The sequence below is a fragment of the Brevibacillus sp. HB1.4B genome (assembly GCF_013284285.1).
GTDB lineage: Bacteria > Bacillota > Bacilli > Brevibacillales > Brevibacillaceae > Brevibacillus > Brevibacillus porteri.
Genome location: NZ_JABSUT010000006.1, coordinates 57,672 through 173,014, shown reverse-complemented (window position 1 = coordinate 173,014; position 115,343 = coordinate 57,672). Strand labels below are relative to the sequence as shown.

101 protein-coding genes and 1 other annotated feature (2 of these 102 cut by a window edge) are annotated in these 115,343 nt (G+C 47.8%); of the genes, 78 read left to right on the top strand and 23 right to left on the bottom strand.

Annotated features, from left to right (window positions below):
• The 6 genes from HP398_RS16530 to HP398_RS16505 form a co-directional block, all read left to right on the top strand.
• Window positions 1-1,639, top strand: partial view of an S-layer homology domain-containing protein gene (locus HP398_RS16530; protein ID WP_173623151.1) — the 3' portion only. The gene continues 1,082 nt to the left of window position 1, outside the view; only the last 1,639 of its 2,721 coding nucleotides appear in the window; the start codon falls outside the window, past its left edge; its stop codon occupies window positions 1,637-1,639.
• Window positions 1,640-1,705: 66 nt separating this feature from the next.
• Window positions 1,706-1,930, top strand: a complete 225-nt coding sequence (locus HP398_RS16525) for an Imm3 family immunity protein (RefSeq protein ID WP_173623150.1) — start codon at window positions 1,706-1,708, stop codon at window positions 1,928-1,930.
• 120 nt (window positions 1,931-2,050) lie between these two features.
• Window positions 2,051-2,674 carry a hypothetical protein gene (locus tag HP398_RS16520; protein WP_173623149.1) on the top strand — a complete coding sequence of 208 codons (624 nt, stop codon included), beginning with the start codon at window positions 2,051-2,053 and terminating at the stop codon, window positions 2,672-2,674.
• A 433-nt stretch (window positions 2,675-3,107) separates the two neighbouring features.
• Window positions 3,108-3,689, top strand: a complete 582-nt coding sequence (locus HP398_RS16515) for a hypothetical protein (RefSeq protein WP_173623148.1) — start codon at window positions 3,108-3,110, stop codon at window positions 3,687-3,689.
• 20 nt (window positions 3,690-3,709) lie between these two features.
• Window positions 3,710-4,603, top strand: coding sequence for a nucleotidyl transferase AbiEii/AbiGii toxin family protein (locus HP398_RS16510; RefSeq protein ID WP_173623147.1), 894 nt, complete (start codon window positions 3,710-3,712; stop codon window positions 4,601-4,603).
• Between the two features lie 232 nt (window positions 4,604-4,835).
• A complete protein-coding gene (locus tag HP398_RS16505; protein ID WP_173623146.1) occupies window positions 4,836-6,452 on the top strand; it encodes a GMC family oxidoreductase in 1,617 nt (538 codons plus the stop codon).
• A gap of 177 nt (window positions 6,453-6,629) precedes the next feature.
• On the opposite strand, the gene HP398_RS16500 is transcribed toward HP398_RS16505, so the two are convergent.
• Both HP398_RS16500 and HP398_RS16495 read right to left on the bottom strand, forming a co-directional pair.
• A complete protein-coding gene (locus HP398_RS16500) occupies window positions 6,630-7,061 on the bottom strand; it encodes a DUF1259 domain-containing protein (RefSeq protein WP_017247351.1) in 432 nt (143 codons plus the stop codon).
• A 52-nt stretch (window positions 7,062-7,113) separates the two neighbouring features.
• Window positions 7,114-7,539, bottom strand: coding sequence for a DUF1259 domain-containing protein (locus HP398_RS16495; protein WP_173623145.1), 426 nt, complete (start codon window positions 7,537-7,539; stop codon window positions 7,114-7,116).
• A gap of 255 nt (window positions 7,540-7,794) precedes the next feature.
• Between HP398_RS16495 and HP398_RS16490 the strand changes: the two genes are divergently transcribed.
• The 4 genes from HP398_RS16490 to HP398_RS16475 all read left to right on the top strand — a co-directional run bounded on the left by HP398_RS16490 (window position 7,795) and on the right by HP398_RS16475 (window position 10,460).
• The gene (locus tag HP398_RS16490; protein ID WP_017247349.1) at window positions 7,795-8,211 is read left to right on the top strand and encodes a hypothetical protein; all 417 of its coding nucleotides are present in this window, start codon (window positions 7,795-7,797) and stop codon (window positions 8,209-8,211) included.
• Between the two features lie 188 nt (window positions 8,212-8,399).
• Window positions 8,400-8,852 (top strand): Dps family protein, encoded by a 453-nt coding sequence (locus HP398_RS16485; protein ID WP_017247348.1) that lies wholly within the window; start codon window positions 8,400-8,402, stop codon window positions 8,850-8,852.
• A 192-nt stretch (window positions 8,853-9,044) separates the two neighbouring features.
• A complete protein-coding gene (gene coaA / locus HP398_RS16480; RefSeq protein WP_238144679.1) occupies window positions 9,045-9,983 on the top strand; it encodes a type I pantothenate kinase in 939 nt (312 codons plus the stop codon).
• A 24-nt stretch (window positions 9,984-10,007) separates the two neighbouring features.
• Entirely contained in the window at window positions 10,008-10,460 is a 453-nt protein-coding gene (locus HP398_RS16475; protein WP_069846192.1) for a 2-thiouracil desulfurase family protein, read from the top strand.
• A gap of 59 nt (window positions 10,461-10,519) precedes the next feature.
• On the opposite strand, the gene HP398_RS16470 is transcribed toward HP398_RS16475, so the two are convergent.
• Together HP398_RS16470 and HP398_RS16465 are read right to left on the bottom strand one after the other, a co-directional pair.
• Window positions 10,520-12,043: a glycine betaine uptake BCCT transporter gene (locus HP398_RS16470; protein WP_017247345.1), complete on the bottom strand. Its 1,524-nt coding sequence runs from the start codon at window positions 12,041-12,043 to the stop codon at window positions 10,520-10,522.
• Window positions 12,044-12,137: 94 nt separating this feature from the next.
• A complete protein-coding gene (locus HP398_RS16465) occupies window positions 12,138-13,010 on the bottom strand; it encodes a LysR family transcriptional regulator (protein ID WP_069846187.1) in 873 nt (290 codons plus the stop codon).
• Window positions 13,011-13,178: 168 nt separating this feature from the next.
• Between HP398_RS16465 and HP398_RS16460 the strand changes: the two genes are divergently transcribed.
• On the top strand, window positions 13,179-14,459 hold the full coding sequence (locus HP398_RS16460) for an NCS2 family permease (protein WP_217368724.1): 1,281 nt from the start codon (window positions 13,179-13,181) through the stop codon (window positions 14,457-14,459).
• A gap of 112 nt (window positions 14,460-14,571) precedes the next feature.
• Window positions 14,572-14,961 carry a VOC family protein gene (locus tag HP398_RS16455; RefSeq protein ID WP_069846182.1) on the top strand — a complete coding sequence of 130 codons (390 nt, stop codon included), beginning with the start codon at window positions 14,572-14,574 and terminating at the stop codon, window positions 14,959-14,961.
• An 82-nt stretch (window positions 14,962-15,043) separates the two neighbouring features.
• On the opposite strand, the gene HP398_RS16450 is transcribed toward HP398_RS16455, so the two are convergent.
• On the bottom strand, window positions 15,044-16,114 hold the full coding sequence (locus tag HP398_RS16450) for a hypothetical protein (protein ID WP_069846179.1): 1,071 nt from the start codon (window positions 16,112-16,114) through the stop codon (window positions 15,044-15,046).
• 303 nt (window positions 16,115-16,417) lie between these two features.
• On the opposite strand from HP398_RS16450, the gene HP398_RS16445 reads away from it, so the two are divergent.
• The 8 genes from HP398_RS16445 (at window position 16,418) to HP398_RS16410 (ending at window position 27,788) form a co-directional block, all read left to right on the top strand.
• Window positions 16,418-16,831 carry a nuclear transport factor 2 family protein gene (locus HP398_RS16445; protein ID WP_106839119.1) on the top strand — a complete coding sequence of 138 codons (414 nt, stop codon included), beginning with the start codon at window positions 16,418-16,420 and terminating at the stop codon, window positions 16,829-16,831.
• A 37-nt stretch (window positions 16,832-16,868) separates the two neighbouring features.
• Window positions 16,869-17,282 (top strand): nuclear transport factor 2 family protein, encoded by a 414-nt coding sequence (locus HP398_RS16440; protein WP_017247339.1) that lies wholly within the window; start codon window positions 16,869-16,871, stop codon window positions 17,280-17,282.
• 52 nt (window positions 17,283-17,334) lie between these two features.
• Window positions 17,335-18,219, top strand: coding sequence for an alpha/beta fold hydrolase (locus HP398_RS16435; RefSeq protein ID WP_173623143.1), 885 nt, complete (start codon window positions 17,335-17,337; stop codon window positions 18,217-18,219).
• A gap of 184 nt (window positions 18,220-18,403) precedes the next feature.
• Window positions 18,404-19,996 (top strand): acetolactate synthase large subunit, encoded by a 1,593-nt coding sequence (locus tag HP398_RS16430; RefSeq protein ID WP_173623142.1) that lies wholly within the window; start codon window positions 18,404-18,406, stop codon window positions 19,994-19,996.
• Between the two features lie 101 nt (window positions 19,997-20,097).
• The gene (locus HP398_RS16425; protein WP_173623141.1) at window positions 20,098-20,580 is read left to right on the top strand and encodes a DinB family protein; all 483 of its coding nucleotides are present in this window, start codon (window positions 20,098-20,100) and stop codon (window positions 20,578-20,580) included.
• Between the two features lie 16 nt (window positions 20,581-20,596).
• On the top strand, window positions 20,597-21,193 hold the full coding sequence (locus HP398_RS16420; RefSeq protein ID WP_173623140.1) for a TetR/AcrR family transcriptional regulator: 597 nt from the start codon (window positions 20,597-20,599) through the stop codon (window positions 21,191-21,193).
• A 265-nt stretch (window positions 21,194-21,458) separates the two neighbouring features.
• Window positions 21,459-22,139 (top strand): queuosine precursor transporter, encoded by a 681-nt coding sequence (locus tag HP398_RS16415; protein ID WP_173623139.1) that lies wholly within the window; start codon window positions 21,459-21,461, stop codon window positions 22,137-22,139.
• 171 nt (window positions 22,140-22,310) lie between these two features.
• Window positions 22,311-27,788, top strand: a complete 5,478-nt coding sequence (locus HP398_RS16410; protein WP_173623138.1) for a chitobiase/beta-hexosaminidase C-terminal domain-containing protein — start codon at window positions 22,311-22,313, stop codon at window positions 27,786-27,788.
• Window positions 27,789-27,848: 60 nt separating this feature from the next.
• Here the strand turns inward: HP398_RS16410 and trpS are convergent, their stop codons facing one another.
• Entirely contained in the window at window positions 27,849-28,835 is a 987-nt protein-coding gene (gene trpS, locus HP398_RS16405; protein WP_017247332.1) for a tryptophan--tRNA ligase, read from the bottom strand.
• A gap of 156 nt (window positions 28,836-28,991) precedes the next feature.
• Window positions 28,992-29,269 (bottom strand) — a binding site (T-box leader).
• Between the two features lie 131 nt (window positions 29,270-29,400).
• On the opposite strand from trpS, the gene HP398_RS16400 reads away from it, so the two are divergent.
• From HP398_RS16400 to HP398_RS16355, 10 genes are all read left to right on the top strand, one after another.
• Window positions 29,401-29,991, top strand: coding sequence for a TetR/AcrR family transcriptional regulator (locus tag HP398_RS16400; protein WP_173623137.1), 591 nt, complete (start codon window positions 29,401-29,403; stop codon window positions 29,989-29,991).
• A gap of 15 nt (window positions 29,992-30,006) precedes the next feature.
• Window positions 30,007-30,543: an HXXEE domain-containing protein gene (locus HP398_RS16395; protein ID WP_173623136.1), complete on the top strand. Its 537-nt coding sequence runs from the start codon at window positions 30,007-30,009 to the stop codon at window positions 30,541-30,543.
• Window positions 30,544-30,635: 92 nt separating this feature from the next.
• Window positions 30,636-31,964: a helix-turn-helix domain-containing protein gene (locus HP398_RS16390; RefSeq protein WP_371736757.1), complete on the top strand. Its 1,329-nt coding sequence runs from the start codon at window positions 30,636-30,638 to the stop codon at window positions 31,962-31,964.
• Window positions 31,965-32,115: 151 nt separating this feature from the next.
• Entirely contained in the window at window positions 32,116-33,702 is a 1,587-nt protein-coding gene (locus tag HP398_RS16385; RefSeq protein WP_017247328.1) for a M4 family metallopeptidase, read from the top strand.
• 246 nt (window positions 33,703-33,948) lie between these two features.
• Window positions 33,949-35,535, top strand: a complete 1,587-nt coding sequence (locus HP398_RS16380) for a M4 family metallopeptidase (protein ID WP_017247327.1) — start codon at window positions 33,949-33,951, stop codon at window positions 35,533-35,535.
• A 137-nt stretch (window positions 35,536-35,672) separates the two neighbouring features.
• Window positions 35,673-36,620: an aminoglycoside phosphotransferase family protein gene (locus HP398_RS16375; RefSeq protein ID WP_173623135.1), complete on the top strand. Its 948-nt coding sequence runs from the start codon at window positions 35,673-35,675 to the stop codon at window positions 36,618-36,620.
• Window position 36,621: 1 nt separating this feature from the next.
• On the top strand, window positions 36,622-37,059 hold the full coding sequence (locus HP398_RS16370; RefSeq protein WP_173623134.1) for a hypothetical protein: 438 nt from the start codon (window positions 36,622-36,624) through the stop codon (window positions 37,057-37,059).
• A gap of 231 nt (window positions 37,060-37,290) precedes the next feature.
• Window positions 37,291-37,989 carry a class I SAM-dependent methyltransferase gene (locus HP398_RS16365; RefSeq protein ID WP_173623133.1) on the top strand — a complete coding sequence of 233 codons (699 nt, stop codon included), beginning with the start codon at window positions 37,291-37,293 and terminating at the stop codon, window positions 37,987-37,989.
• Between the two features lie 137 nt (window positions 37,990-38,126).
• Window positions 38,127-39,350: a Zn-dependent hydrolase gene (locus HP398_RS16360; protein ID WP_173623132.1), complete on the top strand. Its 1,224-nt coding sequence runs from the start codon at window positions 38,127-38,129 to the stop codon at window positions 39,348-39,350.
• Window positions 39,351-39,400: 50 nt separating this feature from the next.
• Window positions 39,401-40,585: a M20 family metallopeptidase gene (locus HP398_RS16355; protein WP_017247441.1), complete on the top strand. Its 1,185-nt coding sequence runs from the start codon at window positions 39,401-39,403 to the stop codon at window positions 40,583-40,585.
• An 83-nt stretch (window positions 40,586-40,668) separates the two neighbouring features.
• Here HP398_RS16355 and HP398_RS16350 read toward each other — a convergent pair whose 3' ends face one another.
• From HP398_RS16350 to HP398_RS16325, 6 genes are all read right to left on the bottom strand, one after another.
• Window positions 40,669-41,139: a DinB family protein gene (locus tag HP398_RS16350; RefSeq protein ID WP_017250699.1), complete on the bottom strand. Its 471-nt coding sequence runs from the start codon at window positions 41,137-41,139 to the stop codon at window positions 40,669-40,671.
• 16 nt (window positions 41,140-41,155) lie between these two features.
• Window positions 41,156-41,659 carry a HugZ family pyridoxamine 5'-phosphate oxidase gene (locus HP398_RS16345; protein ID WP_088906299.1) on the bottom strand — a complete coding sequence of 168 codons (504 nt, stop codon included), beginning with the start codon at window positions 41,657-41,659 and terminating at the stop codon, window positions 41,156-41,158.
• Between the two features lie 17 nt (window positions 41,660-41,676).
• A complete protein-coding gene (locus tag HP398_RS16340) occupies window positions 41,677-42,456 on the bottom strand; it encodes an ABC transporter ATP-binding protein (protein WP_173623131.1) in 780 nt (259 codons plus the stop codon).
• A 1-nt stretch (window position 42,457) separates the two neighbouring features.
• Window positions 42,458-43,453, bottom strand: coding sequence for a FecCD family ABC transporter permease (locus HP398_RS16335; protein ID WP_173623130.1), 996 nt, complete (start codon window positions 43,451-43,453; stop codon window positions 42,458-42,460).
• Window positions 43,454-43,465: 12 nt separating this feature from the next.
• Window positions 43,466-44,467 carry a helical backbone metal receptor gene (locus HP398_RS16330; protein ID WP_173623129.1) on the bottom strand — a complete coding sequence of 334 codons (1,002 nt, stop codon included), beginning with the start codon at window positions 44,465-44,467 and terminating at the stop codon, window positions 43,466-43,468.
• Window positions 44,468-44,774: 307 nt separating this feature from the next.
• The gene (locus HP398_RS16325; RefSeq protein ID WP_017250704.1) at window positions 44,775-45,368 is read right to left on the bottom strand and encodes a MerR family transcriptional regulator; all 594 of its coding nucleotides are present in this window, start codon (window positions 45,366-45,368) and stop codon (window positions 44,775-44,777) included.
• A 269-nt stretch (window positions 45,369-45,637) separates the two neighbouring features.
• Between HP398_RS16325 and HP398_RS16320 the strand changes: the two genes are divergently transcribed.
• From HP398_RS16320 to HP398_RS16310, 3 genes are all read left to right on the top strand, one after another.
• Window positions 45,638-45,835: a hypothetical protein gene (locus HP398_RS16320; RefSeq protein WP_007726095.1), complete on the top strand. Its 198-nt coding sequence runs from the start codon at window positions 45,638-45,640 to the stop codon at window positions 45,833-45,835.
• A gap of 133 nt (window positions 45,836-45,968) precedes the next feature.
• Window positions 45,969-46,664, top strand: coding sequence for a metal-dependent hydrolase (locus HP398_RS16315; RefSeq protein ID WP_173623128.1), 696 nt, complete (start codon window positions 45,969-45,971; stop codon window positions 46,662-46,664).
• A 1,740-nt stretch (window positions 46,665-48,404) separates the two neighbouring features.
• A complete protein-coding gene (locus HP398_RS16310) occupies window positions 48,405-48,863 on the top strand; it encodes a TspO/MBR family protein (RefSeq protein WP_026043256.1) in 459 nt (152 codons plus the stop codon).
• Between the two features lie 12 nt (window positions 48,864-48,875).
• On the opposite strand, the gene HP398_RS16305 is transcribed toward HP398_RS16310, so the two are convergent.
• Window positions 48,876-50,168, bottom strand: a complete 1,293-nt coding sequence (locus tag HP398_RS16305; RefSeq protein ID WP_173623127.1) for an amidohydrolase — start codon at window positions 50,166-50,168, stop codon at window positions 48,876-48,878.
• A gap of 219 nt (window positions 50,169-50,387) precedes the next feature.
• Between HP398_RS16305 and HP398_RS16300 the strand changes: the two genes are divergently transcribed.
• The 9 genes from HP398_RS16300 (at window position 50,388) to HP398_RS16260 (ending at window position 59,576) form a co-directional block, all read left to right on the top strand.
• On the top strand, window positions 50,388-51,245 hold the full coding sequence (locus HP398_RS16300) for a MurR/RpiR family transcriptional regulator (RefSeq protein WP_483296514.1): 858 nt from the start codon (window positions 50,388-50,390) through the stop codon (window positions 51,243-51,245).
• A 17-nt stretch (window positions 51,246-51,262) separates the two neighbouring features.
• A complete protein-coding gene (locus HP398_RS16295; protein WP_173623126.1) occupies window positions 51,263-52,300 on the top strand; it encodes a serine hydrolase domain-containing protein in 1,038 nt (345 codons plus the stop codon).
• A gap of 25 nt (window positions 52,301-52,325) precedes the next feature.
• A complete protein-coding gene (locus tag HP398_RS16290) occupies window positions 52,326-53,609 on the top strand; it encodes an ABC transporter substrate-binding protein (protein WP_173623125.1) in 1,284 nt (427 codons plus the stop codon).
• 67 nt (window positions 53,610-53,676) lie between these two features.
• Window positions 53,677-54,642 carry a carbohydrate ABC transporter permease gene (locus HP398_RS16285; RefSeq protein WP_173623124.1) on the top strand — a complete coding sequence of 322 codons (966 nt, stop codon included), beginning with the start codon at window positions 53,677-53,679 and terminating at the stop codon, window positions 54,640-54,642.
• A gap of 33 nt (window positions 54,643-54,675) precedes the next feature.
• The gene (locus tag HP398_RS16280; RefSeq protein WP_173623123.1) at window positions 54,676-55,500 is read left to right on the top strand and encodes a carbohydrate ABC transporter permease; all 825 of its coding nucleotides are present in this window, start codon (window positions 54,676-54,678) and stop codon (window positions 55,498-55,500) included.
• A complete protein-coding gene (locus HP398_RS16275; protein WP_017250713.1) occupies window positions 55,487-56,467 on the top strand; it encodes an N-acetylglucosamine kinase in 981 nt (326 codons plus the stop codon). The genes HP398_RS16280 and HP398_RS16275 overlap by 14 nt, the downstream gene beginning before the upstream one ends.
• 127 nt (window positions 56,468-56,594) lie before the next feature.
• On the top strand, window positions 56,595-58,007 hold the full coding sequence (locus HP398_RS16270; RefSeq protein ID WP_069846121.1) for a PAS domain-containing sensor histidine kinase: 1,413 nt from the start codon (window positions 56,595-56,597) through the stop codon (window positions 58,005-58,007).
• Between the two features lie 12 nt (window positions 58,008-58,019).
• Window positions 58,020-58,334 (top strand): DUF3870 domain-containing protein, encoded by a 315-nt coding sequence (locus tag HP398_RS16265; protein ID WP_007725309.1) that lies wholly within the window; start codon window positions 58,020-58,022, stop codon window positions 58,332-58,334.
• Between the two features lie 27 nt (window positions 58,335-58,361).
• Window positions 58,362-59,576, top strand: a complete 1,215-nt coding sequence (locus tag HP398_RS16260) for a sensor domain-containing diguanylate cyclase (RefSeq protein ID WP_173623122.1) — start codon at window positions 58,362-58,364, stop codon at window positions 59,574-59,576.
• Here the strand turns inward: HP398_RS16260 and nhaC are convergent.
• Window positions 59,573-60,925 (bottom strand): Na+/H+ antiporter NhaC, encoded by a 1,353-nt coding sequence (gene nhaC, locus HP398_RS16255; RefSeq protein WP_017250716.1) that lies wholly within the window; start codon window positions 60,923-60,925, stop codon window positions 59,573-59,575. The genes HP398_RS16260 and nhaC overlap by 4 nt on opposite strands.
• A gap of 358 nt (window positions 60,926-61,283) precedes the next feature.
• On the opposite strand from nhaC, the gene HP398_RS16250 reads away from it, so the two are divergent.
• The 4 genes from HP398_RS16250 (at window position 61,284) to HP398_RS16235 (ending at window position 65,063) form a co-directional block, all read left to right on the top strand.
• A complete protein-coding gene (locus HP398_RS16250) occupies window positions 61,284-63,074 on the top strand; it encodes a hypothetical protein (RefSeq protein ID WP_173623121.1) in 1,791 nt (596 codons plus the stop codon).
• 204 nt (window positions 63,075-63,278) lie between these two features.
• Entirely contained in the window at window positions 63,279-64,202 is a 924-nt protein-coding gene (locus tag HP398_RS16245) for an NAD(P)/FAD-dependent oxidoreductase (RefSeq protein ID WP_173623120.1), read from the top strand.
• A gap of 21 nt (window positions 64,203-64,223) precedes the next feature.
• Entirely contained in the window at window positions 64,224-64,472 is a 249-nt protein-coding gene (locus HP398_RS16240; RefSeq protein ID WP_017250719.1) for a glutaredoxin family protein, read from the top strand.
• A gap of 36 nt (window positions 64,473-64,508) precedes the next feature.
• A complete protein-coding gene (locus HP398_RS16235; RefSeq protein WP_017250720.1) occupies window positions 64,509-65,063 on the top strand; it encodes a peroxiredoxin in 555 nt (184 codons plus the stop codon).
• Window positions 65,064-65,170: 107 nt separating this feature from the next.
• Here HP398_RS16235 and HP398_RS16230 read toward each other — a convergent pair whose 3' ends face one another.
• Complete coding sequence (locus HP398_RS16230) at window positions 65,171-66,085, bottom strand: NAD(P)/FAD-dependent oxidoreductase (RefSeq protein WP_173623119.1); 915 nt, start codon at window positions 66,083-66,085, stop codon at window positions 65,171-65,173.
• Window positions 66,086-66,484: 399 nt separating this feature from the next.
• On the opposite strand from HP398_RS16230, the gene HP398_RS16225 reads away from it, so the two are divergent.
• From HP398_RS16225 to HP398_RS16175, 11 genes are all read left to right on the top strand, one after another.
• On the top strand, window positions 66,485-68,707 hold the full coding sequence (locus tag HP398_RS16225) for a hypothetical protein (protein ID WP_173623118.1): 2,223 nt from the start codon (window positions 66,485-66,487) through the stop codon (window positions 68,705-68,707).
• 21 nt (window positions 68,708-68,728) lie between these two features.
• Window positions 68,729-69,913, top strand: a complete 1,185-nt coding sequence (locus tag HP398_RS16220) for a HEAT repeat domain-containing protein (protein ID WP_173623117.1) — start codon at window positions 68,729-68,731, stop codon at window positions 69,911-69,913.
• 17 nt (window positions 69,914-69,930) lie between these two features.
• Window positions 69,931-71,373 (top strand): glycosyltransferase family 2 protein, encoded by a 1,443-nt coding sequence (locus tag HP398_RS16215; RefSeq protein ID WP_173623116.1) that lies wholly within the window; start codon window positions 69,931-69,933, stop codon window positions 71,371-71,373.
• A complete protein-coding gene (locus HP398_RS16210) occupies window positions 71,370-72,158 on the top strand; it encodes a response regulator transcription factor (protein ID WP_173623115.1) in 789 nt (262 codons plus the stop codon). Before HP398_RS16215 ends, HP398_RS16210 begins: the two co-directional genes overlap by 4 nt.
• A gap of 31 nt (window positions 72,159-72,189) precedes the next feature.
• Window positions 72,190-73,551, top strand: coding sequence for a nucleotide sugar dehydrogenase (locus HP398_RS16205; RefSeq protein ID WP_173623114.1), 1,362 nt, complete (start codon window positions 72,190-72,192; stop codon window positions 73,549-73,551).
• A gap of 44 nt (window positions 73,552-73,595) precedes the next feature.
• Window positions 73,596-75,428, top strand: coding sequence for a glutamine--fructose-6-phosphate transaminase (isomerizing) (gene glmS / locus HP398_RS16200; RefSeq protein WP_173623113.1), 1,833 nt, complete (start codon window positions 73,596-73,598; stop codon window positions 75,426-75,428).
• A gap of 56 nt (window positions 75,429-75,484) precedes the next feature.
• Window positions 75,485-75,691: a hypothetical protein gene (locus tag HP398_RS16195; RefSeq protein ID WP_017250728.1), complete on the top strand. Its 207-nt coding sequence runs from the start codon at window positions 75,485-75,487 to the stop codon at window positions 75,689-75,691.
• Complete coding sequence (gene glmU / locus HP398_RS16190) at window positions 75,688-76,710, top strand: bifunctional UDP-N-acetylglucosamine diphosphorylase/glucosamine-1-phosphate N-acetyltransferase GlmU (protein WP_173623112.1); 1,023 nt, start codon at window positions 75,688-75,690, stop codon at window positions 76,708-76,710. Before HP398_RS16195 ends, glmU begins: the two co-directional genes overlap by 4 nt.
• Entirely contained in the window at window positions 76,710-77,624 is a 915-nt protein-coding gene (locus HP398_RS16185; protein WP_173623111.1) for a hypothetical protein, read from the top strand. Before glmU ends, HP398_RS16185 begins: the two co-directional genes overlap by 1 nt.
• 3 nt (window positions 77,625-77,627) lie before the next feature.
• Entirely contained in the window at window positions 77,628-79,307 is a 1,680-nt protein-coding gene (locus tag HP398_RS16180) for a hypothetical protein (protein WP_173623110.1), read from the top strand.
• 75 nt (window positions 79,308-79,382) lie between these two features.
• Window positions 79,383-79,889, top strand: coding sequence for a hypothetical protein (locus HP398_RS16175; RefSeq protein WP_173623109.1), 507 nt, complete (start codon window positions 79,383-79,385; stop codon window positions 79,887-79,889).
• A 57-nt stretch (window positions 79,890-79,946) separates the two neighbouring features.
• Here the strand turns inward: HP398_RS16175 and HP398_RS16170 are convergent, their stop codons facing one another.
• The gene (locus HP398_RS16170; protein ID WP_017250733.1) at window positions 79,947-80,768 is read right to left on the bottom strand and encodes a hypothetical protein; all 822 of its coding nucleotides are present in this window, start codon (window positions 80,766-80,768) and stop codon (window positions 79,947-79,949) included.
• Window positions 80,769-80,838: 70 nt separating this feature from the next.
• Between HP398_RS16170 and HP398_RS16165 the strand changes: the two genes are divergently transcribed.
• A complete protein-coding gene (locus HP398_RS16165; protein ID WP_173623108.1) occupies window positions 80,839-80,997 on the top strand; it encodes a hypothetical protein in 159 nt (52 codons plus the stop codon).
• Between the two features lie 108 nt (window positions 80,998-81,105).
• Here the strand turns inward: HP398_RS16165 and HP398_RS16160 are convergent, their stop codons facing one another.
• The 4 genes from HP398_RS16160 to HP398_RS16145 are packed head-to-tail and all read right to left on the bottom strand — an operon-like array spanning window position 81,106 to window position 86,374.
• On the bottom strand, window positions 81,106-82,413 hold the full coding sequence (locus HP398_RS16160) for a YheC/YheD family endospore coat-associated protein (protein WP_100169659.1): 1,308 nt from the start codon (window positions 82,411-82,413) through the stop codon (window positions 81,106-81,108).
• A 41-nt stretch (window positions 82,414-82,454) separates the two neighbouring features.
• Window positions 82,455-83,831, bottom strand: a complete 1,377-nt coding sequence (locus HP398_RS16155) for a YheC/YheD family endospore coat-associated protein (protein WP_173623107.1) — start codon at window positions 83,829-83,831, stop codon at window positions 82,455-82,457.
• A 3-nt stretch (window positions 83,832-83,834) separates the two neighbouring features.
• A complete protein-coding gene (locus HP398_RS16150; protein WP_017250737.1) occupies window positions 83,835-84,923 on the bottom strand; it encodes a YheC/YheD family endospore coat-associated protein in 1,089 nt (362 codons plus the stop codon).
• A 5-nt stretch (window positions 84,924-84,928) separates the two neighbouring features.
• Window positions 84,929-86,374: a YheC/YheD family endospore coat-associated protein gene (locus HP398_RS16145; RefSeq protein ID WP_017250738.1), complete on the bottom strand. Its 1,446-nt coding sequence runs from the start codon at window positions 86,372-86,374 to the stop codon at window positions 84,929-84,931.
• 91 nt (window positions 86,375-86,465) lie between these two features.
• On the opposite strand from HP398_RS16145, the gene HP398_RS16140 reads away from it, so the two are divergent.
• A complete protein-coding gene (locus HP398_RS16140) occupies window positions 86,466-87,623 on the top strand; it encodes a DUF445 domain-containing protein (protein ID WP_017250739.1) in 1,158 nt (385 codons plus the stop codon).
• Window positions 87,624-87,837: 214 nt separating this feature from the next.
• Window positions 87,838-89,148, top strand: a complete 1,311-nt coding sequence (locus tag HP398_RS16135; protein ID WP_173620010.1) for a DRTGG domain-containing protein — start codon at window positions 87,838-87,840, stop codon at window positions 89,146-89,148.
• A 49-nt stretch (window positions 89,149-89,197) separates the two neighbouring features.
• Here HP398_RS16135 and HP398_RS16130 read toward each other — a convergent pair whose 3' ends face one another.
• Window positions 89,198-90,487 (bottom strand): MFS transporter, encoded by a 1,290-nt coding sequence (locus HP398_RS16130; protein WP_017250741.1) that lies wholly within the window; start codon window positions 90,485-90,487, stop codon window positions 89,198-89,200.
• A gap of 125 nt (window positions 90,488-90,612) precedes the next feature.
• Between HP398_RS16130 and HP398_RS16125 the strand changes: the two genes are divergently transcribed.
• A complete protein-coding gene (locus tag HP398_RS16125; RefSeq protein ID WP_173623106.1) occupies window positions 90,613-91,470 on the top strand; it encodes a helix-turn-helix domain-containing protein in 858 nt (285 codons plus the stop codon).
• Window positions 91,471-91,635: 165 nt separating this feature from the next.
• Entirely contained in the window at window positions 91,636-92,265 is a 630-nt protein-coding gene (locus tag HP398_RS16120; protein ID WP_017250743.1) for a DUF2087 domain-containing protein, read from the top strand.
• A 220-nt stretch (window positions 92,266-92,485) separates the two neighbouring features.
• Here the strand turns inward: HP398_RS16120 and HP398_RS16115 are convergent, their stop codons facing one another.
• Window positions 92,486-92,797: a YtpI family protein gene (locus HP398_RS16115; protein WP_017250744.1), complete on the bottom strand. Its 312-nt coding sequence runs from the start codon at window positions 92,795-92,797 to the stop codon at window positions 92,486-92,488.
• Between the two features lie 169 nt (window positions 92,798-92,966).
• Here HP398_RS16115 and HP398_RS16110 point away from each other — a divergent pair, with 169 nt between their 5' ends.
• The 11 genes from HP398_RS16110 (at window position 92,967) to HP398_RS16060 (ending at window position 107,855) form a co-directional block, all read left to right on the top strand.
• Window positions 92,967-96,395, top strand: coding sequence for a DNA polymerase III subunit alpha (locus tag HP398_RS16110; protein WP_173623105.1), 3,429 nt, complete (start codon window positions 92,967-92,969; stop codon window positions 96,393-96,395).
• A 169-nt stretch (window positions 96,396-96,564) separates the two neighbouring features.
• Window positions 96,565-97,809: an NADP-dependent malic enzyme gene (gene ystJ / locus HP398_RS16105; RefSeq protein WP_017250746.1), complete on the top strand. Its 1,245-nt coding sequence runs from the start codon at window positions 96,565-96,567 to the stop codon at window positions 97,807-97,809.
• Window positions 97,810-97,914: 105 nt separating this feature from the next.
• Window positions 97,915-98,586 carry a FadR/GntR family transcriptional regulator gene (locus HP398_RS31390; RefSeq protein WP_012685105.1) on the top strand — a complete coding sequence of 224 codons (672 nt, stop codon included), beginning with the start codon at window positions 97,915-97,917 and terminating at the stop codon, window positions 98,584-98,586.
• 81 nt (window positions 98,587-98,667) lie between these two features.
• Complete coding sequence (locus tag HP398_RS16095; RefSeq protein WP_007725347.1) at window positions 98,668-98,850, top strand: hypothetical protein; 183 nt, start codon at window positions 98,668-98,670, stop codon at window positions 98,848-98,850.
• Window positions 98,851-98,870: 20 nt separating this feature from the next.
• The gene (gene accD / locus HP398_RS16090; protein ID WP_017250747.1) at window positions 98,871-99,815 is read left to right on the top strand and encodes an acetyl-CoA carboxylase, carboxyltransferase subunit beta; all 945 of its coding nucleotides are present in this window, start codon (window positions 98,871-98,873) and stop codon (window positions 99,813-99,815) included.
• A complete protein-coding gene (accA, locus tag HP398_RS16085; RefSeq protein WP_017250748.1) occupies window positions 99,782-100,738 on the top strand; it encodes an acetyl-CoA carboxylase carboxyl transferase subunit alpha in 957 nt (318 codons plus the stop codon). The genes accD and accA overlap by 34 nt, the downstream gene beginning before the upstream one ends.
• A 221-nt stretch (window positions 100,739-100,959) precedes the next feature.
• Window positions 100,960-101,919, top strand: coding sequence for a 6-phosphofructokinase (gene pfkA / locus HP398_RS16080; RefSeq protein ID WP_017250749.1), 960 nt, complete (start codon window positions 100,960-100,962; stop codon window positions 101,917-101,919).
• Between the two features lie 39 nt (window positions 101,920-101,958).
• Window positions 101,959-103,713: a pyruvate kinase gene (gene pyk, locus HP398_RS16075; protein ID WP_017250750.1), complete on the top strand. Its 1,755-nt coding sequence runs from the start codon at window positions 101,959-101,961 to the stop codon at window positions 103,711-103,713.
• A gap of 442 nt (window positions 103,714-104,155) precedes the next feature.
• Window positions 104,156-106,417, top strand: coding sequence for a ribonucleoside-triphosphate reductase, adenosylcobalamin-dependent (nrdJ, locus tag HP398_RS16070; protein ID WP_173623104.1), 2,262 nt, complete (start codon window positions 104,156-104,158; stop codon window positions 106,415-106,417).
• A gap of 608 nt (window positions 106,418-107,025) precedes the next feature.
• Entirely contained in the window at window positions 107,026-107,457 is a 432-nt protein-coding gene (locus HP398_RS16065) for an acyl-CoA thioesterase (protein ID WP_069846058.1), read from the top strand.
• A 2-nt stretch (window positions 107,458-107,459) separates the two neighbouring features.
• Window positions 107,460-107,855, top strand: coding sequence for an FxsA family protein (locus tag HP398_RS16060; RefSeq protein WP_069846055.1), 396 nt, complete (start codon window positions 107,460-107,462; stop codon window positions 107,853-107,855).
• Window positions 107,856-107,931: 76 nt separating this feature from the next.
• On the opposite strand, the gene ytvI is transcribed toward HP398_RS16060, so the two are convergent.
• Entirely contained in the window at window positions 107,932-109,062 is a 1,131-nt protein-coding gene (ytvI, locus tag HP398_RS16055; protein ID WP_069846052.1) for a sporulation integral membrane protein YtvI, read from the bottom strand.
• 427 nt (window positions 109,063-109,489) lie between these two features.
• On the opposite strand from ytvI, the gene citZ reads away from it, so the two are divergent.
• From citZ to pnpS, 5 genes are all read left to right on the top strand, one after another.
• Window positions 109,490-110,602 carry a citrate synthase gene (citZ, locus tag HP398_RS16050; RefSeq protein WP_017250756.1) on the top strand — a complete coding sequence of 371 codons (1,113 nt, stop codon included), beginning with the start codon at window positions 109,490-109,492 and terminating at the stop codon, window positions 110,600-110,602.
• A 153-nt stretch (window positions 110,603-110,755) separates the two neighbouring features.
• Complete coding sequence (icd, locus tag HP398_RS16045; RefSeq protein ID WP_017250757.1) at window positions 110,756-112,039, top strand: NADP-dependent isocitrate dehydrogenase; 1,284 nt, start codon at window positions 110,756-110,758, stop codon at window positions 112,037-112,039.
• A gap of 52 nt (window positions 112,040-112,091) precedes the next feature.
• A complete protein-coding gene (mdh, locus tag HP398_RS16040) occupies window positions 112,092-113,030 on the top strand; it encodes a malate dehydrogenase (RefSeq protein WP_017250758.1) in 939 nt (312 codons plus the stop codon).
• A 591-nt stretch (window positions 113,031-113,621) separates the two neighbouring features.
• Window positions 113,622-114,317: a response regulator transcription factor gene (locus tag HP398_RS16035; protein WP_017250759.1), complete on the top strand. Its 696-nt coding sequence runs from the start codon at window positions 113,622-113,624 to the stop codon at window positions 114,315-114,317.
• Window positions 114,318-114,330: 13 nt separating this feature from the next.
• Window positions 114,331-115,343: the 5' portion of a two-component system histidine kinase PnpS gene (gene pnpS / locus HP398_RS16030; RefSeq protein ID WP_017250760.1), read on the top strand. The gene runs 751 nt beyond the window's last position; 1,013 of the gene's 1,764 nt are visible here — the first part of the coding sequence; it begins with the start codon at window positions 114,331-114,333; the stop codon falls past the right edge of the window.

Below are 115,343 nucleotides of genomic sequence, written 5' to 3'. Positions count from 1 at the left end.
TTTCACGGGAGAAACGGCAACTAGCAATCGCCCAGTGAAAACAGACAAACCAACAGCCGAACGCCCTAGGACAGCAGACAAACCAACGGGCAATCACCCTGGAGCAACAGCTCAGCCTGTGATACGAACTACGCCGGAAATGAGTCTCTATCCGTATATTACGATGCTGCAACCTGGGAACAAACAGTTCATTGCGGTAAATAATTTGCTTCCCGGGACAAAAATGGCGTACACCATTGACGATCCGAGTATAGGAACCTTATCGAATGTGAATGGCACACAGGTCGTAAAAGCGAACAAACCCGGGCAGACCATTGTACGGGCAACTGCAAGCAGAGCTGGTTCTCCGGACGTGACCGCTTCCTTTTTGTTGTACGTCGTCGACAGTAACACGTTGTCCGATACGTACTACACTGCCGTCCGATCGGTACCTGTCGCTGACAGACAGCGTCCGTTTATTGTGGAGGGACTGACCCAAGCAGGAGAGCTTGTGATTACAGCCGCAAGCAGCGAAAAGCCAAAGCTTGTTGACGGCCAACTCGTCATTACTTCTGACTTGATTGACCGCGTAGCTGACAATGCGCGAAAGGCTAAGAATGCGGTGGAGCAGACGCTATCGGAAAACAACATTGCTCTTGCTAGGGAGTTGGTCGTGAATGGGGAAATTTTGTCGTTGCCTGACCAAAACGGTTTTACAATCAAGCTTTACAAGGATAGCTTCACGAATCGTAAGGATGTCGACTATCTTACCGTCCATGCGGGGGATGCGAAACTGACGTTTAACCTTGCGACTGTAAATCGCCTGTTCCATTCGCTCCCGGTTATCGTTATTCGCTTGGTCGAAAACAATAACGGCGGATATCATGTACAATTTTTAGATGAACAAGGGCAGGAGCTTTCGAACGTATCAAGCAACATCCGTCTCATTCTGCCTGCAAATCAGGCGGACGCGACAAATAATAGCGTGTTCTATTCGAATGGGAAAAGCACGCAGCCTATCGGTGGAAAGTTCAATCCGTACAATAACGGCATGGAAGCCGAAATAAACCGTTCCGGAACGTATTTCGTGGACGATAATACCAAAACGTTCCCTGATATTGACAACCGGGATCCTGAGCTACAGCAAGCCGTACAATTTCTGGGATCGAAAGGAATCGTAACTGGGAAAGAAGATGGCAACTTTGAGCCTGATTCACCGCTTACCCGTGCTGAGTTCACGGCGATGCTGGTAAGAGCTTTTTACGCTTTGGACGAAACAGCGACGGAGAGCTTTTCAGACGTGAATCCGCCACAATGGCATGTTCCATTTATCGCTTCATCCGAAAAAAAGGATATCGTGAAAGGTTATCCAGACGGCACATTTAGGCCGGATCATACCATATCCCGGGAAGAAATGGCTGCGATTGGCGCAAGATCATTACATGAAAAGAAGAATTACTATTACCCTTCGAATACAGAGGACTACTTGAATCAATTCACAGACCAACACACGATTTCCGAATGGGCGAAACCAACGATGGCTTTGGCTGTGAAACAGCGCTTGATCGATGTTCCTGCGGATAAACAGATTAGAGCTGGCGAGGCTGTCACTCGCGGGGAAGCTGCCCGAATGCTATATCGATTATATTTGCAGCTTTGATACTGTTCATAAATTGCGAAAGGCTTATTCCAACTTGAATGATGAGGGGGGAATGAGTCTTTTTGCATGAGAATAGATGGAGGATTTTTAACCCATTCGGAGGTATTTCACAAATCCAAAGAGTATCTTTTAAAAGAATTGGATCGTTTGGATATGCAACAACTAAAGGAAAAACTGTCACTGGAACAATTCGATGATGTGATGACAAGAAAAGTCTTGTTATTAGAAAAAATTGAACAGAAGCCCAATTGCATATCATTTAGATACGATAGTTTAAGTGGAAATTTTTAAACCAATCCCCTAAGAAATTTGACAGCTATTTACATATAGTTGTATAGTAAACTACCAAATGTAACCCCTTATATACATAAACAATTCTTCTATCAAAACTCCACGAGGAGGAATGACACGATGGAAATGTCTATCACAAGAGGACTCTCAGAATTAAAATTACTCGATAAAAGAATCCAAAAAGGAATCAATGAAACGACTTTCATGTCTTCCGCTATTGGACCTAAGCCTGTAACTGGTTATACGTCAACAGAACTGTATGTGGAAACGACAGAGCGAAACTACCAATCCGTTGTTGATCTAATAAAAAGAAGACAAAACATTAAGTCGCTGATCGTCGAGTCCAACGCAAAGACGATGGTAACGATTAGCGGCAAGAGAATGACAGTGGCAGAAGCAATCGAGCGAAAAACGTCCATTCAATACGAGAAATCACTGCTGGAGAAAATGAGAAGAGATTACAACCATGCAGTCACGCAGGTTGAATCGAAAAATGAAGAAGTACAGCTACGATTGGAAAAGCTGCTCGAAGCGAACTTTGGCAAAGATTCCAAGGTGAAGGATACGGAAATGGAAGCGATCTCCAAACCGTTTAAAGAGCAAAATGAAGCGAAGCTCGTAGACCCATTGAAGTTGAAAGAAAAAATGGATACGCTTAGTAAAGAAATTGACGAGTTTGAGTGTGAAGTCGATTTTATTTTAAGCGAATCCAATACGATTACCAAAATTAATCTTGTGGATTAATAGTGTGATTTGCTAATCATTTGAATAGCTGATAAACGAGAGTCCCTTGCCTAGTGGGTCAACTAGGCCATCCAAAAATTATTTGGCGAATACGAGGATGAAAGCTCAAAGATGAGAGCTCAGCTTTCAAAACTTACGTATCAAAGCTCTTTAGGCTCAAAGATCAGGACTTACGCTTTAAGACTCGATGAAATCTTGGGGTATTGGTCCATAAAAGTACACTCTCTGGACTTTTCAGCAACCACCAAGCTAAATGGTTAGCAACTAGGACTTATTCGAAGTAGAGATATGTTGAGAGAAGATTCTCAGCGCACCTCTACTTTTTTATTTTATAAACGAAACGGTTAAGAGATAGAAAAGATATGTCGATACAAATAGGAAGAAAAGGTAATAAATTGATTGTGCAATACAAGGAAAGTCAGGGAGTGAAGCAATGGAATTTGAGTTTCATGTTACTTTCAACGATCTACAACTTGATGAAAAGGAAGCTTTTATCGATCTCTGCCAATCGGAACAAGTAAAGCCGGTCATGATCGTCTTGGATCAGGGAAATTACATCAATCAACCGATGATAACAGGAGTAATCAAACGACCTGATTTTCATGAAGTGAATAAAGAGATGGAAAAGATTGCAGCTACGTTTCAAAACAACGGTTTTACCATCGTCCGAAAAAAAGTAGAGATTTCTCCAAAAGAAGAAACGTATTTTCACCAGCCCATCATAAACTCGAAGCCTTACTTCGAATGGCATGGAAAAGTACAGGTCGATGATGTCACCGCGTTACGAAATTTATGTGAGGGTCATGGTGGACATATTTCGAGAAACTCTTTGAATGCGAATGGAAAAGTGAGATTTATCACCGTCCGAGAATATGAGAGCCCGAAACAGTTTTACGATCGAGTAGAAAAGATACATACCATTTTGCAAGCAAATCAGATCGGGCTAATCAAAGAACAATATGAACTATGTATTTATGACAGCCGCGAAGAACTGGACAGCGGCTGGATTTCCTAATTTTTAGATGGAGGATCATGATGATTACGTATGATGATGTAGCAGAGTTGGAATATGAAGCGAGAGAGCTCGTTGTTTTGGAAGCACTGTTGAGAAGAATTGCTCTAGTGAATATGCCCTTTGTATTAAAAGGCAGCCTTCTAACCAGACAATATTTGGACAACCGCCAGATTCGGGATGCAGATGATATCGACTTATTGTATGCGGGGAAAATCAGGGACGTCGAACATGCCCATGAAGTATTTACACAATGGATGATTCAAGTAACCGAAATGGATCTGAACGACGGCGTCGTGTTTAGAAGTTTTCGAAAGAATGCATTTTGGAGATATATCGACTACGCTATGGCAGATGATTTTCCGACGATCAATACGGATATTGCCTATTATTTCAAAGGTCAACCAAGGGAAGCGGATGACTATAATGAGCTGAATCTGGATATTTCGTTTCACTTGGAAATGGATGCAGACCCGGTTCCGCTTGAGTACCAACCTGTCTTTGGAGAAAGCTTTCTTGTTCCGTACACTGTGCCCCTGTCTATCCAGGTTGCTTGGAAGCTGCATCAAACAATCGTCAGGCCGAGGTTTAAAGACTTGTACGATTTGAAATTTTTACTCTCCCATCCGGCCTATGACAACGATGCGCTCAAGGAAACATTACAGGCGCTCGTGAACGAATGCAGTATCGACCCATCTATTAAGAAAACGGATATGAAAAAGGTGCTTGTTGATGATTTACAGCCCATATACGATTCATTATCCTACGATTACGACTTGAGAAAATATGCTGGCGGCATGGATCGTGGCCTTTATTTTACGCAGTTTGTCAGTGAGTTGCGTAAAAAGATGGATTTTGCAGGGATTAATGGGTATGCGTTTGAAAGTTTGCCAAGTCCAACACCGAAAAAATTGTAACAGCATAGTAAGTGAAGTAGGCTTGTTCCGTCTGTCGCGGTAGACGGAATGAGCTTTTTTTATAACTACCATAGTTAGTCGTTGCTAGTACATTGCCTTTAGGACATATAGATTGGTCGGAACATTCACCATCATCATTCATGAATAATACCCTACATTAACCCAATTACTTTAGATCACATGTGTCTTTCGAGTTAATGGGATCAAAACTGTACATGTAGGGGAGTATCGAATGAGCAAAAGTAAGCAGAAAGATGGGAAAATCATTTATGATTACATTGTTGTAGGCACTGGTCCAGCAGGTTCTGTTATTGCAAAGAGACTAACGGACGATAAAAAAACATCCGTTCTCGTATTGGAAGCAGGAGAAAATAATGATAGGGACACGCCAATTAGCAACTCAACGTTTGCCTTAGAGCTTGAGGAGCTGTATCTTCCTCAATATTTTTGGCAAGGAGAAGGAGTACCCCAGGAAAAAGTAAATGAACGAAGTTTTGAATGGACGACGGGTCGATTATTGGGTGGAGGCTCTTCTATTAACACACAGCAGTATGTAAGACCTACCTCAGCAGTTTTTCAACAATGGGAGAAGCTGTTGGGACCTCTTTGGTCTCCAAAGAATGCAACTCGCAGTTTCCGAAAAATGGAGAATTACAATGGGAAGACAAACAATAAAGAGGTTCACGGTTATAAGGGATTGATCGACATTCGGCAAGCACCTGAAAATCCAACACCCATGTCCAAAAAGTTAGTGTCAGCCATCGAGAAAGCAACAGGATTTCGAAAAATTCTCGATTATAATGACCCGAAAACTCCCCTTGGACCCTTTACGCGTTGGCAATTATTTCAGCAACCCAATGGACGGAGAGAAAGTGCTTCCACCGCTTTTCTATCATCAGATATCATGACTACTGCTGGTCAAGGAGTCAATGGTCGAAAGCTGCAAGTTTTCTTTAAATCAACAGCTCTTCGGGTATTATTTAAGAATAAGCGAGCAATTGGCGTTGAATTTCTCAAAGAGGGTAAACGCGTGCGAGCCTACTCTCGGAAAAAAGTAATCATCTCAGCAGGCATCCATAGTTCTCAGCTTTTAATGCTTTCTGGAATCGGTCCCGCCAAAATGCTTAAGGACGAAGGAATCCCAGTTGTTTTCGCCAACTCCCACGTTGGCAAAGGCCTTAGAAACCACACGCTCAACTTTGCTGAGTTTAGTGCCAATCCGAAAGATAACCCATTGCCTGATGATGATCCAAATGCGCTTTTTTCAGGTGGCGCCTTTTTGCCAGATCCCACTCCAGGCTCAAACAAAACTCGTCGTGCAGTCCAACTGATTGGAATCGGCTCAAAAGGGAAACTGACGATAGCTATCCTTTTCCTAAAACCAAAGAGCCGTGGTTCCATAAGTATACAAAGTAATGATCCGTTGAAAATTGTGCTGGCTGATGAAGGATATCTCAATAATCCCGCAGATCTTGAAGCAGTTAAAAACTGCTATAAGGTATATATCAAGAAAATAGCCGCACAATTAACCGCGATCGATCGATCATACCGGCTTATTTCACCAACTCTAGACATCATCAACAATAATCGCAAGCTTGAAGAGTTCATCAAAAATAATTTTGACCATAATCATCATGAACAAGGTGCGCTTCGCATGGCGCCTCTTAGCAAGGGGGGAGTGGTGGATAGCCAAGGTCAAGTCCATGGAGTAAAAGACTTAATTGTTGCTGATGATTCGATCATTCCATTCACGGTGGATGGCAACACGTCTGCACCAGCCTACCTTATTGGAAATACAATTGCGCAGCAGCTCTTGAAACAAAACTCGCGAGATAATATGAAAAAGTGAAATTAGTAATGAAAATAGTAATATCCCGTGAATCCGCAATTGTACGGAGATTCAGGGGATATTATTCATGGATTGCCGTTGTACGAAATCTCGGGTTTTTGGTTTGTAGCTACAGAGCGGAAATCTAGGACGATAGTATCGCGTCTTTAGATGCCGCTGTATTCTGTTATTGGTTGATTAACCCAAAAAGGCAATAGAACGCTTCACTTTCCTGGCGAATGCAATGGGATTATCAATCGACTCCCAATGAATATACATAAGACGCGGGTTGTCAAAGAGCCAGTGATTATGGACTGCTGTTACCTTTATCCCGTTTTTGCGAAGGTTTGACAACAAACGGTTTACCTGGTTTTGGAAGAGAGCCGTTTCCCCTAAACATAGGGCACGTCCGGAACTGTTTAAGGATTCGAACGAGAACAGTTGATAACGGACCAATGGGGATGTGGTTCTTCTGCCTAATATGGACGCATTGAATATTCTATTTCTGGAGACGAAACAAACGGGACCTCTCGTAATTTCATGCTCTGTTCCACCTAAAATGGCAGAAAATCGGTTACACAGTCTTCTAAACTGGGGACTTGCCTTTGCTTTTGCCTTTACTTTGCCCATATCCGTCATCCTTTCGATTATGATGAAATGAAAACTTCATGGCTCCACCATGTTAACCCAGGAATGCGATGGACTCTTTGGTTTTCCTGGCGAATACGATCGGATTTTCTATCGCTTCCCAATGCATATACATTAAGCGCGGGTTTTCTTTTAGCCAGTGGTTGTGAAGTGCCGTCACTTTAATCCCACGTTTGCGGAGATTCGACATCAAGCGGTTCACCTGATTTTGGTGAACGGCAGTCTCGCCCAAACAAAGGGCACGACCCGACCTATCAAGGGATTCAAACGAAAACATTTGAGCTCGAACTAAAGGGGAAAGCGTTCGTCTTCCCAAGATGGTTTCTCGAAGATTTGCAAGTCGCATGACAAAACAAACCGGCCCATTATCAACTTCCGACTCGCCCCCTAATATTCTTCCAAATCGGGCACAGAGCCTTTTAAATTGGGGGCTAACCTTCGCTTTTGCTTTATTCGCCATAGTAATCCTCCTTTTGTCAATCTAGAAATATCTTATGATTGACAGAAAAAAGGGAAATGAGTAATCTGTGGCTTTTTTACATGAAAAAGATACAGATTTCATTCTAGGTTCTAGTTATTTTCCCATAGCACACTTCTGAAGATTTTCTCGTAGAGGAGTTTATCGGATAAATATCATGACGATGCAGTATTGTTTGGGAGTGAGACAATCATCGTTGATTACGTAAAACTTGAATATTGAATGGAGGTGACCAGCATGTACAAAGAATTAGATGTTTTCATAACAGGCAGCCAAAATACTGTTGATTATTGGTATGACTATGGCTGCATAATAGCGTCTGACATGCTAGCGAAGTTCAGCCAAAAGGATTGGGAAGACCTGTCCAGTCATGTGCTGATGAAACCGTTAGAATGGCAGCGAAGACTCGCGTACTGTATGGACAGCTGTTGTAACGAGCATGAACTAAATATTCTACTATCGTTGCTGGATACGGATGATGAGGAACTTTTCGTGATCTGTGTAGATACGTTGAGAAGCTTTACGACTCTAGAAGGGAAACAAATGATACGTGACAATCCTGCCATGCTCGTTCGCGTAAATGAATTGCTTCCCAGAGCTGGCGTTGCGACTAGGAGAGTATTAGAGGATTTTCTTGTGAAAATACATGGCTAAGTTAGCTTCATTTATTGAGCTGCTAAATCGCAATAGGATGGAGAAGTGACTCATGAACAATAATAGATTTTCGCGCTCTGCTTCGTCCGGCCTGTAGAAAAGATGGACTGACATGAAAAGAATAGGAACCTTCGATCCACCACATACTACAAACGCTATATCTATACCAAGAGAGGTGGAGCGTCCGGATGAGTATGACAATGAGTCGGCCCGTGACCGACGTACTTAATAAACAGGTTGCCAACTGGTCTGTGCTGTATATGAAGCTGCATCATTATCACTGGTTTGTCAAAGGCCCGAATTTTTTTACCCTGCATGAAAAATTTGAGGAGCTATACAACGAGGCAGCCAAAAATGTAGATGAGCTGGCGGAGCGTCTGTTAACGGTTGGGGGCAAGCCTGTTTCGACGTTGAAGGACTGTTTGGAGCAGGCTTCCATTAAGGAAGCGACAGGTGGAGAGTCTGCGGATCAAATGGTTGAAGCGGTCGTGAGTGATTTTACACTTCTGATTAAGGAGCTCCAAGAGGGCATTACAGCCGCGGAAGCAGGGGACGATGAAGCGACTGGGGATATGTTCTTGGGGATCATGGACAGCTTGCAAAAGCATGTGTGGATGCTGCAAGCCCACTTGGGAAAATAAGGATAAATTCTTTTGCAAGCAAAGCTGATGCCATGGGGTATCGGCTTTTTTTCTATGTGCTCATGAAGGCAAAAGTGCAGGGCTAGTCTGATTTGAGACAACCCCCTTGTTCCCAAGAAAGACATGCTAGTGTAAACTAACCTTGTGTGAAATAGAGAAAGCACTTTCATGATGGAAAGGATGTACATTCCCATGGCATCACCCTATGTTACATTTAATCGCGAGCAGTGGAGTGCTCTGCGGGCTTCCACGCCGTTGACCATATCTGATAACGAGCTTTCCCTTTTGCAGGGCTTGAACGAGAAAATGTCCATGACGGAAGTCTCCGACATTTACTTGCCGTTGTCCCGTCTGCTGAATTTGTATGTCGGGGGCACGCAGGAGCTGTACCAGGCGACTCACACTTTTTTAGGGAACCAGGATGGCAAGGTTCCATTCATTATCGGTATTGCAGGTAGTGTGGCTGTAGGCAAAAGCACAACGGCTCGCATTTTGCAGACGCTGCTGTCTCGCTGGCCGAATCATCCGAAGGTCGATTTGGTAACGACAGATGGATTCCTGTATCCGAACAAGGTTCTAGAAGATAGAGGAATCATGAAGCGCAAGGGATTCCCAGAGAGCTATGATTTGCGGCGCTTTATCAATTTTTTATCCGATGTAAAATCGGGTTTGCCTGAAGTGAAAGCGCCTGTTTATTCCCACCTTGTGTATGACATCGTACCAGATGAATGGCAGACCGTCAGACAGCCTGACATTTTGATTGTCGAAGGCTTGAATGTGCTGCAACCGCCTATAGGTGACGAAAACGATGCTCGTATTTCCGAGGTCATTGTTTCTGATTTCTTTGACTTCACGATCTACGTGCATGCGGAAGAGAAGCACATCCTGAAATGGTATGTAGAGCGGTTCAAGCTGTTGCGTCAGACCGCGTTCTCCGACCCATCCTCGTATTTCAAGCGTTACGCGAGTCTGTCTGACGAGGAGGCGACTGAGGTAGCCACCGGTATTTGGACGGAGATTAACGGAGCCAACCTGCGCCAAAACATTTTGCCGACGCGTGTTCGCGCTCAATTGATTTTGGACAAGGGGCAGGATCATATGATACAAAGCGTGAAGCTGCGCAAGCTGTAGATAAAAAGGTGGGAGACGGTTGTCATGAAAGTGATTAGTGCCTGTTTGATCGGCTGTGAATGCCGTTACGATCAGAAGTCATGCTTAGACCAAGAGCTGGAGCAATTGCTCCGGGAAGGAAAGGCTATACCCGTCTGTCCTGAACAGTTGGGAGGCTTGCCAACACCACGACCGCCAGCAGAAATCATCGGGGGGACTGGAGAAGATGTTCTGGATGGTAAAGCACGCATCATAGACAACACTGGCCGAGACGTCACCGAGGAATTTTTGATGGGGGCGAACCAAGCGCTGAAGCTGGCGAAAACGGTTGGAGCCACATCTGCCATCTTGAAAGAAAACAGTCCGTCCTGTGGAAGCTCCTTCGTTTACGATGGCAGCTTTTCCGGGAAAAAAGTGCCGGGTGTCGGGCTGACGGCGGCGCTGTTTCGCAGAAATGGGATTGAGGTAATCTCTGAATCAATCGTATCCAATGAATAAAAAGGGGGGACGCGATGGAAGCGTCCCTCTTTTTACGTCCCTCTTTTTGTAACTACGTTTTACAACTCCTTCAACAACCTCTCCAGCTTCTTCTGCTGTTCTTTCCGTTTTTTCTTCGCAATGCGGTCTTCTTCCTTCAGTGCCAGTACAAGGGAAAAGCACATCAGGACCATGATGACGGTAAAAGGCAGCGCTGCCACAATGGAGGCTGTTTGCAGGCCTTCTAAGCCGCCGCTTAACAAAAGAACGATGGCGATTGCGGATTGGAGGATGCCCCAGGTGATTTTTACTCGATTCGACGGGTCCAGGTTGCCATCAGAAGACAGCATGCCGAGCACGAAAATAGCTGAATCCGCCGATGTGATAAAAAACGTGATGATCAACAGAACCGCAACGACAGCGAGAATGTATCCCATAGGCAACTGCTCCAGTGCGAGGAATAGCGCAGTCGAGATGTCACGTTGTACCGCTGCCCCTATAGGCGCTTGATCAAAAATTTCGAGGTGAAGCGCAGTCCCACCAAACACCGAAAACCAGATGAAGCTCAACAAACTCGGAACGAGCATCACGCAAATGACGAATTCCTTGATCGTGCGCCCTTTGGAGACGCGTGCGATAAACATGCCGACGAACGGCGCCCAGGCAATCCACCACGACCAGTAAAACAGCGTCCAGTTGGCTACCCATGTCCCTTGTGTAAAAGGGGTCAGCCGCAAGCTCATCGAGATGAGATTGTTCAAATAACTGCCGAGCGTGCTGGTGAAGGCGTCAAAAATAAACGAGGTTGGTCCCAATACGAGCGTCAGCAGGAGGAGCAACAAGGCCAATACCAGGTTCGTATTGCTCAAATACTTGATTCCCCGATCCAGTCCTGTCGTAGCCGAGAGCAGAAATAGCACTGTAATAATGGAAATGATCACGATTTGCACGGTGGTGTTGGACGGCAATCCAAAGAGGTGAGACAAACCTCCGTTTATTTGCAGAGTTCCGAGGCCAAGTGAGGTTGCGACACCGAATGCCGTGGCGATGACAGCCAAAATATCGATCCCTTTTCCGAGCGGTCCATGTATGCGCTCACCGAGCAGCGGGCCAAAGGTGGAGGAGATCAAGCCCTTCGCTCCTTTGCGAAATTGAAAATATGCGAGAGCGAGAGCGATGAGAGCGTAGATCCCCCAAGGATGCAGGCCCCAGTGAAAAAATGCATAACGCAGAGCGGTTTGTGCGGCTTCGGTCGTTTGTCCAGTCACACCTGCTGGTGGAGAGAAGTAATGAGAGACGGGCTCCGCCACTCCCCAAAAGACAAGACCAATTCCCATCCCAGCAGAAAACAACATAGCAAACCAGGTGGGGAGCGAATATTCCGGCTCGTCATCGTCGCTCCCCAAAGGGATTTGTCCGTATCTGCTAAAGGCAAGAAAGATACAAAAGATCAGAAAACCGAAAGTCACGATTAAATAAAACCAGCCAAAATTCGTCGTGGTCACTTTCAGTACATGGGAAGCCGCAGAGGCGAAAAGCTCAGGAGAAATCGCGCCGAACAGCACAATGACAAATACAATGACCAAGGATATCAGGAAAGTCATCTTTATCCTCCCGGGAATCTACAAGAAATGGTAATAGTTTATCATCCCGCGGGATTTCCAAGATTATTCCGGATGTGACCGCCCCTGAATGGAGTTACGATGAAAACGTCTCGATAAACCGATTCGCCGCTTTGGACAGATGACGTCCAGACTGCCAGACGACAGCAGCGGAGGAATAAATGGAAGTTCCGGAGAGTCGAATCCCGCGAATTTGTTCGCTCTGATGAGTTTCCCATGCCGAGATAGGGACGATGGAGGAACCGACCGAGGAGGCGACCATGCTGACGATGAGAGAGATGTCCGGGCACTCGCAGATCACGTGCGGTTCCACGCCTAGACGGGAGAATTCCTTGATAATCAAGTCGTAGATGCCCAATCCTGGTGTGCTCGGCATGATGAGTGGAAGCTCGGCGATCTCGCGCATTTCGATTTCCTTGCGATCGGCATAGGGGGAGGTGGCAGGAACAATGAGCACAAAATCCTCTTCCTCCAACGGAATCATGGTGCAGTTGTTCAAGGAGTGGGGGAGGCGTACGATAGCGACTTCTATGGTTCTGCGCTCTAGCCACTGATTGAGGAGCTGCGTATCGCCTTTCCAGATTTTATACGTAATGAGCGGATATTTTTGCTGAAACACACGAATTTGTTCTGGCAGGCGATAGGCCGACAGTGCACTGACACCGATGGACAACGTCCCCCGAATGCCTTCGCCTGTTTCTTTGACTTCGGAGAGAGCTTCCTCCATTTGATGAACGATATTGAGCGCCTGCTTATAGAGGGTGACGCCTGCTTCTGTCAGGACCATTTGTTTGCCCGAGCGTTCAATGAGCATGACCCCGAGCTCTTCCTCCATTTGTTTCAGTTGCTGACTCAAAGGCGGCTGGGCCATATTCAGTCTTTTAGCCGCTCCTGTTATCTGACCTTCCTCTGCTATGGCGATAAAGTAACGCAGTTGCCGAATATCCACACGCAATGCCTTCTTTCCTTTCGAGAATGGATCCATATGAAAACGATATGAAAATTAGATTTTATGGATATTTTTCATATTGATGAAGCTATGATAGCATGTTTTCTGTGAATCTTCACTTCATGGAAAAGACATAAAGGAAAGAAGGGGAAATCCGTGCGTACGTGGATGGAAAAGCTATTTCACTTGCGCGCTTACGACACGACGTTTCAAAGGGAACTCATCGCCGGATTCATTGGCTTTGTCACCATTGTCTACATTGTTGCCGTAAACGCTTCGATTTTAAATGATGCTGGAATACCGATGGAAGCAGGCATTCTGGCGACTGTATTGACGGCATTTATCGGGTCACTTCTTATGGCCTTTTGGGCAAATGCTCCTATTATTCTGGTTCCCGGTATGGGAATCAATGCCCTGTTTACGTATACGTTATGCCAATCGATGGGCCTTACTTGGCAGGAAGCATTGGCTGCTGTTTTTGTTTCTGGTCTGATTTTTACTGTGATTGCCTTTACCAAGGCCGCAACGATATTGTCCAATGCGATTCCCTCTTCGCTAAAAGAAGCGATTACCGTAGGGATTGGGTTGTTCTTGACCTTCATCGGTCTGCAAAAAGGCGGGCTGATCGTCATGAATCCGTCTACATTTGTTGCGCTGGGTGACTTGTCCAGCCCGCATGTGATCGTCACGCTGATTACTTTGATTGTTACGTTGGTTTTGTTTGTTCGCAATGTGCCAGGCAACTTCTTGATCGGAATTGCGGTTGGTACAGGACTTGGCTTTTTGTTCGGGATTGTCGAGCCAGGAGGGGGAGGAACGTTTTCGTTCGCGGATTACGGAAGCGTATTTGCGGGTTTTTCCTTTTCTGCTATTTGGGCGTTGCCATTTTGGATCGCGACCTTCTCATTGGCGATGGTCATCGTCTTTGAAAATATTGGTTTGATTCATGGGCATACCTCGATGCTTGGACAGCCGCAGAAGTTCGGCCGTTCGCTGCAAGCGAATGCGTTGTCGGCTGCCATCTCTGGCATTTTGGGAACCAGTCCGACAGTTTCGACGGTGGAGACCGCGGCAGGAATCGCAGCAGGAGGACGGACGGGGCTGACCGCACTTGTAACAGGCACCTTGTTCTTGCTCTCGCTCGGTTTGCTGCCTGTCATTAAAATGATTCCGGATGGAGCCATTGCGCCAGTGCTCATTATCATCGGCGCACTGATGCTGCAAAATGTACAGAATATCAATCTGAAGGACTTCTCGGAAGGCTTCCCTGCCTTTTTGATCATCGTGATTATCCCGTTGTCCTACAGCATTGTAGATGGAATTGCGTTTGGCTTCGTGGCGTATCCGCTCATGAAGCTCGCATTGGGTAAACGACGCGAAGTGCCTGCACTCATGTACGTTATCGCGGGATTGTTCTTGCTGAATCTCATGCTGCCGATATTCGCATAAAAGAGTAGTTTTCCCTCGACTTCGGTCGAGGGCTTTTTTGTTCTGTTCTCTAGAAAGTGATGCAAGTAATGTGAAAGAATGGATGGAAGGTTATAGAACAGGAGGCTCTTCCATGATCCATGAAATGACGTTTCAATTACGTACTACTGATTTCGCCAAAGGACTAGCCTGGTACCAGAGCTTTTTGCAAAGAGAGCCGGATTTTGTTCCTCATGAAGGATTTGCTGAGTGGGAAGTCCTGCCTGGTTGTTGGCTGCAGCTGGCAGAGGGGACGCCAGCGGAAGGAAGCGGTCCCGTGCGATTTGCCGTGGTCGATATCGAGACGGAAAGAGAAAGACTGATCAAAGAGCTGCAAATCGAACCGTTTGAAATTTTCCAACGGGAAGAAGTACCGGTCAAGTGGGGGACGTTTGCCGATCCATGGGGGAATCGCATTGGTCTTTTCGAGTACTTGGATCCTACTGAAAAAGAGGAAAAGTTAAAAAGGCTTGCGAAGCTATAGTAAAGTCAAACCTCAAAACAATGAAAAAGTCCCTTGCCAATGAGAGCGGCAAAGGGACTTTTTGTGGAGAGATGTGGATTGATTATCGTTTTACAAACGTAAACGCTTGTTTTACTTGGTCCAGAGACATCATCAGAGGGATGAATTTCTTCCCTTCTTTGCTTGCTGGGTCAAATACTGTGTCTTGTGGCAAGCTTGCTACATATACCGTGTTGGTTGCTTGGTTACGTGCAATTTCGTAGCCGACTGGTGGCTCGTCCGGGTTGTTCAATTTCTTCCAGTCATTCAGGTCAAACGCGGTGATAACCACAACAGGTGTACGATCTTCGGCTTTCTCAGCATTGAAGATGAAGCGGGTTACACTCTTTGCTTCTGGCAAGTATTCGTCTGCATTTGGGCCAGTTTTTTCTTCAACTAAGATGTTGCCGTTCCAAGATTTTGGACCTTTAAAAGCAAAGGCAGAGTCTTGGCTTTTGAAAGTATCATGATAGACTTCGAGAGGTTTTACAGCTGGTTCGAAGTTGGCACTCATCAATTCCCATTTGGTTTGGTTCCACTTCCATTTGGATTTGAGGTAGCCGCGAACATCTGCATTGTAATCACCAGTCAGACGCTCTGTGCCTTCCAGTACGTAGAGACCATTTTTGTTGAGATCGATTGGTTTCAGTTCTACGAAGTCCGCTCCGACTACACCTGCTTTGTTTTTATCCAGACCTGGCAGGCCGAGTTCTTTCGCTTTTCCATCCTTAATGTTGTAGATGTGATTGGTTGTGTAGCCACCGCTTCCGCCAGTGCTTGCAGTAACCATGATCTCGCCTTTTTTATCGTAAGTGAAATCTTGAACGGAGAGCTTCGGCTCGTAGCCGTCGTCCTTCACGTCGATGTTAAAAGATTTCTTCGTTTTGCCATCTGTTACTTTGATAGTGAGGTCCTTCACGTATGGGCTGTTTTTCTCTTTTTTCCCGTACAGAACGACTGTGTCTGCGGTCTTGTCACCCGTTACGTCTGCTGTTTTTTTCGTAATCTCTTGCAAGCCTTTTGGTGTAGCAGTTGTGTTGCTTGCATCTGCTGTAATTGCATACCCTCCAGTGAAAAGTACGGAAGTAAGTACAGTTCCTGTTACGAGTTTGTTCAAGTGTTTCATGTGTTTCATGTGATGAATCTCCTCCCCAGTCTTGCTGACTGATCATGATGTAATGTGTAGTGTGCTGTATCTAGTGCTTGTCCTTGCTACACGTTCATTATGTACGATAGTGTGGATGCATTGGTTACAGACTATCGACATAAATCCTACAAATCAGTAACAGGTAAATGTTAGTGGGCTAGGAGGTTGCTCGCTTCTAGGATTAATGACCGAGAAAATATATTTGATTTTAGACAGACCTGTCTGTATACTAAGTCCAAGGAGAGCGGATGCTCCTCCACCAATATTCAACAAACGAAGGGAAGATCGACCATGAGCAAAGACATTCGACCACCGTTTACAAAGGAGTCTGCATTGGCAAAAGTGCAGTTTGCTGAGGATGCCTGGAATTCTCGCAATCCGGAGCGGGTATCTTTGGGATACTCCGTTGATTCCAATTGGCATAATCGCACAGAATTCTTTACCGGCCGAGAGGCTATCAAGACGTTTTTGACAAATAAGTGGGCTAGAGAGCTGGACTACAAACTTAAGAAGGAACTTTGGTGCTACACGGACAATCGGATTGCAGTGCGTTTTGAGTACGAATATCGTGATGCAAATACAGGTCAGTGGATGCGATGCCATGGAAATGAATACTGGGAGTTTGCCGAGGATGGCCTCATGAAGAGACGGGATATGACGGGGAATGATTTTCCTATCAAAGAGGCGGATCGTAAATTCAAATAATGGTTTGAACTATAAAAAAGAAAAAGGATGATAAAAAATGAGTAAAGACATTCGACCACCGTTCACACTTGAATCCGCGTTGGCAAAAGTAAAATTTGCCGAAGATGCTTGGAACTCTCGCGATCCGGAACGCGTGTCACTAGGGTATACCGTTGACTCCAACTGGCGCAACCGCACAGAGTTTTTTACAGGTCGCGAGAATATTAAAGCTTTTTTGACGAAGAAATGGGCAAGGGAGCAGGACTATAAACTCATGAAAGAGCTTTGGTGCTACACGGACAACCGGATTGCGGTTCGTTTTGAGTATGAGTACCGTGATGCAGAAACTGGTCAATGGATGAGATGCCATGGGAATGAGCTTTGGGAGTATGACGAAGACGGTCTTATGAGAAGACGAGATATGAGTGGAAATGATTATCCGATAAACGAAAATGATCGGCGTTACAAATAATCCTCGGGAAATAGCAGCGTGTTCCTGAACCACCGGAAATGAGGTGAAAACGATGACAGTATATTACAAAACAGAAATTGTGGACGGTCTCGCCATTTTTTATCGGGAGGCTGGGAATCAAGAGAATCCGACCATTTTGTTGCTCCATGGGTTTCCATCTTCTTCTCACATGTACCGCAACTTAATTGCCGAGCTCTCTAATGAATACCATATCATTGCACCTGACTATCCTGGTTTCGGTAACAGTGATCAGCCTTCTATGGCCGACTTTGCCTATACCTTCGACAATTTGGCCGATGTTATGGACGCATTTGTCGAGCAGCTCCCATTGAAGAAATACAGCATTTATGTCCACGATTATGGGGCGCCAGTCGGATTCAGATTGGCTATCAAACATCCAGAACGAGTCCAAGCCATTATCTCTCAAAACGGAAATGCATACGAAGAAGGCTTGCTATCTTCGTGGGCTCCCGTACGGACGTATTGGGAAAATCCAGCTGATGATGCCTCTATCAACAATGTTTTAGGTCTGCTGAAACCTGAGTTCACAAAACAGCAGTATGTAAACGGGACACGCAACCCGGAAAAAATCAGCCCAGACAGTTGGAATTTGGACCAATATGTGCTGGAGCGACCTGGGAATAGTGAGATCCAGCTTGCCCTGCTCTATGATTATCAAAACAATTTGAAACAATATCCGAGTTGGCATGAGTATTTCCGGACCTACCAGCCTCCGACATTGGTTGCTTGGGGAAAAAATGATATGTTCTTTGGTCCGGATGGGGCGTTGGCTTACCAAAAGGACTTAAAAGATGTTGATGTTCATCTGCTCAATACGGGTCATTTTCCTTTGGAAGAGGATTTGGAAATCAGCGTAGCGTTAATTAAGCGATTTTTAGGTGAGCGAATAAAGGAATTGGAAAACGGCGTGCAATAACAGCTGAACGGTGACCCGTGGGATGGGCTCTTTGAAAAACTGGCTCTCTTGCGGGTCCGTTCAAAGATTTTTATAGATCATGAATAACACGTATACTCCAGTTGGATCAACAAATGAATAAAATGGGACTTTGCATACGCAAAATAGATGTAATCCACCAAAAGACTAATAATGGAGGAGCCATATGAAAGCGAGCGACCTTGTGGTGCAATGTCTGGAGGCTGAGGGAGTTGAGTACATTTTCGGCATCCCGGGTGAAGAGACTATTGATCTTATCGACTCCTTATTGCGGTCATCGATTCAATTTGTAGTTACGCGGCACGAACAAGGGGCAGCCTTTATGGCAGATGTGTATGGTCGACTCACGGGAAAACCCGGCGTGTGTCTCGCTACGTTGGGGCCTGGCGCGACGAACCTGATTACAGGTGTAGCTAATGCTCACTTGGACCGCTCGCCATTGATTGCCATTACTGGTCAGACAGATCGTAGCCAGCTGCACAAAGAATCACATCAAAATATAGATACGATACAATTATTCAAAGGAATTACAAAATACAATCAGCAGATTTCATCCGCCCACACAATTCCAGAGATCATCCGTAAGGCGTTTGCTCTGGCAACAACCGACAGTTTTGGCGCTGTGCATCTGCAGCTGCCTGTAGATGTTGCTCGGGATACGGTAGTCGGCTCACCACTTCCCATTGGAAGAAAAGCAAAAGTTTGTCCCGACAAGTCCTCGCTGCACACAGCCGCTCAGTTAATCATGGAGGCAAAGAGACCAATCATCCTAGTAGGCAACGGTGCGGTTCGTAGTCGAGCTTGGAAAGAAATTCGACAATTAGTAGAGAAAGCGAATTTGCCATTGGTCAATACTTTTATGGCCAAAGGTTTTCTGCCTTTCGATCACCCGCTTAATCTGTTCACAGTCGGCGGAAGTTTCGATCCTGATGGTTTGCTTCCTCTGCATGAAGCAGATTTGGTAATCGCCATTGGATTTGATTTTGTTGAATTTGATTCGAAATTCTGGAACGAGGATAAATCGCGTAAAGTACTGAGTATTAATACCACCTACGCTGAAACTGATGCTCATTTTCCCGTTGAATTAGACCTTGTGGGTGATTTGCGAGAAACGATTAAGGCATTATCGAACCTGTTAAATCGGAGGCCCGAACCTGTAGACTATGAGAAGATTCGTGTACGTAGAATGAAGAAGTTGCGGGCCATCCCATCAGAACAGGATCTGCCTCACAAGGTGATGTGGACCTTAAGCAAAAAGCTGCCGAAGGAAAGCATCGTGATTTCTGATGTCGGCTTGCATAAGATTTGGGTATCATTCTGGTACCAGCCAAAACTTCCAGGGCAAACGATTATTTTCAACGGTCTTGCATCAATGGGAGCATCGCTGCCTGGCGCTTTGGCAAGCTGCTTGGTCAAGCCAAACTGTCCTGTGGTTATCATAACGGGAGACGGTGGCTTTCTAATGAATGCTCAGGAGCTCGAGACCGCAAAGCGCTTGGGTCTGAGCTTTACTATCATCATCTTTAATGACCAGCGGTATAGCTTGATAGAGAAGCACCAGTGCAATGCCAATCTAGCGGTTACACAGATTTCTTTTACCAATCCGGATTTTAACCTTTTTGCCCAAAGCTTTGGAGTTGCGTACAGACGTGTTACAAATACAGAGGAGTTTCCTCAAGCTCTTACAGAGGCAGTAGATAGTGGAGAACTGAATTTAATGGAGATCGTTATAAGGAACCCAATTAGAGAGATAAAATAACGTTATTCGCAGAAGAAAAGCCGAAAAATTAAATTTGAAATTATATATACTTGTCTGTATAGTAATGGCGTGGAGACAGAAGGATGAGGGGGGACAAAATAATGAGTGACTTCATTTTAGAACAATTAGGATTTGCTCGACGTCAAACGATTAATTATGTGAGAGAAATGAATGACCGCGATGCTGAAATCATTCCTGTTGGGTTGAAAAATAGCATAAAATGGAATGTAGGACACATATATGTCGTTCAAGAAAAATTCGCTTTTCAACTTTCTGGAAAAGAAGTTCAAATGCCCTCGAATTTCAAGACTTTATTTGACCCAGGAACTCAGCCTTCTAACTGGGATATTAAACCTCCAGCATTGTCAGAGCTGATTGAACTATTGACGGCGCAAATGCTAAGGATCGAATCGACACTTTCGAACAATTTGAAAGAAGCGGTAGAGCCTTCCTATAAATCATCTACTGGACTTTCTTTCACAACAGTTGAGCAATTACTTGGCTTTTCCCTATACCATGAGGCAATGCACTTTGCAACGATCAAAAATATTGGGAAATTAATCGCCAACCTTCGCGTTCATTAATAGAGGAGGAGAAGGCATGAGACAAAGAAAAAAAGAGCAAATACTGGATGTTGCCTCATCCTTGTTTTATAAACAAGGAATTACTGCTACGGGGGTCGATCAAGTTGTAGCAGAATCCGGAGTAGCCAAAATGACGCTGTATAACAACTTTCCTACTAAAGAGCATTTGGTGATAGCTTATCTTGAGACAAGAGATTCCCTTTGGAGAAACTGGTTCGAAACTACAGTTTATAAGAAGGAAGTTACCCCGTCGGAGCGTTTGGTTGCTCTATTTGATACATTAGAAGAGTGGTTCTTGCAACCTGACTTTCGTGGGTGTTCCTTCATAAATACGGCTGCAGAATTTAATGAACCTGCTCATTCGTTCCATCAAGTATCTTTAAGACATAAGTCACTATTAAAAAATTTTATCAAAAAACTTGTTCAAGAAGCTGGAGTACAGGAGGAAGAGGAACTGGCCAATGCGTTGTATCTTTTGATAGAAGGCAGCATTGTTACTGCAATGATCGAGGGAAATCACGAAGCAGTTCATCATGCTCGCAAAACGGCTCAGAAGCTCGTAAGTATCTTTCTAAAAGAAGCATCAAGTGGCGTGGAAGAGGGTATTCATTAAAAATCGGCAGACATCGATTTTTATTAATGCCATATCCATAAATGGTAGTTTTTACATTACATTCAGGATGAAATCGACTAGAGGCCTATGCATTGTGATGCTGGCCTCTAATAGTACCCATTGATAAGACCATCGCCCTTAGTGATGGTTTTTTGCTCTGGCTTTTCATTGTTGATAAAATAAAAGAATGCAAGTAAAATGATTGAATGCTCAAACGGGCCGCGGTTCGTAAACTCCCGCGTTATCAAAACTAGGAGGAAATCATATGTTTAATTTTTGGATCGGAGTGCTTTTTGCTTTGGTGAACTTCGGGCTGTTCCTGCTCTGCTACCGACTGTTCGGCAGAATGGGACTGTACGCGTGGATCGGGATGGCTACCGTGCTAGCCAACATCCAGGTGGTCAAAACAATCGAGATGTTCGGCTTGGTCATGACGCTCGGCAATACGATTTATGCTTCTATTTATTTGGTAAGCGATCTATTGAACGAGAAGTATGGGGAAAGAGAAGCGAAAAAAGCCGTATGGTTCGGCTTCTTTACCTTAATTGCGGCAACGATCATCATGCAGCTCGTGCTGGTGTTTGAACCACAGGAAACAGATATTGCCCAAGGTTCCTTAGAGACGATTTTTGGCTTGATGCCAAGAGTGGCATTGGGTAGCTTGTGTGCGTATTTTGTCAGCCAATTTGTCGACGTGAAAATCTATTCGTGGCTGAAGAAAAAATGTCCAGGCCGTAATCAGCTCTGGATTCGCAATAATGGAAGCACGCTCTTCAGTCAATTGCTCGACTCGGTCACCTTTTGTACGATTGCCTTTTTGGGAGAATTCCCGATGGACGTATGGTGGCAAATCCTGTTGACTACCTACCTGATCAAGTTTGTCGTATCGGCAGCTTCGACGCCGGTTCTTTATATCGCACGCAGCTTGAAAGTGGACGAAAGCTAATTGACAAAAACAAAGAAAAACCGCCAAGGACGATGGAGCTTGGCGGTTTTTGTTTTTACAAGTTTAGAAGGATTATACAAACTTTACATCAAATTTACATAAGGTTCAGGTTATACGTTTACCATTTCATAGTAGATACTTCCGAATGATGTGAGGAGGAATGATGCAAGAATGTTGAAAAAAAGAGGAAATGCTTCCAGATGGCCGAAGCTGGCGCTAATGGCCGCGGTCATGATGGGAACTGTTTTACCGACCGGGTGGATGCCACAGGCAAAAGCCGCGCGGGCTGATCATGTGGTGATCAGTGAGGTGTATGGGGGTGGGGGAAATTCTGGCGCCCATTACAAGAACGATTTCATTGAGCTGTACAACCCGACAGACACAGCTGTTTCACTTGTAGGGTGGTCTGTTCAGTATGCTGCTGCTACTGGACCCAGCTGGAACAAGACCGATTTGACAGGAAGCATAGCTCCCTATGGTTTTTATTTGATTCAGCAAGCAGCAGGAACGGGCGGTGTAGCAGACCTCCCTGCTCCTGAGGTTACGGGAACGCTTGCAATGGCTGGAGCACAAGGAAAGGTCGCATTGGTTAGCCATGCTACGCCTTTAACCGGGGCGGATGTATCCTCTCAACCAGGTGTTGTAGATATGGTCGGATACGGAGGAGCAAATGCATATGAGGGCAACTCTCCTGCACCAGCTACTTCAAACTCGACCAGCGCCCAACGCATAAGTGACGCCAGCGGTATCGTACCGAACGGAGGAAATGGCTGGGATACCAATAACAACGGCAACGATTTTATCACAGGAGCACCTACCCCGAAAAACGCACAAAGCCCAGTAGAACCACCGCTACCAACAGATGCGACCGAAAAGCTGAACGCTACAGAACTTATTTTTGATCATACTGATCCTATCCAAGCAACAATTCGCGGCTATGTCGGTCAAGGGCGGACTATTAAGGTTTATGCGAGTCAGCCTACAGGAACAGGTAGCGACACTCCTTTGGCACAACAAGATTCGGATGCTTCCGGGTTAATCGAGCTGACTTTTACCAATCCCGATCCAAATGCGCAGGGAGTCTATCTGACTGCAACGGAAGGGAGTAAGAAAGAGAGCACGAGTATCGAGCTGAGGCCAGCGGTAGCCAGCACAGCTTTGATCCAGGGAAAAGTCAGCCTGCAAGTCGTGAATGGTGTGGGCGAGCTGCGAGGAGAAGCTGGAGCGGCAGCAGGGAATGCGATACTGCGCGCATACGATCCGCAAAAACAACCGCTTTTGCTTAGTAATAAAGAAACAGGAATCGCACAGGCAAACGGGTCATTTTCCTTTACGATTCCAAACATCGATCAGCTGGATCATATTCTCGTAACGCAGCAAACAGCTGGGGAATATGGCAAGTCGTTTGAGAGTCAGGAAGTCAACATCACCAAGTCAGCCTTGGGTTCGACGACGATTGCTGAAGCAAGAAACACCCCTGTAGGAACGAACGTGATTGTCGTCGGAACGGTGACGGCGATGTTTGAGGCGGGCGGACAAAACAACGTCTATTTCCAAGACGATACGGCGGGACTCGTCCTTCGTGCGCCAGGATTGACTGGCAAAATTGAAGTAGGAGACAAGATTCGCGCTACCGGAAAAATGAATGACTATAATGGGCTGGCACAGCTCGAAGCAGCTACTAGCAACGTGGAAATCTTGCAGAAGCAGGCGGGCGTGCCTAACCCACAACTGGTGATTTCTACTGATTTTGCGGCTGCTACAGGAGAGGCTTTGGAAGGTAAGCTGGTGACGGTAAAAGTAGTCACCGTCAAATCAGTAACGAGCGGCAATTATACGCTGGAGGATCAGCACGGCAAGTTTGTGTCTCGTCCTGCTGCCACTCTTCCGCTTCCAGTGAACAAGAGCTATGCCGCTATTACAGGCGTGGTCAACTACGATCGCAATGAATACAAGCTGGTTCCGCGCACTGCCGCTGATCTCGTAGAGGACGAGAATAAAGTCCCTATGGTTACAGCGAGTCCAGCAGGTTCTATGGTGACACAGGGAACAAAAGTCACGCTTTCAACGACGATGGCTGACGCCACGATCTTCTATACGATTGATGGTTCAACGCCGAGCAGGGATAGCCAGAAGTATACGGGTTCGATCCAGATTGATGCGGATACGACCGTTTCAGCCATAGCCGTCAAGGATGGTTACACAGACAGCAATGTAGCGACCTTCCGCTACATGATTCAAAAAGAAAACATTCGCATTCATGACATTCAAGGAACGTCGCACCGATCATCGATGGCCGATGGAACAGTGAATAATGTTCCGGGAATCGTAACGGCTATCGTCAGAAGCGGCAGCAATGTACAAGGCTTTTATATGCAAGACCCGCAGCCGGACGCAGATCCATTTACCTCGGAAGGCATTTATGTTTATGAGCCAAAAGCAGCGGTCAGCCCGGGCGATGAAGTAACCGTTAGCGGAACCGTCAAGGAATACGTGCCATCGAACAGAGCGGGTACAGACCTCACGCAGACGCAAATTGATGCGACCAACGTTGTGATCGGCGCTAGAAAGGCACTCCCAGACCCACTCATCCTGGGCAAGGACAACTATGAATATCCGAAAGGAATCATCGACAACGACAGTCTCGGTAAATTCGATCCAGACCAAGACGGCATCGACTTCTGGGAAAGTCTCGAAGGCATGCTGGTGCAGATCGACAATCCAATCGTAGTTGGCGAAACCAAGACATTTACCAATCCACGTGCAACGGAATTTGTCGTCATCGATGATCAAGCCCATCCGAGTCAGCCACGTACACCAGCCGGTGGAGTGGTGCTAGCGGCAAATGATTTTCACCCTGAGCGTATCACGGTATCGGACAAACTCGAATCGATTGCCGGAGAGGTAAAAGTCGGCGACAAATTTGACGGCCCACTGGTAGGCATCATTGACTACAGCTTTGCGAATTACAAGCTGTTCCATACAAAACCATTTACGGTACAGGCAAGCCATTACGAGCAGCCAGTGACGAGTATTTCCCCAAAGGAAGACAAGCTGACAGTCGCTTCGTACAACATCGAGAATTTTTCGGCTAATACCGATTCTGCCAAAATCAATCGCATCGCCGAGACGATTGTGGACAACATGAAGGGGCCGGATATCATCGGTGTGGTGGAAATGCAGGACAATAATGGGCCAACGGACAATGGGCAAACAGATGCTACACAGTCTGCGGACGCATTGATCAAAGCAATTGAAAGCAAAAACGGCCCGACTTACCGATACACCGATATTGCGCCACAGAACAATCAAGATGGTGGACAGCCAGGAGGAAACATCCGAGTCGGTTTCTTCTACAATCCAGAACGGGTACAGCTGGCAGAAGGAACGCCAGGAAGTGCGACAGATGCGGTGCAAATCGAGAAAAGAGATGGCGTGGCGCATCTTTCTCTCAATCCAGGGCGGGTAGATCCGACAAACGAGGCGTTTGCTTCGAGCCGTAAGCCACTGGCTGCGGAATTTGTTTTCCAAGGTGAGCCTGTCATTGTCATTGCCAACCATTTTAACTCCAAGGGTGGAGATCAAGCGCTGTTTGGAAAAGATCAGCCGCCACAGCTGGTGAGTGAAGTACAACGCATGAAAATTGCCCGTGTGTTAAACAACTTTGTAAAAGAAATCCATGCGGCTGAAGCGAAAGCAAATGTTGTGGTGCTGGGTGATCTCAACGATTTCCCGTTTTCGAATCCAGTGCAGGAATTGGCAGATGGCGTTTTGACCAATATGGTGGAGACACTGCCAAAGGGTGAGCAGTATACGTACGTGTACCAAGGGAACTCCCAAGTCTTGGATCAAATTTTGGTTAGCAACCATTTGGAGGACGACACGAAGGTTGATATCGTTCACATCAACGCTGGCTTGACTGAGAGAGAGGGACGTGTGAGTGATCATAATCCTGTCCTTGTACAGCTGGACTTGAAGGATCGTGGCACGCCGGAAAGAACAGCACAAGAAGTGGCAGAAAGCATCACGCAGCTCACACAGCCAGCAGCGGGTGAGACGCGCTTGAAGCTTCCAGAAGTACCTTCAGGCTTTACCATCGCGATCAAGTCGTCTAGTGATCCAGCGATTATTGCGCAGGACGGCAAAATTACGCCGCCAAATCGCCAGACGAATGTAGACCTGATTTTGGAGGTCACACGAACATCCGACCAATCGACAGCAGTGACGAAAGCATTGACCGTGCTGGTTCCAGCTAAGCCGGACTCACCACCGCCAGTTACACCGCCGGACAGAACACCGACACCGGACTCGCAGCGAGATTTGAATAAGCAAGCAGCTCAGGTCATCTCCGCAAGTAACGAGGAGAACGCCATTTTAGGACAGGTGGATCAAGTACTCAGCCATTTGGAAAAACTTCTAGATGCCCAGCAGTGGACGCCGACTGAGAAATGGGAGACAGTCACTGATACGATCGCGACTGTACTCGAGGCAGTGGCTGAGCAGGCCGAGCGAGGAACCATCAGCGAAAAGGCACTCCAAGAAGTGACGAAGAGCTTTTTGGACAAAGCATTTGACCCGCTTACAGAAGAGGGCATCGAGGATGAAGAGATTGCCCGTCTGGCACTTGCCTCCTTGACGAGCTTGGCGAAAACAGCGCTGGAGCCGCTCGATGAAAAGGATATTTCCAAAGAGGTAGCCAAGCATGTCCGTACACTGGCGGAAAAGCTTTTGAAAAAGCTTGGCACTATCGTCATTGAAGATGGGGATGAGATCAAGGCAGATGACGAACAAGTAGATGAACTTCTGGACATACTCGGGGAATTCATGAAAGCAATAGAGTCCGTGAAAGAAAAAATCGGCTTTGCTCCGGTGTTGTTCATTCAGGTGGAAGAAAGCGATGACGATGCGAACGACACGCGTTCTCGCAAGGAAGAATCTGATCTGACGGTGACGCTGGAACAGCAGCTGGTTGAACAATTGAAGAAAAAAGAGGTAGGCATCCGTGTAACTTTGGACAGCGAAGCATGGGTAGAGGTGCCGGGTGCATACTTTGCTGCTGAGCGTGCACGAGAGTTTGCCCTCTCCCTGACAAAAGCAAATGAAAACGGCTGGAAGGGCGTGCCGAACCCGGGTGAAGCTTATCAATTGCAAGCGTGGAGCAAGGGTAAAAAGCTGACAAGCCTCGGAAAAACAGGCTTTACACTCGGGCTACCCATCGCTGAAGATGCAAGCGAAAAGCTCCAAGCCTACTCGTACCGGAGTAATATGTGGAGGCCAGCTATAGGACTGAAAGGAAAACCAGTCAAAGTGGTAAAAGAAGGCGATGTAGGGATCTTTACAGTAGTGACGGCTTCCTCTTATGTAGTTGGTGAGACTGCCCTGAAAAGAATCGAGATCAAACCGAAGTCTCTCAAACTAGCACAGGGTGAGGAAGCACAGCTCGAAGTTACAGCTATTCTCGGGAACGATGCAGAAGAAGACGTTACGGATGCAGAAGGAATCGAGTTCAAATCGAGCAAGCCCGATCAGGTAGAGGTGGATGAAACAGGTCGGATTCTCGTTTTGGAGGATGCCAAACCAAAGACGAGAGTAACCATCACGATCAGCTATGCTGGCAAGACAGCCAATGTAACCGTTACGGTTAAGTAGCAAGAGAAAAAAACGGGTTGGGAGATAGCTTCCCAGCCCGTTTTTTGTTGTGGAAATGGATTAGATACGTGCCATCCCCATCACTTTTTCAACTTTGTACAGCATCTCGTTCGCGACCTTATTCGCTTTGTCTGCCCCGGCAGTCAGGATATCATCCAGCTCAGAGGAGTGGAACAGCTGCTCGAAGCGTTCTTGAATCGGACGCAATGTTTCTACGACAACTTCTGCCAACTCGGTTTTAAATGCGCCGTAACCCTTACCCTCGTACATCGCTTCGATCTCATCCAGAGTTTTTCCGGAGCAGAGGGAGTAGATGGTCATGAGGTTAGAGACAGCAGGCTTTTCTGCTTTGTCATAACGCACAACGCTGTCGGAATCCGTTTGCGCGCGCTTGATTTTTTTCGTGATGGTGTCTGCATCATCCAGCATGGAGATGAAGGCACCTTGGTTTGGATCGGATTTACTCATTTTCTTGGTGCCTTCAGCAAGGGACATGATGCGTGCGCCAGTCTCCGGCAGGCGAACTTCTGGAATGGTGAAAATGTCACCATAACGGTTGTTAAAACGAGCGGCTAAATCACGAGTCAGCTCCAGATGCTGCTTCTGATCCTCGCCCACAGGGACGAAATCAGTGCCGTACAGCAAAATATCAGCAGCCATCAATGGAGGATAAGCCAGCAGACCGCCTGGAATGGATTCGCCGCGTCCATCGGATTTGTCCTTGAATTGGGTCATGCGCTCCAATTCACCCAAGTAAGAGGTACACAGCATGATCCAGCCGAGCTTGGCATGAGCCGGTACTTCCGATTGGACGAACAGCGTCATTTTGTTCGGATCGAGGCCAACGGACAAATAGAGAGCCGCGAGACGACGGATGTTTTCGCGCAGGACAGCAGGCTCCTGTGGAACGGTGATCGCATGCTGGTCTACGATGCAGTAAAAGCAGTTGAACTGATCTTGAAGCGGAACGAAGTGCTTCATTGCGCCCAAGTAGTTGCCGAGTGTCATAATGCCGCTCGGTTGAATGCCGGAAAAGATGGTTTTCATGGGAAAGTTGCTCCTTTCAATGTTAGATGCGAGTTTAGAAAGTTGAGTTCAAAAAGTCGACTTTTCGATGCCACATAAGCTTTCAGGACTACTTCGTGATCAAAAGTCGATTTTTTGAATGTCCGCTTTAGAATACAAAAAGGTCCATCCGCCCTGGACAGGGACGAATGAACCGTGGTGCCACCCTTGTTATTTCACGTACGGAATCATCCATACGCAAAATCTCTTTGATCCGTACCGTTTCTGTGTCAGACAGCTTGATACGGTGTCCATTGTAACGTACGGACGTAACGCCAAAGCCTACTGCCGCCATGAGAGCGGGTTCGGTTTGGAGCTCGGAAGCCCATTCATCATTTCCTTAACACTGATTCGCACCAACCATCAGCTCTCTGAAGTCTCGAAAAATGACTACTCTTCTTCCTCATTGCCATCAAATGATACCCTTTGAGCAAACATTTTACATAGAGTGGAATAAAAAAGCAAGTGGGTATTGACAAGGAAATCCAAAAGATGTAAAAGTAACTCAAGAGTTATATAACTTTCGAGTTACTTTTGGAGTGAGAAAATGACCAATGACAAATTGTCGAAAGGGGAGCAGAGTCGCGGTCGGTTACTTGCGGCGGCAGCTTCTGAGTTCGCGGCAAAAGGCTTTCATCGTACACGGGTGAGTGACATCGTGAAAGCAGCAGGCCTGACACAGGCGTCGTTTTACCAGTATTTCGACAGCAAGGAAGGCTTGTATCAGCAGTTGACGGACACATTTGCCACCAAGCTGTGGGAATTGGCGGACAGCGGTCAGAAGGTAACGGTCTTGACGAAGGCAGATGTCTTCGGTCAAGTACGGGAGAATCTGCTCGCCTTGTTCCGATTTTTTCAGGAGCAGCCTGAATTGACCCGGATCGTACTGTATCAGGCGGAAGAGGGCGAAGAGCTGCATCGTAAGCTGGCTTCAATTGTTGCTGTCAACCTGCGAAAAAATCAGAGTGCTGGGCACGTCCGTGTCGAGTTGTCTGTGGAGGTGGCGGCAGAGGCAATGATCGCAGTCGTAGACCGTATGACGACGCGGTATTTGCTGACGGGCGAGAAAACAGCGGAGCAGCTTGCGGACGACGCAGTATCTTTTTTGGCATATGGAATTTTGCAGGCAAACGAATAGGAAGAGGGTGCTTGTATGCTGGAGCTGTCCCATCTGATTTGGCTGTTTTTAGTCGTTTTCATGGTTCATGATTTCGAGGAGATCGTGATGGTAGAAGGTTGGGTGCGAGCAAAAGAAGACCTCATTAGACAGACAATGCCAGAACGGCTAATGAAGATGATGGAGCCTTCGCTTTCGATGAGTACAGCGCAATTTGCGGTCGCAGTCTCTTGTATTTTCGCCGTTTTATCGGTAGCGGTGATCCTGACTGTCACGACGCTTTCGACTGGAACGTACCTCCCGTTTTTTCTAGTTTGTCTGCATGTGATGTTTCTCCATGTTTTCATGCATGTTGGTCATACCGTTGTCCTTCGCACGTACACACCTGGTGTGGTGACGGCTGTGGCATTCGTTTTGCCATATAGTTTGTATACGTATGATCGATTGCTTGAGGCTGGGCTTGCGACGTGGCCGTTGATATGGAGCACGTTGCCGTACAGCTTGCTGATCATCCCTGTTTTATACGCGGCACACCGGATTGGGGAGGCAGCAGGTAAAGTGATCCCCCGATGAGAAAAAGAAAGGGAGTATGTTATCCTAGTGGTGGTTGTTCAAAAAGTTGTTTATTGATCACAGAAGCAGTCCACAAGTAGGAAGAGATTGGTGTGAAAGAGGGAATTTTGTTGAAGCTGCGACTAGGCGTAATAGGCGCGGATGATTCACTTGCCATCATCGAATCAGTCATGCGAGAGTTTCCCGAAATTGAATACTTGCCGATTGTCTATTGGAAAGAAGAAGAAATCCTCGATCTGATCTTGCCGCATGTGGATGAGGTGGATATGTGGCTTTTCTCCGGACAGGTCCCTTATGCTATGGTGAGCGAGTCAGGCAAGGTCCATGTGCCGATGGCTTATGTGCCTCATCTCGGTGCGAGCTTGTACAGAACCTTGCTTCATCTGTCCCATCAATTGGGAATCCGGGTGGATGAAGTGAGCTTTGATACATTTTCACCAGAAGAACTGGAGCATTTTATGGACGAAGCGGGTATCGCTGGTGGTTACAAATGGCTCAAGCATTATGAGGGAGCAATCTCAGCCGATGAACTGGCCGATTACCACGAACAGCTTTGGAGAGCAGGCAAAACAAAGGTGGCTGTCACCTGCTTGCGGACAGCAGATGTAGAGCTGGCTCGTAGAGGTGTCCCTGTACATCGGGTCGTGCCGACACGTGCAGGCGTGATTTCGGTTATTCACATGCTTTTGCGTACGCACGAAATGCTTCACTTCAAAGATACCCAAATTGCCGTGCAGATGATGGAGATCGATCCATTTCGTGAGCTTGCCGGTGGCAACTTTTCCACAGATGAATGGCAAAATGCCGAGATCAAGACGATGGAAAAGCTGTTGCGCTACGCGAAGTATTTGCAAGGCTCACTGAAGACAGCAGGTCCCGGGCGATACGTCATTTTTACAACGCGGGGTAACCTGCAAGAAGTGACTCGTGACTATGCGACCATGCCGGATTTGGAAGAGCTGTTTGGCATTCGTGCTGATCTGGTGACGTGCGGAATCGGGATCGGCAAGACTGCTTATGAAGCAGAAATCCACGGTGGCGCGGCTTTGTTGCACGCCAAAGAGCGCGGGACAGGCAACTGGATGGTCTTCTTTGATGACAAAAGCGTCGTAGGGCCGCTTGGTCGTGCTGAACAGATCACCTATCGGTACGACTCAGAAAAGCTGCAAGAGCTCAGCCAGCTTACCTCTCTCAGTGTCATGACGCTCGCCAAGCTCTACTCCATACTCAAGAAGCGAGGCTCTCAGGAAATTCATGCGACAGAATTAGCCTCGTATCTACAAATTTTGCCACGAAGCGCCAGACGCATCCTGATTGAACTGGAGTCAAAGGGACTCGCGCAGGTGATCAGGGAAGAAAACCCGCACCCGCGGGGCAGACCGCGCAAGGTGTATCGGATCGTATGGCAAGGGCAATTGTAATAAATTTACCAATTAATCATTTCTTTCGGGAAATGATTTTTTTGTCGTTAAAAAATTGTTCTCAAATTCACATTTATGACAAATAATAAGAGATGTAAACAACTATGAACTTACATAAAAAACAATATTTTCCAAGGAGGAGTTAACAAGTATGAAAAAATCGGTTTTTGCAGTAACACTCAGCTTCGCATTAGGTAGTTCTACCTTCCTGCCGCTAGCTGCGCAGGCCGAATCCGAAAGCATCGTCTATAGCGCTGAGTGGGATACCCCCGAATTTATTGGAGAAGAGTTCGAGGCAGAAGATCTGGATGGCGAAGACAAAGTTTGGGGATTCCTGGAGCAACATCAAGATTCCTTCCGCATTGACGGAGAAGTGAGAGATCACTTTAAAGTGCTTGATGAAGTGACAGACAGAGAGACAGACATGACTCACTACCGCGTACAAGAAATGTACGAAGGCATCCCGGTCTATGGTTATCAGCAGACGATTCACGTAAACGAGGATGGAAATGTAACGGCATTCCTCGGTAACTACGCGCCTGACCTGTCAAACAATGATAAGCTGACGGAAAAACCAAAACTCAAAGCAGATAAAGCGGTTAAAGAGGCCATCAAGGATTTGGAGGATGAGATTGACAAAGAAGTGAAGAAGTTCGAGGTGAAGCCAAAAGGGAACCTCTATATCTACATCCACGAAGATGAATCGTATTTGGCTTACGAAGTGGAGCTGAATTTCCTCGATCCGCAGCCAGGGCGTTGGAAGTATTTCATCGATGCAAACACTGGTGACGTGATTAACAAATACAATATGCTCCATGAGGTTACAGGAACGGGTACGGGGGTACTTGGTGACTCTAAGTCCTTCGAAGTAACGAAAGTAAGCAATACAAACTACACGGCGAAAGATACGACTCGCGGTAAGGGAATTGAGACGTACAATGCACGGAACAGATACACCCTCCCAGGCACGCTTGGCTCTGATACCGATAACAAATGGACAGATGGAGCACTTGTAGACGCGCATGCCTATGCACAGAAAACCTACGATTACTACAAAAACGCACATAACCGCAACAGCTATGACAACAACGGTGCGAAATTGATTTCTACTGTCCATTACGGTAGCAACTACAACAACGCATTCTGGAACGGCGTGCAAATGGTATACGGGGATGGAGATGGCAGCGTATTCCGCCCATTGTCTGCTGGCTTGGATGTCGTCGCACATGAATTGACACATGCCGTTACAGAAAAAACAGCTAATCTGATCTATCAAAATGAGTCCGGTGCGTTAAATGAATCCATCTCTGACATCTTCGGGGCAATGATTGACAACGATGATTGGCTCATGGGTGAAGATGTATACACACCTGGAACGCCTGGCGACGCACTGCGCTCTCTCGAAGATCCAACAGTTGCTGGTGATCCTGACCACTACAGCGATCGCTACACAGGTCCAAATGACAACGGAGGCGTACACACTAACAGCGGTATCAATAACAAAGCAGCATATCTCCTCGCAGAGGGTGGTTCACACCACGGTGTAACGGTCACAGGCATTGGTCGCAATGACACAGCAAAAATCTACTACTACGCCCTAACAAACTACCTCAATCCAAACTCTAATTTCTCCGCTATGCGACAAGCAGCTATTCAATCCGCAACAGTTCTTTTCGGTGCTAATTCCCAACAAGTAGAATCAGTAAAAGATGCGTATGATGCAATTGGAGTGCAATAATCAAATAAAGTATTTTGTTACACGAAATATTTGTCATACTATTTGAAAAATTGCTTTGCTCCTATTGTGGGGCAAGGCAGTTTTTTGTATGTTGAGACAGCAGTGCATCTAAAGCAGAGAAATTTAATTGTAATAAATTTACAAAAAAATAGTTTTCAAATTCAGAATTATGATAAATAATAAAAGATATAAATAACTATGAATTTACATAAAAAACAATATTTTCCAAGAAGGGGTTTAACAAGTATGAAAAAATCGGTATTTGCAGTAACACTCAGCTTCGCATTAGGTACATCCACCTTCCTGCCGCTAGCTGCGCAGGCCGAATCCGAAAGTATCGTCTTTAGCGCTGAGTGGGATACCCCCGAATTTATCGGAGAAGAGTTCGAGGCAGAAGATCTGGATGGCGAAGACAAAGTTTGGGGATTCCTAGAGCAACATCAAGATTCCTTCCGCATTGACGGAGAAGTGAGAGACCACTTTAAAGTGCTTGATGAAGTGACAGACAGAGAGACAGACATGACTCACTACCGCGTACAAGAAATGTACGAAGGTATCCCGGTCTTTGGTTATCAGCAGACGATTCACGTAAACGAGGATGGAAATGTAACGGCATTCCTCGGGAATTACGCACCTAACTTGGCAGATAACGATAAGCTGACGAAAAAACCAAAGCTGAAGGCAGATAAGGCAGTAAAAGAGGCTATTAAGGATTTGGAGGATGAGATTGACGAAAAAGTGGAGAAGTTCGAGGTAAAGCCAAAAGGAAACCTCTATATCTATATCCACGAAGATGAATCGTATTTGGCTTATGAAGTGGAACTGAATTTCCTCGATCCGCTACCAGGCCGTTGGAAGTATTTTATCGACGCAAACACTGGTGACGTGATTAACAAATACAATATGCTCCATGAGATTACAGGGACGGGTACAGGAGTACTAGGTGACACCAAATCGTTTGAAGTAACGAAAGTAAGCAATACCAACTATACGGCGAAAGATACGACGCGCGGCAAGGGAATTGAGACGTACAATGCACAAAACAGATATACCCAACCTGGTACTCTAGGTTCTGACTCGGATAACAACTGGACAGATGGAGCAATAGTCGACGCTCATGCCTATGCTCAGGCAACCTACGATTACTACAAAAACGCACATAACCGCAACAGCTTTGACAGCAAGGGTGCGAAAATCATCTCCACAGTCCATTACGGTAGAAACGATAACCGCGCATTCTGGAACGGCGTGCAAATGACATACGGGGATGGAGATGGACGCAGATTCGGCCCATTGTCCGCTGGCTTGGATGTCGTTGCTCATGAATTAACTCACGCTGTCACAGAACGAACAGCCGGTCTGATCTATGAAAATGAGTCAGGTGCACTGAACGAATCCATGTCGGATATCTTCGGGGCGATGGTTGATAATGACGATTGGCTAATAGGTGAAGATGTATACACACCAGGAACGCCTGGAGACGCACTACGCTCTCTCGAAGATCCAACCATTGCTGGCGATCCTGACCACTACAGCAATCGATACATGGGTCCAAATGACAAGGGAGGCGTACACATTAACAGCGGAATCAACAACAAAGCAGCATATCTCCTCGCAGAGGGCGGTACACACTCCGGTGTAACGGTCACAGGGATTGGACGAGATGACACAGCAAAAATCTACTACTACGCACTAACAAACTACCTCAATCCAAACTCTAACTTCTCAGCTATGCGACAAGCAGCGATTCAATCCGCGACAGTTCTGTTCGGTGATAATTCCCAACAAGTAGAATCAGTAAGAGATGCGTATGATGCAATTGGTGTGCAATAATCACTAAAATATTTTGTGATACGAAATATTTGTCATACTATTAAAAATTGTCTTGCTCCTATTGTGGGGCAAGGCAATTTTTTGTATGTTGGTGATAATTAGTCGCGGGTGTATACGAAGTTAGAGAGGAGTACCACATGGATCATTTCAAAACCATATTGAGACAGCATTTTGATATAAACGCTGTTGATGTTACCCCTCAGCAAGGAGGATGGTCGGCGCTTGCTTATAAAGTCATCAGCGATCAGCATGCTTATTTTTTGAAGGTCTATGAAAAAAGCAGAGCATCTACGCCCAAGTGGACAGCGCTGATCGACAAGTATGTTCCCATTATCCAGTGGCTATCACGCCAAACCAGACTACAAGGCAAAATTCCAGTTCCACTGCTGACTAGAACCGCAGCGTATAAACATGAAGACGACATGGGCATCTATCAACTGTTTGCCTATATTGAGGGGAAAACCATTGGGAACCAAGCGTTAAACTCGTTGCAAGTTCGCCAGTTAGCAGAAATCATAGCGGAGTTGCATTTGTACGGAGAAGAAATCCCGGTCAGTACGGCTGCCATCAAGGAAGACTTCTGTATCCCATTTGCCAAGCAGTTTAGAGAAATGCTGAACGAAGATATCCACCCTCTGCCTGATGATGTGGATGAAATCGTCAAACCTTTTACCAACATATTGGCTACCCGCATGAATGATTTGGAGAGGATTGCCGAGCAATTGCGAGGCAGTGAGGTAAAAATGAAGCTTTGCCATACGGACATTCACAACTGGAACCTGATGCATTCTGGTCAGCAGCTCATTCTCATAGACTGGGAAGGATTGAAGCTGGCTCCGGTAGAAGCCGATCTGATGTTTTTGGTAGATCAGCCTTTTTTTGAAGAGTTTATGGCTACTTATCGGAAGACACATACAAATTATGTGATCAATCGGCAAGCGCTGGAGTTCTATCAAATTCGACGTATATGGGAAGATATATATGAACTGTTAGAGCAGCTCTTGTTTGATGAGCAAGAGGAACAGGACCGAGTAGAGACGATCCGGCATTTGGAAGGGGAATTGAGGAAGATTGATGGAGGTTAACATGATCGACGTTACTTACCTGGAAAAATTATTCCTAAATAGAAGGGAAGATTTACATCTCGGATTGGGTGATATTGGTGATTTGCTGGAGTATGGAACCCATAACCCGAATGACGTTATAACATTTACAGAGTATGCCTTAGACCTTGCGATTGCAGAAGAAAACTTTGTTGTAAAAGAAAGTTTGTTTCATCTACTTATGATTGCAGTAACCTTTCAAGGAATCGCAAGAAATGTAGAATGGGATCCATTAGCAAACGTTCTGCCTACACTAGACAATGCTATCCTCAATTATGCATTAGCCATCATTGGTTGTTCAAAAAAACAAAAATTTATAAAAATAATTGAACCGTACTTACATTCTCCTACTGAATATATTAGGCAAACTGCCGCGGAAGCGTTGGAGGAAATCAATTATAACGTAGAAGAATCTCCATAAGGAAAATAAGGAAGAATGCTGGGGGTGGGACAGCTTCTTGACAAGTTGCATCTAGGTAGTTATTATAGACATCTAAAGTCTTTGATATGGCGTATCCCCCAGACACTAACGGAGTCCTTGTAATGATAGGACAGCGCCCATTTCTTTATAAATTAAGGATATTATATATCTTCAAAAACTCTATAATGAAATACTTTTCGTGTATCACATATGAAACAATGGAGGTTACCTATGAACGAAGAAATTACATTCAACGCCAAAATGGTTCTTGCGTACGATGCTAACACGCGAATCTCGATTCCCACCTATGATTTTTTATTCACAATGGCCCAATCCTATTTTCGAGCTCAATTGGGAGAAAAAGCGGCATCATTGCTCGTGATTGGGGCGGGCGGGGGAAATGAACTTTCTGCATGGGGACCGTCTAACCCAAAATGGACGTTCACGGGAGTCGATCCTTCAGCCGAGATGCTTGCAATGGCGAAAAATAAAACGGTTCAACTGGGTATGGAAAGCCGCGTCCAACTCATTCAGGGAACGATAGACGATGTGCCATATCCAGACTCGAAGTACGATGCGGCGAGCTGTATCTTGGTTCTGCACTTCATTAACGATGAGCAGGAGAAGCTGAAGCTGCTCAGGTCCATTAAGGAGCATTTGAAACCGGGAGCTCCCTTCGTACTTGTTAGTGCGTACGGAGACCGCCATGATGCCGAACTTCGAAACAGATTACACATATGGAAAAGCTTTTTTTTAGATGTGGGATACGAATCAGCGAAAGTAGAAGAGATGGGAAACACCATCATGACAAAAGTTTCTTTTCTATCTGAACCTAAAATCGAACAGCTATTGAGAGAAGCTGGCTTTACGCATATAGGCAGGTTTCATTCTACGGGACTTTTTGGGGGATGGATTTGCCATGCGGAATGAATGGCGGCGGCAGTCTAGGACTTTATTTCGAGGTCCATGGCTACCGCCTTTTCAAAATAGACAGACTATTATACAATTAAGGACATAACCGTTAATCAACCGTTATTGGCTCTGTATAGAAGGAGGAGTGGCGCGTCATGATCAATTCGGATCGATTGTGGGATCGTTTGGGACAGCTTGGCAACATTGGGAAGCAAGAGGCGGGCGGCATCACGCGGTTGTCTTTTACGCCTGAGGAACGTGCGGCAAAAGACCTCGTCACAGGCTTTATGAAGGAAGCAGGTCTCACCGTTCGCGAAGACGAGGTTGGGAACTTGATTGGGCGAAAAGAAGGGAAAAATCCGGCCGCCCCTGTCGTTTTGATTGGCTCGCATATCGACTCCGTACCAAATGGCGGCGATTATGACGGTCCACTTGGCGTACTGGCTGGCGTAGAAGTGTTACAGACGATGCAGGAACAGGGGATCGAAACAGAGCATCCGATCGAAGTCACCGCGTTCACGGATGAAGAAGGAACGCGTTTTGGTTACGGGATGATCGGCAGCCGCGGTATCGCGGGTCTGATCAAGCGAGACGAGCTGGAACAAGCAGACAAGAATGGGGTCACGATTGCTGAAGCCATGCGGAAAACGGGGCTTGATCCGGACCGCACCAGTCTCGCGGCGAGAACTCTCGGAAGTGTGAAAGCGTATGTGGAGCTACATATCGAGCAAGGCAAGGTTCTAGAGAGCCGCGGGCTATCTGTCGGGATCGTGACAGGAGTGGCGGGTCCGCTCTGGTTGAATTTCGTGCTAGAGGGAGAAGCCGGTCATGCTGGGGCAACGCCGATGAATTTGCGTCGTGATCCGATGGCAGCAGCCGCTCAGGTGATGCTTGCTATCGAGGAAGAAGCGGGACGGACTGGAACCAGTGTCGGGACGGTTGGAAGGCTGCAAGCATTTCCAGGCGGAGTGAATGTCATTCCTGGACGCGTCGAGTTTTCGCTTGATTTGCGCGACGTGGACGAAGCGATCCGCGATGAAGTGGAACAGCGCATTTACGAACAGGCAAAAGCGATCTGTGCTAAGCGCAATGTGACATTGAAAGTAGAGCTGCTGCAACGCATAGCTCCTGCTGTATGCTCGGACGATATCCAGAATGCTGTAGCAGAAGCGTGTGAGGCAGAAGGCTTGGAAGCATTTAGACTACCGAGTGGCGCAGGGCATGATTGCATGCAGCTAGTTGAGCTGTGCCCGGTTGGCATGATTTTCGCTCGTTCCAAGGACGGCATTAGCCACAACCCGGCAGAGTTCACGACAAAAGAGGATTGCGCGAACGGAGCCCAAGTACTGTACCGCACCGTTTTATCCTTAGCAAAATAGGCATAAGAAATAGTAAGTGGGGGAGCCACGTAAATCAGGAGGAGAGCGGCATGACAGCAACGGCAGTGGTAACGCTTAATAAGGCGGTCGAAGAAATCAAGGATCAGGTAATCGCGTGGAGACGCTATTTGCACGAGAACCCTGAATTATCCTTCCATGAAGAAAAAACAGCACAGTTTGTATACGAGACACTGCTTACCTTTGGCAATCTGGAAGTGTCCAGACCGACGAAAAACAGTGTGATGGCCAGATTAATCGGTTCCGAGCCCGGAAAAGTGCTCGCCATGCGCGCTGATATGGACGCATTGCCGATTACGGAAGAGAATACGTTTGAATTCGTATCGAAAAATCCAGGCGTCATGCATGCGTGCGGACACGATGGACATACTTCCATGCTGCTCGGAACGGCAAAGCTGCTGTCAGGGATGAAGGATCAGATCAAGGGAGAGGTTCGTTTCTTCTTTCAGCACGCAGAGGAAGTATACCCAGGCGGAGCGGAGGAAATGGTACAGGCAGGTGTCATGGACGGCGTAGACATGGTGATTGGTACGCATCTGTGGTCGACAATGGAGTTTGGGACAGTGGGTATCTGCCCAGGTCCAATGATGGCAGCTCCTGATACATTCTGGATCACCGTTCTTGGAAAAGGCGGACATGCGGCGCTTCCGCATGAAACGATCGACAGCATCGCGATTGCATCACAAGTGGTGACTAACCTCCAGCACATCGTATCCCGCAATGCGGATCCGCTCGATAATCTTGTTCTCTCTGTCACACAATTTGTGGGGGGAACGACACATAACGTCATTCCGGGTGCTGTAGAGATTTGCGGGACAGTCCGCAGCTTTGACAAAAATCTGCGCGAGTCCGTTCCGGGACTCATGGAACGCGTGATCAAAGGCATTACAGAAGCACACGGCGCGGGGTACAAGTTCAAGTACGAATTTGGCTATCGCCCGGTTATCAACGATGCCGAAGTGACGAAATTGATGGAAGAGGTCGTAGAAGAATCACTAGGAGCAGAATGGGTAGAGCATATGCGCCCAACCATGGGTGGTGAGGATTTCTCCGCCTTCCAACAAAAAGCGCCAGGCTGCTTTTTCTACGTCGCTGCGGGAAACAAAGAAAAAGGTATCACTTATCCGCACCACCATCCACGTTTTACAATCGACGAGGAGGCGCTTGAAGTCGGCGTGAAAATGTTCGTCAACGCGGCAAGAAAAATCGTGATGTAACGAGAGTGGCACACATGCAAAAAGAGCTTCCAGTCAAGAGAGAAGGGAAGCTCTTTTTGGCGTGCGAAAGTCGGTATCAGACGTTAGTGGGTGAGTTCTTTTTCTTTGGTGTGAAATGATTTTTGAATCTGCGAAATTTGTCCGGCATGGATACCCGTGTGATACATGAGGCGACCCAATGCTTCTAAAGGAGTAGAAGACCCCAATGGCGTTTCAACGGGTTTGTGCCAAGCTTCCTCAGGTAAGTCACGCATCGCATCAATCAAGTGTTGGTTGGAAGCGGTCATGAAATCAGCGAGCTCTTGCACGTTGGTAAATGCAACTTTGGTTCCGGCAGGACCGCTTTTCGTCAATAGCTCTACGTCCGCTGGGATGCTCCGACCGAAAAACCATTCGGCAAACATGTACTCGACCTCAGCGCTATGGCGCAGCATATACCCGATGGAGACTGCATTCATGCTCAACCGCAAATCTTGTTCGGGCAAGCTTTTCGCAGTCTTGTGAAAACGTTCCTGGATGGTGAGCCAAAGTGTCAATGCGGTTGAATAGGTCATGAATGATGCCCCTCCGTTATTTTTTGGATGTGTGGCCATCTCGGTTGACGTGGACAAATTTATCGGCTGTCAGGTCAATGTCGTAAGCCTGACCGAACCCAGCTACATAGCGTCCCTCTGATGGTGTTAATTCGAACAAGGAAAAATCAAGTCCACGCAGCATATCCATCATGTTTTTTCCAAATGACTGTGCAAACAGCTCGAAAATCTCATCGTAACCCGCATTACCCAAATTCAGGGCCGAACACACGAAGCGGGCGCGCTGGCGAGCAAACAGATTGGTCGCTTTCGACTCGTCTTCAATGAGCATGACATCGACTGCCGGATTTTCTTCCATGTAGCGATAGTGGTTCGCAATTTTACTAATGTAGATGTAAAACTTTCCATCGTATTTGACGAACGGGGCGTAGGAGAGAAACGGTTTTCCATGCTCGTCGACTGTGCTTAACATGAGTGTCTTCATGTTCGCAGCAAACGATTGGTACTGGGCCTTCATCGCTTCCTTATCCATCGCTTTCATACGAGCACCTCACTTGTTTAGTTTGCTTTTTTCAGTATGTGAATCCTGGGGCTAGAGCTGTCTGGCGAGTACTGAATCTCGGTTTCGACGCCGTACACTTTGCGAATCAGCTCCATCGTAAGCACATCTTGAGGTTTTCCAAAAACACGCAGGCTTCCGTCTTTGATCACACAAATTTTATCGCTGTAGGCGCTGGCGTGATTCAAATCATGCAGCACCATGACAACCGTCAGTTTCAAATCCTGATTCAGCTTGCGAACGAGCTCAAGCACATCCAGTTGATGGGCGATGTCCAAATAGGTAGTTGGCTCATCGAGCAACAAGATTTTCGGTCGTTGAGCCAAAGCCATCGCGATCCATGCACGCTGTGCTTCCCCGCCAGACAATGAGACGAGGTAGCGGTCCTTGTAGCTGAGCAAACCGGTTTGTTCCAAAGCCCACGTGACGATCTCATAGTCTTCGCCACTCAGGCACTCAAACCATTTTTTATGGGGAACGCGACCATATCCGACCAGCTCTCCTACAGTCACGTCTGACGGGCACGTGTTGGATTGGCAAAGCATGCACATGATGCGAGAGATTTGCTTCATACTCAGGCTGTTCAATTCTTGATCCGCAATACATACACGGCCGCTTTTACAAGGAATCAGACGTGAAATCGCTTTGAGAATCGATGATTTTCCTGAACCGTTTGGCCCAATGATCGAAACAACCTCTCCTGCTTGGATATCGAGGGAAAAGTCATGGACGATCGACTTCGGACCGTAGCTGATGTTCAACGATTGCACCTGTAACATGTCACATGCCCCCTTTTCGCATCAAGTAAAGGAAATAAGGTCCTCCCACGATTGCCATGACAATCCCGGCAGGAATCTCCAAAGGAGCGAATGCAGTTCGACCAAACGTATCGGCCACAAGCAAGACAAGAGAGCCAAGCACGAGGCTAAACGGCAAGCTCAGACGGTAATCAGAGCCGATGAGCATGCGAGCCATATGCGGCACGACGAGTCCGATAAATCCAACAAGGCCGACAGTCGATACCGAAACAGCTGCCAGATAGACCGCGATGATAGAAAGAGAGAGGCGCAAGCGATGCAAGTTCTGTCCTAAATTGTGAGCGACTTGTTCTCCGAGGCGTAAAATGTTTGCCTGCCTGATCGATAATAGCGCTGCGATCCATCCGACGAGCGAGTAGGGAAGCATCACCATGACATCGCCCATGCCTTTTCCGGACAGACTACCATTCATCCATTGCAGCGCACCCGGTAGCTTGTCACTGTACAAGATGGATAATAACCCGATTGCTCCACCGAAGACAGCATTGACGGCAACCCCCGATAAAATGATGCGCACAGGGGTTAATCCGCCCTGTTTTTTCCAAGCCATGGAGTAGACCATGCCTGCTGCTACTCCGCCGCCAATGATGGCAGCTAGGGGTACCAGGTAAGAATAGTCGGGCACGACCAGCATGATGAACAGCACCGTAACGGCTGCCCCGCTGGATACGCCAGTCAAACCAGGATCGGCCAGCGGATTTTGCATGACTGCTTGCAAGAGGGCACCCGATGCAGCGAGATTCGCTCCAATCAATAGTGCGAGAAAAATACGCGGAATCCGGATATCCCACAGAATGGTTTGACTAGCGGCATCGCCGTGTCCGAGTATGGCTTCTATCGTTTCGGCAAGAGAGAGGCGCACGCTCCCCAGACCAATGGAGAGCAGTGCAGCTACAACGAGCATGATGCAAGCTGTCACCAAGAGAGCTGCTTTCTTGCTCGGAATGTTCTGGGTCACTGGAAAAACTCCTTATTTGTTATACAGGATGTTCGCGAGCTCCTCGTAGGCAGCCGGGACTTTTACCAGGGAAGCGATCCCAAATGTGCTGTAATCGAGTGCTTTCATTTTGCCATTTTTGAATGCGCTCAGTTTTTCCCATGCGCCGTTTTTCTTCACGTCTTCTTCGAATTTTTTGGTCACTGCGCTCGGATCGCCATGCGCTACCAGTAAAATGACATCGGGATTGGCAGCTACGATCGATTCCATATTGAGCGGCACGTATGTATCGGTTTGTTTCAGGACATAGGAAGCGACGTTGGATGCGCCGAGATTGCGGGCAAGGCTTCCGACAAACGTATTTTCATTCATGACCATAAGGGCCTCGGCTGAACCGAACAAGAACAATACTTTGGGAGCGGATTTCCCTTTGGTTGTGTCGATGATGGTTTTTTCCTTTTCCACGATGGATTGGAGAAACGCTGTTGCTTTCTCTTCCTGCTTGAACAGGCGTCCGAGTACGACGGTAGACAGTTTGAGCTCGTCGATTGAGTCTACAGGCAAGTAAGCAGTAGGTAGCGCGGCGGGCTTGAATTTTTTATCGATGCTCGCTTGGATTGAGGTAGGGCCGAGAATGATGTCAGGCTGAAGCTTCGCGACTTGCTCCAAATCAGGCTGGTGAGAAGTGCCGATACGCGGAACATTGTCGAGGGAGGCTGGTAGCTTGCTGCTTGTCGTCGGTACGCCTACGGGAGTGACACCCAGTTCGTTTAGTATCTCGGTAATCGCTACGGAAACGGTCACGACTTTGGTAGGTGGCTGGGTTTTGAATTGGGAAAGTAGCTCCTCTACTTTCTTTTCATCTGCGCTGATTGTATGAACGGCTTGTTGACTTGATGTCGACGAGTCCGACTGTGAGCTGGTAGCAGATTGTTGTGTTGGTGTGGCAGCTTCGGGGGACGTGGAATTGCTGCATCCAACTACACCTGTCAGTAGTAAAGCAATCATCCCGGTTTTCCATCCTGCGTGTTTCAATGTACGTAGCCTCCTGAAAATTTATGATAATGAGAATCAATCTCTTTTGAATTGATTATGATTATATAGAGAATGATTACTATTATCAACAAGAAATTTCCATAGAAAAGAATGGCGAAAACAGGAGAAAAACCGCGGAAAAAAGAGGAAAAGTAGAGAGGGGTGTGATAAGAGCGAAGGCTGCCCGGAGCAACTGGATAGAGCGTATAGCATGATGATCTGGTTATTTCGTAAGCGAGACGTCCGGGCATCCTAAGTCAGCTGGCAGTGAGAAAAAAGATAGCGATCATATAAATCTTGCAGCCGTTTAGCGAATCCGAAAAAGCTTCTGCCAGATCGATGTTTTCCGTTCAGCGTCTCTAATTTTGGCTAACTCGATTTTGGCATCCATAATGTCATTCATTGCCTTGGTCAAGCGGCGATCACGTTCTTTCAGGTTGTTGGTAATATAGGTTTCCTGCTTTTCTACACGTGCTAACAGCGCTAAGTAGGCGGCGTCTTGTTGCTGGACATGGGAAGCCAAGGCATGTAGCTTTACATCCAGCTCTTCAAGGGCAGCAGTATGGTTTAAAGCCGGATATGAGGAAACAGGGGGAAATGCAACCGCAACGGCCGTTTCCTTTCGGGCAGGTTCAGGTGCGCTTTGCGTAGCAACCATTCGGGCAGCTTCATCTTGTGGAATGAGTTGATCCTTTGTTAAGCTGTAAAACCGCTGAAGGCACGTAATATCTACCTGCCTGTACTCCCGACGATTCTGACTATCCCGCAAAAACCAGTAGCCGTGCTGTTCTAAGAGCATGCTCCACTTGCGCAAGGTGCTCGCCCCAATACCTAGCAGACCCGCAACATCTCTGCCACTGTACGTTCTCTCCCGCGCCAATAATTCGATAACCTCTCCCATGGAAATCCCTCCTCTACAAAAGTCCGCTCATCTCTTGCTATACGGTTTCTGTACGTGAAAATGGTTTTCCTTGTGGAATCGTGCGACAAAATCTCACAGTGTTCGTAAACGGATGGCTGTTTTGGCGTCAATTTGTCACCAGACGACAAAGTTGTTGAAAATGGGGACAAATGACGGACGGGTACAAGTACATTTTCTCTTTGACTCCGCTTTTGCTTAGTAGGGCTATGCCAAATGTTCATAGGATGCATGAGAAGGAGGGATTAACCATGGCATTCAAAGACCAGGTAAAAAAATTCGAAGGCAGAAATGTTAGGGTTGCCACTGTAGAAGGTACTTTTTTCGGTCGTCTGGTACAAGTAAAATCGACCACCATTATTTTGGAAGAGCGCAATGGTAATCGTCGCACCATTATTCGTGATTCGAAAATTATTGCTGTTACAGAGCATGACGGCGACGATTGCTAGGTACTGATTGTAGAAAATTAGGATTTGTTTCTCAGGCTGTCGAGTGATCGACGGCCTTTCCTATTCTTTACACCCTGCGGCATGGTAACATAAAAGGGACTGAAAAAACGCTGCTAATAGAGGGGGTACCACTATGTTGGATATTCGGTTTCACGGACATTCTTCCGTGCAGGTTACAAGTGAAGGGCATTCAATCATGATTGATCCATTTATTTCAGGAAGCCCAGTGACAGCAACCAAGCTGGAAGACATCTCAGTTCAGTACATCCTTCTGACACATGGACACCAAGATCATATTCTGGATGCGGTAGAGCTGGCCAAGAAAAACGATGCGACAATCGTTGCAACCCATGAGCTTGCTACCTATTTGAGCTGGCAGGGAGTCAAGACCATCTCGATGAATCTGGGAGGCTCTGTCAAACTGCCATTTGGAAAAGTGAAAATGACACAGGCGTTCCACAGCTCCGGTGTCGTACTGGATGATGAGAAACAAATCGTGTACATGGGAATGCCAGGGGGCTTTGTGATCGAGCTGGGAGGAAAAACGCTCTATCACGCGGGGGATACAGGACTGTTCGGTGACATGAAGCTAATCGGAGAGCGTCATAACATCGATTTGGCGTTCCTGCCGATTGGAGATGTGTTCACAATGGGACCTGAGGATGCACTCGTGGCTGCCGAGTGGGTACAAGCCGATTTTGTTGTGCCCATTCATTACGATACATTCCCGCCGATCAAGCAGGATGGGGAAGCATTCGTAGCCGAGTTGGCTGAGAAAGACATCAGAGGCAAGGCATTGAAACCAGGCGAGACATTGCGTTTGCCATAACTCGATCTTGATACATAGAACCGCTAATCTACGGAGGATGAGATTAGCGGTTTTTTTATGGAGTTGCTATGTTTGTAGCTACGGTGGGGAGAAGAATATTTCCAGTCTAAGCTCCAGGCTCCGTCCTGCTGGGGGCCAAGACTGCCCGCTCCGAAGGGATTTGCGGGGAAACGCAAAAGTGGTAGCCGCTTCGTAGCTCGGGCACGTTGCGTTTCTGTTGCCCGCAAATCCCTTCTCCGCTCGGTAGGACTCCACAAGTCGCTACGTCTGGAAATATTCTTCTCTGTCGTAACGGATTACGTTCTTCCATCTATTAAGGAATTAAACTATTAAGGTATTAAAAAATCGGATCACATGGAAAGCTCGTAGAGGAAACAGGAGAAATAAGCGAAGATCTTTGGTACACCGACCGAGACGCAATGAAAAAAAGAGAAACAAGCTCTTAGCGTCCACCTCTGAGACGCCTCTTGAATGGACCACTTTGGACGCGGGTTTCGCTTTTTTTCATGGAGTCGGACAGTCAATCCCCCAGCGGGTGGGACAAGAAGCTGAGCGTTTTCTCCTGTTTCCTCCCCAGCACTACAGCAACAACTAAAGAATCCTATGTTTGTAGCTACGGTGGGGAGAAGAATATTTCCAGTCTAGGCTCCAGGCTCCGTCCTGCTGGGGGCCACGACTGCCCGCTCCGAAGGGATTTGCGGGGAAACGCAAAAGTGGTAGCCGCTTCGTAGCTCGGGCACGTTGCGCTTCTTTTGCCCGCAAATCCCTTCTCCGCTCGGTAGGACTCCACAAGTCGCTACGTCTGGAAATATTCTTCTCTGTGGTAACTGAGCACATTCTTCAATCTTTTAAGGCATTTAAGATCCGTTTAACACGGAAAGCTCGTAGAGGAAACAGGAGAAATAAGCGAAGATCTTTGGTACACCGACCGAGACGCAATGAAAAAAAGAGAAACAAGCTCTTAGCGTCCACCTCTGAGACGCCCCCTGAATGGACCACTTTGGACGCGGGTTTCGCTTTTTTTCATGGAGTCGGACAGTCAATCCCCCAGCGGGTGGGACAAGAAGCTGAGCGTTTTCTCCTGTTTCCTCCCCAGCACTACAGCAACAACTAAAGAATCCTATGTTTGTAGCTACGGTGGGGAGAAGAATATTTCCAGTCTAGGCTCCAGGCTCCGTCCTGCTGGGGGCCACGACTGCCCGCTCCGAAGGGATTTGCGGGGAAACGCAAAAGTGGTAGCCGCTTCGTAGCTCGGGCACGTTGCGCTTCTTTTGCCCGCAAATCCCTTCTCCGCTCGGTAGGACTCCACAAGTCGCTACGTCTGGAAATATTCTTCTCTGTGATAACTGATGAGGCTCTACCATCTTTTAAAACTCGGATCATACGGAAAGCTCGTAGAGGAAACAGGAGAAATAAGCGAAGATCTTTGGTACACCGACCGAGACGCAATGAAAAAAAGAGAAACAAGCTCTTAGCGTCCACCTCTGATACGCCTCTTGAATGGACCACTTTGGACGCGGGTTTCGCTTTTTTTCATGGAGTCGGGCAGTCAATCCCCCAGCGGGTGGGACAAGAAGCTGAGCGTTTTCTCCTGTTTCCTCCCCAGCACTACAGCAACGTACCAGTTTTTTTCCCATACGAAAAAGAAATCTCTGAAACTAGCATGAAAAGAGAACGACCACTCATAGATATAGAAGAGAAAGAAAAGAAAAGAAAGAAGAGGAAAGGGTGACTTCCTGGATGAGATTGGTGCACAATATTCTTCTATTTCTTGCTGGAGTGGTCGTTTATTCACTAGGTGGTCTTTCTTTTCCAGACGGTGGGGCCTGGTATGCTTCCCTTGCCAAGCCCGATGGAACACCGCCACTCTACTTGTTTCGTATCATCTGGCTCATTTTATACGCACTCATAGCATGGTCGTTACTGATCTTGATTCAAACGAAGCAAATAGACCGCGAGCTTTTACTTCTATATGGAATCAATTGGTTTTTTCATCAACTTTTTTTCGTCTTGTTTATCGGTTATCAACTGCTCGTGTTGGCTGCGCTGGATACCATTCTAGTGATGTATTCGACATGGGTGCTCATTCGCGCCATTCGTCCCCACCATAAAATCGCATCCTCGCTGCTTATTCCCTACTTCATGTGGAGCGTGTTTACAATGTGTCTCGCGATTGGCTTCTGCCTACTCAACCTGTGAGCACAAAAGCAATTACAGACCCTCGACGAGTCGGCTGGCTCGTGCTGTCGCTTCTCTCTTTATTTCCTCCCAATGGAGGGTTTGGAATTGGCGCTGATGCATCAAGATTTCTCCGTTCACAATGGTTGTATCTACATCGGCTCCCGTCGCGCTGTATGCAAGCAGGGCAGGAATGTCATGGACAGGCTGCAGATGCGGTTTATCCAGATCGATCAGGATGAGATCAGCTCTCTTCCCAGCTTCCAGAGTTCCGACCTCGTGATCGATCGCAAGCAGCTTCGCACTTTCAATAGTAGCCATGCGCAAGGCTGCTTCGGCAGGAAGTACCGTCGGATCACCGTGCTTGAGCTTTTGCATCCAAGTCGCGGCTTTGATCTCGGCAAACATATCGAGAGTCGTAGCACTGCCAGCACCGTCTGTTCCCATCCCGACAGTGACCCCAGCCTCGATCAGCTCTCTGACAGGGGCGATGCCGCAGCCGAGCTTCAAATTGCTGACAGGATTATGTGCGACTCCGCCTCTCATCCCGCGAAGAAGTGCGACATCGGAGTCATTCAAATGAACAGCATGCGCGAGCAAAACGTGCGTGTCGTGGAACATGTCCAGTTCATGCAAATACTCCGTGGGAGTCTGATTGTACTTGGCCCGGATTTTCTCTCCTTCCTCAATCGTTTCAGCCAGATGGATGTGGAGCGGGATTTGGCGTTTGCGGGCAAGCTCGATGACTCCTTGCAAAGGCTTCGGCGGGCACGTATAAGGAGCGTGCGGACCGAGCATCGTCGTGATTCTGCCATCGCCAGCCCCCGTCCAGTTGTCGATGAGGTCTAAGGCTTCGGCCATTCGTCGTCCTCCGTCATCCTCGAAAAAGACCATGCCGCGAGTCAAGGAAGCGCGTATACCGGAATCAAGTACCGCTTGGGCAACAGCATCCATATGCACGTACATATCGGCAAAAGCGGTCGTGCCAGAAGCGATCATTTCCGTGATTCCAAGTGTCGTTCCCCAGTAGACATCTTCTCTTGTCATCCGGGCTTCAGCCGGCAGCATCTTTTTGTCCAACCAATCCATCAGCTTGAGATCATCGGAAAAAGCACGCAGCAAGGACATGCTGGCATGGTTGTGCGCGTTGATGAGACCGGGCATCGCGACTCTATTTTTAGCTAGTATGACACGGTCTGCTTCCTCTTCAAGGGATGGTCCGATTTTGGCGATTCGACCATCCACGATCCAAATATCCCCGAGAAATGGCTTCTCTCCCTCAACCATCGTCAATATCATGCAGTCTTTAATCAATAACGTTTTCATGGAAAAATCCTCCTTTTTATTCCTGTTAGCGATGCAAGCGTAAAGCCTGACGCCACGAGAAAGTCAAGGAGGGAATTTTTAGAAAAAGAGAGAACAAATTCAGAAGAGTTGTGCTGAGCTTCGTGGTTTTGAAATATTGTTTATTAGATAACAATTGACGAGAGAAATAATGCTACATAAAATGTAGATAAGATTTGGGGGAAGAAAGCGATGTCACATATGTTAAATGGAGGGCTTGTCAGCCTACAAGCAATCTTGGATCAATTGAAGCCTTCGGAGCGAAAAGTCGCTGATTATATCCTGGCTCACCCGGAAGATGTCGTGAAGCTTTCTGTCCAAAAATTGGCGGAATTGAGTGGGGTTTCTGAGGCGACGATTATCCGTTTGGCTCGCTCTCTAAATATGAAGGGATATCAGGAGCTAAAGCTGCGCGTCGCAGGAGATTTGACGAAACAGACGGCGATGGGCAGTTATCAGGAGATTATGATGGAGGGTTCAGTTGAATCGATTATGCAAGCGGTCAGCTGGAACAACATTCAATCCATCCAAGATACGCTCTCCGTCTTGTCCAACGAAGAAGTAAAGAAAGCAGTCGACGTGCTGTCAGTAGCGAGGAAGATCGATGTCTACGGCGTCGGTGCATCGGCAGTCATCGCTGACGATATCCGGCAAAAATTTTCGCGGATTAACTTGTGGTGTGAGGCTTATTCGGATTTTCACGCACAATTGACGTCGGCAGTCACTTTAACGGAAAAAGACGTGGTTATCGGCATATCTTATTCAGGACAGACCGAAGACATTATTCAATCGTTGACGGAGGCCAAGCAGCAGGGAGCGACCATCATTACCCTGACCAAATTCGGACCCTCGCCAGTAGCCGAACTAGCCAACATCCGGCTGTTCACCAGCTCGGTAGAAAAAAGCATTCGCAGCGGAGCCATGGCTTCACGCATTGCCCAATTGAACGTCATCGATATTTTGTTTATTACCATGATCAGCAGGATGCAAGAGCAAGTCATTCCCCTGTTGGAAAAATCAAGGCTTGCTGTCAGTCGGACGAAACGCTCATCGACGTAGGAGAAGGGAGGGAAGACATGGACGATCTGGAGCTGCTATTGCAAGGATGGGTGGACAACGGTTTGCTGCCGGGAGCTGCCTTGCGAATCGTACGTGATCATCGTATCTGGTATGCGTGTGATGTCGGAACGACGAGTATCACCAAAGACCAGCGGATGACGCCGGATACCATGTTTGACCTGGCGTCGCTCACCAAAGTGACAGCGACGCTGCCTGCTATCCTCTTGCTCGTGCAGGAGGGAGTGGTAGCGCTAGATGATCAGATTGGCCAATTTTTTCCCGATTGTCCCGCTGATAAAAAGCGGATCACACTCGCGCAACTGCTTGCGCATACCTCAGGAATGCCAGCAGATTTGGCAGAGAGAAGACGCGATAGCGCGATCGATTTGCCAGAGTTGTTGTATGCGCAAGAATTGATTCACGAGCCAGGGACCCAAGTAGTTTACAGTGATTTGGGCATGATCTGGTTGGGCCTCGTTATCGAGCAAGTAACCGGAGAGCGCTTGGACCAGTTTGTTACCCGACGCATCTTCACCCCATTGGGCATGGTACATACCGTCTACTGTCCAAATCAACAAATTTATCGGAATATTGCGTCTACTGAGTATTGCAGACTCACCAACGCCTACATTACAGGCGAGGTTCATGATGAGAAAGCATTTGCGATGGGAGGGGTTGCCGGACATGCTGGACTATTTTCAACGGCTGACGATCTGTGCCGATACGCGATGAGCTGGTTGTACCAAGATCCTCGAATATTTGCGAGCGAATGGTACGAACTGGCGATTCGCAATCATACGGAGCAAGCAGGGGGGAGTAGGGGCTATGGCTGGGAGCTCAATCAAGCACACACCACCTTGAGCTGTGGAAGCGGCTTGCATCGTAAGAGCTTCGGGCATACGGGCTTTACTGGAACCAGTATGTGGATCGACCCGGAGCAACAGTTTGCTGTCATCTTTCTCACTAACGCCGTTCATCTAGGCCGCAATCATCAGCTTCGGCAATTACGTCCGATTTTGCACGATGCTGTTACGGCCCAGCTTTTTCAGACCTAAGAGAAGAAAAAGGGGAGGGTTTCGCATGAAGCAATTTCGTTTGCGCTATGTAGCTTCAATGGTGTTGGCTGCAGTTATGGTGGTGACAGGATGTAGCAGTGGAGGAACCGAAACAGATTCTGGCGGCGGGCAGAGTGGAGGACAGCAGGTAACACTCTCGATGCATAGCTGGCGTGTAGAAGACACGGAGGGCTACAAAGCCATCATCAAAGCTTTTGAGGCAGACAATCCGAATATCAAGATCGACTTCAAACCATTCAAAGCAACGGAGTACAATACCATCCTGAACACGGCGCTTCAAAGCGACAGTGGTCCAGATATTTTGCAACTGCGTCCTTACGCTCCAGGGATTACCCTAGCTGAAGCTGGACATCTGGAGCCTCTCGACAATGTACCAGGAATATCTACCATACCAAAAGACGTCCTCGCAGCGGCCACAGGTAAAGATGGGAAAGTCTACGGTGTCCCACTATCCCTGAACTCCACCCAATTTTATTACAACAAGAAAATCTTCGAGCAAAATGGCCTTCGGGCACCGAAAACCTGGGATGAGCTGATCGCGACAGCCAAAACATTGAAAGAGAAAGGAATCGTCCCGATCTCTTTCGGAGCAAAGGAAGGCTGGCTCCTCTCTCTCAGTCATGGTGTGATTGCTCCAGCTAGCTACAACGGAACGGACTATCTCGACAAGCTGCTGAAAGGAGAAAGTGACCTGAAAAGCGCCGAGTTCCTCCAATCCGTGCAGCGTATGCAAGCACTTATCCCTTATTTCCCGGAAAATTATGTGGGTCTCGAATTGAATGATATGCGGACGTTGTTCGCCACGGAAAAAGCAGCGATGTTCATCAATGGCAGCTTTGAACTGGAAGGAATCAAGAAGCTCAACCCCGATTTGCCACTTGATTTCTTCCCGATGCCAACCGATGACGGAAAACAAGTCCTGACAACCTGGGTCGATGGTTCCTATGCCGTCAATGCCAAGTCCAAACATAAAGCAGAGGCATTAAAATTCATGGAATTCATGGCGACGAAAAAGTTCGGGGAGCTATTCGCAAATCAGTTCAAACGAATCAGCGCGGTGCCAGGTGTATCGACTGACGATCCGTTGGTAAACAAGATGGCAGAGCTGTCCCAAACAAGCGCCACACCTTATTTAATGGTCGTCAACTTCGCGGAAGGAAAACCGACCACGAAGCAAACATTGGAAAACGCCCTTCAAGGCATGTATTTAGGCAAGCTCACCCCTGAACAGGTCGTAGAAGAAGTACAAAAGTCGGCGGCTACCTGGTTTCCTCCCTTTAAAAAGTAGAAAGTAGCAGGCGGAAAGTGGGAGTGGACCTGAGTTGGGTTCACTCCCGGCTTCTGAATAGGCCGCAATGATTTTCGTAAAAAAGGGGTGGGGTATCATCGAGACGGTAAATAGGAAAAGCATTCGAACAAAGGGGCAAGGGCGTTGGCTGATTCACTTGTTTCCGTTGCCTGCACTTGTTATTTATACGTTGTTTGTCGTGTACCCGATCTTTTCGGCATTCTTATACAGCTTGTACGACTGGAATGGCATCAAGCGCGGGGTTTTTGTCGGACTGCAAAATTTCATTACGCTGTTTACAGTAGAGCCTTTCAACGAAATGTTCTGGAATGCTTTTCGGCATAACGTCTTCTACTTTGTGGTCGAAATGATTGTGCAAAATGGGATAGCTTTCGGACTGGCTTTTCTCATCTATCGCAAAATACGAGGTTCCGGGTTCCTCAAGATCGCTTATTTCATGCCAAGGCTGTTGTCTGTTATTGTAATTGGATTTTTATGGAAGTTGATCTTAAATCCGAATTACGGTGCACTCAATGCATTTTTGGGAAAAATTGGTCTAGAAGAGTGGGCCAGACCATGGCTCGGTGACCCGGATACAGCGCTTCTCGCAATTATTTTGATTAACTGCTGGTTTGGCATAGGCTTTGCCATGCTGATCTTTTTGGCGGGACTTCAGTCGATCCCGGAGGATTTGATCGAGGCGGCAAGGTTGGATGGGGCAACAGGCTGGCGGATGCTGTGGAAAATGATTTTGCCGCTGTGCATGCCAGCGATCACGATTATGACGATATTTACGTTCATTCAGGCGTTTGAAGCGTTCGAGCTCGTCTACGCCATGCAAGGCTCGATGGGTGAGCCGTTTTATTCGACGGATACGCTAGCTGTTTACTTTTATCGTATGGCGTTTAGCAGCGGAGCTGGGGATGTCACACTTGGACTCGGTTCGGCGTTGGCTGTCGTGTTGTTTTTTATCGTGGGATCTGTGTCGGCGCTGTCACTCTATTTGATGAGGAAACGAGAAGTCCAACACTAGTTGCGTATTCCTGAGTGGAAAGGAGGATGCGATGTGAAGATGACTGTAGGTGGGAGAGCTGTATCTTATGTGCTGGCGTATTTATTTGCGTTAATCGCGCTATATCCGATCGTACTGATGATTTCTTCTTCCTTGAAAACAAATATGGAGATATTTGCGAGTCCGCTCTCGCTTCCGAAGACGTTTAGCCTGGATACGTATAAAAAGCTGTGGGAAGCCGTGCCTTTTGCTGATTTTTTATGGAACAGTGTATTCGTCAGTGCCATGTCTGTCATGTTGATTACGGTTTTTTCAGCGATGGCGGCTTTTTACTTGTCGCGATTTTCTTTTAAATGGACAGGGGGGCTATACTTCTTTTTCATTATTGGCCTGATGATTCCGATCAAGCTGGGGATCGTTCCTTTGTTTTTGCTGATGAAAAATCTCGGGCTCTTGAATTCATTGTGGTCGCTGATTCTGATTTATACGGCGAGTGGTATCCCGATCTCTGTTTTTATTTTGACGGGCTTCTTTCGGACGTTGCCGATTGAGCTGGAGGAAGCGGCGCGGATTGATGGATGCAGCCATTTTCAGGTGTTTTGGCGCGTGCTCTTGCCGCTGATTCGTCCGGCCTTGGCTACGGTAATCATTATTAATTTCATCCATGCGTGGAACGACTTTTTCTTCCCGTTGATTTTCATTCAAGAGGAAGCGCTCAAGACGATTCCGGTAGGCATGATGGTGCTGTTTGGAGAATATGAAACGGATTGGAGCCTGCTGTTTGCTGGGCTCACATTGTCTGCCTTACCGATGATCATCGTGTTTTTGATGGCATCGCGGCAGTTTATGGAGGGGTTGACGGCAGGTGCAGTCAAGTAATGCGGAAAAGTGGTTTATCGGGATCGATGGAGGCGGAAGCAAAACCAGGGCAGCGATCTGCAATAAGGCGGGACAGGTACGGGCAATTGTGGTGGGGGAATCATCAAACCCGCTCTCCAGGAGCTGGGGGGATGTGGAAGCTACTCTGCGCCAACTCATTGAAGCTGTGAGAATAAAGGCAGGTGCCAGAGAAGAGGAAGTAGCCGGGCTGTTTATCGGGCTTGGCGGTGCAGATCGTCCGCAGATTAAGGAAAGAATTCAACATGCCTTTGCCGATGAGTGGGGAGAACGGCTGCTGATTGATAACGATGTAATCGCAGCTCTTTATGCGGGAACATGGGGGCAGCCAGGCGTCGTTCTCCTTGCCGGTACAGGTTCGATTGCCTGTGCCTTTTCAAAAGACGGAGCGCGGCACCGCGTAGGCGGATGGGGGTATTTGGTAGGAGATGAGGGCAGCGGGTTTGATTTGGGCAAAAAAGCGGCAATCGCTGTATTGCGCGAATACGATGGGCGCGGTGAATCGACAGTACTGACGCGTATGTTTATGGGCCACTATGGCGTAGAACGTCCTGATGAGCTGATCAACCTGATCTACGGGGGAAGCAATCCGCGAATGGAGCTGGCAAAAACGAGTCAGCTCGTGGAACAAGCCGCAACACTAGGCGATGCGGTGGCAAATGCTTTGATCATGCAAGCAGTGGAGGATTTGCTAGAGTTGGCCGATGCTTGCTTACAAAAGGTCCAGGAGCCTGTACCGGTCGTTTTGGCGGGGGGATTGTTAACTGCCGGTACAAACCTTCGGGAACAACTGGTTGCGAGAGCTTCGTTTCAAACAGTGATTCCCACGGTTTCACCTGTCGTCGGTGCACTGGTCGCGGCAGTTACGAGGCTGGGCTTGGCTGTTGACGATAAAATGGCAGAGCAACTGCGTGTGAGCGCAGCGGTACTGGAAAAATTGCACATTTAAATTTTCCGGGGGATGGAAACAACAGAACGAATAGGGTAAAATTGGGTGAGAATAGGATTTGAGAACGTTGCAGGCTATTTCCGTAATTTGGAGTAGCCGTTTTCTCGTCCCAGGAGGGAGGGGCACGATGAAAAATTTATTGGACAGTGGATGGAGAAGTGGTCATCTCTATCGTTCCTTCTTTGATCAAATGATTCAGGCCACTTTTCTGCTCGATCAATTTGGTAGAGTTTTTAAAGGCAATCCTGCCTGCCAAGTGTTGAATGGCTACTCCGTAGAAGAATGGGAAGGGTCCTCATTTTGGAAGCTGGCTGTTTCGGAAGAACAGGAAATGGTACGCCTTCAAACGCAATTTGCGATGAATGGCGATCCGAGACCTTTTTACACCGCTTTTCGTCATAAAGATGGGACAAATATTCCTGTGCATATTACATATGGAACTTTTTGGGAGGAAGGCACGTCTATTGGGTATTATGCGATGGTGCAGAGGCTGCCGGCCGCGTTTGGGGACGGATATGGTTCCAAAAGGTGCAGAGTATTGGATATTTCCGGTGAAGGTGCGTTCATCTACCATGCTGGGGAGCTTCAATACGTCAACCAGGCAGGGATGCAACTAGTTGGGGCTTCCGGCTTGGACGAACTGTTATGGTATCCTTTTCAGTCGTTTTTCCATCCCCGTGATGTACCGAAGATCAAGGGACTCCTCCGCATTTTGGAGCAGGGGGAAACGGCCGCGCCGATTGAGGTTGAGCTGATCCGCTTGGATGGCAGTCGAACGGAGGTAGAAGTATGTGGAACATCCGTGCCGATGCAGGACAAGCCCTCTATGTACATACTGATCCGAGATATCACGGAACGCAAACGGGCGCAAGAATTTTTGCAAAACTCGGAAAAACTCGCGCTAGTCGGGCAATTGGCGGCAGGGATCGCACATGAAATACGCAATCCGCTTACCTCGTTAAAAGGCTTTGTGCAATTAATGCAAAAGGATGGCATGAGAAAGCCAGAGTATTTTTCGATCATGAGCTCGGAATTGGCGCGGATCGAGATGATTGTCTCAGAGCTGTTGGTCTTGGCGAAGCCGCATACTGCGGTGTTTGAAGCCCGCGATCTGACCAACCTGATCACGCATGTGGTGACGCTTTTGGAGACGGAGGCGATTTTGAAAAAGGTCATGATTCAGGTCGTTTTCGAATCGGAAGTCCCCTTGATCCACTGTGATGAGAATCAGTTGAAGCAAGCCTTCATTAACTTTTTGAAAAATGGGATCGAAGCGACCGCAGGGAATGGAGAAATTGTGATTCGACTGCGATGTGAAGATGACCGAGTCGTCATTCGGTTTGAAGACAATGGAGTGGGTATCCCGGCCCATCAGCTGGCGAGATTGGGAGAGGCTTTTTTCACGACCAAGGAAACGGGGACGGGCCTGGGATTAATGGTGAGCCGCAAAATTATCGAGAACCATCGGGGGACTCTGCGGTTGATAAGCACTCCAGGTAACGGAACGGCAGTCGAGGTATGCTTGCCGATCAGCAGCTAGGAGGACGACTGGATGAACAAAAATACGGTACTGACAGCAGGCTTCGCCCAAATCCCCAAGGGAACTACCTTGTACGAGGTTTCTACCATGGTAGGCTGTGTACTCATCATTGATGTAGACGCCGAAGTGATTTGCGATGCCAGCTTTACCTTTGTCATGGACAAGACGAGCGAGTTTTTAGTGAGCTTGCTTGTAGGCAAGACGGTTGCAGATGGAATGCAGGAGATCACAAAGGCGATCCAAGAACGTTTTTTAGCACCTGGTCAGGGAGCTGTCTTGCAAGCCATCCGTGCAGCTATTGAGCGATATCATGAAAAAAAAGCGTAAAGCTACCCAATAGCCGGAGGGTTGAATATGCATGAGAAGCACGACGTTAGAGAAGCGTATGCAAGACAGTTGTTGGAGCGTTATAGCCAATGGCTCAGCAACATAGAAGAAGTCGAGCTTGGCGAGGTTGAAGCTTTATCGCGTGAGGTAGACAGTATGCTGTCGGAACAGGACAGTGTCTTGCATGCGGAGCTGCTGAAGCAGATTGTGGAGCTGCGAAATAAGGTAACCGAAATGATGTGGATCTCCGAGCACATGAAGATTTTACACGACCTTAGCCACATTTTTGCGAAAACGTTTGAGGAAAGCAAAATTTTGTGGAAAGCATTCGAGCTGGTCTCGCGTGTGATGCGAGCAGATGCTTTCTTTATTGCCTTTTATGATGAAGGCGACAGTGAGATCAAAATCCCGATCAGCATCGATGATGGGGTCAATTACGGTCCGCTCACGATTCCCTACGGGCAAGCGATGGTGTCCAAAGTGATTGATACACGGGAAACAATCCATATCAAAACGATGAAAAACGAGCCAAGCGAGCCAGAAATGATCCGTTGGGGAAGTCCGGAAGTTGATACGAATACATGCATTTTCGTTCCACTCATGCTGGGGAATCAGATCAAGGGCGTTGTTTCTGCCCAGTCTTATCGCGAATTCGCCTATAAAAAAGAGCACGAGGAACTACTGAAAATCATTGGTTTTCAGGTAGCAAGTGCTATCGAAACGGCGCGTTTGTATGAGCGAATGTACCAAATGTCGTTTCAGGATGAGCTGACAGGGATTGCGAACTATCGTGCTTTCCATCGTGATTTGGAAAAGTTGCTGAGTGAAGAGGATGCGTCTGTCTCTTTGATTATGCTGGATTCAGACAGCTTAAAAGCGGTAAACGACCATTATGGTCATCATGCAGGGGACGCACTGATTAAGCAAATTGCCGAAGCGATGAAAGAAGTGGCGGCACCAGATGATACTGCCTATCGTTATGCAGGAGACGAGTTCATGCTGCTCTGCCCAGGATCGTCCCTGGAGATAGCGGAGGAAAAAGCACATGCCATTCGGGAGTATTTGCGCCTGCGTCCCTTAACACAGGACGATTGCTGCATCTTGATTGCGGTCAGTGTCGGCATTGCGCGCTACCCTCAAGACGCAAACACGGCAGATGGCTTGAAGCGGGCAGCAGATGAGGCACTGTACCGCTCCAAGCGCAAAGGAAAAAACTGTACGACCGTGTATGCAGCCGGCTAAGCTTTCTGCCGACGCATGGCAAATAGAAACGTCAAAATTGGCGAGATCCACAGGTAGATGACGTAAGGCAAGTATTCCAGTGTGGATACATGCAAGGTAGCGGTAAAGAATGCACCACTTACCCCCCATGGAATGAGTGGGTTGACGAGTGTCCCGCAGTCTTCTAGAGTACGAGACAGTCGTCTGCCCGCCATTCCGCGAGCTGCGAATGCTTCACGGAACATCTGTCCAGGGAGTAGGATGGACAAATATTGTTCTCCTGTCAGCAGATTCACGAGAATAGAAGAAGATCCGGCAAGTCCGACCATCTCAGCGTCTCGTTTGATTCGATTGATGAATCCGGAAAAGAGTGAATGAAACACACCGCTGTATTGCAGGATGCCCCCTAAAGACAAGGCAATCAAAATCAAGGCGAGGGACCAGGTCATTGACAACAGTCCACCGCGGTCCACAATTGATGCAACGGCTTCATTGGCGATATTGCTGACGAAGCCTTTTTGCATGACAGTCATCCATTCGACGGGAGAGGTAACGCCTTCCGAAAGAGCAGCTGTGACAATCCCGCTCAAAATCCCGAATACCAATGTAGGCAAAATCGGTTTTCGCAGCGCTGAACATAACAGGACGACGAATGCTGGCAGCAACGATAAAAGGCCAAGTGAGAAGTTTTGTTCCAAAGCAAGCTGGATTTCTTGAATGGCGTCTAGGTTAACACTGGCACTTTGTCCTTGAAATCCGAAGAAAATAGCGGTAATGACAAGGGCAGGAATCGCAGTGCGTGACATGAACTTGACGTGCTCCGATAAGGAAACGCCTGCAATGGCTGCTGCAAAGTTGGTCGTGTCAGAGAGCGGCGACATTTTATCCCCGAAGCATGCTCCACAAATAATGGCTCCGGCTGTAATCAATGGATCAAGTCCGAGTGCAGTCGAGACCCCCATCATCGCGACTCCTACCGTACTAATCGTGGTAAAAGAGCTTCCTGTAACGGAAGAAACGATTACTGTCAGAAACAGGGCGGAGAGTGTGAAGTACTCCGGTGAGATGATCGAAATGCCGAGGTGCAGAATCATCGGAACAGTTCCACTCATCATCCATACCCCGATCAAAATTCCGATTAAGGAAAGAATCAGCATGGGGGCGATCGCGGTTTGAATTCCTTTGATCAAGCCCTCCTCCATTTGCTTCCACGGAACGCCGAACAGGAAGAGAAGAGTGGCAGCTCCAATGGTTGCGAGGAAGAGCGGCATATGCGGCTCAACTTTGCCCCAGAAAAGGGCGGGAAACAAGATTCCGAATACGGTGACAAGCACCCAAATACTTTGCGAAAAAGATAATGGCTTGTTCATAATGGCAACTCCTTGTAAATCAGGCTGAAGCAGTGAGAAGGTACATTTTTACTTTCGTACTTTTGTGCTTTCTTGCTTTTTTGCTTTTGTGCGTTCAAGTGTTAGTGGTACTTTATCCTGAATTACTTGTTTCGTCAACGAAATCGGGTGAATTCGGAATCATAAAATAATTCAGGGTAGTGGGGTTTTAGGATCGACCAGGTAACTTTGAATAGCAGGAAGTTATACGGCGAACTCAGAATATACTATTCTTTGCACCATCCATACTCTGTAAAAATATCCCATTTCATACCAAATGTAATTCTTCTGACTCATGTAGAGGATATGGATAGAAAAGTTGTGCAAGGAGTGATCAGCGGTGTTTAGGAACAAAGCGCTTACTACCAAGCCGCAAAGCAATCTAGCTAACGGTAAACTTCCCTCAAACAAGGATACCGACTTAAATGAACGTACTCAATTAATCGGTGGCGCTGCACTAACACCGAAAAAGGCACTACAATTGCAAAAGACTTTAGGAAATCGAACTGTCATACAGCTTATGAAAAGTTTGTCTGGCGGAAAAGAAGAAGATAAAGATGAAGACCCGGCTGAATTACCTACGATGAAATCTGAATCATCTATGGAGGATGACGACATTTATTTTTCAGGGGATGAAGTCGAAGAAAGAGATGAAGAAACAACTTTAACAGAGAGAGAAATGATGGAAATCATTCTGAAAGTAGGCAATAAGAATAAGCAAATACTGGACAAAAGTCCGCGTCCAGTTCCAAATGAAGAGGGAGTTTATCATATAGATGATCCATATAAACGTAAAGTATTTGCCAACTGGAGAACCCAAAATTATATAGAGTCAAATAAATTTCAAATTGGACATCAATATTTAAGCATACAAAATGGGAGGGGCAACTTCATAGCCGCTGGGGGAAACCAGCTCCATTCGCAAAAGACAAAGCGGGACGAAAATATGAAGGAGCCGCCAGCTGATTATGATAATTTGATTGAGGGCATGAAGCAAGAAGGAGCTAAAGATCCAGTTGCAATCATGATCTACAAATTAGCGACAGGAGGAAAAATAACAGGACATGAAAGAGAAGCAGCTGGAGAAATAATAGAGAAAGAGATAAAGGAAGATACGAAACAAGAAGAAGATCGGGTATTTAAAAATGATAGATTATCAGATGCCGAGCTCTCTGTTATTTTGCTTTATTGCTTGAATCATGAGGTTCCCTATATGAAATGGCGTCGAACATACATGACTGAGTCCCTGCAAAAATTTGTGAGTATTACCGGTATCTCAGAGCTTGCTCGAAGTTTTGATGCCGAAAAAGTGGATGAGCATACCAAAAAAACTTCGAAGAGTCCTTACTCAGCGGAAACGTTAATAAAAATGAGCTTGAAGACACTGATACAGAATACAAGCAAACTTTCGGAGAAAGAGCCTCCAGAAAAAGGACCGACGCAGATTACTACACTGAAAGAGTTGTTTTACAATGGGGAAAATAGTATCTTTCTTGGCGCCAAGACAGGTAGAGGAGCTCAGGTTTTGAAGCATCCGCTCGATTCCAATTACGATAAAGAATTGAAACGACAGATGTCGATATTCCCTAAAAATAAGAAGATGTTTAAAGAACTGCTAAACTCAGTAACTAGAGGAAGAAAAACGATCTCCATAGAGGAGATAGAGCAAATTCGTAAGTCGTCTGAAGCTTTGATCGAAGCCGAGTGGACACGTTACTTAGTGGAAGTTGATACTTTGATTAAGGATATCAATGCTGCCCTCGATGATCACAAAGAAATATCAGACGATAACATCTACGATATGGAAAAGATTATTACCGTTTATGAGGGGTACCTGAGTAAAGTTGATAAAAAAATCAAGAGATTAAATATTGAGGTAGATAGATTTCAAAAGGCAGAGACGAAGGATGAAAAAGTAAATAATAAAATAGCTGATGCAACAACTAAAATAGGCCAGTTGAATGCTGTTCATCTAAAACTAAAAAATGTGATTGGGGAAAAGAAAAAAAGAAAATACGTTATGTACCGTAAAAAAACCAGAAGTGGTAGCGCAACTGTGAACAGTGATAGCACACCCAAGAACAGTGATAGCACAACAGAAGAGATCAAAAAAAAGCAAAAGACAAATTAATAATTAGATTGCCTAAACGGCACTGATCAGTCAAGTCCGCTCCTCCTAAGAGGGGCGGACTTTTTTGATGTGCTTCTTTATAATAAGAACTTATTTAAAATGATTATAAAAAGATATTGACTTTCAAATTATATCAAGTACAATGATAATTGTTCCTAGTTGATAATAATTATAATTTGATAATAAAGAAAGGGGGAGCCGTTCATGTATGATGTCATCATCATCGGCGGAGGACCAGCTGGTGCTTCCGCTGCCATTTATACAGCTCGTGGAAATCTAAAGACGCTCGTCATCGATAAGGCACCCGGAACAGGGGCACTTGCTCTGACACATAAAATCGCCAACTACCCAGGGGTGGAAGGCGAGATGACTGGAAAAGAACTGTTGGATAAAATGCGCAGACAAGCGGAGGGATTCGGTGCAGAATTCATCCAGACTACGATTTCTGCGGTAGATGTAGAGGATGAGGAAAAAAGCATCTTCACGGCGCAGGGTACTTTTGAAGCGAAGGCCGTGATCGTAGCGACTGGTTCCAAAGGACGTAATCGTATGCTTCCAGGAGAAGAGCAATTGCTCGGGCGAGGCGTAAGCACTTGCGCGACATGCGACGGAGCTTTTTATGAAGGCAAGCATGTTGCGGTCATCGGTGATACGGAGGAAGCATTGGAAGAAGCGCATGCACTGACCAAATTTACGGAAAAAATCACTTTCTTGGTGCCGCGTGCTGATCTTCAAGGGGTAGAAGAATTACCTGAGCTACCGAACACGGAAATACATTTCCGTACACGCCCGTTGGAAATTGTGGGAGAGAAGTCGGTCGAAGGGTTGCGCATTCGCACAGCAGAAGGAACAGAAGAAATGCTGTCCGTAGATGGAGTATTCGTCTTCCTGTCTGGCAGCAAGCCGGGTACCGATTTCTTGGATGGACAAGTTCCCCTCGATGAGGAAGGATTTATGATGCTAGATGAGTTCATGCAGTCTTCTGTTCCAGGCGTGTTTGGAGCGGGTGAAGTGCGCAAAACACCTGTGAAGCAAGCAGTAGTCGCTGCGGCAGACGGTGCTATTGCAGCTATGGCTGTAGACAAATACATCAACAAGCGTTCCAAAGTTGTCCCTCAATATAAATAGAAGAAAAGGAGAGAAACAATCATGGCACAAGCAATCGTATACTCCAGCACGAATTGCAACTTCTGCAAACAATTGAAGACGTATTTGACAGAACAAAACATTTCTTTCGAAGAGCGAAACATCGATGAAAAAGAAGAGTACGGCCAGGAGCTGAGCCGTTTAGGAATGATGTCTGTTCCCTTGACACTCATTGGCGAGAAGCAAATTTTGGGCTTCAACCCGACACGTATCAAAAAAGCACTGACAGCATTGGAAGAGGCTGCGAAGTAATTTTCATCAGAAACCATATAAAAGGAGAGATTTATCATGACAACACAGCAAACGATTCAACTTCAAGTAGGAAAACCGGCACCTGACTTTCACATGCTCACGACCAAAAACCTCGAGACACTGGAAGAACGTGTGTCGCTGGCTGATTACAAAGGAAAATGGCTGATTTTGTTCTTCTGGCCGTTTGACTTCACATTCGTTTGCCCGACAGAGGTAACTTCGTTTAGTGACAACATGGAAGAGTTCGAAGATTTGGATTGCGAAGTGCTGGGCGTATCCACGGATAGCGTACATACGCACCGGGCATGGATCAAAACACCGCGAGATGAAAACGGCATCGGTGAAGTAAACTTCCCGCTTGCGAGCGATTTCAAAAAAGAGACGGCACGAGCTTATGGTGTCTTGGATGAAGAGACTGGTGCCGCTCACCGTGGCTTGTTCATCATTGATCCAGACGGCATTCTGCGCTACCAAGTGGTAACTGACATGAACGTAGGCCGCAGCGTTGCAGAGACGACTCGTATTTTGCAAGCCCTGCAAGCTGGCGGTCTGTGCCCGGCGAACTGGAAGCCAGGACAGAAGACGTTGTAATCACAAAGGAGCCATTGCTTCTATAATAAAGAAGAGGGACAATCCCACCCGTCAATGCAGACGGAGGGATTGTCCTTTTTTTATGAAAGGAACATGTCGAGATGGAGTTAATGTTGACGATTCCATTCCTCTAAAAGCAGTTCGTTGTTGATACTCATTCCAGCCGCAGAGCCTAGAGCAGCGGCAGTAATCACCTGGTACTGTGTAGTTGCTGCATCGCCTGCACTGTAGACACCCGGTACGCTCGTTTTCCCAAAGCTGTCGACGATGACCGTTCCTGCTTCCGTTACCTGGCAACCAAATGCTTTCGGCAAGTCTGATCCAGCCACGAGCTTGGGAGCAAAAAAGATCCCCGTGCACGCAATGCTATTGCCATCTGTAAGCTCAACACGCTGCACCATCCCATCGACAGAGTCAATGCATTCAATCGGGGAGTCAAAGACAGGAACGCGATGCTGCAACAGCTCCAACCTTTGTTCTTCTGTGAATTCATCTGGTCCATTGGTGCAAATGGTGTATTGATTAGTCCAACCAGACAGCATTTTTGCCAAATGAAATGCCTTTTCTCCGTTGGCGATCAAGACGAGTGGCTGGTCGCGTAATTCCCATCCATCGCAATATGGGCAGACAAAAGCACTTCTTCCATACACTTCTGCTAATCCGTTAACAGGCAAAGGGAGATCCTTCATTCCCACTGCGAACAGCAGCTTTTTGCTTTGATAAGTCGTTCCCTGTGCAGTCGTAAGGAGAAAGCTACCATCGTGTCCTGTGATCGTTACAGCTGTATCCTCCACGAAATGGACAGAGGGGTAGGCGCTGATTTGCTCCCTTGCAATGTGGCGAAAATCGCTCGGAGTGATGCCGTCTCTCGTAAGAAAGCCATGCGACTCCCGTGTAACGCGATTGCGTGGACGGCCTTCATCGATAACGACCACACTTTTTCTTGCCCTGCCAAGTACGAGAGCGGCACTCATACCTGCTGGTCCGCCGCCAATAATCCCTACATCAATAAGTTTATTCATGTTTGAATACCACCTTTATAGATTCTTTATATCTATAATAAACAAACCTTTTTAAGAGTCAAGCTGAGAAACACTTTATATTCTTTTTGTAAATAATCCCTTATGTCGACAAAATCTACTGACTTCCAAATAGTAGCAACCTACCATTTTCACTAGCGAAAAGGAAAAAAAAGGAACGAGTAAATGTACCCAGTCGCCAAAAAATGTGGGCCAGAAGACAGGGCGGGTTGCAGGACTTCCCTACAAAAAACGTAGGACGATGGAGCCGATTCTGTCCCAACATTACAATTTCATGACAAATCTGAAAAAGACACAATAGTGAATTTTGTCTATGGGAACGATTTGCTCTCTATGTTTACAATGACTGTGACGTGGCAACATATCGGAGGTTGACGAGGAATGGAGCCAACAAAAAAGAGAAGATGGCGCTGGATGAGCCTGACTATGCTGTTCGTGGTGGGGGTAAGTGCTTTCTGGTGGTTTTGGGCAGCAGATCGTGTCGAAAGTATGGAGACGAATACAGGTGCTCAATTAAAATTTCGCGCGAATGGCGAGCTGTTCGAGGTCTATCAGAATCAGAAATGGCAGCCCTTTTTCGCGAAAGGCGTCAATCTGGGGGCATCGTTACCGGGTCATTATCCGGGTGAGCTTCCCATCACAAGAGAGGATTACATGCGCTGGTTCGCGATGATCGACGAGATGGGAGCGAACGTCATTCGTGTGTATACGATCCATTCTCCTGTCTTTTATGAAGCATTGGTCGATTACAATCGGCAAAAAGAAGGGGACCCTCTCTATTTGATGCAGGGCATTTGGAGTCCAGAAGAGCTGTTGATTGAAAAGAAGGATGCCTATCTACCAGAGATTCGCGAGGAGTTTCGACAGGAAATCAAGGATGCAGTCGGCGCTGTCTACGGAGACATCACTCTGCCGGAAAAACCGGGAAAGGCAAGTGGTACATACCATGCGAATGCAGGCAAATACTTGATCGGCTGGCACACAGGGACCGAGTGGGACCCCGCGATGGTGCAAAACACCAATCGCCTGCATCAAAAAGTTACTCCCTATCAAGGGAAGTACTTCCACGCGAAACCGAATGCAACTGCTTTTGAGACATGGCTTGCTGAAATGGTGGATACCGTCGCAATGGAAGAGAGCAAATACGGTTGGCAGCATCCGATGACCTTCACCAATTGGGTGACAACAGACCCCTTATCGCATCCGGGAGAGCCGATCCATCATGAAGATATGGTCAGTGTCGATCCTACCCATATAGAGCCAACGCAGTGGGAGGCAGGCTACTTCGCTTCCTATCACGTGTACCCGTATTATCCGGATTTCTTCCGCTACGACACTACCCTGCAACAGCTGAAGAACGATGCAGGGCAAATCGATACGTACAAAGCGTATTTGCGACAACTGAAGCAGTATCACAAAAACATGCCGATCATGGTGACGGAATTCGGGGTCCCAGCATCAGTGGGAGTCGCCCATCTGGGCAATTTGGGGCGCAATCAAGGTGGTCATTCAGAAAAGCAGCAGGGAGAGGTCGATGTCGAGCTTTTGCAAGAAATTCATCAGGAAGGGTATGCGGGAGCAATCGTATTCGTCTGGCAGGACGAGTGGTTCAAAAAAACGTGGAACACGATGCGGTTTGAGCTGCCCGAAGATCGGCGCTCTCTGTGGATCAACGTGTTGACCAACGAATCTCTGTTTGGAGTTCTCGGCATGTACCCGAACAAAGAAGGCGTGCTGACCATCGATGGGGATCGCACAGATTGGGATCAGCTCGTGCCAGAAGAGAAGCAACGCCTCGATGTGCAAGTCCCAGGCGTCGACGAAATCTGGATGACACATGATGAAGGGTACGTCTATTTCCTTGCTCAATTGAAGGAAGAGTTTGACCCTGCAAAACAACAGCTCTATGTGGGCGTTGATACGATTCCTGGCGGGAACAAGCGAGCTGCTCAGCTTCCCGGCCTGACGCTGGATGAGGGGCTAGAGACGTTGATCGCGTTGGGAAAAGCAGACGAGAGCCAGATTCAAATCGCTGCCAATTACGACTTTCACGCACGCTTATACGGAAAACGCTACGGCATGCTTGCGGTCAAGGAAGAGGAGAAAAAAGACAATTCCGGGATTTTCAAGCCGTGGAAGCTGGCCGTTAGCCTGGAGATGGAGCCGCCAGACAGCAAGAAGTACTATCCGATGGAGGAAGTCGATGTCGGCAAGCTGATCCGGGGAACGACAAATCCCCAAGACCCGCAGTACGACTCACGAACCGCGTGGCAAGCGAAGGGCAAAGTGGTAGAGCTGAGAGTACCGTGGATGCTGCTTGGATTTACAGACCCGAGCTCCTTGTCCGTTATGAGCTATGAAGATGATGGCAAAAGCTTTACGACGAAAAAGACAAAAGGCATTCGCATCCTGCCGCTCCTGGTGGATACAGCGACCAAACAAATCGTCGGGCAAAACGATTATGCAGTGACGAAGCTCCCGATGTATACATGGCAAGGCTGGGAGCAGGTCGGCTATCACGAACGCAAAAAACAGAGCTATTCCATACTAAAAAAAGCATTCCATGAGATTGAGGCTCCGGTGATGCTGGAGACTCAGCCTTGATTGGATAGGAGAGTGGCAAACGTGCAAACACCATTGGCGACGGCAATTGTTTTTCTGTACGCGCTATGTGGATTGACAGTACTAGGCTTGATTGTCTTGTTCGCACTGAAGCTACGCAACATTTCGGTGGAGAAACAGACCATGCGTTGTCTGGAAAAATATCGCGACTATTTCGTTTACCTGCAAGCACACGGAGAAGAAGAGGAGCGCTTGCAAGTGCCTTATGGCGTAGTAACGCAAAAAGAAAAGCAAATCATTCAGAAAAAGCTGTTTGAGCTGATGGAGCGGGTCACAGGCATACATCGGGACAAGCTGATCTGGCTCTGCGAGGATATGGGACTCGTAGAGCTGGACATGCAAAGACTAAATGGCAGGTGGAAATGGACGAGAGTGGATGCCGCTTACAATTTGGGGATCATGCGCTCCAAGCTCGCCGTGCCTGCCCTCTTAACCTTCCTGCAAAAAAACACGAATGACACCAGTGTTTTTATCATTGCGCGCTCCGTCGCCAAATGTGCACGCAACACAGAAGATTTGCGGGAAATGGTGACCCATGTCGTCGGAGCGAAGAAAAATGTCCACCAGCTTATCGTGGACATCATCAGTGATTCGCAGGTGGATACGGCACCGCTTTTTGCACAGTTTTTACAAGAATCCGATGCTGAACTGGTCCAAATCGGACTGATTGGATACACCGTTCATGTCCAGCCCAGCATTGAGCCTGCCCTATACCAGCTCATTCAATCACCTGACAAGGAAGTCCGAATTAAGGCAGTCAAGCTCATGTGTCGGGATATCCGCTATATGAATGAGCAGACAGTCACTGACTTTATGAATCACAAAGATTGGGAAATTCGCGCAATGGCAGCGAAGGCAATTGGCTCACTGAAATTGCTTTCGTACATTCCCTTGCTGAAAAAGGCGGTGGGCGATGCGAACTGGTGGGTTCGTCATCACAGTGCACGCAGTCTGGCACAGCTAGAGGTCGAAGGCTTTGCGGCCCTTTGTGAAATTTTGCAGGAAGAGAGAAACGGTCATAAGAGCGAGATGGCTCATCAAGTGATCCAGGAGGAGCTGGAAAAAGAGAAGCTGGTTTTACAGGGTGCGACAGCGACAGAGAAGCTCGTGCAATACAACGAAAAGCTGCATTTGTACCGCAAGTCGTATCGCAAAACGATCTCCACGGTTCATGCATTGGAAAGATAGAGCGAAAGGAGGCTGTCATGAGAGATTTTCTACTTTACTACGGAGTATTTGCGGTCTATTACGTCATCGCGATCAACTCTTTGTACTTCATCATCATGCTGTTCTCGTTCAAGAGCATCATGGGAATCTTAAAAAGCTCCATCTATTCGAGATTCCAGACACTTTCAGGCTCTGAGCACGTTCCGCCGATTTCGATTCTCGTGCCGGCTTACAATGAGGAACTGACGATTATTGAAAATGTAAGGTCGCTCTTATCCTTGAACTATCCACGCTACGAGGTACTCGTAGTCAACGATGGATCAAAGGATGCTACCTTGCAAGTAATGATTAACGAGTTTTCAATGGTTTACTCCGAGCACATGCCGGTACAGCCGCTTCTTCATACGTCGAAGATCAGGGGAATCTACCACAATCCGGCTTTTCCGAATCTGTATTTGATCGACAAAGAGAACGGAGGAAAAGCTGACTCGCTCAATGCGGGGATCAATCTCTCCCACTATCCGTTGATCGCTTCCATTGATGCAGATTCCTTGCTGGAAAAAGACGCGCTGATTCGCATTGCGAAGGTGTATATGGAAAACCCGGATGAAACAGTTGCCATCGGCGGAGATATCCGCATTGCCAACGGCTGCAAGATCGAAGACGGTGTCGTGAAGGACATTCGTTTGCCAGACAAGTTTTTGCCGATGATGCAATCCGTCGAATACCTCAAGGCGTTTCTCGGTGGACGGATCGGCTGGAGCGCGATCAACGGATTGATTATCGTCTCAGGCGCGTTCGGTGTTTTTCGCAAGGATTACATCATCAAGGTAGGCGGTTATCGCGAGGGGTATCCGGGTGAAGACATGAACATTATCATCAAGCTGCACAAGTACATGCTGGAAAACAAGCTGCCGTACCGAGTGGCATTTTGCCCCGATGCGGTCTGCTGGACACAAGCGCCGGATACGCTCAAAATCTTGGGTAGTCAACGGCGCAGATGGGGACGCGGCAATCTGAAAAACATGATTGAGTACGGCAGATACATGGCGTTTCGCCCCAAGTACAAGCTCTTCGGGATGCTCACGCTACCGTTTAATATCTTGTTTGAAACCTTGAATCCGTACTTTCGCATCACGGGTCTATTGGCCCTCATCGGTTATACCATGCTGGATATGACCAGCGGCTACGTCCTCTTAATCTACGGCTTGCTCAATGTGCTGTATGGCATGCTGCTTGGCATTGGCTCCTTATTGCTGGAGGAAATCGCGTTTCGACGGTATCCGCGTTTTCGAGACATCGTCAAAATGCTTTTCTATACGATTCTGATGTTCTTCGGCTATCGGCAAATCGGCGTCATCTGGAGATTCCTCGGTCATATTGAATATTTGCGCAACAACAACTCGTGGGGAACGATGACGCGGACGAGCTGGCAGACGAAGGGCAGCGAAAACATTTCAAGTTTGGAGGCTAGATCATGAGTAATCTCGTACCTGTTTTTTACGAGCATCTGAGCAAGATGGAAGAAAAAGAATTGGCGTGTGGGGTTATTCTGGCGGCTTGCAAAACCCTCACCAAAGAGTCAATGGAGCTGATCAAGCAAGACCTGGGCACTCGTTCAGGAGACGGCTCCGAGATTGCTTTGCACTACGCGTATGACAAAAACAAGCAGCTCTTCGGAATACTGCTTGAGGGACAGAAGCTCTCGAACACCCATTTCTATGCTTTGCGTGTAAAAGACTATTTGCAAGAGCACAAACTGCTTGCGGGCAGCCTCTTGATTGCGAGTTTTCCCGAAAGCTCGCGCTCGTCCGGTCAAATGCTGATGCGGATGATCCAAGAGATGAAAGAGCCAGGCGCTCATGGGGAGATCAAGATTTATGAGCAGAATCCCGCGCAAAAAGAGGAGCCGGCAAGTATTTTACTGGTTAACCATGATGAGACTGTCAACGAGTTTTTGAGCATCTACTTTCAGCGCAAAGGGTATCTCGTTACGGTAGCCAATGACGGGATGGACGGCATGGAAAAATATCAGGAGGTCGCCCCTGATCTTGTGATTACCGACCTGAATCTCCCTATCCTCAATGGATACCAGCTCATGGAAAAAATCAAGCATATCAGCGCTTCCATGAGCAAGATTATGGTGCTCACAGACAAACGTCTGGAAGAAGATGTGCAGAAATCATTTGCGATGGGAGCATCTGACTACATTACCAAGCCATTCTCCCCGGTAGAACTGGAAGCCAGGGTGAAAAGGCTGATATAAATTCTAGAAAGAGAAAGGGAGAGAAACGAGGATGGCGAGATACGAGGAACTGCAACAAAAGATTCAACGAAAGACAGCGAGAGTGGGTGTCATTGGGCTTGGGTATGTAGGGCTGCCGCTGGCGGTAGAGACGATCAAGAGTGGTTATACCGTAATCGGAATCGATCTGCATGGCGGGAAAATCGAGAGCCTAAAAAGAGGAGAGTCTTACGTACAGGATATTTCCAATGAATCCTTGCAGGAATGCCTCGCGACCAATCGCTTTTTTCCGACGACTGATTATAGCGTAATCGAAGAGCTGGATGCGATCAGCATTTGCGTTCCTACTCCACTCAGTCCCAATCAGGACCCAGACACCTCTTACATTACAAGCGTTGTCGAGCAAATCAAGAGATTCATGAAAAGAGGAATGCTCATTACGCTGGAGAGCACAACCTATCCGGGAACGACGGAAGAGCTGATCCAGCGCGAATTTGAAAAGCTGGGCTATCGTGCCGGCATCGACTTTTTCCTCTGCTACTCGCCGGAGAGGGTCGATCCGGGCAATCGCAAATACAGTACGTACAATACGCCAAAGGTGATCGGCGGGACGACAGAACGTTGCATGGAGTTAGGCACACTCTTGTATGGCAGCTTGGTCAAAACCGTTGTGCCAGTCTCCTCGCCAAAGGTGGCGGAGATGTCCAAGCTTTTGGAAAACACCTTCCGCAGCGTCAATATTGCCTTCATGAATGAGATGGCAATGATGTGCGACAGAATGGGCATCAATGTTTGGGAAGTAATCAAGGCCGCATCGACCAAGCCTTTTGGGTTCATGCCGTTTTACCCGGGACCCGGAATCGGTGGGCATTGCATACCGCTCGATCCGATGTATTTGTCGTGGAAGGCCAAGGGCTTTCGTTTTCACAGCCAATTTATTGAGATCGCCCAATCGATTAACGACAACATGCCGGACTATGTGCGCAATAAGACTGCACAGGTGCTCAACATTTACGCCAAAGCAATCAACAGCTCGCGCATCTTGATTCTCGGCATGGCCTACAAGCCGGAAGTAGATGACCTGCGTGAATCACCTGGGCTGGAGATTTACGAGCTGTTCAAGAATAGCGGAGCAACTGTCGACTATTACGACCCGTATGCGCAGAGCTTTGTGAATAAAAAAGGCGAGATCGTCCATTCCATTGCCAATGACTATGAGGCATTCAAGACTTACGATTGCATGGTGCTCATTACGAATCACCAATGCTTTGCCTATCAGGAGCTGGCGGACTTGGGAGTGGCCATTATCGATACACGCAATGCGTTTGAGGGCATCACGAATCCGAATGTATATCGCATCGGAACCTCCGTCGCTATTAGGCAGGAGAAGGAAGTCGTCAGCTTGCTCGCATAATACAAAGTCCGAACATTTTACGCAACAAGGGAGGAACCGAAGACATGTGCGGAATTATGGGATATATCGGGAACAGGGAAGCGCAGCCGATTCTAATCAATGGGCTGCGAAAGCTGGAATACAGAGGCTACGATTCAGCTGGCATTGCGATTTGTGACGGAGCAACCATCGGCATTCGCAAGGCAAAAGGCAGAATTGACATACTGGAGAGCCAAACCCAAAAGTCCGGCTTGCAGGGCTCCATCGGTATTGGTCATACGCGCTGGGCGACTCACGGAAGACCGTCTGACGAAAACTCTCATCCTCATTTTGATCAATCCGGCAAGTTCTCGATCGTGCATAACGGCATTATCGAAAACTATCTGGACCTCAAGCAGGAATTGATCGAAAAGGGCGTGACGTTTACTTCGGAGACGGACACGGAGGTCATCGTGCACCTTTTGGCGCAGGAATACGACAACAACCTGGTTGCGGCAGTACAGAAGGTCGCTGGCAAAATTCGCGGAGCATTTGCCCTCGGTGTGATGACGGAGCATGAGCCTGACAAGCTGATTGCAGTTCGTATGGCGAGCCCGTTGATTATCGGGGTAGGGGAGAATGAGAATTTCATTGGTTCTGATATCCCGGCGATCCTGGAGCATACGCGCGATGTGTACGTTCTCGAAGATGGAGACCTGGCGATTCTGACCAAAGATTCTGTTCACGTCATGCGTCTGGATACGACGGAGCCAATCGAGCGAGAGCTGGTGCGGATTGAGTGGGACAAGGAGCAAGCGGAAAAAGACGGCTTTGCTCACTATATGCAAAAGGAAATTTACGAGCAGCCGCGGGCCCTGCGTAATACCATGACAGGTCGAATCGATGCTACCCAGCAAAAGGTTATTTTTCCCAATCTTCAGTTATCAGAAGTGAATGCCAAGCGTGTGGAGAAAATCTACATTGTCGCATGCGGTACCGCTTATCATGCAGGCTTGATCGGCAAGCATGTGATCGAGCGACTGGCACAGATTCCAGTAGAAGTAGATGTAGCGTCGGAGTTTCGTTACCGTCGCCCACTCTTTCAACCCAATACGCTTACGATTGCCGTCAGCCAATCAGGGGAGACAGCAGATACGTTGGCAGCCATGCGTGAAGCCAAACGAAACGGCTCAGCCGTACTCGCTATTACGAATGTAGTCGGCAGCTCGATTGCCCGTGATGCTGATGACGTGATTACGACGAATGCAGGTCCGGAAATCGCGGTGGCTTCTACAAAGGCATACACCTCGCAGCTGATTGCGTTTTACTTGCTCGGCATCTATTTGGCGCAAGCGAAAGGGACACTGGACGCTGACACACGTGCTTCACTGCTTCACCAACTGACCGCACTCCCGGATCAAGTCGAGCATATACTCGCGCATGCGGATGAGATACGTCATTTCGCTGAATCAATCAAGGACGAGCAGCATCTGTTTTTCATCGGACGAGGACTCGATCATGCCGTATCTATGGAAGGCTCGCTCAAGCTGAAGGAAATCTCATATATTCACTCGGAGGCGTATGCGGCAGGGGAGCTAAAGCACGGCACGCTGGCGCTGATCGAAGAGGGAACGAGAGTGATTGCCTTGGCTACACAGGATGAGCTGCATGAGAAAATGATCAGTAATATTACAGAAGTAAAAGCCCGTGGAGCAAAAGTTCTCGGTATTACCTTAGATGGACATGTAGAGCTGCATCGCTCGGTTGATGATGTTTGCCTGATTCCGCAGACAGATGCCTTGCTTACACCTGTTCTAGGCGTTATCCCCCTCCAGCTCATTTCCTATTACACTTCTGTTGCGCTCGGCAATGACGTAGATCGTCCACGAAATTTGGCCAAAAGTGTAACAGTTGAGTAAACACAAACGTCAGTCGTTATGAAGTAAGACAGGAATGAAGAAAGGGGGAACGATGAATGAACACCTCGAAGCGGACGTTGAATCAGGAGAAATTACTGGAGATTATGCTTCAGGCCTATCAGCTGGGCGTGCAGAGGAAAGACATTGATTTGACCATGATGATTGACACACTGACCTATGAATTGAAACCATACTTCGATAAGCAAATCCAACAAGGTCAGCTTGCAAAAGGGGAGCTGACCAAGACGGAGGCGATAGGATGAACATACATGCAGTAGTATTGGCAGCAGGAAAAGGAACCAGAATGAAATCTTCACTCTACAAGGTCATGCATCCAATATGCGGGAAGCCGATGATTAAGCATGTCGTAGAGACATTAGAAGCATTGTCACTTCGCCACTTGGTCGTCGTTGTCGGTCACGGAGCCGAAATGGTCAAAGAGGAACTGAAAAACCGCGTTCAGTATGCGTATCAACCGGAACAGCTTGGGACCGCTCATGCTGTTTGGATGAGCCACGAAATTCTCGGGGCGCAGGATGGCGTGACGATTGTCATGAATGGTGATACACCACTTGTACAAGAACAGACGCTGCGAAGTTTGCTCGAGTATCACCAGCTCAAACAGGCAGCAGCCACGGTCTTGACCTCCATTGTGGACGAGCCTACTGGCTATGGCAGGATCATTCGCGACGAGAACGGCGATGTCCGAAAAATTATCGAGGAAAAAGACGCGACTTTGGGACAAAAAAAGGTGAACGAGATTAGCACCGGAATCTTTTGCTTCGACAATCAAAAGCTGTTTTCGATGCTGCCGATGGTCTCAAACGAAAATGCGCAAGGGGAGTTTTACTTGCCGGACGTTCTGGGGCTTTTGCAAGAGCAGGGTCATTTGGTAGCGGCGTTTGCAACGGATGATCCCGAAGAAGGCAATGGCGTCAATGATCGTGTGCAGCTCGCAGATTTGGAACAGCTGATGCGCAAGCGAATCAACGATTTCCATATGCGAAACGGAGTTACAATGATAGACCCGAGCTCGACGTACATCGATTCTGACGTAATGATCGGGCGTGATACGGTGCTCTATCCAGGAACCTGCCTTTTTGGCGACACGCAGATCGGTGAAGGCTGCCAGATCGGGCCGCACGCTTTGGTCAAAAACAAGAGCATCGAGGATTACACGAGAATTCAGCCGTTTTCAGCAGTTGACGGCAGTACGTTTGGTGAGCGGGCTTTTGCGGGAGTGGGTGCGACGACACAACAGTACGGTATCGACCAGCACTGATGCAGGTACTTCGTCGATATAGCTGGTTTTGGATAGCACTGCTCCTTGTGACAGTGGTTTCGATCATCATGCTGTCGTTGGCAAACACCCGCTCCGCCCTGACAAAAGCAACCTGGATATGGGATGCCAAGCAAATGGAGACCCAAACCGATGAAATGATCGAGTTTGCCAAGAAAAACGACATCAACCTGATCTATCTTCACGTTGAACCAGCAGCAGTTGCGCCTCAGACGTATCGTACCTTTAATGAGAGAGCCAACCAAGCAGGCATCAAAGTAGAGGCGCTTGGCGGTGACCCCAATTGGGCGTTAACAGCGAATCGCCAAAGCATCGATGATCTCATCTCCTGGGTGAAGGCGTTCAATCGCAGTGCCAAGTCAGATGAACGATTCTCGGGGATTCACGTCGATATCGAGCCGTATTTGTTGCCTGCATGGAAGGAAGACCAGGAAGAAATCGTGAAGCAATGGCTGAAAAACGTCAGCTATCTGGCAGCAGAGACGAAGAAGGATACGGACCTCGCTGTCGGTGCCGACTTGCCTTTTTGGATCGACTCCGTAAACGTTCCTGGCAGTGATGAGAAAGTGAGCAACTGGATGGTGCAGCGACTCGACAGTATTACACTAATGGCCTACCGCAATCAAGCCCTTGGGCAAAATGGGATCGTCGAAATCGTAGAAAAGATTGTCGATGATGCCAATGTACGAAAAAAAGGGTCGGTTATCGTGGGCGTCAACATCATGGAAACGATGGAAGGCGCTCATGTGAGCTTTTATGAAGAAGGCACAGAAGAGATGAACAACCAGTTGGCCATTTTACAGGAGGAGCTGTCAAACAATCCGGCGTTTGCAGGAAGTGCGATCCATGATTACGAGAGCTGGAAGCACGCAAGTCAACGAGAGGGGCAACTTTGACGAATGAAAGCTGCGCGCATCTATTTGAGTGTTCTCTGCCTGACAGTCGGCTTTCTGTTCGGCTTTTCCCCCGCGGAGAAGAAGAGTAAAGCAACGTGGATCTGGCAATCCGAAATGATCGGGAGAGAGAAACAAGAGATTCTCGATTTCTGCAAAAGTAACGATATTAATCTCGTTTACTTGCGAATCGAAATGAACAAGCCCTATGAATACTACCGCGATTTTATCCGCGAAGCGACAGAGATGGGTATCGAGGTTCATGCGGTAGCCGGCCACCCGGCGTGGGCGCTCAAAAGCAATGAAAAGCGGATGATGAACATCGTCCACTGGGTAAAAAGCTACAACCGTGAAGCGCAAAAGAATGAGCGGATTCGCGGGATTCAGTTAGACATCGAGCCATATCTTCTGCCATTTTGGGAGACTGATCAGAAGCGGATTATCCGTGAATGGCAAGCTAATGTGCAGGCGTTCACAGCCGAGGTGTCAAAAGATGAGGATTTGGTTGCCAGTGCAGCCATTCCATTTTGGCTGGACGATATTCCCGTGCCGGGACCAGAAGAGATATCTCTGTCCAAATGGATGATGAGCCAGTTTGATACGGTATGTATCATGGCGTATCGTGACACACTTTCCGGTCAAAACGGCATCCTGAATTTGATTGATCAGGAAATGAAGGAAGCGGATGAATTAGAGACGCGTGTCTTGGTTGCTGTAAATATAAAGCCGCTAGATGAAGACCACTCTTCTTTTTCAGAGGAAGGCCCGACTCTCATGAAACAGCAATTAGAGCAATTGCCTGTACATTTGGCACAGCATCCGTCCTTCTCCGGTGTCGCGATTCACGATTACCGCTACTGGAAGGAGGCGAGCCCCCTGCCCCCGGTAACGAAGCAACGCTACAAAGGCACCTACATATGGCGTGCAGAATTAATTGGCACGGAAAAGGAGGAAATTCTTTCCTTTGTGAAACAAAACGGGGTGAATCTCCTCTATATTCGTCTAGATTTGGAGCAGCCGATTTCCTATTATCGCGATTTCGTGAGAGAGGCGCGTGAAGCGGGGATCGAGGTTCATGCCATGGGCGGTCATCCGATTTGGGCGATGTCTGAAAATCGGAGCAAGATCATGAAACTCGTGAATTGGGTGAAAGCCTACAATGAGTCTGTCTCGACAGAAGAGCAGTTTCACGGCATTCACTTAGATATCGAGCCATATGTCCTTCCTGTCTGGCGCGAGGATAAAGAGGCAGTCTTACGCCAATGGATGGGCAACATCGAGGCTTTCGTTGAGGAGACCAAGAACGGAACTTCCTTAGAAGCAAGCGTCGATCTCGCTGCCTGGCTGGACAAGACACCGACTCCGGGTCAGCCCGAATTGCCGTTTTCGCATTGGATGATCAAACAGCTTGATCATACGACCTTGATGGCATTTCGCGATCGAGCTCCTGGCATCATCGGCTTGGTTGAAAATCAGATGAAGTACGCAGAGAGCCTCCAGAAAAAGCTGGTCGTTGCCGTGGAGACAAAAGAGAGCCACGAAGGGAACGGTATCACCTTTTACGAGGAAGGCATGGGCGAAATGGATCGGCAGTTGGATCTGGTGACAAAAGCACTGGATCGGTACTCCTCTTATTGGGGGCTCGCCATTCATGCTTATGACTACTGGAAAAACGGGAAAGAGTAGGCTGCCTGCATCGTGCACCATGCACCATTGTTGTACAATAGAAGAAAACGAGCGTCGGAAAGAGGAGAACAAGCCATGCGAGATGTGCAAAACCGACATCGAAATCTTCCGCAGCGTACGCCAGAGATGTTGTACAACGTGGTGCGCAAGTTTTACCGTGGAGCAGTCAGTCATTTTGACCTGATTCAGGAGAAAAAGCAGGAAGCACGTGCAGCCTTGGAAGCTGGTGACCACGACAAAATCCGTGCAGCCGTACACACGTTATTTTTGGAGTTCCATTTTTATGTGACCTGCTGGCTCCAGATTGAGCTTGCCCTGTATCGGCTGGCCCGTCAGGATGAACGCCTTGCGCAAGTGATGGAAAGATATCGATCATCGTTGGAAAGGCATGTAGCGGTACGGCAACTGCTGGATCAGACGGAGGCGTGTGTGGAGGCGCAGTTTCAACCAACCGGGGATGGATGGTCCTGCGTGCAGAATGATGCCTACATGTTTGGTAGCATCATTTTTACAGTGGATGAAGAGAGTCTGCAAGATTTGCATGCCGTGTATCAGGCGATTTGGGAAAATGCAGACCGCTAAACTAGCACCTATAACAAAAAGCGTGACCGTCGCGATGGATGGTCACGCTTTTCTCATTTAGAAAGTGCCAGGGAAAATGGAGCCTGTGTGAGGAGCCATCTGGCCTGGGGTGTTCAATTGGCGAACCTCTTGTGTGTTCGTGCCTGCAAAGCCAGGAGAGAAGACCGATTGTGCTCCTGCGCCAGCCTGATTGCTGTATGCTTGATTAGCATATGCCTGTGGTTGAAGCTGAGGTTGCTGCTGCTGACCTTGTTGCGCTTGCATGCCGTAGCCAGTGTTATTCAACTGGCGAACTTCTTGGACATTGGTATTGGCAAAACCAGGCGCAAAAATACTGCCAGTCATCGATGGTGGATACGCTGCTTGATTCGTATAGCCAGCTTGTCCTCCGTAACCGCTATAGCCAGCTTGATTGCGGGCTTGAACCTCTTGTACATTCGTGCCGGCAAAGCCCGGAGAGAAAATGGAGCCTTGTCCAACCGATTGCTGATAAGAAGGCTGTGCTTGTATGTAGCCAGCTTGCTGGCCTTGTGCATAGCCGGTGAATTGGTTTTGCATGGATTGAAGCGCTTGATTTTGCCCATAGCCATATTGCTGCTGATGTTGTTGTTGAGGATAACCAGCCTGATTGAGCTGTCTCACTTCCTGGACATTGGTATTCGCAAAGCCAGGGGAAAAGATCGATTGTGCACCACCATAGGACATGCCCGTTGTAGGGGTCCCGATGGATTGGGCATGCCCTCCGTGGTTCCAATGCTGTACTTCCTGTACGTTTGTTCCGGCGTATCCTTGTTGGAACATCGTGCCTGCAGGGCTCATTGCTCCCAAAAATTGCGGTTGTTGTTGGGAGTGCATCATATTGTTAAGTATATGGGTCATGGTTAAGACCACCTCCATGGAGTATTTTTTCCAAGGTCGATCAGGTCATACATCCGATAACGAAAAAAACATGCCGGAGTCTAAACGGCATGTTCCTTTAGATCAAAACGTGAGACTTGCCTCATTGTTCAGTGCTACCCGCACGTACAGCCAGCATGCCGATTCACTTATTGCGGTAGCGTATATCTACAATCAGGAAGGATTGACCCATTATGAGCCAACATCCTGAGGGTCAATCGCGTCAGCCAGTCGTTCGCTGGGTGATGCGCCGTTCCCCTTCCTGACGGGCAAATCGCACCAAGGTCGTCTGTGAATCAGCTAGTGCTGCTCGACTCCCTTATCCTGCGGCAATCCCTCGCTTGTTTTGCAAGCAGGAGACATGCTGTGCGTAATGGATCAGATTCGCTAACGATAATCGACGAATCGATGGTTCATCGAATTTCTCCGGCTTTGCGTTCGCTTCAAAGAGCCATAGCTGTCCTTCTTCTGTCAAGCCAAGGTCCATCGACATCTCAGCCAAATCCGTCCATTCTGCATTTAAAGACCGTGCGATGGCGAGTGCCGTATCGTGAATGTGTCTTTCCATTTGCTCGTGATTATTAGTAAACAAGGCTTGCATAACGGTTGATAACGAGTGGATCGAGCCGCCGCGTGGCACATGAGTGGTGATGCTTTGCGAGCCAGACCTTCTGATGCCAACTCCGGTTACGCACCATTCGCCCTCGCCATCTTTCTGTACGAGGACGCGCACATCAAAAGGTTTGCCGTTGTAATGGGCACGACGGATCCCTTGCTGCATAATGTACTTCTGCTGTTTGACATGAAGTCTAATGTGCTTCCATACATCATTCAAATTGGAAAAGCGGCGAGTAATGGCCTTGTGCTCCTTTAACCGTTGCAGGAACCACTTATCGTTTTTGAAATCAATGCGCATAATTCCCTGACCAGCTTTACCGCGCACAGGTTTCAAGTAGACAAAGCGATGTTCCGTGCAAAAGCTTCGAAAGCGAGCCAAGGTGTCCAGCTGTTTCGTCTCCGGTAGAAAAGCTTGCACTTCTAAGTGGGATTCAAGCATTTTAAACAGCTGTTGCTTGTCGAAAAAGCCGCGATTAAACAATGTGACATTTGGCATCTCATGAATGCGGTTCAATGCTCTTCGGACTTCAGGTCGTCGTTCTGCTTTTCTCGTCGGAATTCGGTTGTAAACCACATGGGGGAAAGGTAGAATCACCTCTTGCCACGAGTTTAGTCGATTGTTGTACAAATAGCCCCGCACCTTTTTCTTCTCCCAATTGATTCCTTGTGGAGTGAACACATATACGAGTGCACCCCATTGTTTTCCCGATTGAGTAATATCCTTGAAGTTCTCGCGATTTCCTAAAAATGTTGCCCCTTCACCAACGGTCAATATGCCAAATAATGGGCCAAGCTTCAGGGAGTCGCCCGCCATTTTCCAGTTAATACGTGTACGAATACGGCTTGCTTGCACGCGGGGTAAACCAGCGTATATCCGTTTCGTATGAGAAAAGGGACCGAGACTGGCGACCAGTGGCTTTGGCGAGCGTTTAAGGACTAGCCGAGGTAACTGTACGAACCATCTACCGCTAGGGAGGATCGTCAGCCACCCGGAGCGCTGCTGAAGCATGGTGTTCCTCCTTCCTGAAACACGGTACAGATCGCGTGCGACTAGAAATTGGCCAAGTAACAGCTATAATCGACGAGCAGCTTGCGTGATTCGTGATCAGCCTCCCTGAGACGGGCGTGCTTGAATATAGAACGGCCCGGCTTGGAATTTGCTTCGAACATCCAGACATGGCCTTGCGTATCAATCCCCATGTCCAGCCCCAATTCTCCTAAATCAATCCCTTTTGCCAGTTCAATCGCGGTAGCGAGTCGAATCGACGCGTCGGAAACGCGCTGGGTCATGAGGGCTTTTTGTCTGCCAAACAGATGCTGCAACAGGTCATCGCCGGGAATGACAGTACCACCTGTGCGTACATGGGTAGTTACGCTGCCAGAACCGGCAACCTTGGCTGCCGTGCAGGAGACGACCCACTCGTTTTGCTGGTTTTTATGCAAGTGAACACGGAAATCAAACGGTCGTCCATGGAATGTCATGAGCGAAATGCCCTGTTGTGCCAGATACGCACTGACCCGACGACTGCGGAAGACATGCTGATAAAGGCTGGACAGCTTGGAAAAATGTTTTTTTACATTGCCGCTACCTGTATGATAGGAGGCAGTAAAGCCACCGCCTGCCTGGTGAACAACTTTGACAATACCGTACCCGAGACTACCATTTTTGGGCTTCAAATAAACGATAGGGTATTTACGCAGCAAGTTTCGAACAGTTGTAAGAGAAGGAGAGGTGTAAGTCTCCGGGATATGCTCATTCACTTCTGGATTCGGGTACAGCAGCTGGTGCACACCCCATTTGTTAAAAAAGCCCTGATTGAACATCGGTAAATTGGGGTAACTGGCGAGTCGATATTTGAATTCCTGAACGGCTTCATGTTTTTCTGCCGAACGAGAGGGAATACGATCATAGACGACATCGGGCATGGCAGTAACATGCTTTTTCCAAAAGTAGCCGCCTGACTTGCTTCTGCGCAAAAACCACGCTTTGACTGTATTAGATTCCCAGTCCACATCGGATGGGGAAAATATATAGTAGAAAACGCCTTTCCCTTCTTGAGCCTGTAACAGATTGTGAAAAAACGAGGTGCGAGGGCCAATTGGCTGCTTGGGATCTCGTCTTATGCCAGTCGTAACAATCCCGATTGAAGGACCGATCCGGAGTGCGGAGCCCTCTAGTTTGAGCTGGATTAAGCCAGGGTGAGGAATGCCGAGCTCCGTTTGCAAGAGCGTCGTCACTTTCATAACGTTCGTATCCGGATTGCGTTTATCTTGTAAGACCGTTGCGACTACTTCCTTTTTACCCAGTAAGACTTTAATTTTTTGGCGTTGCCGTAGCTGGAGCTGTTGGAAGAGAGTAGCTGGCAGGATAATCCCACTGATACGGGGGTTGGAAAGGAAGCGAAGCCGCATTCTGAACGTTTCCATGCTTTAACCTCCTACACGCTCTTTCATAAGATAGTGGGCGTAGCGAACAGGCTGAGTAATCGAATGCAGTTGTGCAGTCGGGTCGTCAATCATGCGAAAAACGGTTCGCCCTGGTCTGCTGTTTACTTCGATGATCCAAACATTACCTGCGGTGTCAATGCCAATATCGATTCCCAGCTCAACGAGTCTGCCGTGTGACTCTTCCAAAAAACGGGGAAGTTCTTCTGCCACTCGGTTGATTGTTTGCTCGATGCGTGCCGCTTTTGCGGATGTGAAGTGAAGGGGCAGGAAAGAGGCCAGAGATGTTGCTTTCCCTCCTCCGTGCAAATTGGAGGTAATACTGCGTTTGTCTCCCAGGCGCACAGCTTTGCCAGTTGTCCCCCATTTACCCAGCCCGTTTTTTTGAACCAGTACACGGACATCGAAAGGGGTACCATCCGGGGTATGCAACTCCAAATAGGGCTGTACCAGGAACTTGCGGCCGGCAGTAAAGATAGACACAAAACTTTTTAATTCGGCAGTGTCACGAATTCGCTTGGTGAAAGGCTTATTGTCTTGGTTTCGTCCAGAAGCTTCATAGCCACTGCGCATTTCTTTGATTCTCACGACGCCAATACCGTGAGTTCCCGCCATCGGCTTGATGATGGCTGCCCCGTATTTTTGCAAGGTTGCATGGAGCATAGGATATGAGAATATTTCAGTAGGTGGTAGCAGCGGGGCGAGGAGAGAGGACTTCACGAGCATCTGGTGCACCTGCCATTTTCCAGACAGTCCATGCCCCAAAAACGTAATGTTGCGATCGTTTTGCAACTTTTCCACAAATGGTTTATAGTGGCGATAAGATGGGCCCACAAAGCAACGATCATAGATAAAGGCGGGGATTGGGAAGTCTTTTGCGTGCCAGGACCCATTGCGATATTCGAAGCCTTTTACCATACGGGTGGAAAAGTTAACCTGACGTGGTGAAAAAACGAAGACGCGAATGCCGTGCTTGCGTCCATAGAGCGTAAGCTTTTTGTAGTACCCTTTGTCTACAAAGTGGGAGCCTTGGCACCGGGCCATGATACCAAGACTTCTCTCGGATGCTGTCATGTAGGTCACCTTCGCCTGTTTTTGTTGCGCTTCGGTCTTCTTTTTATCGTCTTTTGTGGTTGAATGGTCCGGGGAAAACCACTTAGAAAGGCGGAATAATCCAGCATGCGAAGGACAGAAGGGCGAGCACGCCGAGGCAGGTCTTCGGCACCCTCAGGCAGCGGAACTGTTTTGGCTGACTTGGATGGCTTGCTGTTGACCTCCAATAGCCACACCCGTCCATGGACATCGACTCCCAGATCAATTCCGAATTCTGCGTACTGCCCAGACAGTGATTCTTCTAAAAGGATCGCGAGCTTAAGTGCTACTGCGCGTAACGTTTGAGGGGATGGTCGAGTCGTGCCCGCCCATGGTCCACAAACTCGCAGGGCCTGAAGGGGAGTCATCATCTGCCCGCCTCTGGATATATTGGAAACAATGTGGTTTAATCCCAGGCGAGCTACCATGGAAGTGACGGACCATTCGCCTTTTCGGTCTTTTTGTACCAATACACGAAAATCTGTCGGTCGTCCTTGGATGCCGATTAACGGTAACCCTTGTTGCAGCAAATAGGATGTGCCTTTTGTCCTTTTTTGCAAATACTGATGTAAGCCCTGAATGCTAGCAAATGATTTGCGCAATCCTCCGGGGAACGCTAGCTGGTATCCCTCGGGCGAACTGCGAACTCGAATGATCCCGCGTCCCATGCTGCCGTTAGCTGGTTTAGCATAAATGGTGCGATACGTAGATAGCATTTGCCGCAGGTCTTCCTGTTTCAAATAAGGAACCATACTGGGAAGATGTTCGGAGGCTGTCGGTTGCTTCTCGAGAGCGGCGTGTACATGCCACTTATTCAAAAAACGCTCGTTAAAAAAGGGAATGGAAGCGTCCTTGCAGCGTTGAACCCAGTTGGCCATCTGTTCACTTCGTTCGCGTTGGCGGGATACGAGTCGGTTGTAAATGCATTGTGGAAGCGGAAGTAAGGTTTGTCTCCAGACGCCTCCTTTTCTAACGATTCCGCGCACGATTCCCGCATCCCAGTTGACATCCTGAAGCCGAAATGCGCAAAGGATACCTCCGCGTTTACGGGTGATATCGGACATCTCCTGGAAGAAAGAGTTTAGGTGTCCAAACGGTCCTTGCGAGAACGCTGCATTGTAGCTCGAAACAAGAACACCTACATACGGTCCGAAAACGATTGTTTTCTGACTCGCATCATAACGGACTAAGAGTGGAACGCCCCTGGGTAGATGAAGTGATTGAGCTAATGATGGTCGAATGAAGGTTTTACCCGAGGTTTTGCCTCCCCGTTCCCAAACGCCTACGCGTGCGGAAACGGTTTTGCTCCCAAATTGGACCGCAATGGTGGACGGTGTTGAAAGATTCCATTTGCGCAAGTGCGCCTGGGGCAGGTAAAGGTCTACTTCCGATATTATCTCGTTTTCGACAACGATTGTTGGAATGTAGGACATGAGTATCCCCTTCCCATCAGGCAAAGTTAGTCTATGGTATGAGCATCCAAAACGTTTGGTGCCATGTAGAGAAGAGAGGTTGTTAGGATTTATGAACGCTTGGATACTATTAGTGAATATTGCAGTAGGCTCTGTCATCGGCGGAGTGACGAATGATTTAGCCATCCGAATGCTGTTTAAACCAGTAAAACCGTGGTATATAGGCAGGTGGAAAGTGCCTTTTACCCCGGGATTGATCCCGAGAAGACGGGACGATATCGCGATACAAATGGGCAGACTCGTCGAAGAACATTTGCTGACGACAGAGGGGGTCAAGCGTGCACTGAATCAGAGTGGTTTGGAGAGCACGCTGACAGGATGGATGAACACCATCGCTCGAGACTGGATGACAGATGAGCGCAGCCTACGTCAAGTAATGCAGACGGCGATGCCTCAGTTATTTAAGGAAGACGGAACGTGGAGTGAGAGTGTCCGCGCGCCTATCGAGGCGAAATGGGGTACTTTTGTCGATCAGGTTCTGGCACAATATGAAGAGAAAAAACTGCGAGAGTTGGTTACGGACAACGGACGCGAGCGTCTGGATGCTGCACTTGGCAGTGTGAGCGAACTGCTTTTGAAACGTTTCCGCGAATATTTACATTCCCCGGAAGGCCAGCAAACCTTGCAAAACATGGTTCGCGGATTGCTCGGTGGAGGCGGAGGCATGTTTGGTGGCTTGGTTGGGATGTTTCTTGGGGATGACAAGATTTTGGGCAAGATTCTCCCGTATCTCGATGAGCTTTTGCAAAGCAGAGAGCTTTCGGAGCGCGTGCACTACTTTTTGCATAAGGAAGCGGACAAGCTCTTGGACAAAAGTGTGGGCGAAGTGGTTGCCTGGATTGGGCGAGATCAAGTGGACGATTGGGCGGGGAAGCTTTTTGCCAAGCTGGAGGAGCAAAGCCTGCGCATCGTGGACGAGCCTCTGTCTCGTTTGACAGCGCCTTTTTCTGAGACGGTAACAACGGAACTCGTTCCTCGTTTGTCAAAGTGGATGGTGGACACACTGCAACAAAACATCGAAAGAATATTTTCGCGCCTGGCTATCCGAGAGATTGTTACACGGCAAGTAGAGGGTTTCCCGATTGAAAGAATTGAAGAGATGGTAGTCGGGATCTCAGGCAAGGAATTCCGCATGATTACCGTGCTCGGATTTATCCTTGGCGGGATTATTGGGCTGGTCCAAGGTTTATTGTCCATTTTGGTCAGTTAAACAAAACTGAAAAGAAACTGTAACTGTGTTGTAATAATCCTGTAATATTCCTTGGGTATGATAAAAGCACGATGAAAACCCCCTTAATGATATACTTTCTGGTCGGTAGCTTTCGAAAAAGCTACCCTTTTTTTTTGCCCCGCCTTCGGGTATATTGGTCGAAGGAGCGCACGTACATGGAACGGGTGGGAGAAAAGGAAGGGGGAATAGCAATATGGCAACGAAGCATGAACAAATCTTGCAACATATTGATCGCCTTCCGATCGGTTCGAAGATTTCCGTGCGGCAGATCGCGAAAGACCTTGATGTGAGTGAAGGGACTGCATACCGCGCGATCAAGGAAGCGGAAACGCAAGGATACGTCAGCACGATTGAACGTGTCGGTACGGTGAGAATCGAGAAGAAGCAAAAGGAAAATATTGAACGTTTGACCTTTGCGGAGGTTGTGAACATCGTCGATGGTCATGTGCAAGCTGGACGTGAAGGCTTACACAAGACCTTGAATAAATTTGTAATAGGGGCCATGCAGCTCGAAGCCATGATGCGCTATATTGATGCCGGGAGTCTCTTGATTGTCGGTAACCGCTATCAGGCGCACAAAATCGCTTTGCAACAAGGGGCTGCCGTATTAATTACCGGGGGATTCGATACAAGCGAGGAAATCAAGCAGCTGGCTGACCGCTTAGCGCTGCCAATCATTTCCTCCAGCTACGACTCCTTTACGGTAGCATCGATGATTAACCGAGCCATTTACGATCGCCTCATCAAAAAGGAAATCGTAATGGTAGAAGATATTTTGAAGCCGCTTGCAGAAACGCCTGTCTTATTGACATCAGATTCTGTTGCCAAGTGGCACCAGTATACGGAGCTGTATCAGGACACGAGATTCCCCGTCGTAGACGAGCAGATGCGCCTGATCGGGATTGTTACCTCCAAAGACATCATCGGTCATGAGGAAACTGCGACGATCGACAAGGTCATGACGAAGAACCCGATTACGACCTCGCCGCGGGTATCCGTAGCGTCATCCGCGCATACCATGGTGTGGGAAGGAATCGAGCTATTGCCTGTCGTAGATAACCATCGCAAGCTCGTAGGGGTCTTGAGCCGCAACGACGTGTTAAAAGCTCTGCAATTTACAGCCAAGCAACCACAGATGAGTGAAACGTTCCCGAATCTGATCATGTCGCATTTCCGTGAGGAGCGTCAAGCAGATGAAATGGTTTATCTGGGAGATGTAAGCCCACAAATGACCAACCATCTCGGTACGATTGCCAGCGGAATCATGACGACGGTCATGGTCGAGGCTGCTTGTAACCTGCTGCGGCATCATCGTCGAGGCGACATGGTACCGGAAAATATCACCGTCTATTTCCTAAAGCCAGTCCAGATGGAAAGTCATATCGAAGTGAAACCGCGACTTTTAGATATCAGCCGACGCTTCGGAAAAGTCGAAGTATCCGTATTCCACGGCGATCAGCTCGTGGGGCAGGCTATGATTACTGCGCAAATTATTGAGCGATAAAAGAAAGGAACAGTCTTTCGGGACTGTTCTTTTTTTAGTCGGTAAGCAATTATAAACCGTCACTCATTTTTTGCGTTGAGTTGGGGCAAGAGGCGCGCCTCCTTTTTTCCATGCGCAGAAAAGGGATGTGAATGAAGATTTTAGCCAGCATGCCTACGCCCAAAACAAATACTGCATAAACCAATTCAATTGAGTCAAACAGCGCTCCGTATAATTGAAAACCGATCAGCCTGCCCACAGCAAACAGCATGACCATGACGGAAATAAACCGTCCCAGCATATGTGATTCGATGGTTTGCTGATAGAAGGTACGGAAAAATACACCGTAGATATTGAACATGGAAAACAGAAAATAGCTTACCAATGAATAAAATAGGACTACGGCAAACGGAGAGGTTTGCAAGTGCTGTAAAAAAGAATGACTGCCCAAGAGCAGTAGGGGAAAGACCGCTGCAACGATCCCGATCAGACCGATACCAATACTATGAGAGACGGAAAAGCGTTTCTTTAAAAGGATCACCCCAATAATCGAGGAGACGGAGCCCATAGTTTGTGCACTTTCGACCAGTCCGAAATCGATGTCCGATCCACCAAATACCTGTTTGATCATGTACGGGAAGCCAATCATGACAAAAGGAAAGAGAAAGATATGGGTAAAAAGACCGTTTAGTACAAGTGAACTAATTCGAAGATCCGTGGTGAAAATCTGTAAACCTTCCTGTAGTTCCTTTATAATCGAAGAAGAACTGGGTGCTCTTGGAATCGAAGGAAGCTTCATGAAATACGTGGATGCTGCTGAGCTCAAGGAAAGTACCGCGTTTAGTAAAAAGACGGCTTCAATTCCGCTCATCGTATACAGTAGTGTGCCAATGAGTGGAGCAAGGACACGAACGCTCTCCACGACAGTACTATCCAGAGCGATAGCGTCAGTCAATTCTGTTTTCTTCACCACATGCTGCAAGAGTGTAGTATACGCGGGAACTGCCAGTAGATTGCATACAGAAAAAAATAGAACGGCCACATAAATCATCGTCTCTTTGATGGGCTGAAACAGCGAGAAAAAGAACAGCGACAGCAGAAAAATACCGTAAATGAGATCGATGCTGCAAAGCAGCTTTCGCTTGTCCAGTCGGTCAGCCCATACACCTGCAAATGGACCGAACAGGATTTGCGGGATTACCCCCAGCGCCAGTATGGAAGCAAATTTTCCTGCTGATCCTGTGAGTGCCAGGATGTACAGGGCAAAGGCAACGTTCAGGCAGATCGTTCCAAACTCGCTGGTAGAATGGCGAAACAAAAACAATGAGAAATTCGGGTTGGCAAACAAATTGAATTTCATAGCTGATCCCTCCAAGTGCTCTTAGGCAAAACACATAGGTTGATTGTAGAGGGATCAGGAAAAAAAGCCCGGCAAATTTTGCTGTTAGGATGAGCAATTATTGACATCGGAAGGTGGGGATGAGAATGACGAGCCAGATTACCAAGCCGTTATCCTTGAAGATTGTGAACAGCGCTATTACCATCTATCAGATAGAGGCAGGCGGTTCTGATGAGCTACATCAGCATGATAGTTGTTTTCAAATCAGCATGTTGCTTCAGGGCAATCCGCTGGTGCAATGTGAACAGCAATTTCGCAAGTTGGCAGGACGTCAGCGTCTGGTTGCATCCCCTGGGTGCCAGCACCGTCATTTTTCTGAAGCTGAGGCTATGCGGTTGATGCTCTTCTTTCTCAGCCCAAGCCTTCTGGAGAGCGTCTATGCTGACAAAATGGAAGCTGTTAGCGGACCGATTGAATTTGTCCCATGGTCGGAGGATGAAACGGATGGTTTTCAAAGAATCGCGGAAACAGTCTGTACACAAATGATTACACAGCAGATGGAAAAGCTTGCGCTTGAACAGCTAGAATGGGAGCTGGCCAGCCTGCTGTTAACCGTTCAGGAAGGATCACACACGCAAAAATGGCGGGGCAAGCATCTAGCCGCTTATCCCGCCATCCCTGTATCGATCCATCCTGTCCTGAAAAGGGTGACTGATTTGATCCAGGATGATGTAACCGTAGATTGTTCACTGGATACACTGGCGGGGGTTGCGGGTATCAGCAAATTTCATCTGATTCGTCTATTCCGTGAGCAGATTGGTCGCACCCCGGCGCAATATGTGACAGATCAGCGTGTAACACGGGCGGCCTGGTTGCTCCGACACAGTAAGCTCGCCGTTACGGCCATCGCCTTTGAAGCGGGCTTTGGCAGTGTAAGCACATTTGAGAGGGCATTTAGAAAAAAATATAGCGTAAGTCCGCTCCATTACCGCAATAGCATGTAGGTGCGTACGAATATCGAAAAGTTGGGTTTGCGATGAGGCTATGGGGCCAACCTGCACTCCCTTTTCCATTGTCACCCATGAATTGACAGGGTAAGGAATGTAAATTATCATCTAATTAGAACATCATCTAATCAGATTGAGTAAACGAAGAAAGGAGTGTCCCACTTGCAACTAGATCAACTCGTCACCTTTTACAAGGCACTCGGAGACCCCACGCGCGTGCGTATTCTCGCGATTTTGGCAAATGGTCCACTGCATGGACAGGCGTTGGCAGGCAAGCTCGGCGTGACACCTCCGACCATCACACATCATATGGCAAAGCTTCGAGATGCAGGGGTCGTTTACGAGCGTCGTGATAAAAACACTATCTATTTCTATTTGCATGATGCAAATGTAAAACGACAGTCGCAGGCAATCGTGAATGTCATGGAAAAAGCAAAGGATACGTCAGTAGAGGAGTTATTTGCAGAAGACACCTTACATGTTCAGAGGAGGCACCAGATGGCAGCCGAAAAAATGCAGGTTATTCGCAGCTTCATTACTCCAGATGGCAAGCTGAAACAAATCCCGTCCCAGCGTAAGAAAAAGCTGATCGTCTTTGAATACATGGTGCGCGGTTTAGAAAAAGGGCGCAAGTACAAAGAACCGGAGATCAACGAGTATATCCGTCAGTTCCATGAGGATTACGCTACGATTCGCCGGGAATTCATTATGAATCATTATATGTATCGGGATGAGGGCATCTACGAGCTGAACCCAGAGGAAATGTGGGCAAAAGTCGAAGACCTGCAATAATGGAAATGGCTTCCTCCTGACTTGAACAGAAAAAAGGACAACCTTCGGCACTGCCGCTCAGGTTGTCGAAGCAATAGAATGTCACACAAATCTATTATAGCGAGAGCTCTATCAGGTTTGTATGATAAACAGCTGGGAATAGAGGAAAAGTATTTCCAGTCATCGTTTTCCTAAAAATGAAAAAGGCATGCGGAACGTAAAGCTGTTCCCATGCCTTTTTTTATACCCCTTTTTTCAATTCTGCCTGCCAAGCTGTACGATAACGGAAATAATTGCGAGTTCCCAAGAATAAATTCATAGCCCCTACAATCAGCATGATCAACGCTACAACAATGCGGATCGTATCGAGAGAATCAAAAGTAAACTGATTGATGCCGAACAAAGAAACGAGTATCCCCAATGACACATTCATTTTCCCCAGCAACATACGCGATTCAAGCGGATGGATGCCTCGTCTGCGCGCATGGATACTATAGTAGACACTGGCTACCAGGGAAGCGAGAATACCGGTCATGTAAAAGGCAGGCCACATATATGGATTCATCCTTTCTAGCCATTCTGGTATTACCCATCCTACCAAAATCAGGGGAGAACGGTCAAATACAAGTAAGAACATTTGTTCTCAGCGTCCGTATGCGCTATACTTCCGGTATAATGTAAGAGAGAAAGTTTCCATTGTGAAAATTGAGAGGGGTAATATTATGACCTCCTTTGTCCATTTGCATGTTCATACGGAGTACAGTCTGCTGGATGGAGCAGCACGTATTGATGCACTAGTGAAGCGAGCCAGCGAATTGGGCATGCATGCACTGGCTATGACAGACCATGCCAATCTGTACGGGGCGATCCCGTTTTATAAAGCTTGTCTGGAGGCAGGCATCCAACCGATTATCGGAATGGAAATATACGTAATAGAAGGAAATCTTCAAGATCGCGTGCGAAATGCACCGCCGCCTAGTCATCTGATCGTTCTCGCTGAAAACGAAACGGGCTATCGGAATCTCCTGAAGCTGGCGACAGTCGCGAATACAGACGGCAACTATATTCTTCCGCGTCTCAACAAAGAGGTGTTAGCAAAGCATACAGACGGCCTCATTGCACTGAGCGGCTGCCAGCAAGGGGAAGTAGCCAAGCTGTTACTGGCTGGAGAAGCGGACGCTGCGCAAGAAGCAGCCCGCAAGTATCAGCGAATGTTTGGTGAACAGCATTTTTATTTGGAACTGGCTGATCATGGACTGGAAGTGGAGCGAAGGCTGAATACTCGTCTCGTGAAACTGAGTCAGGAAACGGGGATTCCGCTGATTGCGACGAACAATGTTCACTACATCTACAGGGAGGATCACCAGCAGCATGATATCTTGTTGGCGATCAAAGAAGGCAAGACGATTGGCGAAGAAAACCGTTTTCGCTACGAGACGGATCAATACTATCTGAAAAGTGCCGAGGAAATGGCGGCGCTCTTTGCCTTTGCGCCCCAGGCGTTAGCGAATACGCTAGCCGTTGCAGATAGGTGTAAGCTGGACCTTACCTTTGGCGTGCATATTTTGCCGGAATTTCCCTTGGCAGAGGGACAAGATTCAACACAGTATTTGCGTGAGCTGTGTGAAAAGGGCTGCCTGGAGCGATACGGCGAGATTACGCCAGAGGTGCAAGCGCGTCTGGATCACGAGATGACGATTATTACAGGGACGGGCTTCACCGATTACTTCCTGATTGTATGGGATTTCATGCGGTACGCTCACGAAAACGGGATACCGACTGGACCAGGACGCGGATCTGCGGCAGGTAGCCTCGTCGCGTATGTTTTGAAAATCACGAATGTCGATCCCCTTCGCTTTCACTTGCTCTTTGAACGCTTTCTCAACCCGGAGCGGGTGACGATGCCCGATATTGATATTGATTTTTCCGTAGAGCGCCGTGACGAAGTCATTCACTATGTAGCGAGCAAGTACGGGCATGATCGTGTCGCCCAGATCATTACCTTTGGAACGATGGCGGCTCGTGCAGCAGTGCGTGACGTTGGGCGGGCGTTAGGCTTGTCTTTGGGCATCGTGGATCGCGTGGCCAAAATGATTCCGCAATCGCCAGGCATGACGATTGAGCGGGCGATGCAAATTAACCCAGATATCGGCAAGCTGTGCGCGGAAAACAAACAGGCAGCACAACTCATCGAAACGGCAAAGGGCGTAGAAGGCTTGCCGCGTCACGCTTCCACACATGCGGCGGGTGTCGTCATTTCGCGTGAACCGCTGACGAATTACGTTCCATTACAGACGGGTAATGAAGGCTTGGCACTCACGCAGTATCCGATGGAGATTCTCGAAGAAGTCGGTCTCTTGAAGATGGACTTCCTCGGCTTGCGCAATTTGACCATCATTCAGGAAACGTTGCGTCATTTGCAGGAGCAGGGAATATCGCTTGATCTGGATCAGCTGCCGACAGACGATGAGAAAACGTTTCGTATGCTCTCCCGGGGGGAGACAACCGGCATTTTCCAACTGGAATCTTCGGGGATGCGCAATGTGCTGCGAGATTTGAAGCCGAGCAGCCTCGACGACATCATTGCGGTTCTGGCTTTGTATCGCCCGGGGCCGATGGAGATCATCCCGCAGTACATCGCCGCCAAACACGGACAGAGCAAAGTACAGTACGCTCATCCTGTTCTCGAGCCGATTTTGCGAGAGACGCACGGTTTTATGATTTATCAGGAGCAAATCATGCAGATTTCCTCGACACTCGCAGGCTTCAGTCTTGGTGAGGCAGATATTTTGCGCCGAGCAGTCGGGAAAAAGAAACGGGAGCTATTGGCGGAGCAGCGGGAGAAGTTCGTGGCTGGTTGTGTCCGGCAAGGGTACGGACAAGAGCTGGGCAATCAAGTCTACGATTTGATCGTACGCTTTGCTGATTATGGTTTCAACAAAGCCCACTCGGTGGCTTATGCGGTCATCGCCTACCAGATGGCTTATTTGAAAGCAACTTATCCGCTTGCGTTCATGGCTGCGCTACTATCCTTGTCCATTGGCAGCCAAACGAGAATTGCCGAGTATACGGAAGAAGCGCGGCGACTACAGCTTACTGTGCACGGGCCTGACGTGAATAAAAGCCTGGCTTACTTTACAGTGGAGCAGGATGCGATTCGCTTCGGTCTGGCCGCAGTGAAAAACGTCGGCTACGGTGCCATTGAATCGATCGTGAAAGAGCGCAAAGGCAGACCGTATCGTGATGTCTTTGATTTTTGTGCGCGCGTGGATGCGCGGTTAGTCAATCGCAGAGTAGTAGAATCACTCACTTTATGCGGTGCGCTGGACTCGTTGCCAGGTCATCGCAGTCAGCTCTTGCTATTGCTGGATGAAGCAGTAGGGAAGGCAAACAGCAAGAGAATCGAGCGTGACGCCAACCAGCTCAATCTATTTGCGGTTGAAGAAGATGCGGAACCTTTGCGCGAGCCAGCAGAATATCCAGAGGTAACACCGTTCTCACATACCCAGCAATTAAAAGAGGAGCGGGATTTGATCGGGGTATATATCTCCGGTCATCCACTTGACCAGTTTGCCCATGTCGCGAGTCGCCCGGAAGTAGCCGTTATCTCTTCATTGGGGGATGTGCCGCGCGACAAGACGGTGAAAGTATTCGGAATGATAACGGAAGCGAGACGCATCCAAACGAAAAAAGGGGATCCGATGGCGTTTATTACGCTAGAGGACAAAACGGCGCCAGTAGAGCTGGTCGTCTTTCCGCAGGTGTATACGAAGTATGCGCCTCTGCTCGAGCGCGAACAAATCGTCGTGGCAGAAGCCCGAGTCGAACACCAGGACGAGATGGTCAAGCTCATGGCTTCTCGTTTCTGGGATGCACAAACGCTGCCGCAGCCGAAGTCCGAGACTGTATTATTTGTCAAAATATCGGCAGAGCAAGAGCATGATTCGACGCTGCAAAGACTTTCACGTTTGTTTGTCGAAAAAAAAGGAACGATTCCTGTTATTCTCTTCTACGAAGGAAAAAGACAGACAATTCGCCTGCCAGAAGCAAATTGGGTAGACGTAGATGAGTCATTTTTGGAGCAAGCGCGAGAAATTGTGGGGCCTGACAGCGTAATTCGGAAAGAAATGCCTATAAATTGGGGAGGATGAGGAATGTCCTCCCTTTTTCGCCGTTTTCGGCAGGTTTACAGGAGAACAGTTTTTTATTATATTGAGATCATAACTCAATGAGTGGTCAGACCACTTGGAATAACCCAGGCATTTTTTACTGCCTACAAGCCATCATAGAAACTATTATCGTGAAATGGAGTGGGATCTCATGTCCAACCTGAGAGAGGAAGCACTGGAGCTTCACAGAAAACATCAAGGAAAATTGGAGGCAGTGACCAAGGTACCCGTTCGCAATGCTTACGATCTGAGTCTTGCCTATTCTCCTGGGGTTGCTGAACCTTGCAAAGATATTTTTGATGACAAGTCCAAAGTGTACGATTACACGATGAAAGGCAATCTGGTTGCAGTAGTCAGCGACGGTACTGCTGTATTGGGTCTTGGAAACATCGGACCAGAAGCAGCAATGCCGGTTATGGAAGGTAAAGCAGTTTTGTTCAAATCTTTCGCAGGCGTAGATGCATTCCCGATCTGCTTGAATACAACAGATGTAGATAAAATCGTAGAGACAGTAAAACTGCTCGAGCCTACTTTTGGTGGCGTTAACTTGGAAGATATCGCAGCTCCTGCATGCTTCGAAATCGAAGAGCGTCTGAAGCGCGAAACAAACATCCCGATTTTTCACGATGACCAACACGGTACAGCAATCGTTACAGCGGCAGGTCTGATCAATGCTCTGCGCGTGGTTGACAAAAAGCTGGAAGATATTCGCGTCGTAGCGAACGGTGCAGGTGCAGCTGGTATCGCGATCATGAAGCTCTTGATTTCCATGGGCGTAAAAGAAGTGATCATGGTTGATACAAAAGGAATCGTGTACGAAGGCCGTCCATTCGGTATGAACCCAGTGAAGGAACAAATGGCGAAAATCACGAACCGCAGCATGCTGCAAGGTGACCTGGCTGATGCAATGAAGGGCGCTGACGTATTTGTCGGTGTATCCGTAGCTGGCGCTGTTACACAGGACATGGTTCGTTCGATGAACCGCGATCCGATCATTTTCGCGATGGCAAACCCAGTACCAGAAATCATGCCGCAAGAAGCAAAAGAAGCAGGTGCGGCAGTAATCGGTACAGGCCGTTCCGACTTCCCGAACCAAGTAAACAATGTACTGGCATTCCCGGGAATCTTCCGTGGCGCTTTGGATGTACGTGCAACGGAGATCAACGAAGAAATGAAGCTGGCTGCTGTATATGCAATCGCAGACCTGATCACGCCAGAAGAGCTTACTGCGGATAAAGTGATCCCTTCCGCATTCGATCCACGTGTAGCACCAAACGTAGCTGCGGCAGTAGCAAAGGCAGCGATGGAAACGGGTGTTGCTCGCATCACAGTTGATCCGGAAGAAGTCAAACAAAAAACGACGAAATTGACAGCTATCTCTTACCAAGAAGCGTAAAATACTCTTTATCGAGGCACCGACGACACCCTCCGCGAAAAAACGTAGTCTTTTTACAAACGTGGAGGGTGCTCCTCGTTAAAGGTACGAGTAAGGAGGATAATCGTGCTCGACTCTTCCCAAGATCGAAAGGTTTACGAAGGAATTCTCCTGCAACTTCATGAAATCATCCAGGAGCAAAACTTGCGGCCCGGGGACAAGCTGCCGTCTGAGCGAGAGCTGTCCGAGCAACTGGGAGCAGGTCGTTCTTCTGTACGTGAGGCTCTTCGGGCTCTGGAGTTGCTCGGACTCATTGAGACCCGACGCGGGGAAGGCACCTTCCTCAAGCATTACCGGCACAATCGGCTGATCGATATTCTTGGCTTTTTTATCCTACGGGATACCAAAACCAAGAAGGACTTGATCGAAATGCGCCGAATGCTAGAGCTGGATGCTGTCCGCTTAGCCTGTAGACGGGCGACTGACAAGCATTTTGATGAAATGGAACGCATCCTGGCCATTGCAGAGGAAAGAGTAGCAAGAGGCGAGGTACCTGCGGAGGAAGACTATCAGTTTCATCGCGTCATATGTCGCTCCAGCCGCAACTCGATTCTGCATCGCATCTGGACGCCTTTGGTTGAGTACAGCAACAGTATTCGTATTGAATCACTGTCGCGCGAAGGTAGAGCGAGTGCAGCACTCGTAGAGCATCGACAGATTATGGAAGCCATTCGCGAAGGCGATGTGAACGTCGCATTAGAGAGAATGAAAAAGCATTTGGAGAACAGCAAGCTTTAGTTTTCCCCCAATTTGCGAGGGGCGTTGGCGCTGTGATATGATGATGCAGACCTGTATTGGACGATTGAGGGGGAAGCCAGCATGTGGACGGTCATCTACATCGCTCCTAGCGCTAGAATTGCAGAACGGATACAGCAACGTTTGACAGATGAAGGGTTTTTGGTAAAGGTTCGCGAAGGTAAGGTCTCGAAGCAATACGAGATTCTCGTGCCGGAGAGCGAACTAAATGAAGTCCGAGATGTACTCGGCACGATCCTTCACTGATGAGAAAGGTGGGTGTACCTGTGCTTAAAGATCTTTTTGGGAAAAAGCGCAAATTCGCTACAGTTCCTTCAGAGACACTAGCACGTGTCCCAGCTTCCACCGACACTAGCAAGGAAGCGGGTACGAAAGAAAAGGAAGTCCCTGAGGGATTGATGAATAAATGCCCACATTGTGGGACGATTCACTACTCGAAGGATTTGGAGAAGAACTTGCGCGTCTGCAAAGGCTGTCAGTTCCACTACTCCATGTCCGCTCCAGAGCGTCTGCAAGCGCTTCTGGATGATGGGGTTCTAACAGAAGAATTTGATGCCAATTTGATTACAGCCAATCCACTCGGTTTTCCTGGTTATTTGGAAAAAATGGAGCAAGATATGGCCAACACCAATTTGAACGAGGCGATCATTACAGGAGAAGGTCTCCTAAGTGGAAACCGCATCGTGATTGGGGTCATGGATTCTCGTTTCCGTATGGCGAGTATGGGATCGGTCGTCGGGGAAAAAATCACGCGCGCAATTGAGCAAGCGATCGAACGGCGTTTGCCTTTCATTCTGTTCAGTGCATCTGGTGGAGCACGCATGCAAGAAGGTGTTTTGAGCCTGATGCAAATGGCGAAAACCAGCGCAGCTTTGTCTCGATTGGATCGCGAACGCTTGCTGTTTGTCTCGGTCATGACGAATCCTACATATGGTGGCGTATCAGCCAGCTTTTCTTCGTTGGGAGATTACAATATCGCAGAACCAGGAGCTATGATCGGTTTTGCTGGGCGTCGAGTCATTGAGCAAACGATCCGTCAGGAGTTGCCAAAAGACTTCCAAACAGCGGAATTCTTGTTAAAGAACGGGCAACTCGATATGGTGGTACACCGTAAGGATATGCGAAATACGCTGTCCAAACTGGTAGAGATGCACACGTCTCGGGAAGGAGTAGAAACATGGCAGGCGAGCTCTCCTTTGAAAAGCCATTAGTAGAATTACAAGATAAGATTAAGGAATTGCGCCGTTTTACTGAGGAAAAGGGAATTGATTTCTCTGACGAAATACAGCGTCTCGAACAAAAATCAAAAGAGCTTGCTGCGCAAATTTATGGCAATTTGACTCCATGGCAACGCGTACAGCTGGCTCGTCATCCGGAACGGCCAACGACTTTGGACTATATACAACTACTTTTTACCGATTTTATCGAGGTGCATGGAGACCGCTTGTTCGGAGACGACCATTCTATTGTGGGTGGAATTGCCAAGCTGGATGGGCGCCCGGTTACGATCATCGGTCACCAAAAAGGGAAAGACACAAAAGACAACATCAAGCGCAACTTCGGGATGGCTCACCCAGAGGGCTATCGAAAGGCCTTGCGTATTATGCAGCAGGCGGACAAGTTCGGACGGCCGATCATCTGCTTTATCAATACATCAGGGGCATATCCTGGAAAAGCGGCAGAAGAACGCGGTCAGAGCGAAGCGATTGCCCGCAATCTGCGTGAAATGGCGACATTTGGCGTGCCGATTATTTGTATCGTAATCGGGGAAGGTGGAAGCGGTGGAGCCTTGGCGATCAGCGTAGGTAACCGTATCTATATGTTGGAGAATTCCTATTACTCCGTGATTGCACCGGAGAGTGCCGCTGCGATTCTCTGGAGAGATTCCAGCTTGGGCATGCGTGCGGCGGAGACGATGAAAATTACGGCACCTGATTTGTTGGAATTAGGAGTCATTGACGGAATTATTGATGAACCATTCGGAGGAGCCCATCGTGATTTGATCGCGCAGGCAGGGATGGTCAAGGCGGTCATCACGGAACAACTAGAACAGCTGGGCCGTTTAACTCCAGATGAATTGATACAGGACCGCTACGAGAAGTTTAAACAGATCGGAGAATTCGCCTCCCTGTAAGAAACAGGGGGCGTTTTTTTCTTTTTTCTCCGAGGAAAATCTGCTACAATCGAAGTCGAATGAAAGAGTTATCAGAGCTTTCAAAAAGTATGGCACATATCTTTTGATTGTATAACAGATATGAGGAATTGAGTGATACAGCATGTTTCATACAAAGTATGGTACATACTGTTTCCGTTAAATGACATGCTAAAGACGATACGATTGGAGAGGTGGATTCCATGCGAAAACTTGCAGTTCTCACTAGCGGTGGAGATTCTCCTGGAATGAATGCCGCAGTCCGGGCGGCAGTGCGTCGTGCTCATTTTCACGAGGTACAAATGTTTGGGGTTTACCACGGATACGAAGGGCTGATGAGGGGAGATATCAAGGAGATGTCTCTGGGCTCTGTTGGGGATATTATCCAACGGGGAGGAACCATTCTCTACTCCGCTCGCAGTGAAGCGTTCAAGACGGAAGCCGGACAGCAAAAAGCAGTGGAGCAATTACGTGTTCATGGAATTGAGGGTCTGATTGTGATTGGGGGAGACGGGTCGTTTCGTGGTGCACAGAAGCTGACCGAAAAAGGCTTCCCGACCATTGGTGTACCGGGTACGATTGATAATGATATTCCGTGCACCGATTTCACGATTGGGTTTGATACGGCATTGAATACCGTTGTGGAAGCGATCGATAAAATCCGCGATACGGCCACCTCACATGAACGCACGTACATTATTGAAGTGATGGGGCGAGATGCTGGCGACCTGGCATTGTGGGCAGGGCTTGCAGCTGGTGCCGAGTCCATTATTATCCCGGAAGCGTCGCAGGAGATGGACGATATTATTGAGCGTCTGCATGCTGGACAACGCCGTGGCAAAAAGCATTCCATCATCATTGTGGCGGAAGGGGTAGGAAGTGCCGCTTCTTATGCCGAAGCGATTACGAAAGAGACAGGCTGGGAGACTCGCGTAACGGTACTGGGTCATATCCAGCGCGGTGGTTCCCCTACTGCGATGGACCGGATGCTTGCGAGCCGAATGGGTGCAGCAGCTGTCGATTTGTTGCTGGAAGGCAAGCAGGACCGAATGGTTGGGATTCAGAACAACCAGATCGTTGATGTCGATTTTCAAGAAGCATTGGCGACAAAGCATCAATTGGATTTATCTATTTATCAATTGGCGCGCACGCTATCTATATAAAACTGACAGTTTTCGGAGTGTAGAGGAGGCTTACATCCTATGTTAAGGAAAGCAAAAATCGTATGTACCATCGGACCGGCAAGTGAATCGGTTGAAACACTGAAAAAACTGATCGAAGCAGGAATGAACGTAGCGCGTTTGAATTTCTCGCACGGTTCCCATGAGGAGCATGCGGCGCGAATTGTAAACATTCGTCAGGCATCAAAAGAAACCGGAAAACCTGTTGCAATCCTGTTGGATACAAAAGGTCCTGAAATTCGCACGGGTACGCTTGCAGTAGATGCAGTCGAGCTCGTAGAAGGAAATACGTTGATCCTCACTATCGAGGAAGTAGCGGGTACTGCAGAGCGCGTCTCCATTACGTATCCGGAATTGCCTCGAGATGTAAAAATCGGCGATACAATCTTGATCGACGATGGCTTGATCGGGTTGACTGTACAAGAAGTAAGGGACACTGAAATCATCTGCTTGATCAAAAACGGTGGAACACTGAAGAGCAAAAAAGGCGTCAATGTTCCGGGAGTCAAAATCAACTTGCCAGGTATCACAGAAAAGGATGCACAGGATATCGAATTCGGTATTGAACAAGGAGTCGATTTCATTGCGGCTTCCTTCGTCCGAAAAGCATCGGATATCTTGGAGATTCGCAAAATCCTGGAGCGCCATAACGTGCGTATCGATATTATCGCGAAAATCGAAAACCAGGAAGGCGTCGATAACGTAGACGAAATTCTGGTAGTAACAGATGGAATCATGGTTGCGCGCGGTGATTTGGGCGTAGAGATTCCGGCAGAAGAAGTACCACTTGTTCAGAAGAAGCTGATCAAGAAGTGTAACGAGCTTGCGAAGCCAGTCATTACGGCGACACAAATGCTCGATTCCATGCAGCGCAACCCGCGCCCGACACGTGCGGAAGCGAGTGACGTTGCGAATGCCATTTTCGATGGTACAGACGCAATCATGCTCTCTGGAGAGACGGCTGCCGGTAAATACCCAGTTGAGTCTGTCGAGACCATGGTGCGCATCGCTGTACGTGCAGAGCAAGAGCTGAATTATCGCGAGATCTTGTACGCACAAGCACAGCTCAAACAAGTGACGATTACAGATGCCATCAGCCAAGCTGTATCCAATGCAGCACTGGATCTGGACGCAGCGGCAATCATTACTGCGACCGAAAGCGGACATACAGCTCGCATGGTATCAAAGTTCCGTCCAAAAGCACCAATCGTGGCTGTAACGCCGCATGAAGCGATTATTCGCCGTCTTGCACTCGTAAATGGCGTGTATCCGGTGAAGGGCGAAATGGCGAATACAACGGATGAAATGCTGGAGATGTCTGTCCAGGAGGCGCTTGATGCAGGCTTCGTTCGTCATGGCGATCTCGTTGTGATCACAGCAGGCGTACCTGTGCGTGAAGTTGGGACAACGAACCTGATGAAAATCCATGTCATTGGCGATGTGGTAGCAAAAGGACAAGGAATCGGCCGAAAAGTTGTCACAAACAAGGTAATTATTGCTAGATCTGCTGAAGAAGCGCTGGCAAAGGTAGAAGAAGGAGCAATTCTGGTAACCATCGGTACGGACTCCGATATGATTGAAGCGTTTGGCAAGGCTGGAGCGGTGATTTGCGAAGAGGGGGGACTTACCTCTCACGCAGCCATCGTAGGCTTGAATCTCGGCGTTCCAGTCATCGTAGGAGTGCAATTTGCTACGGATGTATTGAAGGACGGACAAATCGTAACGGTGGATTCTGAACGTGGGCATATTTACTCAGGACATGCCCGGATTCTGTAGGTAATACTATCCATCTTTAATGGAGAATGCCTCTGAAGGGTGACCAAGCGTCACCCTTTTTTGGCTTGGTGCAAAAAGGATTAGCCGACGAACTACCTGATAAGTTTTACCAGATAACGGTGATTATTAGGTGGTGCAAAGCGAGTGGGAATCTGTTAAAATCGGTCGGTGGCTTTGTGTCAGGACGGATTAAATCCATACGTTCGGCGTTTCCAAATCATGACAGAATGGGTGTTGTAGCGCTTGCTGCCAGGAAAAGGCTGAACATAAAACGGTTCTTCTGTACGTCCAATGTTCGGGATTTTGTGTCAAGTGTTTTTTTAGAGCGAACACAACATCTAGTATTGTCGAAAATTATTTCGCACAATATATAGGTAAAACTATTGAGTTTTACAGATAAAGATAGTTAAACTAGAGAGGAAAGATTCGAAGGAGGAACGATATGCTGGCGACCGAAACCGTATCCCGAACTCAATTTTTGCGGGATGAATTCTTAAATCAATATCCTGATTTTCCGATTCATATGAGTCCTCTGGGACAATTCGTTTACTACCGTACTTATTCTCGCTTTGTTCCGGAAAAAGGAAGACGCGAAACGTGGAAAGAAACTTGCCGCCGCTCGGTGGATTACAATATTAAGCTGGCTTATCAGCATTTGAACAAAATCGGATTGTACGCCGATTCTCGCGCAATGGAAAAAGAGGCAGAAGGATTGTTTGACAACATGTTCAACCTTCGCCAGTTTTTGTCTGGCCGTACCTTGTGGGTTGGTGGTGCAGACAACGGCGTAGCGGATTTGTATCCGTTGGCGAACTTCAACTGCTCCTTCCTGAACATCAAGTCTTGGGATGACTTGGGCGATTTGTTCTACCTTCTCTTGGTAGGAACTGGAGTAGGTTTCAAATGCACGAAGGAAATGGCTGCTGGACTGGGCCCGATTCGCACGAATGTTTCCCTGCTTTCTTCTGAATACAGACCGCTGCCAAAGCATCAACGCCTGGAGCGTTCTGAGCTGAATGTACTGGATAACGGCTTTGCCAAAATTTATGTGGGCGACAGTAAAGAAGGCTGGGTAGAATCCCTCCGTCTCTACCTGCAAATTTTGACAGATTCCACTTACGAACACATTCACACCGTGAAAATTTCTTATAACAGCGTGCGTCCGAAAGGCGAGCGACTGAAGCGTTTTGGTGGTACTGCTAGTGGTCATGAGCCGCTTCGCGAAATGTTTGAAGGAATTGATAAAGTGTTGAAAAACCAAATCGACCAGCATTTGGCATCCATCGAGAGTGATGAAAAAGGATACGGCAAAATCCGTCCGATACATATTCTCGACATCGGAAACCTCATCGGAGCAAACGTCGTAGTAGGTGGCGTGCGCCGTACAGCGGAAATTTTCCTGTTCGATCACGATGACTACGAGTGCATGCTGGCGAAATACGGCATCAACGGCTTCTGGACTGAGGATCAGCTGAACCATCACCGTCGTGTAGGCGAGTTGTTGGGAGAACACAAGCCTGTATGGTTTGACAGCATCCAAAATGTAGGAGACGGACGCAGCGGTCTGGATCACCGCCGTATGTCCAACAACTCCATCGCCTTTACTAAACAACCGACCAAGTCATTCTTGAACCTCGTGTTCACCTTGATGCAATTGGAAGGCGAACCAGGCTTCATCAACTTGGAAGAAGCAAATCGTCGTCGTCCAAATGCAGAGGGCTTGAACCCTTGTGCAGAAATCCTGCTCGATTCTTATGGCGTCTGCAACCTGACGACAGTCAATCTGGTTGAATTCGTGAAGGATCACGAGGATGGCTCCAAGTATCTGGATCTCGATGGCTTGCTGGAAGCACAACGCAAATCTGCTCGTGCCGGTCTGCGCATGACGCTGGTTACGTTGGAACTGCCACATTGGGATACCGTTCAACAGCGTGACCGTTTGCTCGGAACTTCCCTTACTGGTGTGAAGGATGCGCTGGCATCCCTGGGCTATACAGAAGAGCAAGAGCTCGAACTGCTGCGTCAGCTGGGCGATGCTGCTCGTGACGAGGCGAACCGTTATGCGTATGAGCTGCGTGTGAACTCTCCACTCTTGGTAACGACAGTGAAGCCGGAAGGTACGCTGTCTCAGGTAGCTGGTGGTGTCTCCAGCGGTCTGCACTGGTCCCATTCGCCATACTACATCCGCCGCATTCGCATCAATGCTGAGGATCCATTAGCAAAAGCGGTACAAACTCTCGGCTGGACAGTCAACCCAGAGGTAGGAACACCAGGCGAAACGTATGAAGAGCGCATGGCAAATGCACGTACACTCGTAATCGATTTCCCTGTAGCATCAGGCGCAGAAGAAACGAAGAACGAAGTAAGTGCAAAACGCCAATTCGATACGTACTTCCGTTTCCAGAAAGAATATACCGAGCACAACTCTTCGAACACCATTACGGTTCGCAAGGAAGAGTGGGTAGAAGTAGAAGACATCGTTTACGATAACTGGGATAATTTCGTAGGTGTATCCTTCTTGCAATTGGATGGCGGAAACTACCAATTGGCTCCATATGAAGAGTGCACCAAAGAACAGTACGAGGCAATGAAGCAGTCCATGAAGCCATTTGATCCTGCGATTTTGCAGCAGTATGAAACCGGCGGCGAGGCTGATCTGTCCACGGCTGAATCTTGCGAAGGCGGAGCTTGCCCGATTCGCTAAGCGATCCGAATAATGAAAGGCAGAGGTGGACTGAAAAAATCAGTTTGCCTCTGTTTTTTTATGTGGCTGTAGTGGGGAGAAGAATATTTCCAGTCTAGGCTCCAGGCTCCGTCCTGCTGGGGGCTGGGACTGCTCGCTCCGAAGGGATTCGCGGGGAAACGCAAAAGTGGTAGCCGCTACGTCGCGTGGGCACGGTTGCGTTTCTTTTGCCCGCGAATCCCTTCTCCGCTTGGTAGGACTCCACAAGTCGCTACGTCTGGAAATATTCTTCTCTGGCGTAACTGATCAGATTCTTCATTCTTTCAATTCTTTAAAAAACGATTAACACGGAAAGCTCGTAGAGGAAACAGGAGAAAAAAGCGAAGATCTTTGGTACACCGACCGAGACGTAATGCAAAAAGCGAAACAAGCCCTTAAGCGTCCACCTCTGAAATACATCTTGAGTGGACCACTTTGGATGCGGTTTCGCTTTTTGCATGGAGACGGGCAGTGAATCCCTCAGCGGGTGGGACAAGAAGCTGAGCGTTTTCTCCTGTTTCCTCCCCACCACTACAGCCACACAGGGTTACTATGGTACAATCATCCTATAGAGAAAGGAGCGATCTAAAATGACTCCCATTATTCATTCCCATCGATTGCGCGTCCGCTATGGCGAAACCGATCAGATGGGTGTGGTCTACCATACGAACTATTTGAACTGGTTTGAAGTAGGAAGAACAGAACTGATTCGCTATGCGGGGATCACCTATCGTGAGCTTGAGGAAAAAGGCGTACTTTTGCCTGTCACAGATGCGAACATCTCTTACAAACAGCCCGCCCGCTATGACGATGAGGTAGAAATACGGACACGTGTAAAAGAGATCAGTCCTGTCCGTCTCACTTTTTCTTACGAGATTGTTAGATGGCCTGACCAACAGCTGTTGGTGTCAGGAGAGACGATGCATGTATTTACCAACACAGCTTTGAGGCCGATTCGCTTGTCGCGAGCGGAGCCTGACATCTATGATTGGTTGGATTCCCAGCATAAAGGAGGGGAATAGGCATGTTCCGTTTTTTTGCCATTCTGTTTGTCGTCGCGTTTGGATTAGAGCTTTGGGGGCTTATTACCATTGGATCGTGGATCGGTGGTTGGAATACAGTCGTGCTGGTCATTCTCACGGGGATCTTGGGAGCTTGGCTAGCGAGGCAGCAGGGGATGCAAGTATTTCGGATGGTCCAACACCAGTTGGCGCGAGGGCAAATGCCTACGGATTCGCTCATCGATGGTGTTTTGATCTTGATCGGTGGCATTTTGCTCTTGTTGCCTGGATTCGTCACGGATGTGATTGGACTGGTCTTCCTCATTCCGTACACGCGGATGATTATTCGTCATCTGTTGAAGCGCTGGCTGTGGAACCTCATCTCGTCTGGTCGTGTTCAATTGTTTTTTCGCCGCTAATACAGCTATTCCCTATAAAAAAGAACCGCTACGAGCTGTGTGACATGCGCTCGCAAGCGGTTCTTTTTACATTGGGTCAGGTTTTCTTCCCACGGATGTAGCCCCATACATCTTCGAAGACGTTGGCTTTTACCAAAGCATTGATCATGACGAGTGAAACAGGTCCGATGATCAAGCCCAAGAATCCGAACAGCTGGAGGCCGACAAACAGTGCGACCAGCGTGAGGAGAGGATCGAGCCCGACGTTTTCCGCAACGACTTTTGGCTCGATAATTTGCCGGAAAATCAAGACGATCCCGTACAAAATGGACAAGCCGATCACCATCGAGTAATTGCCTTTGAAAAACATGTAGATGATCCAAGGAACGAAGACAGTCCCTGTCCCAAGATAAGGCAAGAGATCGACCAAGCCCGTGATCAAGCCAATCGTAATTGCGTATTCGACACGCATGAACAACAGACCAATAATCACGATGGCAGCAGTTAAGGAGATGAGAGTCAGCTGCGCCTTGACGAATCCGAACAAGGCATTGCGCAAATCGATAAAGATCTGATCGAGACGGCTGTTTACCCCTTTTGGCAAAAGACGGCGAGCCCGCGCTTCCCAGAGAGCAAAATCTTTGGAGATAAAGAAGGCACCCATGATGGAAATGACGGAAACTGTTGCCATATTCGGGAGTGAGACAAGCAGGTTTTTCAATCCATCCAGGAATTTGACGATCAAGTCCTGTCCGACATTCGTGATAGTCGAGATCGCACTGCCTACCGTACTGGTAAGCTTATCCTTATAACTTGGATCGAGCTGATCGTAAAACCACTGAATCTGATTGTAAATGCCCATCAAGAAATCTTGAGAAATCGTATTTTGCAAATAATGGGCTAGCTCCTGTGAAACGACTGGTAAACGTTTGGCCAGCTCTCCGATTTCCACGACCGTTTCCGTGATAATCAGTGTGACCACTCCGCCCGCGAGCAGCATCAAAACCAAGAGCGCGATAATGACAGAAAGCCAGCGTGGAATCCTGAACTTTCTAGTCATGAACGTAACTGGTTTGTTGATGACGAGCGCAATGATTAAAGCGATTATAAATGGGTACAGTAAGGGTGTTGCATGTTGGAATACCCAAATCCCTACATAGACAAGCAGACAAACCCATAACAAGCGAATGATTTGAAAGAGGCGCTCTACCCAGTTTTCCTGATTCAAACGATTTCTCCTTTCCGCCGCGAAAGTGCGAACAAATTACTGATGTTTCTATTATGCAGCATGCCTGATAGGTGGAGCAAGAATCGCGAAAAAACAAAACTCCGTTTCACCCTTCGAAACATTTTTTCGCCAACCTTATTCACAAAATCGCAATAATCTTTTATAATTGGGTCGTCTTAGTGGATTCTTTTCTCTCGCCTCTCCCCTTACACGAGCGTCATTTTCATGTACGACCTTGTGAGGATTTGCGTGGATACATTCCCTGTCAAGAGTGGTGGATGAAAGAAACCGCTGCTTACAATTGCATAGATAGGATGTTCAAAAAGAGTCGTCTTTTTTGAACGTGATCAGGTCGTTTATCAGTCATGGCGGACAAGCGAAGACTAGATAAGCACTACTACTTGAGTGGAAAAGGAGAGGGAGTTCTATGACAACTACTCGTGGACTTGAAGGCGTTGTTGCCGCTCAATCATCCATCTGTTCGATCGTCGATGGGGTTCTTTGCTATGGCGGGATCAACATCGATGAGCTGGCAGAACATGCAACTTTTGAAGAGGTTGTATATTTGCTCTGGCATGGAGCGTTACCGAAGCGTGATCAGCTAGACGCTTTGAAAAAACAATTGGGTGAAAATGCAGCAGTGGCCCAAGAAGTGCTGGAAAGCATTCGCCACTATCCAAAAGGCGTACACCCAATGGCGGCGTTGCGCACAGCTGTCTCTTCGCTAGCGCTCTACGACACAGAAGCGCAAGATATGTCTCCTGAAGCCAACTATCGGAAATCTATCCGTCTGATGGCACAAACTCCTACCTTGATCGCTGCTTACGAGCGTATGCGTAAAGGTCTGGAGCCAGTAGCTCCACGTGCAGATTTCACGATTGCACAAAACTTCCTCTACATGCTCACAGGCCAAGAGCCAACAGAAACGGCTGTTAAAGCATTTGACGTTGCTCTGATCCTGCATGCTGACCATGAGTTTAATGCATCTACATTCTCTGCTCGCGTATCTGTTGCGACTCTGACTGACATTTATTCCGGTATCGTGTCCGCAATCGGTACGCTCAAAGGCCCTCTGCATGGCGGCGCTAATGAAGCGGTAGCGAAAATGCTGAACGAAATCGGCGGAATGGCTAACGTAGAATCCTATATCCGCACCAAGCTGGATAACAAGGAAAAAATCATGGGCTTCGGACACCGTGTATACAAAGACGGTGACCCACGTGCGAAATGGCTGAAAGACATGTCCAAAGCACTGACCGCGCAAATCGGTCGCCCTGAGCTGTATGAGATGTCTGTGAAGATCGATGAAATGATTTCCGGCGAAAAAGGCTTGAAGCCAAACGTTGACTTCTACTCCGCATCTGTTTACATCTCACTCGGTCTTGAAACAGACCTGTTCACACCGATCTTTGCCATCAGCCGTATGTCCGGTTGGACGGCACACATCATGGAACAGTATGAAAATAATCGCCTGATCCGTCCTCGCGCGGATTACACCGGTCCGGTCAACCAACACTACGTTCCGATTGACCGCCGCTAAGAACTCGCTATTTTCGAGCGTGGAGGGCAGGTGGTCAGCCAGGCTGATCGCTCCTGAGCGCAAGCTTGAGAACTACCACAAGTGAGTGGTAGTTCTCCTACGTCTGGAAATATTCATAATCACCTAATATATATAACACTGGAGGGATTTTTTGTGTTTAAAAACCTGACGCAACCAACTGTAGGCGAAAAAATTACTGTGGATAACGGTAAATTGGTAGTTCCAAACAATCCGATCATTCCTTTCATCGAGGGTGACGGTACTGGCCCTGATATCTGGAAAGCTTCCGTTCGCGCTCTGGATGCAGCTGTAGAAAAAGCTTACAAAGGCGAGAAGAAAATCGCTTGGTTCGAAGTATTCGCAGGTGAAAAATCCTTCAACCAATACAACGAGTGGCTGCCAGAAGATACGCTGACTGCTGTTCGTGAATACCTGATCGCAATCAAAGGTCCTTTGACTACACCAGTAGGTGGCGGTATCCGTTCCATCAACGTAGCACTGCGTCAAGAGCTGGATCTGTATGCTTGCGTACGTCCTGTTCAATACTTCGATGGTGTTCCATCCCCAGTGAAACATCCTGAATTGACTGACATGGTAATCTTCCGCGAGAACACTGAAGACATCTACGCTGGCGTAGAGTGGGCTGAAGGTACTCCAGAAGTGAAAAAAGTGATCGACTTCCTGCAAAACGAAATGGGCGTGAAGAAAATCCGCTTCCCAGAAACTTCTGGTATCGGTATCAAGCCTGTTTCCAAAGATGGTACAGAACGTCTGGTTCGTGCAGCGATCGACTACGCGATCGAAAACAAGCGCAAATCTGTTACCCTCGTGCACAAAGGCAACATCATGAAGTTCACAGAAGGTGCTTTCAAAAGCTGGGGATATGCACTGGCTGAAGCAGAATACGGCGACAAAGTGTTCACTTGGGCTCAATACGATCGCATCAAAGCTGAAGGCGGCGACGCTGACAAAGCACAAAAAGAAGCAGAAGCAGCTGGCAAAATCATCGTGAAAGATGTTATCGCTGACGCGTTCCTGCAACAAATCCTGACTCGTCCAGCTGAGTACGATGTAGTAGCAACACTCAACCTGAACGGTGACTATGTATCTGACGCACTGGCTGCACAAGTAGGCGGTATCGGTATCGCTCCAGGTGCAAACATCAACTACCTGACTGGCCATGCGATCTTCGAAGCAACTCATGGTACAGCTCCAAAATACGCTGGTTTGGATAAAGTAAACCCATCCTCCGTGATCCTGTCCGGAGAAATGATGCTGCGTCACCTGGGCTGGAACGAAGCAGCTGACCTGATCATCAACTCCATGGAAAAAACCATCTCCGCGAAAACAGTAACATACGATTTCGCTCGTTTGATGGAAGGCGCACAAGAACTGAAATGCTCCGAGTTTGCTGACGCTCTGATTCAAAACATGTAAGATAGATTTGGGTACAAATTTTTACACTTACATTTTTGGAGGGGAATAGTTCATGGCATTCAACCGTAAAAAAATCGCTGTTATCGGTAGTGGCTTCACTGGTGCAACAACTGCATTCATTTTGGGGCAAAAAGAGCTGGGCGACATAGTATTGGTTGACATTCCGCAACTGGAAAACCCAACAAAAGGTAAAGCACTCGACATGATGGAATCCTCACCAGTATTAGGCTTTGATGCAAGCATCACAGGTACTGCGAACTATGAAGACATCAAAGATGCTGATCTCGTCATCATCACAGCAGGTATTGCCCGCAAGCCTGGCATGTCCCGCGATGACCTGGTTAACACCAATGCTGGCATTATGAAATCTGTTGCAGAGCAAGTAAAAACATATGCACCTAACTCTATCGTGCTCGTACTATCCAACCCAGTTGACGCGATGACGTACACCTTCTTCAAAACGTCCGGCTTTCCGAAAGAACGCGTAATCGGTCAATCCGGCGTTCTGGATACGGCTCGTTTCCGTACCTTCGTGGCTATGGAGTTGAACGTATCTGTAGAAGACGTAACAGGCTTCGTTTTGGGTGGTCACGGTGATGACATGGTTCCATTGGTTCGCTACTCTTATGCTGGTGGTATCCCATTGGAAAAATTAATCCCGAAAGACCGTCTGGATGCCATCGTAGAGCGTACCCGCAAGGGCGGCGGCGAGATCGTAAACCTTTTGGGGAACGGTTCCGCTTACTACGCACCTGCGGCTTCCTTGGTACAAATGGCTGAAGCCATCATCAAGGACAAAAAACGCATTTTGCCATCCATCGCTCTTCTGCAAGGAGAGTACGGCTACAATGATCTTTACCTGGGGGTACCGACTCTGCTCGGCGCAAACGGGATCGAGAAAATCATCGAATTGGATTTGACTGCCGAAGAGAAAGCAGCTCTCGACAAATCTGCTGACTCTGTACGCAGCGTCATGGCTGTTTTGAAATAAGATCCATACATGTAAGACGCCTTTCTTTGGGAAGGCGTCTTTTTTGCTTGATAAAGTGGCTCTAGTGGGGGAAGAAGCGAATTCCCAGTCTACGCTTCGGCCTACGCCCTGCAAAGGGGATTGACTGTCCGCTCCAGAGGCGCTTGGCCTGGAAATTCGCTTCTTCTACGCAGCTTTTTCTTTATCTTAAAGTAGAATCTAAGAAGTGCCTTCAAAAGCTCCGCTGTGTTGACTTGCAAAACGTACTAAAAGCACGAAATACATCCACAGCTGTACGAAAGCACTGTCACATGTTTGAAAGGAGACCGCCCGAACGAAGAGAGGATACAGGCGACTGGAAAACATGTGGCAGGGCTTCTCCCGACCATTACAGCCAGAAGACCTTTTTCATGTAGATACCTTTACCTAAAAGCGGAATACTATTGCCAAGCAATAAGTTCTATATGCCCTTTCAGCATGTCTTTACAAAAAAATTACTTGTTTTCCGCAATGAGCCTTGGCAGACTGAGTATTGTAGAGAGAAGCATTTTTCAGGGGACGTAGGTTAGAAAATCGAGCGCAAGCATTGCAACGCTAGGGGGAAACAGACAGATGATCAAAGTATTGGTAGTGGATGACGAAGCTTCCATTGTAAAGCTATTGCAATTTAATCTTGAAAAATCAGGTTTTCAGGTCGTGACTGCTTTTGACGGTAAACAGGCCTTGGACATGGTCAAGAGCGAGCAGCCTGATTTTATCATTCTTGATTTGATGCTTCCCAAGATGGATGGAATGGATGTATGCAAAACCTTGCGCCAGGAACGCAATAATACCCCGATCTTGATGCTTACAGCGAAAGATGATGAGCTCGACAAGATTTTGGGGCTTGAGCTTGGTGCTGATGATTATTTGACAAAGCCTTTTAGCCCGAGAGAAGTAATTGCCCGCGTGAAGGCCATCCTGCGGCGGTTTCAGACCACACCAGAAGCGACTACAGCGCCTCAAGATGTGTTGCTCCAATTTGGGGATATTCGCATCTATCCGGAGAAATACGAGGTGTTTTGTAAAGACGTGAAGGTTGAGCTGACGCCAAAGGAATTCGAGCTGCTTAACTATTTAGCGAGCCACCAAGGGCGTGTACTGACGCGCGATCAATTGTTGAATGCTGTTTGGAACTACGATTTCATCGGGGATTCTCGAATTGTAGACGTGCATGTCAGTCATTTGCGCGAAAAGCTTGAGGATGACACGAAGAACCCGAAATACATCAAAACAGTTCGCGGATTAGGATACAAATTGGAAGGATAACGGAGGATTTACCTTGACTCGCTTTCGAATCAAACTCACTTTGACTATTTTGGGTTTAATCTCTCTCGTACTATTGGTAATGGGGATGTATTTTGCCAAAGTGCTGGAGAATTCCTACCTCCAATCACTGAATGAGCTATTGTCCCGCGAGTCGAAGCTCATCTCTCAGGCGGTCCGTTTCCCGAACGTCTTTACCGATAAAGCGACGTTAGCGGATCGGGTCACACAAGTAGCGCCAACGGATGAAGTACGGATTACCATTATCGACAAGGATGGTCAGGTGATGTACGACAACTCCTCCCACTCGGAAGAGATGGAAAACCATCATGATCGACCGGAGATGATGGCAGCGTTAAAAGGAGAAACAGGAATTTCCCGCCGTTTCAGTGAGACGCTCGGCTATGACATGATGTACGTTGCAGTGCCTGTTGAACTGAACAACGAAATATTCGGTGTTGTTCGTTCAGCGATGTCGATGAAAGATATTACCGATACGATCCACAAGATGTGGTACAGCTTGCTCACCGGTTTATTGGTTACTTTGGTAGTCGGATCGATTGTCGTTTCCCGCATTTCCTTTTCCATTATTCGTCCGATCGAGGAGATCACCCGGGTAGCCCGCAACATTACACAGCGCCAATACGAGAGCCGTGTGAGAATCAAAGCAAAGGATGAGATTGGTCAGCTTGCAGGAGCGATCAACTTCATGGCATCGAGCCTGGAGCAGCAGATGTACGAAATCTCGGAGAATCAGCAGCGCCTAGCAGGTGTTCTGACCAATATGACGAGTGGCGTGATCTTCATTTCTGAGCAACGTAGGATCATGCTGGTCAATCCCGCCGTTGAAAAGCTGTTGGGGACTGCTGGACATGAGATCGTAGGGAAGCTGCATATCGAGGCAGGCAAGAGCTTTGGGCTCAGCCAATACATCGACAGGTGTCTCGACAGAAGCGAGAAGTTCCGCCAAGAGGTACACATCTATTACCCGCAGGAACGCATCCTTGACGTGAATTTTGCTCCCTATAT

Excerpts from the sequence above, each read along its gene's own strand:
- HP398_RS16360 (WP_173623132.1), top strand. The coding sequence starts at position 38,127 with ATGATCAATTCGGATCGATTGTGGGATCGTTTGGGACAGCTTGGCAAC.
- HP398_RS16370 (WP_173623134.1), top strand. The coding sequence starts at position 36,622 with ATGATCGACGTTACTTACCTGGAAAAATTATTCCTAAATAGAAGGGAA.
- HP398_RS16505 (WP_173623146.1), top strand. The coding sequence starts at position 4,836 with ATGAGCAAAAGTAAGCAGAAAGATGGGAAAATCATTTATGATTACATT.
- coaA (WP_238144679.1), top strand. The coding sequence starts at position 9,045 with ATGGCATCACCCTATGTTACATTTAATCGCGAGCAGTGGAGTGCTCTG.
- HP398_RS16150 (WP_017250737.1), bottom strand. The coding sequence starts at position 84,923 with ATGACAGCATCCGAGAGAAGTCTTGGTATCATGGCCCGGTGCCAAGGC.
- HP398_RS16315 (WP_173623128.1), top strand. The coding sequence starts at position 45,969 with ATGTTGGATATTCGGTTTCACGGACATTCTTCCGTGCAGGTTACAAGT.
- glmU (WP_173623112.1), top strand. The coding sequence starts at position 75,688 with ATGAACATACATGCAGTAGTATTGGCAGCAGGAAAAGGAACCAGAATG.
- HP398_RS16195 (WP_017250728.1), top strand. The coding sequence starts at position 75,485 with ATGAACACCTCGAAGCGGACGTTGAATCAGGAGAAATTACTGGAGATT.
- nrdJ (WP_173623104.1), top strand. The coding sequence starts at position 104,156 with ATGCTGGCGACCGAAACCGTATCCCGAACTCAATTTTTGCGGGATGAA.
- HP398_RS16425 (WP_173623141.1), top strand. The coding sequence starts at position 20,098 with ATGAGTGACTTCATTTTAGAACAATTAGGATTTGCTCGACGTCAAACG.
- HP398_RS16125 (WP_173623106.1), top strand. The coding sequence starts at position 90,613 with ATGACGAGCCAGATTACCAAGCCGTTATCCTTGAAGATTGTGAACAGC.
- HP398_RS16140 (WP_017250739.1), top strand. The coding sequence starts at position 86,466 with ATGAACGCTTGGATACTATTAGTGAATATTGCAGTAGGCTCTGTCATC.
- HP398_RS16355 (WP_017247441.1), top strand. The coding sequence starts at position 39,401 with ATGACAGCAACGGCAGTGGTAACGCTTAATAAGGCGGTCGAAGAAATC.
- HP398_RS16185 (WP_173623111.1), top strand. The coding sequence starts at position 76,710 with ATGCAGGTACTTCGTCGATATAGCTGGTTTTGGATAGCACTGCTCCTT.
- HP398_RS16225 (WP_173623118.1), top strand. The coding sequence starts at position 66,485 with ATGGAGCCAACAAAAAAGAGAAGATGGCGCTGGATGAGCCTGACTATG.
- HP398_RS16305 (WP_173623127.1), bottom strand. The coding sequence starts at position 50,168 with ATGAAAACGTTATTGATTAAAGACTGCATGATATTGACGATGGTTGAG.
- mdh (WP_017250758.1), top strand. The coding sequence starts at position 112,092 with ATGGCATTCAACCGTAAAAAAATCGCTGTTATCGGTAGTGGCTTCACT.
- HP398_RS16475 (WP_069846192.1), top strand. The coding sequence starts at position 10,008 with ATGAAAGTGATTAGTGCCTGTTTGATCGGCTGTGAATGCCGTTACGAT.
- HP398_RS16435 (WP_173623143.1), top strand. The coding sequence starts at position 17,335 with ATGACAGTATATTACAAAACAGAAATTGTGGACGGTCTCGCCATTTTT.
- HP398_RS16285 (WP_173623124.1), top strand. The coding sequence starts at position 53,677 with ATGATTTTCGTAAAAAAGGGGTGGGGTATCATCGAGACGGTAAATAGG.
- HP398_RS16145 (WP_017250738.1), bottom strand. The coding sequence starts at position 86,374 with ATGTCCTACATTCCAACAATCGTTGTCGAAAACGAGATAATATCGGAA.
- HP398_RS16060 (WP_069846055.1), top strand. The coding sequence starts at position 107,460 with ATGTTCCGTTTTTTTGCCATTCTGTTTGTCGTCGCGTTTGGATTAGAG.
- HP398_RS16395 (WP_173623136.1), top strand. The coding sequence starts at position 30,007 with ATGCTGGAGCTGTCCCATCTGATTTGGCTGTTTTTAGTCGTTTTCATG.
- HP398_RS16180 (WP_173623110.1), top strand. The coding sequence starts at position 77,628 with ATGAAAGCTGCGCGCATCTATTTGAGTGTTCTCTGCCTGACAGTCGGC.
- HP398_RS16510 (WP_173623147.1), top strand. The coding sequence starts at position 3,710 with ATGATTACGTATGATGATGTAGCAGAGTTGGAATATGAAGCGAGAGAG.
- HP398_RS16460 (WP_217368724.1), top strand. The coding sequence starts at position 13,179 with ATGGAAAAGCTATTTCACTTGCGCGCTTACGACACGACGTTTCAAAGG.
- HP398_RS16130 (WP_017250741.1), bottom strand. The coding sequence starts at position 90,487 with ATGAAATTCAATTTGTTTGCCAACCCGAATTTCTCATTGTTTTTGTTT.
- HP398_RS16290 (WP_173623125.1), top strand. The coding sequence starts at position 52,326 with ATGAAGCAATTTCGTTTGCGCTATGTAGCTTCAATGGTGTTGGCTGCA.
- HP398_RS16270 (WP_069846121.1), top strand. The coding sequence starts at position 56,595 with ATGAAAAATTTATTGGACAGTGGATGGAGAAGTGGTCATCTCTATCGT.
- HP398_RS16380 (WP_017247327.1), top strand. The coding sequence starts at position 33,949 with ATGAAAAAATCGGTATTTGCAGTAACACTCAGCTTCGCATTAGGTACA.
- HP398_RS16485 (WP_017247348.1), top strand. The coding sequence starts at position 8,400 with ATGAGTATGACAATGAGTCGGCCCGTGACCGACGTACTTAATAAACAG.
- glmS (WP_173623113.1), top strand. The coding sequence starts at position 73,596 with ATGTGCGGAATTATGGGATATATCGGGAACAGGGAAGCGCAGCCGATT.
- HP398_RS16095 (WP_007725347.1), top strand. The coding sequence starts at position 98,668 with ATGTGGACGGTCATCTACATCGCTCCTAGCGCTAGAATTGCAGAACGG.
- HP398_RS16525 (WP_173623150.1), top strand. The coding sequence starts at position 1,706 with ATGAGAATAGATGGAGGATTTTTAACCCATTCGGAGGTATTTCACAAA.
- HP398_RS16385 (WP_017247328.1), top strand. The coding sequence starts at position 32,116 with ATGAAAAAATCGGTTTTTGCAGTAACACTCAGCTTCGCATTAGGTAGT.
- HP398_RS16500 (WP_017247351.1), bottom strand. The coding sequence starts at position 7,061 with ATGGGCAAAGTAAAGGCAAAAGCAAAGGCAAGTCCCCAGTTTAGAAGA.
- HP398_RS16170 (WP_017250733.1), bottom strand. The coding sequence starts at position 80,768 with ATGACCCATATACTTAACAATATGATGCACTCCCAACAACAACCGCAA.
- HP398_RS16325 (WP_017250704.1), bottom strand. The coding sequence starts at position 45,368 with ATGGGAGAGGTTATCGAATTATTGGCGCGGGAGAGAACGTACAGTGGC.
- HP398_RS16470 (WP_017247345.1), bottom strand. The coding sequence starts at position 12,043 with ATGACTTTCCTGATATCCTTGGTCATTGTATTTGTCATTGTGCTGTTC.
- HP398_RS16260 (WP_173623122.1), top strand. The coding sequence starts at position 58,362 with ATGCATGAGAAGCACGACGTTAGAGAAGCGTATGCAAGACAGTTGTTG.
- HP398_RS16205 (WP_173623114.1), top strand. The coding sequence starts at position 72,190 with ATGGCGAGATACGAGGAACTGCAACAAAAGATTCAACGAAAGACAGCG.
- HP398_RS16165 (WP_173623108.1), top strand. The coding sequence starts at position 80,839 with ATGCCGGAGTCTAAACGGCATGTTCCTTTAGATCAAAACGTGAGACTT.
- pfkA (WP_017250749.1), top strand. The coding sequence starts at position 100,960 with ATGCGAAAACTTGCAGTTCTCACTAGCGGTGGAGATTCTCCTGGAATG.
- HP398_RS16215 (WP_173623116.1), top strand. The coding sequence starts at position 69,931 with ATGAGAGATTTTCTACTTTACTACGGAGTATTTGCGGTCTATTACGTC.
- HP398_RS16210 (WP_173623115.1), top strand. The coding sequence starts at position 71,370 with ATGAGTAATCTCGTACCTGTTTTTTACGAGCATCTGAGCAAGATGGAA.
- HP398_RS16350 (WP_017250699.1), bottom strand. The coding sequence starts at position 41,139 with ATGACCTATTCAACCGCATTGACACTTTGGCTCACCATCCAGGAACGT.
- HP398_RS16450 (WP_069846179.1), bottom strand. The coding sequence starts at position 16,114 with ATGAAACACATGAAACACTTGAACAAACTCGTAACAGGAACTGTACTT.
- accA (WP_017250748.1), top strand. The coding sequence starts at position 99,782 with ATGGCAGGCGAGCTCTCCTTTGAAAAGCCATTAGTAGAATTACAAGAT.
- HP398_RS16065 (WP_069846058.1), top strand. The coding sequence starts at position 107,026 with ATGACTCCCATTATTCATTCCCATCGATTGCGCGTCCGCTATGGCGAA.
- HP398_RS16240 (WP_017250719.1), top strand. The coding sequence starts at position 64,224 with ATGGCACAAGCAATCGTATACTCCAGCACGAATTGCAACTTCTGCAAA.
- HP398_RS16155 (WP_173623107.1), bottom strand. The coding sequence starts at position 83,831 with ATGGAAACGTTCAGAATGCGGCTTCGCTTCCTTTCCAACCCCCGTATC.
- HP398_RS16430 (WP_173623142.1), top strand. The coding sequence starts at position 18,404 with ATGAAAGCGAGCGACCTTGTGGTGCAATGTCTGGAGGCTGAGGGAGTT.
- HP398_RS16420 (WP_173623140.1), top strand. The coding sequence starts at position 20,597 with ATGAGACAAAGAAAAAAAGAGCAAATACTGGATGTTGCCTCATCCTTG.
- HP398_RS16135 (WP_173620010.1), top strand. The coding sequence starts at position 87,838 with ATGGCAACGAAGCATGAACAAATCTTGCAACATATTGATCGCCTTCCG.
- pyk (WP_017250750.1), top strand. The coding sequence starts at position 101,959 with ATGTTAAGGAAAGCAAAAATCGTATGTACCATCGGACCGGCAAGTGAA.
- HP398_RS16445 (WP_106839119.1), top strand. The coding sequence starts at position 16,418 with ATGAGCAAAGACATTCGACCACCGTTTACAAAGGAGTCTGCATTGGCA.
- HP398_RS16300 (WP_483296514.1), top strand. The coding sequence starts at position 50,388 with ATGTTAAATGGAGGGCTTGTCAGCCTACAAGCAATCTTGGATCAATTG.
- citZ (WP_017250756.1), top strand. The coding sequence starts at position 109,490 with ATGACAACTACTCGTGGACTTGAAGGCGTTGTTGCCGCTCAATCATCC.
- HP398_RS16310 (WP_026043256.1), top strand. The coding sequence starts at position 48,405 with ATGAGATTGGTGCACAATATTCTTCTATTTCTTGCTGGAGTGGTCGTT.
- HP398_RS16160 (WP_100169659.1), bottom strand. The coding sequence starts at position 82,413 with ATGCTTCAGCAGCGCTCCGGGTGGCTGACGATCCTCCCTAGCGGTAGA.
- HP398_RS16455 (WP_069846182.1), top strand. The coding sequence starts at position 14,572 with ATGATCCATGAAATGACGTTTCAATTACGTACTACTGATTTCGCCAAA.
- HP398_RS16035 (WP_017250759.1), top strand. The coding sequence starts at position 113,622 with ATGATCAAAGTATTGGTAGTGGATGACGAAGCTTCCATTGTAAAGCTA.
- HP398_RS16410 (WP_173623138.1), top strand. The coding sequence starts at position 22,311 with ATGTTGAAAAAAAGAGGAAATGCTTCCAGATGGCCGAAGCTGGCGCTA.
- HP398_RS16440 (WP_017247339.1), top strand. The coding sequence starts at position 16,869 with ATGAGTAAAGACATTCGACCACCGTTCACACTTGAATCCGCGTTGGCA.
- HP398_RS16515 (WP_173623148.1), top strand. The coding sequence starts at position 3,108 with ATGGAATTTGAGTTTCATGTTACTTTCAACGATCTACAACTTGATGAA.
- trpS (WP_017247332.1), bottom strand. The coding sequence starts at position 28,835 with ATGAAAACCATCTTTTCCGGCATTCAACCGAGCGGCATTATGACACTC.
- HP398_RS16375 (WP_173623135.1), top strand. The coding sequence starts at position 35,673 with ATGGATCATTTCAAAACCATATTGAGACAGCATTTTGATATAAACGCT.
- HP398_RS16265 (WP_007725309.1), top strand. The coding sequence starts at position 58,020 with ATGAACAAAAATACGGTACTGACAGCAGGCTTCGCCCAAATCCCCAAG.
- HP398_RS16340 (WP_173623131.1), bottom strand. The coding sequence starts at position 42,456 with ATGTTACAGGTGCAATCGTTGAACATCAGCTACGGTCCGAAGTCGATC.
- HP398_RS16365 (WP_173623133.1), top strand. The coding sequence starts at position 37,291 with ATGAACGAAGAAATTACATTCAACGCCAAAATGGTTCTTGCGTACGAT.
- HP398_RS16320 (WP_007726095.1), top strand. The coding sequence starts at position 45,638 with ATGGCATTCAAAGACCAGGTAAAAAAATTCGAAGGCAGAAATGTTAGG.
- HP398_RS16345 (WP_088906299.1), bottom strand. The coding sequence starts at position 41,659 with ATGAAAGCGATGGATAAGGAAGCGATGAAGGCCCAGTACCAATCGTTT.
- nhaC (WP_017250716.1), bottom strand. The coding sequence starts at position 60,925 with ATGAACAAGCCATTATCTTTTTCGCAAAGTATTTGGGTGCTTGTCACC.
- HP398_RS16235 (WP_017250720.1), top strand. The coding sequence starts at position 64,509 with ATGACAACACAGCAAACGATTCAACTTCAAGTAGGAAAACCGGCACCT.
- HP398_RS16175 (WP_173623109.1), top strand. The coding sequence starts at position 79,383 with ATGCGAGATGTGCAAAACCGACATCGAAATCTTCCGCAGCGTACGCCA.
- HP398_RS16115 (WP_017250744.1), bottom strand. The coding sequence starts at position 92,797 with ATGTGGCCTGCCTTTTACATGACCGGTATTCTCGCTTCCCTGGTAGCC.
- ystJ (WP_017250746.1), top strand. The coding sequence starts at position 96,565 with ATGTCCAACCTGAGAGAGGAAGCACTGGAGCTTCACAGAAAACATCAA.
- HP398_RS16400 (WP_173623137.1), top strand. The coding sequence starts at position 29,401 with ATGACCAATGACAAATTGTCGAAAGGGGAGCAGAGTCGCGGTCGGTTA.
- HP398_RS16520 (WP_173623149.1), top strand. The coding sequence starts at position 2,051 with ATGGAAATGTCTATCACAAGAGGACTCTCAGAATTAAAATTACTCGAT.
- HP398_RS16415 (WP_173623139.1), top strand. The coding sequence starts at position 21,459 with ATGTTTAATTTTTGGATCGGAGTGCTTTTTGCTTTGGTGAACTTCGGG.
- HP398_RS16495 (WP_173623145.1), bottom strand. The coding sequence starts at position 7,539 with ATGGCGAATAAAGCAAAAGCGAAGGTTAGCCCCCAATTTAAAAGGCTC.
- HP398_RS16245 (WP_173623120.1), top strand. The coding sequence starts at position 63,279 with ATGTATGATGTCATCATCATCGGCGGAGGACCAGCTGGTGCTTCCGCT.
- HP398_RS16230 (WP_173623119.1), bottom strand. The coding sequence starts at position 66,085 with ATGAATAAACTTATTGATGTAGGGATTATTGGCGGCGGACCAGCAGGT.
- HP398_RS16295 (WP_173623126.1), top strand. The coding sequence starts at position 51,263 with ATGGACGATCTGGAGCTGCTATTGCAAGGATGGGTGGACAACGGTTTG.
- HP398_RS16490 (WP_017247349.1), top strand. The coding sequence starts at position 7,795 with ATGTACAAAGAATTAGATGTTTTCATAACAGGCAGCCAAAATACTGTT.
- HP398_RS16110 (WP_173623105.1), top strand. The coding sequence starts at position 92,967 with ATGACCTCCTTTGTCCATTTGCATGTTCATACGGAGTACAGTCTGCTG.